Here is a 115343-nt window from a genome sequence, read left to right on the forward strand (position 1 = left end):
TGCGCCAGCAGGCGGGTATCGATCTGGGCAATACGATCGCTGTCGACGGTTCCGGTTTATCGCGCCATAACCTGATCTCACCGGCCACCATGATGCAGGTGTTGCAGTACATCGCTCAGCATGACGCTGAGCTAAACTTTATTACAATGCTGCCGCTCGCCGGACACGATGGGTCACTTCAGTACCGTGCGGGCCTTCACGCTGCAGGCGTGGATGGCAAAGTGTCAGCCAAAACGGGTTCCCTGCAGGGCGTTTACAACCTTGCCGGTTTTATCACGACAGCCAGCGGGCAACGCATGGCCTTTGTGCAGTATCTGTCCGGCTATGCCGTCGAACCGGCTGACCAGCGCAATCGTCGTATTCCACTGGTGCGTTTCGAAAGCAGGCTCTATAAGGACATCTACCAGAATAACTAGCGATGAAACTACTGATAGTTGAAGACGATCTGTTATTACAGGAAGGGTTAGCGCTGGCGCTGGGGAATGAGGGCTACGCCCTGGATTGTGCCGCCACGGCGGCTGAAGTAGATGCCTTGATCCAGAGCGGAGAATACAGCCTTGTGATCCTGGATTTGGGACTGCCGGATAAAGACGGCGCGACGCTGCTCTGCCAGTGGCGTCGTCGCGGAGTGGAGAATCCCGTATTGATTCTCACCGCCCGCGATGCCATTGAAGACAGAATTAACGGGCTGGATTCTGGCGCTGACGATTATCTGGTAAAACCCTTCGCCCTTGCCGAGCTACAGGCTCGCGTACGGGCGTTAATCCGCCGCTATCAGGGCCACAGCGACAACATGCTGACGGACGGGGATATCACCCTCAATCTGCAAACTCAGCAGGTGCTGCGCCAGTCTCAGCCTGTGGAAGTGACCCCAAAAGAGTTCGCTCTGCTGACGCGTCTGATCATGCGCAGCGGGCAGACCGTGCACCGTGAAACGCTGCAACAGGACATCTACTCCTGGCAGGACGATCCAGGATCAAACACGCTTGAAGTTCACATTCATAATCTGCGCCGCAAGCTCGGTAAAGATCGCATCAAAACCGTACGTGGCGTGGGTTACCGTCTGGAGAGCCAGAAATGAACAGTATGCGCCGGCGATTAATGGTGTTGCTGGCGGTTATACTGCTATTTTTTCAACTGGTTAGCGTAGTCTGGCTGTGGCATGAGAGCCGCGAGCAAATCGGTTTTCTGGTGAATGAAACGTTGTCTGCGAAAGCGCGCAACAACCATGTCGAAAAAGAGATCCGCGAAGCCATTGCCTCCCTGCTGGTCCCTTCTCTGGTGATGGTCGGTTTTACCCTGTTCTTCTCATTCTGGGCCGTCACCTGGATCACCCGACCACTCAACAAACTTCGCGTCAGCCTTGCGAACCGTTCGGCGGATAATCTGACTCCCCTGCCGATGTATTCTGATATGGAAGAGATAGGCGCTGTGACCACATCGCTCAATCAACTCCTCGCCCGGCTGGATCACACTATTCAACAGGAACGCCTGTTTACCGCCGATGCGGCACACGAGTTACGTACGCCGCTTGCGGGGATCAGGCTCCATCTGGAACTGATGGCTCAGTCCGGTTCCCCGCAGGCCACACCACTGATAAACCGGATCGATCAGTTGATGCACACGGTGGAACAGCTGCTGATGCTGGCGCGTGCCGGACAGGCGATGGCCAGCGGCCATTACGATACCGTGAACTGGACTGAGACGATCATTGCTCCGCTTAGCCTGGAGCATGAAGCCAAAGAGCATACGGTGATATGGCCGGCCCACAGCGCGCTGACGGTTCAGGGGGACGCCGTCCTGTTACGTCTGATGCTAAGGAACCTTCTGGAGAATGCCGCCCGCTACAGCCCGGCAGGCACAACCATTGAAGTGGCATTAACAGCGACGGAGAGCGGTACCCGGGTGAGCGTTACCGATCAGGGGCCGGGTATTGATGAGGCACACCGCCAGTCGATCACCGAACCTTTCCGACGTCTCGACCAGCGATACGGCGGCAGCGGCCTTGGGCTGAGCATCGTACAGCGTATCGTACAGCTCCATCATGGCTATTTAACGCTGGAGAACGGCGCTGCGGGCGGCCTCATCGCCAGCTGTTGGTTACCGGCGAAAATAGGATAAAAAAAAAGCCCCGTTAAGGGGCTTTATACTGAGGTTAGTGCTTGTAGATGAACTCGACGCCTTCTTCGTCGTCTTCATCCCAGTCATCGTCCCAGTCTTCATCATCTTCTTCCGCTTCCAGCTCTTCGAGCTGCTGGCGGTGGTAGTCATCCCACATGAATTCGACTTTTTCAGGCTGTTTCGCCTCTTCTGCCTGAACAACCGGATTCTCGATGATAAAGGTCATCACATCCCAGCAGAGATCTTTCACGCCAACCTGGCTGGCGGCAGAGATCAGGTAGTACTTATCTTCCCAACCCATCGCTTCGGCAATCGCTTTAGATTTCGCTTCAGCTTCCGCTTTATCCATCAGGTCGATCTTGTTAAATACCAGCCAGCGCGGTTTTTGCGCCAGTTTTTCACTGTATTTCTCCAGCTCACCGATAATGATACGGGCGTTTTCAACCGGATCGGAACCGTCGATTGGATCGATGTCGATGAGGTGCAACAGTACGCGACAACGCTCAAGGTGCTTCAGGAAGCGAATCCCCAGACCGGCGCCTTCTGCTGCCCCTTCAATCAGACCCGGGATGTCAGCGACCACGAAGCTCTTCTCGTTATCCATACGGACAACGCCCAGGCTCGGTACCAGCGTCGTAAACGGATAATCCGCCACTTTTGGTTTCGCCGCAGAGACCGCACGGATAAACGTCGATTTACCGGCGTTTGGCATACCCAGCATCCCCACATCCGCCAGCAGCATCAGTTCCAGTTGCAGGTCGCGCTTATCACCCGGGGTACCCATGGTTTTCTGACGCGGGGTACGGTTAACGGAAGATTTGAAACGGCTGTTACCCAGACCGTGCCAGCCGCCTTTCGCCACCATCAGGCGCTGACCGTGTTTGGTCATATCACCCATGGTTTCGCCCGTGCCCTGATCGATGACACGCGTACCTACCGGCACTTTGATCGTCACGTCTTTACCGCGTTTACCGGTACAGTCGCGGCTCTGGCCATTCTGCCCACGTTCGGCGCGGAAAGATTTTTCGAAACGGTAGTCGATCAGCGTGTTGAGGTTTTCATCCGCCTCCAGCCACACGTCGCCACCGTCCCCACCGTCACCGCCGTCAGGACCGCCACGAGGAATATATTTTTCACGGCGGAAGCTTACACAACCGTTACCGCCATCACCTGCCACGACCAGAATCGTCGCTTCATCAACAAACTTCATTTTACTCTCCGTAACTCATTCGCCTGAGCGGGGGACTATTACAACCGCTTCATTTTTGCGCCAACGCCCCCAGAGACGATGACCAATGGCGGAATACATCGCGCCCGCAACCACGACAAACGCACCGAGATAACCCAACAGGTTGAGCATCGGCTTGACGAAGACATCGGGCCAGGCCATTGATAACAAATCTGAAAATAACAGCGTAAACAGCGGGGTAAGCGTGATTAAGGCGCTCACCTGTGCTGCCTGCCAGCGCGCCATGGCTTCAGCCAGCGCGCCATAACCGACCAGCGTGTTCAGCCCACAAAAAATGAGGCACGCCAGTTGCCAGTCGCTGAGCTGGGTAATCACCCCCGGCTTAGCTAACGGCAATAATGCCAGTGTACACAAAGTGTACAGCAAAAAGAGGATCTGCTGTGAGGCAAGTCGACGCAATAACACCTTTTGCGCGACGCCATAACTCACCCAGACCGTTGCTGCACCCACCCCAAAAATGACACCCCAGGTGTAATCCGTCAGGCGGGTAAAAATCTCGATCAGACTGGTGTTAAAGAACATCACCAGACCGCAAAGCAACATGCTTGCCCCGATGATCTGCGTACCGCGCATCTTCTCCTTGAGGATGAATACGCTGGCGACCATCATGCCGACCGGTGATAGCTGACCAATCACCTGCGACGCTGTAGGGCTAAGATATTGCAGGGAAGAGCTGAACAGAATGAAGTTACCGAACAGACCGCCCGTCGCGATAGCCAGTAACACCAGCCAGCGCGGTTTTCGGAAGATGCGCAGCGGTGGCAGCTTACCTTTGACGGCCAGAATGGCGCCCAGGCCTATACTTGCCATCAGGAAGCGATAAAACACCACCGTGGGCGGTTCCATCACTTCCAGTACCTGCTTCATTGCAATTGGCAGTGCACCCCAGCACATCGCGGTAGTGAGCGCCAAAAGAATACCAATGCCGGCCTGCTGCTTCATGCCCGTTTTCCCTACAGAAAATTTTCCGGGTTTCCAATGTAAAAAGCCCCGCAACACGTTGCGGGGCTTTAATCCGTTACCGGACCGAGAAAACCTTACTCAGCAACGATGCTGATGTATTTACGGTTGTTCGGGCCTTTAACTTCAAATTTCACTTTACCGTCTGCTTTAGCAAACAGAGTGTGGTCACGACCGCAACCTACGTTGGTACCCGCGTGGAACTTGGTGCCACGCTGACGAACGATGATGCTACCCGCCAGAACGGATTCGCCACCGAAACGCTTAACGCCCAGGCGTTTAGCTTCTGAATCGCGACCGTTACGTGTGGAGCCGCCAGCCTTTTTATGTGCCATTTAAATCTCTCCTCAGGTCTTAGGCGCTGATGCCAGTAATTTTCACATCAGTGAACCACTGACGGTGGCCCTGCTGCTTACGATAGTGTTTACGACGACGAAACTTAACGATTTTAACTTTCTCGCCACGACCGTGAGCAACAACTTCAGCTTTGATAACGCCGCCATCAACGAAAGGAACGCCGATTTTGACTTCTTCACCGTTTGCGATCATCAGAACTTCAGCGAACTCAACAGATTCGCCAGTTGCGATGTCCAGCTTTTCCAGGCGAACGGTCTGACCTTCGCTTACTCGGTGTTGTTTACCACCACTTTGGAAAACCGCGTACATATAAACTCCGCTTCCGCGCACATCCTCGTATGATTCAGAGTGCGCTATAAATATTCACAATAGGGCGCGAATATTACGCAAAACGCGAGCCTTTGACAAGTGCTACCATCAATACATGAAGAAAAAAAACACAACACGTACGGTAACGTTTATCTGAGCCATTTTTTCAGTACAATCAGCAATACTATTTATAAACCGAAACCCTTTGTGTACCCATCTCGTGTGGGATAAACAGGATAAAAAGCCCGGCTTTTGCGATGAATTTAGAAAAAATCAATGAGTTAACCGCGCAAGATATGGCGGGTGTGAATGCAGCAATCCTGGAGCAACTCAACTCTGACGTTCAGCTGATCAATCAGTTGGGCTATTACATCGTCAGCGGCGGCGGTAAACGTATTCGTCCGATGATTGCCATTCTGGCCGCACGCGCGGTTGGCTATCAGGGAAATGCCCACGTCACGATCGCGGCGCTGATCGAATTTATCCACACCGCCACCCTGCTTCATGACGATGTTGTGGATGAATCAGACATGCGTCGTGGCAAAGCCACCGCCAATGCCGCGTTTGGTAATGCGGCAAGCGTTCTGGTAGGGGATTTTATCTATACCCGAGCCTTCCAGATGATGACCAGCCTTGGCTCGCTGAAGGTGCTGGAAGTGATGTCAGAAGCCGTAAATGTTATCGCTGAAGGCGAAGTCCTACAGTTGATGAATGTCAACGACCCGGATATCACCGAAGAAAACTATATGCGGGTGATTTACAGCAAGACCGCACGTCTGTTTGAAGCCGCCGCGCAGTGCTCCGGCATTCTGGCAGGCTGTAGCGAAGCTCAGGAAAAAGGGCTTCAGGACTACGGCCGTTACCTCGGCACCGCGTTCCAGCTGATTGATGATTTGCTGGACTACAGCGCGGATGGCGAAACGCTCGGTAAAAACGTTGGCGATGACCTGAACGAAGGCAAGCCAACGCTGCCGCTGCTCCACGCGATGCGCAATGGCACACCAGAGCAGGCGAAAATGATCCGGGAGGCTATCGAGCAGGGAAATGGTCGCCATCTTCTGGAACCGGTACTGGAAACAATGGCCATCTGTGGTTCCCTTGAATGGACGCGTCAGCGTGCTGAAGAAGAAGCAGACAAAGCCATCGCCGCAATTCAGGTCATTCCCGACAGCCCATGGCGTGATGCGCTAATCGGCCTCGCGCACATCGCCGTCCAGCGCGACCGTTAATCTCTTCCTCATCTCCCTGCGATCTCGTAGGGAGGTTCCAGTACGCACCAATAAATTACATTTACGCGTAAGCTCATCAGGTTACAGGCCGTATGTATAAAGCCGTGCCTTATTCTGAATATTGCTTCTCGTAACATGAACTTTTTAGAACAGATGTTCGAAGTGAGTATAGTAATGCTGTCTTTTCACACGAAACGACGTGGACGATAACGAACACAAGGACAGCATTATGGATACAAAATTCATCGACTGGCATTCTGCTGACATTATTGCGGCACTGCGTAAAAAAGGGACATCGCTGGCTGCCGAATCACGTCGTCATGGGCTGAGCTCGTCGACGCTGGCAAACGCCCTGACCCGCCCATGGCCGAAGGGGGAACTGATTATTGCGACGGCGCTGGATACGCATCCGTGGGTGATATGGCCGTCACGCTATCACGATCCCATTACTCATGAATTTATCGACAGAACGCGCATGATGCGCCAGAGCAAAGCGAAGAAAGCACATCAGGACTGATGCACCCGGATTTACAGGAACAGCAATCCCCCGGCCTGTTCTGGCAGGGGGGTGCCGGAACGATTACTCGCCCTTCACACGCTCGATATTCGCACCCAGCGCGCGCAGTTTGTCTTCAATACGCTCGTAACCACGATCGATGTGGTAGATACGATCGACAACGGTAGTCCCTTCTGCAATACAACCTGCCAGTACGAGGCTCGCAGACGCGCGCAGATCGGTCGCCATCACCTGCGCACCGGACAGTTTTTCAACGCCGTGGCAAATGACCGTGTTGCTTTCAATCTCAGCATGCGCACCCATACGGATCAGTTCCGGTACGTGCATGAAACGGTTTTCGAAGATAGTTTCCGTGATGAAGCCTGTCCCTTCGGCCACCAGGTTCAACAGGGTGAACTGTGCCTGCATATCCGTCGGGAATGCCGGATGTGGCGCAGTGCGCACGTTAACGGCTTTAGGACGCTGCCCGTGCATATCGAGGCTGATCCAGTCTTCACCAATTTCAATGTCCGCACCCGCATCGCGCAGTTTCGCCAGCACCGCATCCAGGGTATCCGGTTGTGCGTTACGACAAACAATCTTACCGCCAGAAATGGCAGCCGCTACCAGGAAAGTACCGGTTTCGATACGGTCTGGCAGTACGCGGTACACACCACCACCCAGACGTTCAACGCCTTCGATGGTGATACGGTCTGTGCCCTGCCCGCTGATCTTCGCCCCCAGCGCGACCAGGAAGTTCGCGGTATCCACGATTTCCGGCTCTCGGGCGGCGTTTTCGATGATGGTAGTGCCTTCTGCCAGCGTAGCAGCCGACATGATGGTTACCGTTGCGCCCACGCTCACTTTGTCCATGACAATGTGCGCGCCTTTCAGGCGACCATTGACGGACGCTTTAACGTACCCCTCTTCCAGCTTGATCTCCGCGCCCAGCTTTTCCAGACCGAAGATATGCAGGTCGACTGGACGGGCGCCGATAGCGCATCCGCCCGGCAGTGAAACCTGTCCCTGACCGAAACGCGCAACCAGCGGGCCAAGCGCCCAGATGGAAGCACGCATGGTTTTCACCAGCTCATACGGCGCTGAGAAGTTGTTCACGTTGCTGGCATCGATCCAGACGGAACCGTTACGCTCCACTTTGGTGCCCAACTGGCCGAGCAACTTCATGGTCGTGTCGATATCTTTCAGCTTCGGTACGTTCTGGATCTCTACCGGCTCTTCTGCGAGCAGCGCAGCGAAAAGAATGGGCAGCGCGGCGTTTTTAGCGCCAGAAATTGTGACTTCGCCCTGGAGACGCGTGGGTCCCTGTACACGAAATTTATCCATCGTTTGCTCTCTTATAAATTCAACCGTGCTGCGGGCGCTTCGCCCTCAGCTCAAAAACCGTTTAGTTTGCGATCGCGTGCCCACTCCTGTGGGGTGAACGCTTTAATCGACAGGGCGTGGATGCGGTTATCCGCAATGTATTCCATCAGCGGCGCGTACACAGCCTGCTGTTTCTTCACGCGACTCATTCCGTCGAACATCTCACCCACAGCAATAACCTGGAAGTGACTGCCATCGCCAGAGACGTGGGCTTCCTGAAGGGAGAGTGCATTCATCAGCACTGTCTGGATTTCATTATTTTCCATGGGGTCTACATCATCTGATAGTGAAAACAAGCTCAACATCTTAGAGCAAAGTGGCGCGGTCTTAAACAAGCAAAAAGCCCCGACGCGTAAACTGTCGGGGCTTTCGGAAGTAACGTACTGAAAAAGTTAGCGAGGTAATACGTCTTCAGGCAAATTGTAAAGCTGTGCAAGGGTTACGACATTATCGCTTACCCCCGTCAGGGTGACGCTACTCCCCTGCTTTTTGCCCGTGGCCACCAGGTGCGCCAGCAGGGCGATACCGGCGGTATCTACCCGCGTGACGCCATGGAGATCAATCAACGTCACGCCCTGCATCGCGTTATGGCGAGCGTCCCACAGCGGGTTAAGCAGATCCTGATCCAGCTCTCCCGTCAGCGTCAACGTCTCGCCGTCACGTGCCCAGCTAAGCTGCTGTGACATTACTTCTTCTCGTCCAGGGTAATTTTCTGACGAGAGATGGACTGAAGCTGAGCCGTCAGGCCATCGATGCCTTTGGTGCGCAGCAGATCGCTCCACTCGTTCTGTTTAGTGGTGATCATGCTGACGCCTTCAGCGATCATGTCGTACGCCTGCCAGTTTCCGGTCTGGCTGTTTTTACGCCACTGGAAGTCCAGGCGTACCGGTGGACGACCGTTTGGATCGATAATCGTCACGCGGATAGGAATGATGGTGGCATCGCCCAGCGGCTGTTCAGGGGCAATCTGATAGGTCTGCCCGTGGTACATCGCCAGCGCCTGGCCGTAAGCCTGTTTCAGGTATTCACGGAACGCCGCAAAGTAAGCCTCGCGCTGCGCCGGGGTCGCGTCTTTGTAGTAACGGCCCAGCACCAGTGCGCCCGCGTACTTGATCTGCACATACGGCAGCAGTTCCTGATCCACCACATCACGCAGATAATCAGGGTTAGCGCGGATTTTTGGCTGTTCGTTTTTAAGACGGTCGAAGGTTTTCTTCGCGGCCTCATCCATCAGTTTGTACGGGTTACTCTGATCCGCAGCGTGCGCCGCGGTTAGAGGGGCAATGACCAGCATGGCAACCATTAACAGTCGTTTAAACATGAATGACTTCTCCTGAAATTAATTCGTCGCGCCTGGCGTCGGTTCGACGTTGGTGTGGTCTTCACTCTGCGCAGGGGCATCGTCAGACTTTTTATCATCCCCTTTACTGTTGTAAAGGAACTGACCAATCATATCTTCCAGCACCATCGCTGACTTGGTATCCTGGATTACGCTACCGTCTTTAAGGATAGACGTTCCCAGCTCAGGATCTTCAAAACCAACGTTAAGGGCCAGATATTGCTCCCCCAGCAGGCCAGAGGTGCGGATAGAGAGCGAGCTGGTGTCAGGAATGTGGTTATAGCGTTCTTCGATATCCATTGCGACGCGCGGCAGATAGGTTTTCTCATCAAGCGTAATGTCAGCGACACGTCCAATAACGACGCCACCAATACGGACCGGTGAGCGCGCCTTCAGGCCGCCGATATTATCGAAAGTCGCGTAGACGCGATACGTCGGCTCGGTGCGAACAGAGGTGATGTCCGCCGCGCGCAGGCAGATAAACAGCGCGGCCAGCAGCGCCAGAAGCAAAAACACGCCAACCCAAATTTCATTTTTTCTCGTTTGCATGAACTCAATTCCCAAACATCAGTGCGGTGAGCACAAAATCCAGACCTAAAACGGCCAGCGACGAATGTACGACAGTACGCGTCGTTGCACGGCTAATGCCCGCCGACGTCGGAATGGCATCGTAACCATTAAACAACGCAATCCAGGTAACCGTCACAGCGAAAACCACGCTCTTGATCAGACAGTTCACCAGATCCATCCGCAGATCGATGGCGTCCTGCATGGCAGACCAGAAGAACCCGGCATCAATGCCTTTCCAGTTGACGCCAACCAGCGCGCCTCCCCAGATACCTACCGCCACAAAGAGGATAGTCAGTAACGGCAAGGAGATAACCCCGGCCCAGAAGCGCGGCGAGATCACCCGGCGCAGCGGATCGACCGCCATCATCTCCATACTGGAGAGCTGCTCTGTGGCGCGCATCAGGCCAATTTCAGCCGTCAGCGCTGATCCGGCACGCCCGGCGAACAGCAGCGCTGCTACAACCGGCCCGAGTTCACGCAGCAGCGAGAGCGCCACCAGCATGCCAAGGCTGGTTTCCGCGCTGTAGGTTGTCAGCACCAGATACCCCTGCAACCCTAGCACCATGCCAATAAACAGACCCGACACGATGATGATAAGCATCGACAGCACGCCGACGTTATAAAGCTGCCGCACCAGTAACGGCGCATGCTTGCGGAACTCCGGTTTGCCAACCAGCGCGTTGAACAACATTAATCCGGCACGCCCGAACGTACTGATGGTTTTTAGGCCACGGTGTCCAAGACCCGCCAACGCATTTAACAGCATGAGTGGATTAACTCCCTATTCCCAGTAAATCGTCATGATAGTCGCCCGCCGGATAGCGGAAAGGCACCGGCCCATCTGCGATACCGTCCAGGAACTGCCGCACGCGCGGATCGCCATTCTCCTGCAACGCCTGAGCGCTGCCGTGGGCGACGATCTTTTTGTCAGCCACAATATAGGCATAATCAGCAATGCTCAGCACTTCCGGCACGTCGTGGGAAACCACCACGCAGGTGACGCCAAGGGCGCTGTTCAGCTCCGAGATTAACTTCACCAGCACGCCCATGGTGATAGGGTCCTGCCCAACGAACGGTTCATCGAACATGATTAAATCGGGTTCCAGGGCAATAGCCCGCGCCAGCGCGGCGCGGCGCGCCATCCCACCCGAGAGTTCGGACGGCATAAGTTTCGCAGCCCCCCGCAACCCCACAGCTTCGAGCTTCATCATCACCGTGCTGTGCAACAGCGCAGGAGGAAGATGGGTATGCTCACGCAGCGGATAGGCCACGTTGTCAAATACGTTCATATCGGTGAACAGCGCACCCGACTGAAAGAGCATGCTCATCCGTTTGCGAACCGTGTAGAGGCGCGAGCGAGACATCTCCGGGACGTTTTCACCGTCGAAGAGAATTTCGCCGCTATCAGGGGGGATTTGCCCGCCGATAAGACGCAGCAACGTCGTTTTACCGATCCCTGACGGCCCCATGATGGCGGTGATTTTACCGCGCGGCACGGTCAGCGAAATATCATCAAATATCACCCGGTTGCCGCGAGAAAAACTGACGCCCCGGACATCGACTATATTCGCCATCGTTTGGCTCATTTATGGTTCCTTACTTACCTTGCTTCACTGCTGGCATGAAGCGTAAATCAGCCCTAAACCCCGCATTTTTACAGAATATTCACTATTGGGGTTAGCGAAAGCTGGCATTTGTTTTACTTTTCCGGCGCATAAAGTCAAAATTAGGAATTCGTCACGTCTCAGACTTCATCTGGCGCTAAAATTCGTGCGCAGTGGACCAGCGAGTATACCTGAAGAAAGGACTTTTGATGCTTTTAGCAACAGCACTGTTAATAATTGGTTTACTGTTGGTGGTCTACAGTGCTGACCGTTTGGTCTTTGCCGCATCCATTCTCTGTCGACTCATTGGCATGCCGCCCATCATTATTGGGATGACGGTGGTCAGTGTAGGCACATCGCTTCCTGAAATCATCGTTTCTGTTTCAGCCTCGTTGCATGGCCAGGTCGACCTCGCTATTGGCACCGCGATTGGCTCTAACATCGTCAATATCTTGCTGATTTTAGGCTTAGCCGCATTACTGCATCCATTTCGCGTACATTCCGATGTTTTGCGTCGTGAATTGCCGCTAATGTTAGTCGTCAGTCTGCTGGCAGGCTATGTGCTTTATGACGGGGTGCTGAGCGTCGGTGACGGTATATTCCTGCTCGCCCTGGCCGTGATCTGGTTGCTTTACAGCGTGAAGATCGCACGTCTGGCGGAAAAACAGGGTAATGATAGCCTCACGCGTGAGCATCTCGCCGAGCTGCCACGGGAAGGGACCTTACCCGTCGCCCTGCTGTGGCTGGGCGTCGCGCTGATCATAATGCCAATGGCCACGCGGATGGTGGTCGATAACGCGACGGTGCTGGCGAACGCGTTTGCGATGAGCGAACTGACAATCGGTCTGACGGTCATCGCCATCGGCACCAGCCTGCCAGAGCTGGCTACCGCCATCGCCGGGGCGCGTAAAGGGGAAGATGATATCGCCATCGGCAATATCATTGGCTCGAATATTTTCAATATCGCGATCGTGACGGGGCTGCCGGCATTAATCTCACCGGGGCCGTTTAACCCTATGGTCTTCACGCGCGATTACGGTGTGATGCTACTGGTCAGCGTAATTTTCGCCCTGCTCTGCTGGCGGCGAAAAGAGCAGATCGGCAAAGGCGCGGGCGCGCTGCTGACGGGTGGATTTATCGTATGGCTGGCGATGCTGTACTGGCTCTCGCCACTTCTCTCTGGGTAAACGGAAACGCATTATGTCGCAAATAGAATTGCAGCCGGGTTTTGACTTTCAGAAAGCAGGCAAAGACGTTCTGGAGATTGAACGTGAAGGTCTGGCGCAGTTAGATCAGTACATTAATCAGGATTTTAGTCTGGCCTGTGAGAAGATGTTCTACTGCGCCGGTAAAGTCGTGGTGATGGGGATGGGCAAATCCGGCCATATCGGGCGCAAAATGGCGGCGACCTTTGCCAGTACCGGCACGTCGTCATTCTTCGTTCATCCCGGTGAAGCCGCGCACGGTGACCTCGGCATGGTTACGCCGCAGGACGTGGTTATTGCGCTGTCCAACTCCGGGGAATCGAATGAAATCCTGGCGTTGATCCCGGTGCTGAAGCGTCTGCACGTACCGCTGATTTGCATGACCAGCCGCCCGGAAAGCAGCATGGCGCGTGCGGCAGATATTCACCTGTGCGTGAAGGTGCCGAAAGAAGCCTGTCCGCTGGGGCTGGCGCCGACCTCCAGCACAACCGCCGCGCTGGTGATGGGCGATGCCCTTGCCGTTGCGCTGCTGGAAGCCCGCGGTTTTACGCCAGAAGATTTCGCCCTGTCTCACCCCGGCGGCGCGCTCGGGCGCAAACTGCTGCTGCGGGTCAACGATATTATGCACACCGGGGATGAGATCCCGCACGTCAGCAAAGAGGCCTCTTTGCGCGACGCGTTACTGGAGATCACCCGTAAAAACCTGGGCATGACGGTTATCTGCGACGATCTGATGAAAATTCAGGGCATTTTCACCGACGGCGACCTGCGCCGGGTATTCGATATGGGTGTGGATGTCCGAACGCTGGGCATCGCTGATGTAATGACACCAGGCGGGATCCGCGTCCGTCCGGGCACGCTGGCGGTAGATGTACTGAACCTGATGCAGTCCCGTCATATTACCTCAGTGATGGTTGCCGATGGCGACCAACTGCTGGGTGTGGTACATATGCATGATCTGCTGCGCGCTGGCGTAGTGTAATGAAGGATAAGACAATGAGTAATGCGGGTGCATCCCTTGCAACCTGTTATGGCCCGGTGAGCGCCCACATGATGGCAAAGGCGGAAAATATCCGCCTGCTGATCCTCGATGTGGATGGTGTGCTCTCCGACGGTCTGATTTATATGGGCAATAACGGCGAAGAGCTGAAAGCCTTTAACGTTCGCGACGGTTACGGTATCCGCTGTGCGCTCACGTCCGGTATTGAAGTTGCAATCATCACCGGGCGGAAAGCTAAACTGGTAGAAGATCGGTGTGAAACGCTGGGCATTACCCATCTCTATCAGGGGCAGTCTGATAAGATGGTAGCCTTCCGGGATCTGTTGGGAAAACTGGCCATTGCACCAGAGAATGTGGCATACGTCGGGGATGATTTGATCGACTGGCCAGTCATGGCGGAGGTGGGTCTGAGCATCGCCGTGGCTGACGCGCACCCGCTGCTGATCCCGCGTGCTGATTATGTTACCCATATTCACGGTGGCCGCGGCGCCGTCCGTGAAGTCTGCGATCTGCTTCTGCTGGCGCAGGGCAAGCTTGATGAGGCGAAAGGGCAATCGATATGAGTAAAACCAGACGTTGGGTTATCATTCTGCTTGCGCTTGTCGCCCTGGTACTGATTGGCGTAAACCTCGCTGACCGCGAAGATACGCAAGCGGAAGTGGTTAACACGAGCGACCCGACCTATAAAAGCGATCACAGCGACACCGTGGTCTATAGCCCGGAAGGCGCGCTGAACTATCGCCTCGTTGCTCAGCATGTAGAATATTTTTCAGATGACGGTACTTCGTGGTTTACCCAACCGGTCATGACCACCTTTGATACGGACAAAGTGCCGACGTGGTCTATCAAGTCTGACCGGGCAAAACTGACAAATGACCGTATGCTTTACCTGTATGGTCACGTTGAAGTCAACGCCCTGACCGCTGACGCGCAACTGCGAAAAATTACGACGGATAACGCCCAGATCAACCTGGTCACCCAGGATGTCACGTCGCAGGATTTAGTCACCCTGTATGGCACAACATTTAATTCCAGCGGTTTAAGAATGCGCGGGAACTTACGCAGCAAAAACGCCGAGCTGATTGAAAAGGTTAGAACCTCCTATGAAATTCAAAACAAACAAACTCAGCCTTAAAGTTGTTATCGCCAGCGCGCTGCTGGCGGCCAGTCTTCCCGCGCTTGCTGTGACTGGCGATACCGAACAGCCGATTCATATTGAATCCGATACCCAGTCTCTGGATATGCAGGGTAACGTCGTCACCTTTACCGGCAACGTGGTCATGACCCAGGGCACCATCAAAATCAACGCCGACAAAGTGGTCGTTACCCGACCGGGCGGCGAGCAGGGCAAAGAGATTATCGATGGTTATGGCAACCCGGCCACCTTCTACCAGATGCAGGACAACGGCAAGCCGGTGAAAGGCCATGCCTCGCATATGCACTATGAACTGGCGAAGGATCTGGTCATCCTGACCGGTAATGCTTACCTGGAACAGCTGGACAGCAATATCAAAGGCGACAAAATCACTTATCTGGTGAAAGAGCAGAAAATGCAGGCCTCCAGTGAAAAAGGCAAACGCGTCACGACCGTTCTTGTGCCTTCGCAATTGCAGGACAAGAACAACGGCCAGGCTCCGGCACAGAAAAAGAGTAACTAATTCGTTATGGCAACTTTAACTGCAAAAAACCTCGCGAAAGCGTATAAGGGCCGCCGCGTCGTCGAAGATGTCAGTCTGACCGTCAACTCCGGCGAAATCGTGGGTTTGCTTGGCCCTAACGGGGCGGGTAAAACCACGACTTTCTACATGGTGGTGGGCATCGTCCCGCGTGACGCCGGCAACATCATCATCGATGATGAAGATATCAGTCTGCTGCCACTGCATGCCCGCGCGCGTCGTGGCATCGGCTATCTGCCGCAGGAAGCCTCCATCTTCCGCCGCTTAAGCGTGTTCGACAACCTGATGGCCGTGCTCCAGATCCGTGACGATCTGACCAGCGAGCAGCGCACTGACCGTGCGAACGAGCTGATGGAAGAGTTTCATATCGAACATCTGCGTGACAGCCTCGGTCAGGCGCTGTCCGGTGGTGAACGCCGCCGCGTTGAGATTGCGCGCGCGCTGGCAGCAAACCCGAAATTTATCCTCCTGGATGAACCGTTTGCGGGCGTTGACCCCATCTCCGTTATCGATATCAAACGTATTATTGAGCACCTGCGCGACAGCGGGCTTGGCGTGCTGATCACGGACCACAACGTTCGTGAAACGCTGGCCGTGTGTGAGCGCGCCTACATAGTGAGCCAGGGCCATCTGATTGCCCACGGTACGCCGCAGCAAATCCTCGAAGATGAGCATGTTAAGCGCGTGTACCTTGGGGAAGACTTCAGACTCTGATAGGGTAGAGGTTAAGTCACGCCGAACCGGAGAAAAACGCTCTGAACATGAAGCAAGGTTTGCAATTACGGCTCAGCCAGCAACTGGCCATGACGCCGCAGCTCCAGCAGGCAATCCGTCTGTTGCAGCTGTCCACGTTAGAACTCCAGCAGGAGCTCCAGCAGGCGCTGGACAGCAATCCGCTGCTGGAGCAAACCGATCTTCATGACGAGGTAGACGCTCAGCAGACGCAGGACACAGAAACGCTCGACTCCGTAGATGCGCTCGAACAGAAAGAGATGCCGGAGGAACTGCCGCTGGATGCCAGCTGGGATGAAATCTACACCGCGGGTACCCCTTCCGGGACGCGTGCAGATTACCAGGACGATGAACTCCCGGTCTACCAGGGCGAAACTACCCAGTCGCTTCAGGACTACCTGATGTGGCAGGTGGAGCTGACGCCTTTCTCCGATACCGATCGCGCCATTGCCACCTCGATTGTCGATGCCGTTGACGACACGGGCTATTTGACCGTGACGCTGGACGAGATTCTGGAAAGCATCGGCGATGACGAGATTGAACTGGAAGAGATCGAAGCCGTCCTGAAACGCGTTCAGCGTTTCGACCCGATTGGCGTCGCCGCGAAAGATCTGCGCGACTGCCTTCTGATCCAGCTTTCGCAGTTTGCCAAAGAGACACCGTGGATTGACGAAGCCCGGCTCATCATCAGCGAGCATCTGGATTTGCTGGCAAATCACGACTTCCGCACCCTGATGCGCGTCACGCGCCTCAAAGAAGAGGTGCTGAAGGAAGCGGTGAATCTGATCCAGTCACTCGATCCGCGTCCGGGGCAATCGATCCAGACCAGCGAACCGGAATACGTTATTCCTGATGTACTGGTGAGAAAACACAATGGCCGCTGGGTCGTTGAACTGAACGCCGACAGCATTCCTCGCCTGCAAATCAACCAGCAATACGCCTCCATGTGCACCAGCGCCCGTAACGACGCTGATAATCAATACATTCGCAGCAACCTTCAGGAAGCACGCTGGTTGATTAAGAGTCTGGAAAGCCGTAATGACACGCTGCTGCGCGTCAGCCGCTGTATTGTCGAACAGCAGCAGGCATTCTTTGAGCAGGGCGAAGAATTTATGAAACCGATGGTGCTGGCGGACATCGCCCAGGCCGTCGAGATGCATGAATCAACCATTTCCCGCGTGACCACGCAGAAGTATCTGCACAGCCCACGCGGTATTTTTGAGCTTAAGTATTTCTTCTCCAGCCACGTGAACACCGAAGGCGGCGGCGAAGCCTCGTCAACAGCTATTCGCGCACTGGTGAAGAAGTTGATCGCCGCGGAGAACCCCGCGAAGCCACTCAGTGACAGTAAGTTAACCACCATGCTGTCCGATCAGGGTATTATGGTGGCACGCCGTACTGTCGCGAAGTATCGAGAGTCTTTATCCATTCCGCCGTCTAACCAGCGTAAACAACTGGTTTGACACAACCGATAAGGAAGACACTATGCAGCTCAATATCACCGGACATAACGTCGAAATTACTGAGGCTTTACGCGATTTTGTAAACACTAAGTTCGCGAAACTCGAGCAGTATTTCGAGAGGATCAACCAGGTCTATGTTGTGTTGAAAGTGGAGAAAGTGACGCATATCTCGGATGCGACCCTGCACGTCAACGGAGGGGAACTTCATGCCAGTGCGGAAGGGCAAGACATGTACGCGGCTATCGACGGCTTGATTGATAAGCTTGCGAGACAGCTCAATAAACATAAAGATAAACTGAAACAACACTAATTGTCCGGGCAGTTAACGGGTGCAGGACGGCCTGTTGTGAAACACAACAGGCCATTTGTACAGTTAGCGCTTAGGTGAAATTATGATAAACAACGATTCCGCTCTTCAACTGAGCAATGTCCTTAACCAGGATTGTACCCGCAGTGGCGTTCACTGCCAGAGCAAAAAACGTGCGCTGGAAATCATCAGTGAGCTGGCCGCAAAACAGCTGGGTCTGCCGCCGCAGATCGTGTTTGAAGCCATTCTGACCCGTGAAAAAATGGGCAGTACCGGCATCGGCAATGGCATTGCGATCCCGCATGGCAAGCTGGAAGAAGATACGCTGCGTGCCGTGGGGGTGTTTGTGCAACTGGAAACGCCTATCGCTTTTGACGCCATCGATAACCAGCCTGTGGATCTGCTCTTCGCGCTGCTGGTTCCTGCCGATCAGACCAAAACCCACCTGCACACGCTGTCGCTGGTTGCCAAACGTCTGGCGGATAAAACCATTTGTCGTCGACTGCGCTCAGCTCAAAGTGATGAAGAGCTTTATCAAATTATCACTGAAGCAGAAGGCAATCAGGATGAGGCATAATCGGGAAAGGGCCTTCAGAACGGCTTCCCTGAGGAGAAACGGAACATGGTGCTGATGATCGTCAGCGGTCGTTCGGGGTCCGGGAAGTCCGTGGCCCTGCGCGCGCTGGAAGACATGGGATTTTACTGCGTAGATAACCTGCCGGTAGTGCTGTTACCCGATCTGGCGCGGACGCTGGCGGACAGGCAAATCTCTGCCGCCGTCAGTATTGACGTGCGTAACATGCCGGAATCGCCGGAAATCTTCGAGCAGGCAATGAACAGCCTGCCGGAATGCTTCTCGCCTCAGCTCTTGTTCCTGGATGCTGACCGCAACACGCTGATCCGCCGTTACAGCGATACACGTCGTTTGCACCCGCTCTCGAGTAAAAATCTTTCGCTGGAAAGCGCCATCGATAAAGAGAGCGATCTGCTTGAGCCGCTGCGTTCCCGGGCCGACCTGATTGTCGACACCTCAGAAATGTCCGTCCACGAGCTGGCGGAAATGCTGCGTACTCGCTTACTCGGCAAGCGCGAGCGCGAACTGACGATGGTGTTTGAATCCTTCGGCTTTAAGCACGGTATCCCTATCGATGCGGATTACGTTTTTGATGTGCGTTTCCTGCCGAACCCACACTGGGATCCGAAACTGCGTCCGATGACCGGTCTGGATAAGCCGGTGGCGGCGTTCCTCGACCGACACACAGAAGTACACAATTTTATCTACCAGACGCGAAGCTACCTTGAGCTATGGTTACCTATGCTGGAGACAAACAATCGTAGCTACCTGACGGTGGCGATTGGCTGTACCGGCGGTAAACATCGTTCGGTCTACATTGCCGAACAGCTGGCCGATTACTTCCGCTCACGCGGGAAGAACGTTCAGTCCCGTCATCGCACGCTGGAAAAACGCAAAACATGACCGTAAAACAGACCGTCGAAATCACCAATAAGCTGGGCATGCATGCGCGCCCGGCGATGAAGCTGTTTGAACTGATGCAGGGTTTTGATGCTGAGGTGCTGCTGCGCAACGATGAGGGAACCGAGGCAGAAGCCAACAGCGTGATTGCGCTGCTGATGCTGGATTCTGCCAAAGGCCGCCAGATTGAAGTTGAAGCCACCGGCCCGCAGGAAGAAGAAGCGCTGGCGGCAGTGATTGCCCTGTTTAACGCCGGGTTTGACGAAGATTAACGTTCGCCACGTCGGCGGGTAGCGCTGCGCTTACCCGCTTTACATAAGATTATTTCGCTCCATAAACCCTTCCCCACCCAGCTGACGCATCTGGCGCATAATCCACGCCTGACGGCTTCGCACGTAGCCTGACGGCGCGCTGGCCTTAAAACGCAGCGGGTTCGGCAGCACGGCGGCAAGCAGTGCCGCTTCGGACATAGTCAGCCTGCTGGCGGGCTTGCCAAAATAGCGCTGCGATGCCGATTCGACGCCAAAAACGCCGTCACCAAACTCCGCGATATTCAGGTAGACGGTCAAAATGCGTTTTTTGCTCCACACCGTCTCGACGCCCAGCGTCAGCCCGGCCTCCAGCCCTTTTCTCACCCAGCTGCGACCGTCCCATAAGAACAGATTTTTTACCGTCTGCTGAGAAAGCGTCGACGCACCGCGGACGCGGTTTTCATGACGTTCATTATGATCCAGCGCCTTCTCGATAGCCGCCACGTCAAAACCCCAGTGCTCCGGGAATTTCTGATCTTCTGCCGCAATGACCGCCAGCCCCATCCACGGGGAGATTTCATCCATGCCGACCCAGTCTGAGTGGGCAACATAGCCAAAATCACCCGAGAGCCAGGCGCTAATCTGCCGCTCTGCCATCACGGCCGAGAACGGGACGGGCAGGATGCTGAACAGCGCAATGCCTCCGCCCCAAAAAACGGCCAGGACCAGCACAATACGCAGCAGGATCCGTTTTAACCACCCGCCAGGGGATAATTTACGGCTCATTCGGTAAGAACCAGCACTCTGTCCACCAGCTTTTCAATGCCTGCAGCAGCCTCGGCAATGTTCTGCGCCAGCATATACGCCGGCGTGGTGACGATTTTATTGTCCTCATCCACTACAATGTCGTCTACCGGACATGGCACGTGTTCGCCGCCCATATCTTCGACAATTTCAGCAGTATCAATGTCGGTTCCGATCGTGAGCCGCAGCGGGAAATCAAAAATTTTCGGCAGCATGGCTGGCGCAATGCAGATAAAGCCCTGCGGCTTACCTGCCGCATGCATCGCCAGCGATAGCGCTTTCAAATCGGGATCGACATGGCACGCCGCGCCTTGCGTTGCAAACGTGCTCAGGTTTTTCGCCGCGCCAAAGCCGCCCGGCACGATGAGCGCATCTAGCTCAGCCGCATCGGCCTGTGCCAGCGGATGAATATCCCCGCGCACAATACGTGCCGCTTCAATCAGCACGTTACGGCTTTCCGCCATTGGCTCGCCGGTAAGATGATTAACCACGTCTGCCTGCGTTTTATCCGGAGCGAAGCAGATAACGTCGGCCCCCTGGCGCGATAATGCCAGCAGCGTTAATACGGTTTCATGTATCTCTGAACCATCGTAAACGCCACATCCGCTCAGCACGACACCCACTTTCTTCATTCTGACGATCCTTCTATGCAACTCGCTGAAGCACATTAAAAATTCTGATTAAAACGCTATGCTTCACACATTTCACTGATTCATGTAACAAACTGTTTAAGATTTGCTATCTTATCTGCGTGCGGCCTTAATTTTCAGGCGGCGTCCATGCGAAAACAACCCATAAAAATCAGGCGCAGCCACGATTTCCCTGGTGTTGGCGCAGTATTCGCGCACCCCGGTATAGCCGGGGTCATTTTTTTCGGGATTCTACCCAGGCTTTCAGCACTGCCACATCGTTTTGCCACTCTTGTTTCATCTCTTCAACCCAATCACCTACGTTATCTTCCCAGGCAGGTAAATCAGGCGACTGAATCTGTTGGCCCAGTTGCTGGAGATGGCGTAACCCGACTGAACCAGCTGCGCCTTTGATTTTATGTCCCTCTTCGACGATGCCCTTCTGGTCACGCGCCGTCAGGTTGGATTCGAGCACGTTCAGATAGCCCGGCATCATTTTTTCGAACACGGCCAGGCCATCGGTGATCAGTTTGGGTCCCACCAGATCGATATACTGCTCCAGCATGGCGGTATCCAGTATCGTTTGGATTTTAGCGCTATCAACAGACGTCATGGTGCTCTCCTCTTCATCACAGGTATCCCAGAACTTCTTGATCATCGCCGTCAGGGCAGGTACTGCCAGCGGCTTGCTGAGCACGTCGTCCATACCGGCCTCGAGGTACTCTTTTTTATCTTTCAACACGTTTGCGGTCAACGCAACCAGAGGCGGCAGCTCGTTAGGAGCATATTTGCGCGTCAGCTCGCGGGAGATATCCAGCCCGGTCATGTCCGGTAGCTGAATATCGAGCAGCACCAGGTCGTACTCGCCCGGCGTGAACATCTCCAGCGCGGCTTTGCCGGTCATCGCGACATCCACGCTGTTACCGAGTTTTTCCAGTACCGACCGGGCGACAATGACGTTCAGCTCAATATCTTCAACCAGCAGGACGTGCAGGGCTGGAAGCGGCATATCGTCGTTCTCAAACGTATCTTCCACTTCTTCAGCAACAGCAGGGGCGTGGACGGTAAGCGTAAAGGTGGAGCCTTTACCCGGCTGGCTGGCAACGGTGATATCCCCACCCATACTTTTCGCCAGACGTTTCGACACCGCCAGGCCAATGCCCGTGCCGGTCGCCGGTTTACCGCCGTGGCTGTCTTTAACCTGATAATACATGGCGAAGATCTTATCCTGCTCATCCTGAGGAATGCCGATACCCGAGTCCTCAACTTCAAAGTGCAGCATGTCCCCCTCATCATAGCGAATGCGCACCGCAACCTGTCCCTTCTGGGTAAACTTCACGGCGTTGCTGATGAGATTCCACAGGATCTGACGCAGACGCGTGCCGTCCGTCACCACTTTATGCGGCAGCGGCAGCGTCGGTTCCATCACGAAGCTCAATCCTTTCTGCTGGGCCTGCAAACCTGACAGGTTCTCCAGGTCCGCGAGGAAGCCGGTAAAATCAACCGGCTGGTTGTCGAGCTGAACCTTACGGCGCTCCATCTTATCCATGTCGATAATATCATTGAAGATATTGCCCAGCGTGACCGCCGAAACGTGGATCGTTTTGAGGTATTTTTCCTGCTCACTGGTCAAGTCGGTATCCAGCAGAATACGGCTCAGCCCCACGATACCGTTTAGCGGCGTACGAAGCTCATGGCTGATGGTGGAGATGAAGGTTGTTTTATCCCGGCTGGCGCGCTCCAGCGCATCCTGATAGCGCTTACGCTCGGTGATATCACGGCCAAAGCCCATCAGACCATGACGTTTACCCACCCGGTCGTAATAAGGCACTTTGCGGATTTCAAAGCAGGCTTTGCGCCCGTCGGGGTAGTCCAGCCACTGCTCATAGGTCAACGAGACGTTATGGCGGAAGACCTTTTCATCCGTCTCCATCACTTTTGCCGCCGCCTCTTCGGAATAGACATCCTGAGGTTTCAGGTGTATCAGCTGCTTTTCGCTTTTCCCGGTCAACAGTTCCATGGCCCGGTTACAGCCGGAGAACTCTTTATCTTCATTACGGTAGAACACCAGATCCGGCGACGCATCGAGGAACGAGCGCAGGAAAGAGGATTGCTGTTCAAGCTGGATCTGCGTGACCTCACGCTCTTTCATCTCAATTTTCAGCTGCTCCAGCGTGGTCTGACGCTCGGCTTCCGCCTTCTCACGGTCTGAAATTTCCTGATTCAGCTGGGCAATGTTGTCCTTGAGCTGAACGTTGAGTTTAAGATCGCGCTCGCGCATCTCTTCCAGCTTATCCACCAGTTTCGATAAACGCTGTCGGGACTCTTCCAGCTGCTCAACCACCACGGAGAGGAAATAGACCGCCCATGGGGTGATCAGCAGGCCAAAGAAAATAGAGCGGATCACGTCGATGCTCTCGACCTGACCATGCAGAACCATGGTCACGGCCATTTGCACGACGATGGCCAGAACGACCAGCGCCAGCGCCAGCAGCATGGAAAAACGCACCAGCCCGAGCTTCATCATCAGGTCGACGTAGTACTGGGCCAGCATTCGAATTTGCTTCATAGAGGATCCCTTCACGACTTTATCGCTCAATAATACTCAAATTCACGGCGAGGCGTTGAAGGTTGTGAGAAAAAGTGCGGGGTGAAACAGGAGATTAGCCTCGCCCCCGGGCAAGCGGGAGCGAGGAAGAAGGTTTATCAGGAGCGTTTTAGCAGCATCCAGAGGCTGATCAGGAAGAAACTGGCGCTCGGCAACAGCGCGCCGATAATTGGCGGAATGCCATACACCAGCGTCAGCGGACCAAAAATCTGATCGAGGACATAGAACACGAAACCAAAGCTGATACCGGTTACCACGCGAACCCCCATCGGCACGCTACGTAGCGGTCCAAAGATGAACGACAGCGCCATCAGCATCATCACCGCCACGGACAGCGGCTGGAAGATTTTGCTCCACATGTTGAGCTGGTAACGCCCCGCATCCTGCCCGCTCGATTTCAGATACTTCACGTAGTTATGCAGACCGCTGATGGAGAGCGCATCGGGATCAAGCGCCACGACGCCAAGCTTGTCCGGCGTCAGGTCGGTTTTCCAGGTACCGCTAACGGTCTGCGAACCGGTGATCTGTTTCGGGTTAGTCAGGTCAGATTCATCAACCTGGGATAACCGCCACAGCTTGTTGTTTGCATCAAATTTAGCAGAGGCGGCATAACGCACTGACTGCAAACGACGATCGTTATTGAAAGCATAGATACTCACGCCACCCAGTTCGTCATCCCCTTTCACGCGTTCGATATAGACGAAGTTCTGGCCATCTTTCGCCCATAATCCCTGCTGCGTGGAGAGCAGAGAACCGCCGTACATCGCCTGAGCACGGTAGTTACGCGCCATCTGTTCGCCCTGCGGCGCGACCCATTCGCCGATCGCCATGGTCAGCAGCACCAGCGGGATCGCGGTTTTCATCACCGACAGCGCAACCTGCATACGGGTAAAGCCCGATGCCTGCATCACCACCAGTTCGCTACGCTGAGCCAGCATCCCCAGGCCCAGCAGCGCACCCAGCAGGGCCGCCATCGGGAAGAAGATCTGCACATCTTTTGGTACGCTGAGCAGGGTGTACATCCCGGCGCCCAACGCGTCGTAACTCCCCTGCCCGGCTTTTTTCAGCTGGTCGACAAATTTGATAATGCCCGAGAGCGACACCAGCATGAAAAGGGTCATCATGATGGTGGTAAAAATTGTTTTACCGATATAGCGGTCAAGTACGCCAAACGCCTGCATTAGATGGCTCCTTTACGCGTAAACCGGGCACGAAGACGACGCACAGGCACCGTGTCCCACAAGTTGAGTCCGACTGCCAGCAGCAGATACAAACCATTCACGACCCAGGTCCAGATCATCGGGTCAATTTTTCCTTTCCCGCCGTTAGACTTGATTGAGGTTTGCAGCAGGAAGAACACCAGATACAGCAGCATCGCTGGCAGCATCGACAGCACGCGGCCCTGGCGCGGGTTTACCACGCTCAGCGGCACTACCATCAGCGCCATCATAAATACGGTGAATACCAGCGTGATACGCCAGTGCAGTTCAGCACGCGCACGATCGGTATCAGTATTCATTAAGGTGCGCATATCCATCTGCTCAGTATCCGTTGGATCGAGCGCGACGGCCTGATGACCAATGATGGCCTGGTAGTTCTGGAAATCGGTGATACGGAAGTCACGCAGCATAGCCGTGCCTTCGAAACGCGTTCCTTTGTTCAGCGTGACAACCTGAGAGCCGTCTTTACGCTGCGCCAGCTGACCGGAATCCGCCACTACCACAGAAGGGCGAGCGTTACCTTTCGGGCGCAGTTGAGCAAGAAACACGTCATTGAAGCGGCTGCCATCGACGCTTTCGATAAACAGCACGGAGTTACCGTCGGTCGCCTGCTGGAACTGCCCCTGCGCCAGCGCCGCCAGCCCCGGGTTAGCTTTTGCTTCCGCCAGCACCTCATCCTGATGACGGGACGAGGTCGGCCCCGCCCACATGACGTTAACCGCGGCAACAATGCCCGTAAACAGCGCCAGCACCATGGCTGCCTTTACCAGTACGGCCTTACTGAGGCCGCAGGCATGCATCACGGTGATTTCACTTTCGGTATAGAGCTTACCCAGGGTCATCAGCAGACCAAGGAACAGGCTTAACGGCAGGATAAGCTGCGCCATTTCCGGCACGCCAAGCCCGAGCAGGGAAAGCACCAGATTCGTTGGGATTTCGCCATCAACTGCCGCGCCGAGGATCCTGACCAGCTTCTGACAGAAAAAGATCAGAAGGAGGATAAAGAGGATCGCCAGTTGGCTCTTCAGCGTCTCCCGAACCAGATATCTTATGATTATCACTTTAAATACGCCCGTTAAAACTCGTCTTATGCAGGAATTTAGCTTGTTTCATGGCTTAAACGTCATTTATTCTCTTGAGTCGTCGAAATCATCGCTAAGATTAAAAAACCCGGCGGATTCGCGCTTCATGACATTTATTGACGTGTCGAAACCGTAGTAACGTAAGATTAACACGAAGTCACCACAACGGCGGACATGAGTTACGAAAGGTTTCAATTCTATCCGTAGCCGCCGCCGTTGTCTTTAAGATTCAGGAGCGTAGTGCATGGAGTTCAGTGTAAAAAGCGGTAGCCCGGAGAAACAGCGGAGTGCCTGCATCGTTGTGGGCGTCTTTGAACCACGCCGACTCTCCCCGATCGCCGAGCAACTCGATAAAATCAGCGACGGCTATATCAGCGCCCTGCTGCGCCGTGGCGAACTGGAAGGCAAACCAGGGCAGACCCTGTTGCTGCACCACGTTCCAAACGTCCTGTCCGAGCGTATTCTGCTGATTGGCTGCGGTAAAGAACGTGAGCTTGATGAGCGCCAGTACAAGCAGGTTATTCAGAAAACCATTAATACACTGAATGATACTGGTTCGATGGAAGCCGTCTGCTTCCTCACGGAGCTGCACGTTAAGGGCCGCAACACGTACTGGAAAGTACGCCAGGCCGTCGAAACCGCAAAAGAGAGCCTCTACAGCTTTGATCAGTTGAAGACCACCAAAAGCGAGCCGCGTCGCCCGCTGCGTAAAATGGTCTTTAACGTGCCGACCCGTCGCGAGCTGACCAGCGGCGAGCGCGCCATTCAGCACGGTCTGGCGATTGCTGCCGGTATTAAAGCGGCAAAAGATCTTGGCAATATGCCACCAAACATCTGTAACGCCGCTTACCTGGCGTCACAGGCGCGCCAGCTGGCTGACGCCTACAGCAAGAACGTCATCACCCGCGTTATCGGCGAACAGCAGATGAAAGAGCTGGGGATGCACTCTTATCTGGCGGTCGGTAACGGCTCCCAGAACGAATCCCTGATGTCGGTCATCGAATACAAAGGCAATCCGTCTGAAGACGCGCGTCCGATCGTGCTCGTTGGCAAAGGGCTGACCTTCGACTCCGGCGGTATCTCCATCAAGCCTTCAGAAGGCATGGATGAGATGAAGTACGACATGTGTGGCGCGGCGGCGGTTTACGGCGTCATGCGCATGGTCGCGGAACTTCAGTTGCCCATCAACGTGATCGGCGTGCTGGCGGGCTGCGAAAACATGCCTGGCGGCCGCGCTTATCGCCCGGGTGATGTGCTGACTACCATGTCCGGCCAGACCGTTGAAGTGCTGAACACCGACGCCGAAGGCCGTCTGGTGCTGTGCGACGTGCTGACCTACGTTGAGCGTTTCGAACCTGAAGCGGTTATCGACGTAGCTACCCTGACCGGCGCCTGCGTGATTGCGCTGGGGCATCACATCACCGGCCTGATGTCGAACCACAATCCGCTGGCGCATGAGCTGATCGGCGCGTCCGAACAGGCTGGCGACCGCGCATGGCGTCTGCCGCTGGGGGACGAGTTCCAGGAACAGCTGGAGTCTAACTTCGCGGACATGGCGAACATTGGTGGTCGTCCTGGCGGCGCAATTACCGCAGGCTGCTTCCTGGCGCGCTTCACCCGCAAGTACAACTGGGCGCACCTGGACATTGCGGGGACCGCATGGCGCTCCGGTAAAGCCAAAGGCGCGACCGGACGTCCGGTGGCGCTGCTGTCGCAGTTCCTGCTCAATCGCGCGGGTTTTAACGGCGACGAGTGATGAAAAACGCCGGGTGGCGGCTTCGCCTTACCCGGCCTACAACGTCACTCAACCGTAGGCCGGGTAAGCGTAGCGCCACCCGGCTTTGCATTTAAATCCACGACAAGAAACCCCATATATGAAGAATGCAACGTTCTACCTTCTGGACAATGACACCCATCAGGATGGCCTCAGCGCCGTTGAACAACTGGTGTGTGAAATTGCCGCAGAACGTTGGCGCGCAGGTAAACGCGTCCTGATTGCCTGTGAAGATGAGCAGCAGGCGATTCGTCTGGATGAAGCGCTATGGGCGCGCCCGCCGGAGAGTTTTGTTCCGCATAACCTGTCGGGCGAAGGTCCACGCGGCGGGGCACCGGTGGAGATTGCCTGGCCGCAAAAACGCAACAGCAGCGCGCGCGACATTCTCATTAGCCTGCGGACAGACTTTGCAGATTTTGCCACCGCTTTCACAGAAGTGGTAGACTTTGTCCCTTACGAAGAATCTTTGAAACAGCTGGCGCGCGAACGCTACAAAGCGTACCGCCTGGCCGGTTTTAACCTGAATACGGCAACCTGGAAATAATGGAAAAGACATATAACCCACGCGATATCGAACAGCCGCTTTACGAGCACTGGGAACAGCAGGGCTATTTCAAGCCTAACGGCGACGAAAGCAAAGAGTCCTTCTGCATCATGATCCCGCCGCCGAACGTCACCGGCAGTTTGCATATGGGGCATGCTTTCCAGCAGACCATCATGGATACCATGATCCGCTACCAGCGTATGCAGGGTAAAAACACCCTGTGGCAGGCGGGGACTGACCACGCGGGTATCGCGACCCAGATGGTGGTTGAGCGTAAAATTGCCGCTGAAGAGGGTAAAACCCGCCACGACTACGGTCGCGACGCGTTTATCGACAAAATCTGGCAGTGGAAAGCGGAATCCGGCGGCACTATTACCCGTCAGATGCGCCGTCTCGGCAACTCCGTGGACTGGGAGCGTGAGCGCTTCACCATGGATGAAGGCCTGTCCAACGCCGTGAAAGAAGTCTTCGTGCGCCTGTACAAAGAAGACCTGATTTACCGTGGCAAACGCCTGGTCAACTGGGACCCGAAACTGCGTACCGCCATCTCTGACCTGGAAGTGGAAAACCGCGAGTCTAAAGGCTCCATGTGGCACATCCGCTATCCGCTGGCCGACGGCGCGAAAACCGCCGACGGTAAAGATTACCTGGTGGTGGCGACCACCCGTCCGGAAACCCTGCTGGGCGATACCGGCGTGGCCGTTAACCCGGAAGATCCGCGCTATAAAGATCTGATCGGCAAATTTGTGGTGCTGCCGCTGGTGAACCGCCGTATTCCGATTGTGGGCGACGAACACGCCGACATGGAAAAAGGCACCGGCTGCGTGAAAATTACCCCGGCGCACGACTTTAACGACTATGAAGTCGGTCGTCGTCATCAACTTCCGATGATCAACATTCTGACCTTCGACGGCGATATCCGCGAAAGCGCAGAAGTGTACGACACCAAAGGCAACGAATCCGACGTTTATTCCAGCGACATCCCGGCTGAGTTCCAGAAGCTGGAGCGCTTTGCCGCGCGTAAAGCCGTCGTAGCCGCCGTGGACGCGCTCGGCCTGCTGGAAGAGATTAAACCTCACGATCTGACCGTGCCGTACGGCGACCGTGGCGGCGTAGTTATCGAGCCAATGCTGACCGACCAGTGGTACGTGCGTGCCGACGTGCTGGCGAAACCGGCTGTGGAAGCGGTTGAGAACGGCAGCATTCAGTTCGTGCCGAAGCAGTACGAAAACATGTACTTCTCCTGGATGCGCGATATTCAGGACTGGTGTATCTCCCGTCAGCTGTGGTGGGGTCACCGTATCCCGGCGTGGTACGACAATGAAGGCAACGTCTACGTTGGCCGCACCGAAGAGGAAGTGCGTCAGGAAAACAACCTGGGCGCTGACGTTGCGCTGCGCCAGGACGAAGACGTGCTGGATACCTGGTTCTCTTCCGCGCTGTGGACCTTCTCGACCCTCGGCTGGCCGGAAAACACCGACGCGCTGCGTCAGTTCCACCCAACCAGCGTGATGGTCTCCGGCTTCGACATCATCTTCTTCTGGATCGCCCGCATGATCATGATGACCATGCACTTCATCAAAGACGAAGATGGCAAGCCGCAGGTTCCGTTCCATACCGTCTACATGACCGGCCTGATCCGCGACGACGAAGGCCAGAAGATGTCCAAATCCAAGGGTAACGTTATCGACCCGCTGGACATGGTTGATGGTATCTCTCTGGAAGAGCTGCTGGAAAAACGTACCGGCAACATGATGCAGCCGCAGCTGGCGGAGAAAATCCGCAAGCGTACCGAGAAGCAGTTCCCGAACGGGATCGAATCTCACGGTACCGACGCCCTGCGCTTCACCCTGGCGGCGCTGGCCTCCACCGGTCGTGACATCAACTGGGATATGAAGCGTCTCGAAGGTTACCGTAACTTCTGTAACAAGCTGTGGAACGCCAGCCGCTTCGTGCTGATGAACACCGAAGATCAGGATTGCGGATTTAACGGCGGCGAAATGACCCTGTCTCTGGCAGACCGCTGGATCCTGGCGGAATTTAACCAGACGGTGAAAGCGTTCCGCGACGCGCTGGACAGCTACCGCTTCGACATCGCGGCAGGCATCCTGTACGAATTCACCTGGAACCAGTTCTGTGACTGGTATCTGGAGCTGGCGAAGCCGGTCATGAACGGCGGCACTGAGGCGGAGCTGCGCGGTACGCGTAATACGCTGATTACCGTCCTGGAAGGTCTGCTGCGCCTTGCGCACCCGATCATTCCGTTCATCACCGAAACCATCTGGCAGCGCGTGAAGGTAATTGCCGGTATAAACGCCGATACCATCATGCTCCAGCCGTTCCCGGCATTCGATGCCGCGAAAGTGGATGAAGCCGCGTCTGCGGATACCGAGTGGCTGAAACAGGCGATCGTTGCGGTACGTAACATCCGCGCGGAAATGAACATCGCTCCGGGTAAACCACTGGAGCTGCTGCTGCGCGGTTGCAGCGAAGCTGCCGTTCGTCGCGTCACCGAGAACAACACCTTCCTGAAAACCATGGCGCGTCTGGAAAGCATCACCGTGCTGCCTGCCGATGACAAAGGTCCGGTTTCCGTGACCAAAATTATCGACGGCGCGGAGCTGTTGATCCCGATGGCGGGCCTGATCGACAAAGACGCTGAGCTGGCTCGTCTGGCGAAAGAAGTGGCGAAAGTCGACGTGGAAATCGGCAAAATCGAAAGCAAACTGGCGAACGAAGGCTTTGTGGCCCGCGCGCCGGAAGCGGTCATCGCCAAAGAGCGTGAGCGTCTGGTTGCCTTCGCCGATGCGAAGACCAAACTGATCGAGCAGCAGGCGGTTATCGCAGCCCTGTAATGCTTTTACCCCTTACGCTTCAGGGCGTAAGGGGTATCCTTCCTGAAAACTCCTCGCTTGCACTCCCCTTTCTGCGGTGCTATTAACAGCAGTTGTGTGTCAATTTTTGTCATGAGTAATGCTATGAGCGTGATTACCCCCGTCGCGACGACAATGCGTCGGATCACTGAGCAGGACAACCCGGCTATCGCCGCCGTTATCCGCACGGTATCGGCCGAATATGGCCTGACCGCCGACAAAGGCTACACCGTGGCCGACCCAAATCTGGACGAACTTTTTCAGCTGTACAGCCAGCCGGGCCATGCCTATTGGGTCATCGAGCAGGACGGCCAGGTCGTGGGCGGCGGCGGCATTGCCCCCCTGCTCTGCAGCGAGCCGGATATCTGTGAACTCCAGAAAATGTATTTCCTGCCAACGATACGCGGACAAGGCCTGGCGAAAAAGCTGGCGCTGGTCGCCCTGGAACATGCACGCTCACAGGGCTTTAAACGTTGCTACCTTGAAACCACCGCTTTCCTTAAAGAGGCCATTGGCCTGTATGAGCATCTGGGCTTTGAGCATATCGATGCCCCACTGGGCTGCACGGGCCACGTGGACTGCGAAGTCAGGATGCTGAAAAGTCTGTAAGTTTTGTTCCTGCCGTCTTCTGTTAAGCGTCTGTAAACTGAATGCTCTACACTCACAGTTCACACCAAAACAGGGGAAACGCGATGTCGAAGATAAAAAGCTACGCCGCACCGCAGGCGGGTGCAGAACTTGAGCTGTACGAGTACGATGCGGGCGAACTAAAAGCGGAAGACGTCGAAGTACAGGTGGATTACTGCGGGATCTGCCATTCAGACCTCTCGATGATCGACAATGAATGGGGCTTTTCCAGCTATCCGCTGGTTGCCGGGCACGAAGTCATTGGCCGCGTCGTGGCGCTCGGCAGCGCCGCGCAGGACAAAGGGCTGAAAGTGGGCCAGCGCGTGGGTATCGGCTGGACGGCACGCAGCTGCGGCCACTGCGACGCCTGTATTAGCGGTAACCAGATCAACTGCCTTGAGGGCGCTACGCCGACCATCCTGAACAAGGGTGGTTTCGCCGATAAACTACGCGCCGACTGGCAATGGGTTATCCCGCTGCCGGACAGCATTGATATTGAATCAGCAGGTCCGCTGCTGTGTGGCGGTATCACCGTATTTAAACCGCTGCTGATGCATCACGTAACTGCCACCAGCCGCGTGGGCGTGATCGGTATTGGCGGGCTGGGGCATATTGCCATCAAACTGCTGCACGCGATGGGCTGTGAAGTGACGGCGTTCAGCTCTAACCCGGCGAAAGAGCAGGAAGTGCTGGCGATGGGTGCGGATAAAGTGGTGAACAGTCGCGATCCCGAGGCGCTCACCGCCCTGGCAGGCCAGTTTGACCTGATCATCAACACCGTCAACGTCGATCTCGACTGGCAGCCGTACTTTGAAGCCCTGGCCTACGGCGGTAACTTCCACACCGTGGGTGCGGTGATGAAGCCGCTGCCGGTTCCGGCGTTTACCCTGATCGGCGGCGATCGCAGCGTATCCGGATCTGCTACCGGCACGCCATATGAGTTACGCAAGCTGATGAAGTTTGCCGGACGCACAAAAGTGGCGCCGACCACCGAACTGTATCCGATGTCAAAAATCAACGAAGCAATCCAGCACGTGCGCGACGGTAAAGCCCGCTACCGCGTAGTGTTGAAAGCGGATTTCTGATGTGAGTTTGCCGGGTGGCGGCTTCGCCTGACCCGGCCTACTTTCACTGCTGCGCCAATACGTTAAATACTTCCGCTACCGCGACCGCTCCCGGATCCATCACCCCATCCAGGTTCTCTTTATTGACATACGACGAGCGTCCCGCGCCGGCTTTCGCCATTTTTGCCGTTGCTTCGGCGCCCTGCTGCGCAGCCTGCGCCGCCGTCCGCAGATCGCCATCCCTTAACGCCTCCAGCGCCGGTTGCAGGGCGTCGATCAGCGTGCGATCCCCAAGATCGGCCCCGCCATACTGCTTCATCTGCGCCAGTCCGCTCAACAATGCTTCTGGTAGCGGCTGTCCATCGTGAAGCTTTTGTCCTGCCGCCGTGAAGAAGATCGACATCAGCACCCCGCTCGACCCGCCCATTACCGTAGCCAGCCGCTCCCCCACCAGCAGGAGTAATGTCGGCACGTCGTTAAGGGGCAGGTTGTTCTCCTCAAGTCGCTGCGCAATATCCCGCGCCCCTTGCGCAAAGGTGGAGCCCGTATCGCCATCGCCTACTTTGGCATCCAGCGCGTTGAGGCGGTTTTCCAGCTGGATCAATGTCTTCGTTACCGAAGCGACGGCCTCGCTCACCTGCGGATTGTCCGATGGGGTATATTCCACGCGGTCACGAAGGGCGCTATGGGGGACGGTACGCAGGGGCGCGAACGCGACGGGCTTCTGCCAGCCCAGCGTCTCGACCTCGGCGTGAATCGCCTTCTCGAAGAAATCGTTGAGCTTTAACAGCGTTAGCGAAAACCCTTTCATATCCAGCGCACTCACCAGCGGCGCCGGGCCAATCAGATACGCAATGTTCTCTTTCAGCGCCGAATGCGCCAGCTCTTTGGTGAGCAGAGCCATCTCAAGCGCTGACACGCCGCCGAGGTTGTTGATCAGCACCGCAAAGCGCCCGTCACCCGCCTGCGCGCGTAACGGCGTCACCAGCGTGTCGATAATGGCTTTGCTGTTTTGCGTATCCACGACGGAAGCTCCCGGCTCGCCGTGAATGCCCAAACCCAGCTCGACATGGCCTTGTTTTATGCGCCCCTCTTCATCATCGCTGCCCGGCAGGTTGCACGTTTGCATCGCCACGCCCAGGCTCCAGAGGTTATCGCAGGCCTGTTGCGCTATATCCCGCACGTCGTTTAGCGATTTCCCCTGCTCTGCCGCATATCCCGCAATCTTATGCACCAGCGCCGTTCCCGCGATACCACGCGGCTGCTTGTTATCCGGCAGGGCAATATCATCCGCGACGATAACCATCTCCACCTTCAGGCCGTAGCGTTTGGCTTTTTCCGCCGCCAGGCCAAAGTTAAGCCGGTCGCCGGTGTAGTTTTTCACAATCAGCAGGCAGCCACGATCGCCCGTCACCGCCACAATGGCATTGAGGACCGCATCCACGCTTGGGGAGGCGAACAAATCGCCACACACCGCTGCGGTAAGCATGCCTTTACCGACGAACCCGGCATGTGCCGGTTCATGGCCGGAGCCGCCACCGGAGATCACCGCCACGCGGCTTTTATCCCAGTCGCCGCGTGCCACCACGCGGATGGCCGGATCGATATCCAGTTTGACGAGATTACCGTGCGGCGCGGAGAGAAGTATGCCTTCAATGGCATCGTTGACAAGCTGTTTGCGGTCGTTAAAAAAGAATCTGGACATAGTTTCCCAAAATTTTGTTTACCGTATGCAAAAGCATAGTCCGCACTGGATAATGCGCCGCAAAGTGAGGAATTTACGCAGACGTTTTGCCGTCAGGTTGCCTATACTCCACCCAGGACTACGAGAGGACGTGCATCATGAGTACACCATTGTTAATCGCCAGGACGCTGGAAAAAGAGCTGTTTTTACTGCCCGCGATGGCGAACCGTCATGGCCTGATCACCGGCGCGACCGGGACGGGAAAAACCGTCACCCTGCAAAAGCTGGCTGAGTCGTTGTCCGAGGCTGGCGTGCCGGTTTTTATGGCTGACGTGAAGGGCGATTTAACCGGGGTGGCTCAGGAAGGCACGGCGTCAGAAAAACTGCTCGAGCGCCTGAAAAATATCGGCATCACGGACTGGACGCCGCACGGTAATCCAGTGGTGGTCTGGGATATCTTCGGCGAAAAAGGGCATCCGGTGCGCGCCACCGTCTCCGACCTCGGCCCTTTGCTGCTGGCCCGTCTGCTTAATCTTAACGACGTGCAGTCCGGGGTGCTGAACATTATTTTCCGTATCGCCGACGATCAGGGCTTACTGCTGCTCGACTTCAAAGATCTGCGCGCCATCACCCAGTACATTGGCGATAACGCCAAATCCTTCCAGAACCAGTACGGCAATATCAGCAGCGCCTCGGTGGGCGCCATTCAGCGCGGGCTCCTGACGCTGGAGCAACAGGGCGCCGAGCATTTCTTCGGCGAGCCAATGCTGGATATCAAAGACTGGATGCGCACCGACAGCAGCGGCAAAGGCATCATCAACATTCTGAGCGCAGAGAAGCTCTACCAGATGCCTAAGCTCTACGCCGCCAGCCTGCTGTGGATGCTCTCTGAACTCTACGAACAACTGCCGGAAGCAGGCGATCTGGAAAAACCCAAACTGGTGTTCTTCTTTGACGAAGCGCACCTGTTGTTTAACGACGCGCCGCAGGTGCTGCTGGATAAAATTGAACAGGTTATCCGCCTGATCCGCTCCAAAGGCGTCGGGGTCTGGTTTGTGTCGCAAAACCCGTCGGATATTCCGGACAACGTACTGGGGCAACTGGGTAACCGCGTGCAGCACGCCCTGCGCGCCTTTACGCCAAAAGATCAGAAAGCGGTGAAAGCCGCGGCGCAAACCATGCGTGCCAATCCGGCCTTTGATACCGAAACCGCCATTCAGGCGCTGGGCACCGGTGAAGCGCTGATTTCGTTCCTCGATGCAAAAGGCAGCCCGACAGTTGTCGAGCGCGCGATGGTGATTGCGCCCTGCTCGCGCATGGGGCCAGTAACGGACGATGAACGCAACGGCCTGATCAACCACTCCCCGGTGTACGGGAAGTATGAAGACGAGGTGGATCGCGAATCCGCGTTCGAGATGCTGCAAAAAGGGGTGCAGGCGACTGCCGAATCGCAGAATGCGCCTGCCGCCAAAGGGCAATCTGTAGCCGTGGACGACGGCATTCTCGGCGGGCTGAAAGACATTCTGTTCGGCAGCACCGGGCCGCGCGGCGGCAAACGCGATGGCGTGGTGCAGACCATGGCAAAAAGCGCGACGCGTCAGATTACCAACCAGATAGTGCGCGGCATGCTGGGAAGTCTGTTAGGCGGCCGTCGCCGGTAGCGGTGGAACCCACGGGCGGCCAAGCGCCGACCCCTGTACGCCGTTCTCCTGTAGATAGCGGTCGATTTCCAGCATCCCCGTCCAGCGGTTCTCACACCAGAGCGGTGCCAGAAGCGTTGGGCGGCGGGCGCTTGCCGAGATGCGGTGGTAAACAATCTCCGGCGGCGTGTGGCGAATCATCTCCCCCGCCGTCACCGTATAGTCGTCGAGTTCGATACCACTTAACCGCCCCGCTTCCCAGGCTTTCGCCATAATGCTTCCCGTAACAATATGCAGCGGGTGCAGCTTAATGCCGTCCACGCCGGTCTCGACGACTTTTTCCAGCGTTTCAAGACCATGCTGCTGCCCTTCTCCCGGCAAGCCGACAATCAGATGCGAGCAGACTTTTAATCCACGCTCGCGGGCGAGACGCGTGGTGCGCTGGTAGCAGGCAAAATCATGCCCGCGATTGATACGGTGCAGGGTTTTGTCGTGCGCGGTCTGCAAGCCCAGCTCCAGCCAGATCTCGTAGCCCTTTTCTTTATACTCGCTAAGTAAATCCAGCACGGCGTCCGGCACGCAGTCCGGACGCGTCCCCACGCACAGCCCGACAATGTTCGCTTGAGCAACCGCCTGTTGATACATAGCGCGCAGCACCTGCACCTCCGCCCACGTGCTGGTGTAGGCCTGGAAATAAGCCAGATATTGCTTCGCGCGGTTCACCAGACTCGCCTGATGGGCGAGCTGTTCAGCGATAGATTTATGCTGTTGGGCTTCATCAGCAAACGAGGCCACGTTACAGAAGGTGCAGCCACCACGCCCGATGGTGCCATCGCGGTTCGGACAGCTAAAGCCGCCGTGCAGCGTCAGTTTGTGAACCTTTTGTCCGTAGCGCTGCAAAAGATCCCCACCAAACATATTGACTAATTTCTGTAACTGCATAATCTGATAGACCGTCCCGAAGAAAGGGGACAAGCCTGCCATTTTTAGCCTCTGTCGGCGATGACCTGGATCAATCGCCCTGGACGGCCTTTATCTATTTGAATAAATAATCACGATTACCGAGATTTCATTCACCCTGAACGTAATTACTTTTCCTTATGTTCTGATGGTTTTTTTCATTTATAGCGCCAGGTCTGAAAAACAGTGATTTTATGCGGGTTTGAATGCCACCCCAGATTATTATTCTGCTATAAATCTGCATTTCAGCACGCTGCATTGATAATACCGCTTTCATATAGTGAGTCAGATCACACTCCCCTGCACCTTCCCGGCGCTTTAAGTGGTTGTAAAAATAGTGAAATCATCAATAAAAACAACAATATGACCACTCTTTAGCACATTTTTGTATAAATAAGATTGCCATTTGACCTGTGTACCAATTCCCGATAAGTTGGAAATCCGCTGGAAGCTTTCTGGATGAGCGGCCTGCTCATCATATTTATGCAGTAATTGAGATTCCCTCTGAAGCAAGTCCTCAAACTTGTTTACCTGCGCGAAAGGATGAAAAAGAGGGCGAATGCGAGGTCCGCGTATGAAACGCTAACCCCGTCGCCATGCTCTTTCTGCGCCTGTGCGCCACGGTAAAGTTCAGTGGGAAGCCCGACGAGCCTGGGGAGGTTCACTGATATGTTGTACGATAAATCCCTTGAGAAGGATAACTGTGGTTTCGGCCTGATCGCCCACATAGAAGGCGAACCTAGCCACAAGGTAGTGCGTACTGCTATTCACGCACTGGCCCGTATGCAGCACCGTGGCGCCATCCTTGCCGATGGTAAAACCGGCGACGGTTGCGGTCTGCTGCTGCAAAAACCGGATCGTTTCTTCCGCATCGTGGCGGAAGAGCGCGGCTGGCGTTTAGCTAAAAACTACGCTGTCGGTATGCTGTTCCTGAATCAGGATCCTGAAAAAGCTGCCGCGTCACGCCGCATCGTTGAAGAAGAACTTCAGCGTGAAACCCTGTCGATTGTCGGCTGGCGCGATGTGCCAACCAACGAAGGGGTGCTCGGTGAAATCGCCCTCTCCTCGCTGCCTCGTATTGAACAGATTTTCGTCAACGCGCCTGCGGGCTGGCGTCCGCGTGATATGGAACGTCGTCTGTTTATTGCCCGCCGCCGCATTGAAAAACGTCTTCAGGACGATAAAGAGTTCTACGTCTGTAGCCTCTCTAACCTGGTGAACATCTATAAAGGTCTGTGCATGCCGGCTGACCTGCCGCGCTTCTACCTGGACCTGGCGGATCTGCGTCTGGAATCGGCCATTTGCCTGTTCCACCAGCGCTTCTCCACCAATACCGTTCCACGCTGGCCGCTGGCTCAGCCGTTCCGCTACCTGGCGCACAACGGTGAGATCAACACCATCACCGGTAACCGCCAGTGGGCCCGCGCCCGTACCTATAAGTTCCAGACCCCGCTGATCCCGGACCTGCACGATGCCGCGCCGTTCGTGAACGAAACCGGCTCGGACTCCAGCTCAATGGATAACATGCTGGAACTGCTGCTGGCGGGCGGGATGGATATCGTGCGCGCCATGCGTCTGCTTGTACCGCCGGCCTGGCAGAACAACCCGGATATGGACCCTGAGCTGCGCGCGTTCTTTGACTTTAACTCCATGCACATGGAGCCGTGGGATGGCCCGGCAGGCATCGTTATGTCCGACGGACGTTTTGCCGCCTGTAACCTGGACCGTAACGGTCTGCGTCCGGCGCGCTATGTCATTACCAAAGACAAGCTCATCACCTGTGCCTCTGAAGTGGGTATCTGGGATTACCAGCCAGACGAAGTGGTCGAGAAAGGCCGCGTCGGACCGGGCGAGCTGATGGTGATTGACACCCGCGGTGGGCGTATTCTGCACTCTGCTGAAACCGACAACGATCTGAAGAGCCGCCATCCGTACAAAGAGTGGATGGAGAAAAATGTGCGTCGTCTGGTGCCGTTTGAAGATCTGTCGGACGAAGAAGTGGGTAGCCGCGAGCTGGACGATGACACCCTCGCGAGCTTCCAGAAGCAGTTTAACTACAGCGCGGAAGAGCTGGACTCGGTTATTCGCGTGCTCGGCGAAAACGGCCAGGAAGCGGTCGGCTCAATGGGTGACGATACCCCGTTTGCTGTGCTCTCCAGCCAGCCACGCATTATTTACGACTATTTCCGTCAGCAGTTTGCGCAGGTCACCAACCCGCCAATCGATCCGCTGCGCGAAGCCCACGTCATGTCGCTGGCCACCAGCATCGGCCGTGAGATGAACGTATTCTGTGAAGCCGAAGGCCAGGCGCACCGTCTGACCTTTAAATCACCGATCCTGCTGTACTCCGATTTCAAACAGCTCACCACCATGACCGAGGAGCACTATCGCGCCGACACGCTCGATATCACCTTCGACGTGACCGAAACGAGCCTCGAAGAGACGGTGAACGCGCTGTGCGACAAAGCCGAGCAGATGGTGCGTAACGGCACCGTTCTGCTGGTGCTGTCTGACCGCAACATCGCGAAAAACCGTCTGCCGGTGCCTGCACCCATGGCGGTGGGGGCTATCCAGACGCGTCTGGTGGACAAGAGCCTGCGCTGCGATGCCAACATCATCGTTGAAACTGCGAGCACGCGCGACCCGCACCACTTTGCGGTGCTGTTAGGCTTTGGCGCCACGGCGATCTACCCGTATCTGGCCTACGAAACACTGGCCCGCCTGGTGGATACCCGCGCGATCGATAAAGACTACCGTGCAGTGATGCTGAACTACCGTAACGGCATCAACAAAGGTCTGTACAAGATCATGTCCAAAATGGGCATCTCGACCATCGCCTCATACCGCTGCTCGAAGCTGTTTGAAGCGGTCGGTCTGCATGACGACGTTGCCAACCTCTGCTTCCAGGGCGTGATCAGCCGTATTGGTGGCGCAGGCTTTGCTGACTTCCAGCAGGATCTGGTGAACCTGTCGAAACGCGCCTGGCTGGCACGTAAGCCGCTGGAACAGGGCGGTCTGCTGAAATACGTTCACGGGGGTGAGTATCATGCTTATAACCCGGACGTGGTGCGCACACTGCAACAGGCGGTGCAAAGCGGCGAGTACAGCGATTATCAGCAGTATGCTGAGCTGGTGAACAACCGTCCGGCGGCGACGCTGCGCGATCTCATTGCCCTCAATCCGGGTGAGGAAGCGGTCAGCATTGACGAGGTTGAACCCGCATCTGAGCTGTTCAAACGTTTCGATACCGCGGCGATGTCCATCGGCGCGCTGAGCCCGGAAGCCCACGAAGCGCTGGCGGAAGCCATGAACAGCATCGGCGGCAACTCCAACTCCGGCGAAGGCGGTGAAGATCCTGCCCGTTACGGCACCAATAAAGTGTCCCGTATCAAGCAGGTAGCGTCCGGCCGTTTCGGCGTAACGCCTGCGTACCTGGTTAACGCCGACGTGATCCAGATTAAGGTCGCGCAGGGGGCAAAACCGGGTGAAGGCGGTCAGCTGCCGGGTGATAAAGTCACCCCGTACATCGCTAAGCTTCGCTACTCGGTGCCGGGCGTGACGCTGATCTCCCCGCCGCCGCACCACGATATTTACTCTATCGAGGATCTGGCGCAGCTGATTTTCGACCTGAAACAGGTCAACCCGAAAGCGATGATCTCCGTGAAGCTGGTTTCCGAGCCGGGCGTTGGCACCATCGCCACCGGCGTGGCGAAAGCCTATGCGGATCTGATCACCATCGCCGGCTACGACGGCGGCACCGGCGCAAGCCCGCTCTCCTCCGTAAAATACGCGGGTTGTCCGTGGGAGCTTGGCCTGGTGGAAACCCAGCAGGCGCTGGTCGCCAACGGCCTGCGTCACAAAATCCGTTTGCAGGTAGACGGCGGGCTGAAAACCGGCCTCGACATCATCAAAGCGGCGATTCTGGGTGCGGAAAGCTTCGGCTTCGGTACCGGCCCGATGGTTGCGCTCGGCTGTAAATACCTGCGTATTTGCCACCTGAATAACTGCGCAACGGGCGTTGCTACCCAGGACGAAAAGCTGCGTAAGAATCACTATCACGGCCTCCCGTTCAAAGTGACTAACTACTTTGACTTCATCGCCCGTGAAACCCGCGAGCTGATGGCGCAGCTGGGCGTGAAGCGTCTGGTGGATCTGATTGGCCGTACCGACCTGCTGAAAGAGCTTGAGGGCTTCACGGCCAAGCAGCAGAAGCTGGAGCTGTCTAAGCTGCTGGAAACCGCTCAGCCGCATCCTGGCAAAGCGGTTTACTGCACCGAGAACAACCCGCCGTTCGACAACGGCGTGCTGAACGCGCAGCTGCTGCAACAGGCGAAGCCGTACGTGGATGAGAAGCAGAGCAAAACGTTCTGGTTTGATATCCGCAACACCGATCGTTCCGTGGGTGCATCCCTCTCCGGTTACATCGCGCAAACGCACGGTGACCAAGGCCTGGCGTCGGATCCGATTACCGCGCACTTCAGCGGTACCGCGGGTCAGAGCTTCGGTGTGTGGAACGCGGGCGGCGTTGAGTTATACCTGACCGGTGATGCCAACGACTACGTCGGAAAAGGCATGGCGGGCGGTCTGCTGGCGGTGCGTCCTCCGGTTGGTTCAGCCTTCCGCAGCCATGAAGCAAGCATCATCGGCAATACCTGTCTGTACGGTGCAACCGGCGGTCGTCTGTTTGCCGCGGGCCGTGCGGGCGAGCGTTTTGCGGTGCGTAACTCCGGTGCCATCACCGTGGTGGAAGGCATCGGCGATAACGGCTGTGAATACATGACGGGCGGAATTGTGTGCGTCCTGGGTAAAACCGGCGTGAACTTTGGCGCGGGCATGACGGGCGGTTTTGCCTACGTCCTGGATGAAGACGGTGAGTTCCGCAAACGCGTGAACCCGGAACTGGTGGAAGTGCTGGACGTTGATACGCTGGCCATCCACGAAGAACACCTGCGCGGCTTAATTACCGAACACGTGCAGCATACCGGTTCTTCGCGCGGCGAAGAGATCCTGGCCAACTGGCCGGCGTTCTCTGCGAAATTTGCGCTGGTTAAGCCGAAGTCCAGCGATGTTAAAGCCCTGTTGGGTCACCGTAGTCGTAGCGCAGCAGAGCTGCGCGTGCAGGCGCAGTAAGGAATTCAGATGAGCCAGAACGTTTACCAGTTTATCGACCTTCAGCGTGTTGATCCGCCAAAGAAACCGCTGAAGATCCGTAAAATTGAATTTGTTGAAATCTACGAGCCGTTTTCAGAAGGCCAGGCCAAAGCACAGGCAGACCGCTGCCTGTCCTGCGGTAACCCTTACTGCGAATGGAAGTGTCCGGTCCATAACTACATCCCGAACTGGCTGAAGCTGGCCAACGAAGGGCGTATTTTTGAAGCCGCCGAGCTGTCTCATCAGACCAACACCCTGCCGGAAGTGTGCGGCCGCGTGTGCCCTCAGGATCGTCTGTGTGAAGGCTCCTGTACGCTGAACGACGAGTTTGGCGCGGTGACCATCGGCAACATCGAACGCTATATCAACGATAAAGCGTTCGAAATGGGCTGGCGTCCGGATATGACCGGCGTGCGTCAAACCGACAAGCGCGTGGCGATTATCGGCGCGGGCCCGGCAGGCCTGGCCTGTGCGGACGTGCTGACCCGTAACGGCGTGAAGGCGGTGGTCTTTGATCGCCACCCTGAGATTGGCGGCCTGCTGACCTTCGGTATCCCGGCCTTCAAGCTGGAGAAAGAGGTGATGACCCGCCGCCGCGAAATCTTCACCGGCATGGGCATTGAGTTCAAACTGAACGTGGAAGTGGGCCGTGACGTGCAGCTCGACGACCTGCTGAAGGATTACGACGCCGTGTTCCTGGGCGTGGGTACTTATCAGTCCATGCGCGGTGGCCTGGAGAACGAAGATGCGCCGGGCGTGTACGACGCGCTGCCGTTCCTGATTGCCAACACCAGGCAGATCATGGGCTACGGTGAGACCGCCGATGAGCCGTTCGTCAGCATGGAAGGCAAACGCGTGGTGGTGCTGGGCGGCGGTGATACCGCGATGGACTGCGTGCGTACCTCCATTCGTCAGAACGCGGCGCACGTCATCTGCGCCTACCGTCGTGACGAAGAGAACATGCCGGGCTCTAAGCGCGAAGTGAAAAACGCGCGTGAAGAGGGCGTGGAGTTCCAGTTCAACATCCAGCCTCTGGGTATTGAGGTGAATGCCAACGGTAAAGTGAGCGGCGTGAAGATGGCGCGCACGGAGATGGGTGCGCCGGATGCGAAAGGCCGTCGTCGCGCGGAGATCGTGGCCGGTTCTGAACACGTGATCCCGGCTGACGCCGTGGTGATGGCGTTTGGTTTCCGTCCTCACAGCATGGAGTGGCTGGCGAAGCACAGCGTAGAGCTGGACTCTCAGGGCCGCATAATTGCGCCGGAAGGCAGCGACAACGCGTTCCAGACCAGCAACCCGAAAATCTTCGCCGGTGGCGACATCGTTCGCGGCTCTGACCTGGTGGTGACGGCGATTGCCGAAGGCCGTAAAGCGGCTGACGGGATCATGAACTTCCTGGAAGTGTAAGCCCCTCTGACTCCCCGGCAGAAGCATAAAGCGGAACGCTGGGGAGCCTGTTTTCAGTAGCCTGCCCTTAAGTTAATGATACCTTTTTAAGCAAAAAAGCAGCGTAAATCCTGACGTAAACGTTTGCTTTCATGAAAAAAATGTATATTATGCGGCGGATTTTTTGGCCAAAACTCAAGGAGGCGTTGTGTCGCAAGATAACAATTATAGCCAGGGCCCCGTCCCTCTGGCGGCGCGGAAAGGCGTGATTCCACTCACTTTTGTGATGTTAGGGTTAACCTTTTTTTCCGCCAGTATGTGGACCGGAGGTACGCTCGGTACCGGTCTTTCCTATAATGATTTCTTCCTCGCAGTTCTCTTCGGCAATCTCCTCCTCGGTATTTACACTGCTTTTCTTGGCTACATTGGCGCAAAAACCGGCCTCTCAACCCATCTTCTTGCGCGTTACTCGTTCGGTATAAAAGGTTCCTGGCTTCCCTCCATGCTTTTAGGCGGTACGCAGGTAGGATGGTTTGGCGTCGGCGTAGCGATGTTTGCCATCCCGGTGAGTAAAGCCACGGGCATCGACGTCAATATCCTGATCGCGGTATCCGGTCTGTTGATGACCATGACCATCTTCTTTGGTATCTCAGCGCTGACGATTCTGTCGATCATCGCCGTTCCCGCGATAGTTATCCTCGGCAGCTACTCCGTCTGGCTGGCGGTGGACGGCGTGGGCGGGCTGGATCATTTAAAAGCGATGGTGCCGCAGACCCCGCTCAGTTTTTCAGGCGCGCTGGCGCTGGTCGTCGGCTCCTTCATCAGCGCCGGAACGCTGACCGCCGACTTCGTCCGCTTTGGGCGTAACGCGAAAGGCGCCGTGGTGGTGGCAATGGTGGCGTTTTTCCTTGGCAACTCGCTGATGTTTATCTTCGGTGCGGCAGGCGCCGCGGCAGTTGGACAGGCGGATATCTCGGACGTGATGATCGCTCAGGGGCTACTGCTGCCCGCCATTATCGTTCTCGGCCTGAACATCTGGACAACCAACGACAACGCGCTCTATGCGTCGGGTCTGGGCTTTGCCAACGTGACCGGCCTTTCCAGCCGCACGCTGTCGGTGGTTAACGGTATTATCGGCACGCTCTGCGCGCTGTGGCTGTACAATAACTTTGTCGGCTGGCTCACCTTTCTGTCGGCGGCGATCCCTCCCGTCGGTGGGGTGATTATCGCCGACTATCTGATCAACCGCCGCCGCTACGCCAGCTTCCATAGCGCTACCTTTGTGCCGGTCAACTGGGTAGCCATTCTTTCGGTCGCGCTCGGCGTGGCTGCCGGGAATATTATTCCCGGTATAGTGCCGGTGAATGCGGTCCTCGGTGGCGTATTCAGCTACCTTCTGTTAACCCCCTTAGTCAGACGTACCTTTGCTACCGCCCCGGAGGCTCCCCATGCAGAATAATACCCTCACCATTCGTCAGGCCCGTTTACAGGGGCAAGAGGGGTTATGGCAGATCGCAATTGAAAACGGGCGCTTTAGCCGTATTGAACCGCAGGACGCGGCATCGTCACCGGTGGGCCAGGTGCTTGATGCTGAAGGCGGGCTGATCATTCCCCCTTTCGTTGAGCCGCATATCCATCTGGATACCACTCAAACGGCTGGTGAACCGAGCTGGAACCAGTCTGGTACCTTATTCGAGGGGATTGAGCGCTGGGCTGAACGTAAGGCGCTGCTCACCCACGAAGATGTTAAGACCCGCGCAATGCAGACGCTGAAATGGCAGATGGCCAACGGCATTCAGCATGTGCGTACTCACGTTGACGTCTCCGATCCCACGCTGACGGCGCTGAAAGCGATGCTGGAAGTGAAGCAGGAGGTCGCCCCGTGGGTCGATCTGCAAATCGTGGCGTTCCCCCAGGAGGGCATTCTTTCTTATCCCAACGGTGAAGCGTTGCTGGAAGAGGCGGTGCGTATGGGGGCGGACGTTATTGGCGCAATTCCGCACTTTGAATTTACCCGCGAGTATGGTGTGGAGTCGTTGCACAAAACCTTCGCACTGGCGCAGAAGTACGACAGGCTGATCGACGTACACTGCGACGAAATCGATGATGAACAGTCGCGCTTCGTGGAAACCGTCGCCGCGCTGGCGCACCGTGATGGGATGGGCGCGCGCGTTACCGCCAGCCATACCACAGCGATGCACTCCTATAATGGCGCCTACGCGTCCCGCCTGTTTCGTTTGCTGAAAATGTCGGGCATCAACTTCGTCGCCAATCCGCTGGTGAACATCCACCTTCAGGGCCGTTTCGACACCTATCCTAAGCGCCGCGGCGTAACGCGCGTGAAAGAGATGCTGGAGGCGGGGATCAACGTCTGCTTTGGGCATGATGACGTTTTCGATCCGTGGTATCCCCTGGGCACCGCCAATATGTTGCAGGTGCTGCATATGGGTTTACACGTCTGCCAGCTGATGGGGTACGGGCAGATTAACGACGGGCTGAATCTGATCACCACCCACAGCGCGAAAACGCTCAACCTGCAGGACTACGGCGTGAAGGTGGGTAATTCTGCGAACCTGGTTGTTTTACCGGCCGAAAATGGCTTTGATGCGGTTCGTCGCCAGACGCCTGCGCGTTATTCTGTTCGTCACGGGCGGGTTATCGCCGAGACGGTACCCAGCCAGACAACGCTGCATCTGACGCAGCCGGAAGCGGTGACCTTTAAACGGTAATTATCGTTTCAGGAAATCTCATCCGGAGACGTATCAGCCTGTTTACGCTTTATCAGGTCTACAAACCGCAGCCTCTTTGCAGACCTGGTAAGCGCGGCGCCAGCGGTGAACTGGCGCGTCTATTTTCGATATTCTTTTGCAGAAAGAGATTATAAATAGACCAGCGTAATCACCGCCTCGCCGTCCAGCTTGATCTCTTGCCCGCTGCCAAGCCCGTTGGCGACAGCGGCGCTCACCTGTAGCGGAACAACCGCCGATGAGATCGGCTGCGGAATATCCGTGCCTTTTTGCACAAACGTATAGAAAAAGTCCTGCTGGGTCGGCAAGGGCAATAGCGTCGTGCGCGTCCATGGACCATTTTTGGTCGCGGCCCCGGCGATCTCCACCTGAACAGCGGCACTTTCGTCGGCTGCCGTCACGCCTGCCGCGTTAATTTGCACCCCATAACTGCCAATCGGCTTCTGCTCGCTGGTCAATCCTAAACCAAACAGGCGGGTCGTATCACGCACATAGGCACCGTTATTTATCTGGAATTTTACCCCTTCTTGCCCGGATTTATCTTTGCCAACGACCACGGAACTGGCGCGGGTATCACGCGCGGTAATCGCAACTCCCGTAGAAGATTCACACGTCACCGATAGTGTAAGATCGCGAGTACCAAGCTGTGTGAATGCGCTGGAGGAGAGCGACCCCGCATAGCGCGTGCCGAAATCTGCCACACCGCCATTGCTCAACGCCGGTGTACAGGCGGCAGCGTCAACGGTGACATCCACATCAATATTGACCGTATCAGTTGCCCATACCGCTGAAGCGGCAGACATTCCGCAGAGTAATAGCGCTATACGCTTTTTCATTGTACATCCATCCTTACGCGTAAATTTCCGCGCCACACTTCTCTGTCCGTAATATGGTTACTTTTGAAGCGCGGTTTGATGGTAAGCGTGACAGACGCCGTTTTTCCCCGCAGCTCCTGACCGTTGATAAACGCAATCCCTTCGTTAAGCGCTGGCGCGATCTCTCTCACGCCGCCATTGGTAACCCACGGGTCGCCGGCATGGATAGCCGCCAGATTGACTGTACGATCGTCCACCGTTGCCTGCGCGGCAGTAACGCGCATGACGCCGTTATCACCAAAACCAAATTCATGCCCTTTCGGTACGTTACTGCCCAGAAAGAGACGAATACGCGACGGTTCATCGCATATCACGTTCAGGACAATCTGTTTCTCCGGCATCTCAATCAACCTGTTCCCTTCCGCCTGGCGCTCTGCGGCACTCATACGGCCATAGCTGAGTTTTTGCTGGCTTGATACTAACTGGCAGTCAGCCATAGCATGCAGAGAAAACGCCATTGCGCACACGGCTAAAATAAGCGCCTTCATTTACACACCTCATTGACAGTTTCATAGAATGTATCGGTATTTGCCTCTTTCGGAAGCTTCAGACCAAATGCACAGGTGCCGTTATCCAGTTTTGCCACCACCTGTTGAGCAGGTTCAACATCGTTAAAAAAGACCACGCCGTCATCCACTGAGGTCGTAAGATAATTTCCGTGCGAATCCTCAAGGGCGATCCCTTTCGGCAGCTTTTTACCGTTTGCCAGGGTAACGTTCACCAGTGCACGTCGCTGGGTTAACGCAGTAAAATCAAGATGCCCTACCGCTCCTTTGCCAAGCGTGACGACACGGGTTCCATTCCCGATATCCATATTTTTCGGCAATGTTTCCGTATCCACTTCTACCCGCGCTGGGCGCCAGGCTCCCACTGACGGTACCACTGCCTGACCACGGAAGTCGGTCCATACCGGCCCCTGGGGCGTGTCAATCCTCACACCGGAGACGGGTTTATCCAGAGCAGCGATCGCGAACGTGTCGCGGATCGCCCATGGAGAGAACGTAACGCCTTGTCCATGAACCGCGATGCCCCCCTGTAGCGATCCTGAACAGCTGCGGCTATTCTCGTTATCCGAACTGGCGCTCAGGCCAAGCTGCGTATAGTGAAGGTTGCTGCTTATCCCACCGTTTACATTATCGCGATTCGTGGCCTGATCGTGTTCAGCTCCCAGCGACCAGGATGTGGTATCACTTACAACGCCAAGCGCAGAGGCGCCATACCGCGTTTTATGGTCATCATGACGGCTGTACAGGCTTACGCTATTGCTGGCACCAAAAGGAATACTGAGGTTGACGTAGAACAGATCGCCATCATCCTCATTCTCCTCATCTGCACTCAACTGATGTTGCCAGTTCATGGAAATCGTGGCGTACTTGAATGACTTGTTCCAACCCGCAGAGATGAAGCGGGAATCATCTGACTTATCATAACCCTGCGTTTGGTAGTAGCTGGTGCTAAGCGTGCCTAAGTAGGGCACACTCCAGGTCAGCCCGGCGGAATACTCATTTTTATTACCGCTGTCGAAATCATCATCCAGTGCTTCAAAAAGTTCGCGATAGTCTTGCGATTTATGCGTAACAGAGGCGTTAGCCCCCATGCCAAATGCGGGGTCAGAACTCCATGTTGCCGATAGCGTGTACCTCTGCCCTTTCAGTGAATCTTTCGAATCGTTGGACTGGTTCGCCTGGAGTGAAACAAGCCAGGCTGGTAGCGGCACTGTATCAAGGCTGGTGGCGACAGCCTGGTAATCTTCGCCTACGATTGAGCCTGCGTTGACATTCACCCGTTCGCTTAGTTTCCAGCCTCCAGAAAGGCTGGCTACCCATGGCGTTTCACTATAGCTATCGCTCACTCGTCCCAGCGCGAAGTGATATCCTGAAGGCGCCCCTGCGCTCTGGTTATACAGCGCTGCGGGCACCACATAGCTGTGCTGGCTGCCATCGGTTTCCACTACCGTCACGTTCAGATCGCTAACGCCGTTACGTACCGGCACATCGGTGAGATTAAACGGCCCGACCGGCACCAGTGTGCTGTACACCAGAACATTTTGCTGACGCACTTCAATACGGGCCTGAGGCGTATTGGCGATACCGGACACGCTCACTCCGCTACCGCCCTGTTGTAAGGCGCTCTCCGGTGAAAGCTCGATACCATAGATTCCGTTCCCTGAAGAAGGGAGTTATTGATATTGACCTCGCCCGCCCTCAGGGTACTTTTCAGGGGGACAAAAGTATGCTGCAAATAGGTCGACGAGTTATTACTCTCGAATTCTCCGTCGCTCCGGCTCAGCAGTTGCTGAGTACGTAAGATCCAGTCGTCGAAATTGACCCCACCGTCCAGCATGGCCTGTGAATAGTCAGAGTGCCCGTCACCAAACTCATTGCGCGAGGAGAGAAGAGAATAATTCAACAGCGCAGCAGTGCCACCGGAAGTATAAGCTCCGATATCCGATTCGCTGTTTGCTATCCGATCCGCCGGTACAACCAGACTTAGAGATTCTTGCGCAGGCGAAGCCTCCACAATAGCGCTCGGGATATGACCGGTATAATCGTAGCAGCCGGACTCATAGTCAGAGGGAACTTTTAATCCTGCCTGCTCCATAAAAGGTTTGTCGAAACAGAGATCGCCGTTGTTGTCGAAACGAGCAATAACGTTGCCTTTATTATCACCATTCACCTTCAGGGCGACGGAAACGCTACCCGGTAAATACTTCGTCTTGCGAGAGAAATAATTTGATACGTCCGGGTTTATCCCCAGTGAACGAAGCGTTTCCTGATCAAAATTAATGGCAGCAGTCTCCATCTGCTGAGCCATCGCCTGGCCAGAACAGACCAGGCCAATGAGACAGGCGAGTAACGTTTTTTGCTGCATATCCTTTGCTGTCCTTATAGAGGCTTACTTCAAATCTGTAGTAAAGCGATCCCCTTTATAGCCGTAACGACTCGCCGGATAGAATTCAACTTTATTATCAGAGAAATTTGGTAATGTTGTTTTTATCGAGGTGTGAGGAAGGATGTAGGTCTTATCCAGCACACCCGCTTTTCCTGAGGGTAATGTTTTAAAGGATGCCGTTATACGAACAACGTAATCGCTGGGATTGTTGATAACCAGGCCATCACCCTTTTTGTTCCATGTCAAAAATTTCCATGGCTGCGTCTCCTCAGGTAGACCCGCAGGATGAATTACAACAGGAAGATCCTGGCGGATAGTCAACGCAACTTTATCTTCTCCTTTCTCCTTTGGAGGAATGCCTTCGAACGTGACGCGTTTAAGTTCTTCATACTTCATGGGTTTGCTGGTTTGCAGCAGAAAACGCATTCGCTGTGTTTCCCCGGCGTCGACACGGACTACAGGTTGAGAAACGATTAAACGAATAGATTTATCGCTATCAGGTAAATCTACAATGTTTGTATAAAGCAATGCAGGTTGCGAATCCGTATTTTTAACATTCATACTGGCTTCGCCTTTTTGTGCATCGACTAATAAAACCGATGTTTCTGGAACCATACCGGTGGCACAACACTTTGTCGCTACAGCCAACAACGCAAGATATAGAATTTTCTTCATGACTTTCCACTCACATAAATAAATAAAAATCATACCGGCATTATTTTTATTATTCTTGCGGCAGAGAAAGCTATTTTAATGCAAAAAAAGCGTGACAATGGCTTTTAAATACTCTAACCATTGCCACGTTAATTAAGCGTTAAATTATTAGAGATATACCAGACTAATGGTTGCGTTACCGTCCAGCGTAATTACGTCAGTCGTACCTAATACCGAGTTATCCTGCACTGCAGAGGTAACCAGCAACGGCACGCTAAGCTGTTTGAAGGCTTTTGGCTGCGTGGCACCGGCTGTTGCTACGGTATTCGCTTTTTGGTAGCCCGTGCAGCCATTAAGCGAGCAGAGGTAACCCAGGCCTGGCGCAACTTTCTCCCAGGAACGCTGGCCTTCAGTGATGCTCCCTGTTACCAGGGTGTCAACATTCGCGCCATCCGCTGTGACCGCTTCAGTATTGATGGCAACGGTGTAAGCACCAATGCTCACGCCAGCGGTGGTTTTACCCAGACCAAAGGCACCAGCGGTGTTGCTGAAGTCTGATTTATCCGTACCGCTACCTGCGATAAACGCGGTTGAAGACAGGTTAACGCGACTGTCCAGGCGGTTATCGGTGGAGGTAAAAGCAACGCTCATGTTGCTTTCGCAACTGATATTTAGCGTGATGCTTTTCTGCCCCAATTGTACCAGCTTGTTTGTCGCACCGGTCGGTGCAATATTTTGGTTCAGTACCGTTCCATAATCTACAACGCCGCCATCAGGCAGGGTCGGCGTACATGCAGCCGGGTTAATCGTACCGACAACTTTCAGCGTAACATCGTTAGCGGCCTGGGCAGCAAAAGCGGATAAACCGAAGGCTACGGCGACGGTTGCTGCCGAGAGTACTTTTTTAAATTCCATTATTTTCATTTCCCGATTTATTTTCTACAGCATTTAGCAATAACGAATATCAAAGATAAACAAGGCTCAGCGTGGCATTACCGTCAAGCGTGATAGTATCGCCTGTACCCAATACAGTGTTGTCCTGAAGCGCAGTCGTAATGCGTAACGGCATATTCATAACTTTAAAAGCTTTTGGTGTGGTGGTTCCCGATGCAGCAGCCGTAAAGACACGTGTCTGGCCTGTGCCACTGTTAACTGGTGCAAAAGCACCCGTACTGGATTTTACCCAGGTATAATTTGATGTATCGGTACCTGTGGCTGCAATGAGATCAGCGACAACACCATCTGTTGTTGTATTAACGGGATCTGCTGCAATGACATAGGAGCCAATATTCACACCCGCACTCGTTTTACCCAAGCCATAGGCGTTTCCTGAAGCGTTAGCATTTACATTATCGAAAAACCCATTTTCAATATAAGCGGCGCTCCCCAGGCCCACACGAGTATCATGGCGGTTATCCGTAGAAGTCACCCCAACGCTGGTATCGCTGTCACAGGTAATAGTGAGAGTAATACTTTTAGCCCCCAACTGAACCAGTGTATTCGCCGTGCCAGTTGGATTGATGGTAGAAGCTGGCATTGTGCCATAATCTACCACTCCACCGTTTGGCAGTGAGGGTACGCAGGAACCAGGAACGATATTACCAATAACTTTCAACGTCACATCATTAGCAGCGTGTGCATTTGACATGGCGAGGGCTGCACAAATAGCAGCAGATGAAAATAATTTTTTAAAAGTGATATTCATAATTTGTCCTTAAAAGAAAATCCGTTTTTGTTAACGCATGTATATATTTTCACAGGGTGATATCGGATACAATCAAATTAAAATAAAACATTATTGAAGATAAATTTAACTGTCCTACCGAAAATATCCCAACAAGATTAATCCCATGCCAATTAATAGACCGATATCTTTTGCAAAGACACAAGTTTTTTAGAGAGTAATTTTATGCAGAAAATAAAAAAACCTGCACAGTTGTGCAGGTTCGGGAAAAACATTGTGCTTTATGAAGTTTATTTGACGACACGGAGTGCCGGACGACCACCGCGCGGAGGCGGATCGTCATCAGGGTCATTGTCGTCGTGATGGTCGGGTTTATCGCCATCAATCACAGACATTACCGTGTCGCTTTCACGTTCATCGGATGTCCCATCATCGTTCAGGCTGGCGACCTCTTCATCATAAGCCGCTTCCGGTTCGAACATGGTACCTGCACCGTTTTCACGGGCGTAGATAGCCAGAACCGCAGCCAGCGGAACGGAAACCTGACGCGGCACGCCGCCGAAACGCGCATTAAAGCGCACTTCGTCGTTCGCCAGTTCCAGGTTACCCACTGCACGTGGCGCAATATTCAGTACAATCTGTCCGTCGCGTGCGTATTCCATTGGAACCTGCACGCCCGGCAACGTCACATCCACAACCAGGTGCGGCGTGAGCTGGTTATCCAGCAGCCATTCATAGAAGGCGCGCAGCAGATACGGACGGCGTGGTGAAAGTTGTGACATTTCCACAGTCATTAGCCTCGGCCGAGACGCATTTCGCGCTCCGGTTCAGTTAAGGATGCCAGGAAAGAGTCGCGTTCGAATACGCGAGTCATGTAGCCTTTCAGCTCTTTCGCGCCAGGACCGCTGAATTCTACGCCCAGGGTTGGCAGGCGCCACAGCAGCGGTGCCAGGTAGCAATCTACCAGGCTGAACTCATCGCTCAGGAAGAAAGGTTTTTGACCAAATACCGGCGCAATCGCCAGCAGCTCTTCACGCAGCTGTTTACGCGCAGCATCCGCTTCTGAAGAGGAACCGTTAACGATAACGTTCATCAGCGAGTACCAGTCTTTCTCGATACGCTGCATGTACAGGCGGCTTTCACCACGCGCAACAGGGTAAACAGGCATCAGCGGCGGATGCGGGAAACGCTCATCCAGGTATTCCATAATGATACGGGATTCCCACAGGGTCAGCTCGCGATCCACCAGCGTCGGTACGCTTTGGCTCGGGTTGAGATCGATCAGATCCTGAGGCGGGTTATCCTTTTCCACATGCTCGATCTCAAAACTGACACCCTTCTCGGCCAGCACGATACGAACCTGATGGCTATAAATGTCAGTAGGACCAGAAAACAGCGTCATTACCGAACGTTTGTTGGCAGCGACAGCCATGAAAACCTCCAGGTATATTCAGAATTTTTACTGCTACCAGCCCAACGGGGCCAGCCAGATGATGTATCGCCCATCCCAGAGAAAACACATTGTTCAAGAATCGAACAAAAATCGAGTATTCACCGATATTTGGGCATAAAATTGGATGATAGTTTACCAGATTTTGATGGCTTTGTGGTGAGGGGATGCCGGAAATGTGGAAAAAGAGAAGATATATGAAATGTTACTGTGGATAACCTGCGCATTATCCATAAAAAAACCCGCCGAAGCGGGTTTTTCGCCAATCGTTCTGCGTAAGCAGAATAGATTAACGTTTGGAGAACTGTGGACGACGACGTGCTTTACGCAGACCCACTTTCTTACGTTCAACCTGACGAGCGTCACGAGTAACGAAGCCAGCTTTACGCAGTTCAGAACGCAGGGATTCGTCGTACTCCATCAGCGCGCGGGTGATACCGTGACGGATCGCACCTGCCTGACCGGAGATACCACCACCTTTAACGGTGATGTACAGATCCAGTTTTTCTACCATATCAACCAGTTCCAGCGGCTGGCGAACTACCATGCGGGCAGTTTCGCGACCGAAGTATTGTTCCAGAGAACGCTGGTTAATTACGATTTTACCACTGCCCGGTTTAATGAAAACGCGAGCTGCGGAACTTTTGCGGCGACCAGTGCCGTAGTATTGATTTTCAGCCATTGCCTATAATCCCGATTAGATGTCAAGAACTTGCGGTTGCTGTGCCGCGTGGTTGTGCTCGTTGCCTGCGTAAACTTTCAGTTTACGGAACATAGCACGACCCAGCGGGCCTTTTGGCAGCATGCCTTTAACCGCGATTTCAATCACACGCTCAGGACGGCGGGCAATCATCTCTTCAAAGGTCGCTTCTTTGATACCACCGATGTGGCCGGTGTGGTGGTAGTACATTTTGTCAGTACGCTTGTTGCCGGTAACAGCAACTTTGTCAGCGTTCAGAACGATGATGTAATCACCGGTATCAACGTGCGGAGTATATTCCGCTTTATGCTTACCGCGCAGGCGACGAGCCAGTTCAGTAGCCAGACGGCCCAGAGTTTTACCGGTCGCGTCAACAACATACCAGTCGCGCTGTACGGTTTCTGGTTTAGCTGTAAAAGTTTTCATTAAAAGCTTACCCAAATAATAAGTTACACGTTGGTGAACACCCAAACGTTTAGTCAGTTGAGGTTCACACGACAAAGTCCGGCAAACCTACCCCTTCGAATAGCACATGCCGACACATAGAAAGTTTCGGGAAAAAAACCTTCTCGTAACGTGGGGTCGCAAGATTATAGAGAAGTTGAGGTCAAAGATCGACCCTTAAATGTGATTTGGGATGGGTTTTTCGGGGTTGCGTATTGTGCGGTCTGGTGCCCTCACCCCCAGCCCCTCTCCCACGGGGAGAGGGTAGCGTTTGTTAAGGCCTGGTGCCCTCACCCCCAGCCCCTCTCCCACGGGGCTGAGGGTTCCCCACAAATTAATGCGAGCACTGAGCAATCCCTTCGCCCCTCCGGGGAGAGGGTTAGGGTGAGGGGAACATACGGCGGTGGTGGTCATTCCGTTCACTTTATGTTCCTTGCTACTCTGTAACGACATGACCGGTGAACGTGCCAGGGTGGCTCAGTCGCCACCACCCTGGCGACCCGGGCTCCCGGCGGTAAATCGCCGCTTCGCGGTGCCCTCGGCTTATTCCTTCCGGCTTATCGGGTACGGGCGGAGGCAACGTCCCTGTAAAGCCGCCCTCTCGGCGCATCCCTGCGCCTCGCCCCGGCCGGAAGGCAAACGCCTCAGCGATTTACAGCCGGACCAGGGCATCGCTGACAGCCCTCAGTCATTTAGAAAGCAACTTTATTGCTTCTGCATAAAAAAATTACTGGGGATCCCTCAGCCCACGGGGAGAGGGTAGCATTTATGGCATATGCTCACGCTTGAGGTACTCTTCGCTCTGCATCTCTTGCAGGCGCGACAGGCAGCGCTGGAACTCAAACTTCAGGCGCTCGCCCTGATAGATCTCATATAAAGGCACCTCGGCACTGACTACCAGCTTGACGTGGCGCTCATAAAACTCGTCCACCAGCGCGATGAAGCGGCGCGCTTCGCTCTCCATGAGAGGGGTCATGACGGGCACATCCCATAACATAACGGTATGGAACAGTCGCGAAAGCGCAATGTAGTCATGCTGGCTGCGGGCGTCCACGCAGAGCGTTGCAAACGAGACGGCCAGCGTCTGGTTCTCTACGCCAAGCGTCGGCAACGGACGATGATTAATCTCCAGCGCTGGCGCGTTATCCCGCGGCGCCCCTGCCAGCGCCAGCCAGAGTTTATCCATCTCGCGGGATGTGTCGGCATTCAGCGGTGAAAGCCACAGGTGCGCCTGCGTCAGCGTGCGCAAACGATAGTCGACGCCAGCGTCGACATTCATGATGTCGCAGTACTGCTTAATGGCATCTATGGCTGGCAGGAAACGCGCCCGCTGGAGACCGTTGCGATAAAGCTCATCCGGCGGGATATTTGAGGTCGCCACCAGGGTGATCCCACGCGCAAACAGCGCTTTCATCAGCCCCCCCAGCAGCATCGCGTCCGTAATATCGGAAACAAAGAATTCGTCGAAGCAGAGTACGTCCGTTTCCGCTTTGAAGCGGTCCGCCACGATTTCCAGCGGGTCGGTTTCGCCCTGGAGCGCCGTCAGCTCTTCATGGACCCGGAGCATAAAACGGTGAAAGTGCAGACGCTGCTTACGCGTGCCGGGCAGGCTCTGGTAGAACATGTCCATCAGCCAGGTCTTACCCCGCCCAACGCCGCCCCACATATATAAGCCACGAACCGGTGCGTTTACCGTGGGCTCTTTTTTGCCCAGTAAACGGCCGAATGCCGCCTTCAGCCCACTGCTCTGCACCGCATCGGCGGGTTTCGCCAGAAGCTCCTGGTAAATCGTGTCCAGGCGGTTTACCGCTTCACGCTGGACATCATCCGGCTGGTGTGTGCCCTCACTCAGGGCGAGTTGGTAACGCGATGATGGGGACAGGTTTTGCATGATGTTATTGTTATTCCTTTAGTTAAACCTCATCAGCGCGCGTGGCTGATGAAAAAAAGGCCGTTCTACACTACGCGATGATACGTCAGGATTCCACTTCTGCGGAAATAGCGGTTATAGTGGCATAATCAGGCACAGGCAGGAGCCGAGCCAACACCCTACGGAACAACAAGACAACGGGAGAAGTTCATGACCTGGGAATATGCGCTAATCGGTTTAGTCGTCGGCATCATCATTGGTGCTGTGGCCATGCGTTTCGGTAACCGCAAATTGCGTCAGCAGCAGTCACTGCAATACGAACTGGAAAAGAACAAAGCCGAACTGGAAGAATACCGCGAAGAGCTGGTCAGCCACTTTGCCCGTAGCGCTGAGCTGCTGGACAACATGGCGACAGATTATCGCCAGCTCTACCAGCACATGGCGAAAAGCTCCAGCAGCCTGCTGCCGGAAATGACCGCGGAGAGCAACCCCTTCCGCAATCGTCTGGCGGACTCTGAAGCCGGTAACGATCAGGCACCGGTTCAGATGCCACGCGACTATTCAGACGGCGCGTCCGGCCTGCTGCGCGGTGGCGTAAAACGCGATTAATCGCACAACCTGAATAAATTTTACGGGCGCACCTTATGCGCCCGTCCTTTCTTCCCGTCCCCAGCTATTATTTAGTCAAACACCTCATTGTTCAGCGGTTGAAAATTCAATAACATCAAGATGTTTTTGGGGCCGTTCTTTTTCATTCCAGGATACGAGAGTCAGCATCGATGAAGAAAAAAAACCAGCTGTTGAGCGCCTTAGCGTTAAGTGTCGGGTTATCTCTCTCGGCGTCCTTCCCCGCCAGTGCGGCACTACCTTCGCAGGTGCCAGGACAAGAAGCCATTCCCAGCCTTGCGCCGATGCTTGAAAAAGTCCTGCCTGCGGTAGTCAGCGTTCAGGTGGAAGGAACGGCACGCCAAAGCCAGCGTATTCCCGAAGAGCTGAAGAAATATTTTGGCGAAGAGGCGCCGGATCAGCAGGCTCAGCCGTTTGAAGGCCTTGGTTCGGGCGTGATTATCGACGCGGCCAAAGGCTATATCCTGACCAATAACCACGTGATCAGCCAGGCTGATAAAATCAGCGTTCAGCTGAACGATGGCCGGGAGTTTGACGCCAAACTGATCGGCGGTGACGATCAGAGTGATATCGCCCTGCTACAGGTGCAAAACCCCAGCAACCTGACCCAGATCGCCATCGCCGATTCCGATAAGCTGCGCGTGGGTGATTTTGCCGTCGCGGTCGGTAATCCGTTCGGTTTAGGGCAGACCGCCACCTCCGGGATTGTCTCTGCCCTGGGGCGCAGCGGCCTGAATCTCGAAGGGCTGGAAAATTTCATCCAGACCGATGCCTCCATCAACCGGGGCAACTCCGGCGGTGCGCTGCTTAACCTGAACGGCGAACTGATCGGCATTAATACCGCTATCCTCGCACCAGGCGGCGGCAGCATCGGGATTGGTTTTGCCATTCCGAGTAACATGGCGAAAACCCTGTCTCAACAGCTGATACAGTTTGGCGAGGTTAAGCGCGGGCTGCTGGGCATTAAAGGCATGGAGATGAGCGCCGATATCGCCAAAGCCTTTAAGCTCAACGTCCAGCGCGGGGCGTTTGTCAGCGAAGTGCTGCCCAACTCAGGCTCTGCGAAAGCGGGCGTGAAATCCGGTGACGTTATTGTCAGCCTGAACGATAAACCGCTGAGCAGCTTCGCTGAATTACGTTCGCGTATTGCCACCACGGAGCCTGGCGCTAAAGTGAAGCTGGGCCTGATCCGCGAGGGCAAACCGCTGACCGTGGAAGTGACACTGGACAAGAGCACTTCCTCTTCCGCCAGTGCAGAACAGATCTCCCCGGCGCTACAGGGCGCAACGCTGAGCGACGGTCAGCTTAAAGACGGCACGAAAGGCATTTCTGTCACTGCCGTTGAGAAAAGCAGTCCAGCCGCGCAGGCAGGTTTACATCAGGACGACGTGATCGTGGGCGTGAACCGCACTCGCGTGCAGTCTATTGCCGAAATGCGTAAGGTGCTGGAGAGTAAACCGGCGGTCATTGCCCTGCAAATTATCCGTGGCAACGACACCCTCTACATTTTACTGCGTTAACCATTTGCGACTCCGGGCATCGCCGCTGCGTGTGATGTCCGGATAACTCATGTTATGCTGCAAACCGTTCCTTTTTTAACGACACACGCATCATGCTTTTAAAGCTCTTTCGTTCAATTGTCATTGGTTTGATCGTTGCCGGTCTGCTGCTGGTGGCTATGCCATCTTTACGCCAGTTCAACAAACTGTCGGCTCCTCAGTTCGACAGCACGGATGAAACGCCTGCAACGTACAATCAGGCGGTACGCCGTGCCGCCCCCGCCGTGGTTAACGTCTATAACCGCGGGCTTAACAGTTCCGCTCATAACCAGCTGGAGATCCGCACGCTCGGTTCCGGTGTGATCATGGATGACCGGGGTTACATCATCACCAATAAACACGTGATCAACGATGCCGACCAGATTATCGTCGCCTTGCAGGATGGCCGCGTGTTTGAAGCCCTGCTGGTGGGGTCGGACAGCCTGACCGATCTGGCGGTGCTGAAGATCAACGCCACGGGCGGTCTGCCGACTATCCCGATTAATCGCAAACGAACGCCGCATATCGGCGATGTGGTGCTGGCGATCGGTAACCCGTACAACCTGGGCCAGACCATCACTCAGGGGATCATCAGCGCGACAGGTCGAATTGGACTGAACCCGTCAGGGCGGCAGAACTTCCTGCAAACCGATGCCTCGATCAACCACGGTAACTCCGGCGGTGCGCTGGTGAACTCTCTGGGCGAACTGATGGGCATTAACACCCTCTCCTTCGACAAAAGCAACGATGGCGAAACACCGGAAGGGATTGGCTTTGCCATTCCGTTCCAGCTGGCGACCAAGATCATGGACAAGCTGATCCGCGATGGCCGCGTGATCCGTGGCTACATCGGTATTGGCGGGCGTGAAATCGCGCCGATGCATACGCAGGGCGGTGGTATCGATCAGATCCAGGGGATTGTGGTCAACGAAGTGGCACCTGGCGGCCCGGCGGCCAATGCAGGTATCCAGGTGAACGACGTTATTCTTTCCGTCAACGGCACGCCGGCGGTCTCTGCGCTTGAAACGATGGACCAGGTGGCGGAAATTCGACCGGGCTCTATCATCCCCGTAGAAGTCATGCGTAATGACAAGAAGCTCACGATTCAGGTCACCATCCAGGAATACCCGGCCACTAACTGACGGGCATAAAAAAACGGAGCTTAGCGCTCCGTTTTTTTTACCGGGACAAGATCACTTGTTAACGAACTCTTCGCCCAGCGTGATGTCTTTCTTCAGCGTATCCAGCATGCCTTCCATCGCGTTTTGCTCAAACGCGCTCAGCGTGCCGATAGACTTACGCTCTTCAACGCCGTTTTTACCCAGCAGCAGCGGCTGAGAGAAGAAGCGCGCGTGTTCACCGTCGCCTTCTACGTAAGCGCATTCAACCACGTTTTTCTCGCCCTGCAGCGCGCGAACCAGAGACAGGCCGAAACGCGCCGCCGCCTGGCCCATAGACAGGGTTGCAGAACCGCCACCCGCCTTCGCTTCCACCACTTCGGTGCCTGCATTCTGAATACGTTTGGTCAGGTCAGCCACTTCCTGCTCGGTGAAGCTCACGCCCGGGATCTGCGACAGCAGAGGCAGGATGGTCACGCCAGAGTGTCCGCCGATAACCGGCACTTCCACTTCCGTTGGCTGCTTGCCTTTCAGCTCAGCCACGAAGGTATTGGAACGGATGATATCCAGCGTAGTTACGCCGAACAGTTTGTTCTTGTCGTAAACGCCCGCTTTCTTCAGCACTTCTGCTGCGATGGCAACGGTGGTGTTCACCGGGTTGGTGATGATACCGATGCACGCTTTCGGGCAGGTTTCAGCAATCTGCTGAACCAGGTTTTTCACGATGCCCGCGTTGACGTTGAACAGGTCTGAACGATCCATACCCGGTTTACGTGCAACACCCGCGGAGATCAGCACCACATCGGCACCCTGCAACGCAGGACGCGCATCTTCACCGGAGAAGCCTTTGATTTTCACAGCTGTCGGGATGTGGCTCAGGTCAACCGCCACACCTGGGGTTACCGGAGCAATATCGTACAGGGAGAGTTCTGAGCCTGAAGGCAGTTGGGTTTTCAGTAGTAGGGCAAGCGCCTGGCCGATACCACCAGCAGCGCCGAGGACTGCGACTTTCATCCTAAACTCCTTATTATGGTTAACTTAAGTATCTGTAACTCCGTTGCGGCGACCATAATTCAGCACGTCATTAATTACAATTTTCATCGCTAAAGAATTTGAGGTCGCACGTCTTTGACCTTCACCCGAATGCTATCAGGCTGTGGGCAACAACGAATTAAGAGGGGGTTACAATACACCCTGCCACGCCACCAAAACAACATCATTTTGATAACATTTAATTTACTTTTAAGCTTATTTGCGCGGCGTGACCCAGGCATGTTTTCTGATAACGAAATCTGATAAAATCTCTCCCTTTCATAACATTATTTCAGCCTGGTGCCAGGTAGATAATTTGCATAAAAATTCATCCACATGCATAATAATGTTGTTTCTATCGTCATATTCCGGGTGACTTATGCGAAGCTCGTCTAAGCAAGAAGAATTAGTGAAAGCGTTTAAAGCGCTACTCAAAGAAGAGAAATTCAGTTCTCAGGGAGAAATTGTTCAGGCGTTGCAGGAGCAAGGCTTCGACAACATCAACCAGTCGAAGGTCTCCCGCATGTTAACCAAGTTTGGTGCAGTGCGTACGCGCAACGCCAAAATGGAGATGGTTTATTGCCTGCCTGCTGAACTTGGCGTGCCAACGACCTCCAGCCCGCTGAAAAACCTGGTTCTGGACATTGACTATAACGATGCCGTGGTCGTGATCCACACCAGCCCGGGTGCAGCCCAGCTGATTGCCCGCCTGCTGGACTCGCTGGGTAAAGCAGAGGGGATCCTCGGGACCATCGCCGGCGATGACACCATTTTTACGACCCCGGCAAATGGTTTCTCGGTGAAAGACCTCTACGAAGCGATTCTGGTCCTGTTCGAACAGGAACTGTAATCTTCTGCCCCGTAGCGCCTGGCTGCGGGGATCATTCTGCTGCCGCCTCGTTTTACCCTGCTTTTCTCTGCCTGCTGCTTTTGCAAATAGTGCTTTTTACCGCCTGTTAACATTCATTCAGTGAATGATCTGCCGTAAAATCGCACTAAAAATCAAAGCCACCTATCCAATTGATTTACATAATAAAAAATAATAACACCTGCAGAGTAACGCCCTTTTTTATTCATTCCCGTTATAAAAAATGATGTTTTTAACACGTAATAACAGGCGAAACCATTAGTCTGGTATTAATTTTTTGCGTGATTAGTGTATACTTGATTTTGTGATGAGGGTCACAGAACAAAGACCCCAGTAAAATAATTGACGAGGTAAATAATCATGAAAATTAAAACCACTGTAGCTGCCCTGAGCGTACTGTCAGTCCTGTCATTCGGTGCGTTTGCAGCCGACACTATTAACGCCGAACAGGCACAATCCCGTCAGGCTATCGGGACCGTTTCTGTTGGTGCCATCGGTACTTCTCCGATGGACATGCACGAAATGCTGAACAAAAAAGCGGAAGAACAGGGTGCGTCATCTTATCGCATCATCGAAGCGCGCAGTGGCGACCACTGGCACGCTACCGCAGAACTGTACAAATAAACCCTCGTCGTATCTCATCATACGACTTGCCCCTGACCTCCCGGTCAGGGGCTTTTTTATCACTGGCGCACGTTGAAACGCAGTTGCCCTTCCAGCTCCTCCTCCGCTTCATCAAACAATAAAATCAATGCGCCAAAGCGTCTGCGCAGTTTTTCAGGCAGATGGGTAAATTCGATCTCCAGCGGTAACGGCAGCCTGTCGCCGGTAACCACATCCCACAGCATATCAAGATTGTTTACGCTGCCCCGCTCCAGGTCGAACGCCCGGATAAACTCGCGGTAGAAGTCTTCCTGACTATCAATTTCGTCAAAATCAAAGGTATAAATTTTCATTGCCAGCCACCCGGTACAGGCGGGCGGCAGATGCCGCCCTGTCTATTATAAGCCCCCGATATGCAGGGTTTTAACTTCCAGAAACTCCTCCAGCCCCAGCACGGACCCCTCGCGTCCCAGCCCGGACTCTTTTACGCCCCCAAACGGACCCAGCTCGGTCGAGACCGCACATTCATTAATTCCGATCATGCCGCTCTCAATGGCCTGTGAGACGCGGAACACGCGCGAGAGATTCTGGGTATAAAAGTAGGCCGCCAGCCCGTAAGGCGTATTGTTAGCGCGCATAACCACTTCGTCTTCCGACGTGAAGCGGAAGCAGGCGGCAACGGGACCAAAGGTCTCTTCTTCTGCCAGCTTCATGCCTTCATGGCAGTCACCGAGTACGGTTGGCATCCAGAAGTTGCCGCCAAGTTCGTGCGGTTTACCCCCAGCCAGCACCGTGGCCCCCTTCGCTACCGCATCTTCGACGTGCTCACGGACTTTCTCGACAGCCGAAGGCTCAATCAGCGGGCCGACAACGACGCCCTCGTCCAGACCGTTACCCACCTTCAGCGCCTTCACCGCATCGGCAAGCTGATTGACAAACTTGTCATAGACCGTCTCCTGAATATAGAAACGGTTTACGCTGACGCAGACCTGCCCGGCGTTACGGAATTTATTGGCGATGGCGCCTTTGACGGCGGCCTCAATATCCGCGTCCTCGAAAACGATATACGGCGCATTGCCGCCCAGCTCCATCGATACCTTTTTCATGGTCTCAGCGGAATTGCGAACCAGCGTTTTCCCGACGGCGGTTGACCCCGTAAACGAGATTTTGCGCACGTCATGGCTGGCCATAATGGCGTCGCTAATTTCTGAGGTGCTCCCCGCGACCGCATTCAGCACACCATCCGGCACACCGGCCTGCTTCGCCAGCGTCAGCAGCGCAAAGGCGCTCAGCGGCGTGTTGTTTGCAGGCTTGATGACGCCGGTACATCCTGCTGCCAGCGCCGGGCCGAGCTTACGGGTGAGCATAGCCATCGGGAAATTCCATGGCGTGATAGCAGCAACCACCCCAACAGGTTCACGAGTGGCCAGAATACGGGAGCCGGGTTTAACCGGAGGAATGATTTCACCGTTAGCGCGCTTGGCCTGCTCCGCAAACCACTGAATAAAGCTGGCAGCGTAGTCCACCTCGCCCTCAGCCTCTTTCAGCGGCTTGCCCTGCTCGGTGGTCATCAGCCGCCCGAGCCAGCTTTTGTTCTCGATAATCAGTTCATACCAGCGATAGAGGATCGTGGAACGCTCTTTTGCCGTTTTTGCGCGCCATGCGGGAAAGGCTTTCGTCGCGGCCGCAATGGCCTCTTCGGTTTCGGCTTTCCCTGCTTTCGCCACTTTCGCAACCACCTCGCCCGTGGCCGGGTTTAGCACATCAAACGTGGTGTCGAGTGTTTTCCAGATACCGTTAACCAGATACCCGGTCTGAAAAAGAATACTGTCCTGAAGAGTCTGGGTTGTCATGTGTCCTCCCTTCCTGAATGTTTGAACCTGCAAGAATAAGTATAGCCACAAAAAAACCGACGCTTTTGGCGTCGGTTTTCTCTTCGTTAGCTGTCTGTCAGCGCATTCTGGTAGCGGTGCAGCATAAACACCAGCCGCTCTACCGGCTCGGTAACCTGCGGCGGGGCTTCCCAGACTCGCAGTTTCTCCTGGTAGATATCCAGCTCCTCCAGCAGTTGCTTAAAGTAGCGGCGACGTTTGTCATCACTGGATGCCGATATCACATGGTCCGCCGTTCGCCGTAGCTGGCGGTGGAAAGCGGACAAATCGTCGTTGATCGGCACTGGCGCGTTCCGCAGACGCTGGTGCGCGATAATCATGGTTAACGCCAGACGGAAGCGAGCGACATCGCCCGGGAATTTATTCAACAGCAGGAACAGTTGCTGGTAAAGGGCCGGAAGGTGGTTCTGCTTGCGCCGCGCGGTGTTGGTGGTCAAGGACGATACGGCGGCCGACACAAACTGATTGAGCAGCACGCGCCCTGTCCGCGCCTGAGAGTTATCCCGCACCAGCAGGATCACCATCATCGCCAGGAAACAGCCCACCAGCTGGCCTAATGCGCTATCCAGGAACTGGCTGAAATGGAAGGTCATCGGGTTATCCAGCACGAGGATGTTAATCGTACTCGCCAGCGCACCTAACGATCCCAGACGGCGTTTTTGTACCTCAATCCCGATAAAGAACGCCATCACCGCCAGGCTGATACAGAGCAAAAGCATGCTTTGCTGCGTCGAGGGGATGATTACCAGGAAGTAGAGCGCGCCAATGGGTAACGCCGCAATGGTGCCGTACAGAAAATCAATAGCGACCATGCGCGGGTTGGGCAGACGCATCGCCAGCGCGGTAACGACGGCAATCATCACCATCGCGCCGCTGCCGGACGTCCAGCCGGTCCACAGCCAGAACAGCGTGCCGAGTATACAGGCCAGGGTGGTACGCCAGAAGTTAACCATCGCATGATGACGCTCGGCGGATTCCGGTTTGATCACCACTTCGCCCTGTAACACCTCTTCTTCCGCCGCACTGATTTTGGTGTTGCTAATCACGCCGCGTTTCAGTAGCAGGTAGCGCGTTGCGGCGCCAACCCAGGTATAAATGGTGACTGGCGTATCCCGTTCCCCCGTCCAGGCAATCACACGACGCATGCGTTTAAGCTGTCGATGCACGTCCTGCACTGTCTCCACAGGCTCATCAAACAGTTCGCGGAAGGTATCCGTTACCACTTCGGGGCGAGTGTTCTGAATCAGGTAGGTTTCACACGCCTGGGTGATCAGCGTTAACGAGACGGTATTGATCGCTTTCAGACGACGATTGGCACGCTCCCAGCGGGAAGACTCCATATTGAGATTACTGCGCATCCCTTCCAGCGCCTGCGTGCGGCGCACCAGCGCGCTCCAGGCCTTGTCGACCTCTTCGCTGTCGCCGTGCTTAATGCACAGTTGCATGAGCTGGTACTGGGCAACAATCAGCGCGTCCAGCTCACGATCGACTTCCTGCTTGATGGATCGCGGAGAGAAGAGCAGATCGGCGACAATCGCGCAGACGATACCAATGACAATCTCGCTGCAACGTTCCACGGCGAACTGCGGAGCAAGCAGCGGTTCACTCTGAATGGTGATGATAATAATCAGCGCGGTATATCCCGCCAGGCCCCAGGCGTACGAGTTCTCCACCTTCACCAGCGAAGAGACCCAGGTGCAAAAACCCGCCCAGATACAGCATACAATCAGCATCAGCAGCGGCGTGCGGATCATCAGGATGATAATGGTCAGGGCGGCGATACAGCCGATAAAGGTACCGATAATACGCAGCATCCCGCGATAGCGAATTGCCCCGGAGTAAGGCTCGCCACCCGCCGCGAAGGCAGGACCGGCGGCGACGATCGCGGCGGTCAGAACAGCCCAGCGCGGCGTTTCAAGCTGGAAATGGAAGCCAACAAACAGCGCCAGCACAATGGCGCATGCCAGCTTCACGGCGAAGCGGATGTGCTGGCTGGCGATGGAAAAAATGCCCATAGCGATCAACCAAACTCGCGCAGGCGATGGGCGATTTGACGGAAGATAGAGTCCTGGCTGGCATCACGGTCTTTTTCACCGGTGATCACTACCGTCGCCGTGGTGCCTGCGGGCCAGAGGTTGCTCTGCTGCTCATCCAGACGAATGCGTACCGGTACGCGCTGCGCCAGACGAACCCACTCGAGGTTAGAATCGACGGTCGCCATCCCTTTTGAATCATTGGTACTGCTGGCGTTGGTCACCCCCGCGGCCACGCTGTCCACGGTTCCTTTCAGGACCCGGTTGCTGCCGAGCGGCGTGATTTCGGCGCGATAGCCCGGACGCACGCCTTCCAGCTTGGTCTCTTCCATATAGGCGAGGACGTAGAAAGAGTTCTGTTTCACCAGCGCCACGGCCGTAGAGCCGCGCGTGATAAACTCACCCGCATAGACGTTGAGGTTGGTTACCCAGCCATCGGACGGGGCGCGGATAACGGTACGTTCCAGATCGAGCTTCGCCAGATCGCGCGTCGCCTGCGCTTTTGCCAGCTGATGCAGCACGGTTTGCAGCACGTTATTGGACTGATCAATCTCTTCCCGGGACATGGCCTGGATGCCCAGCTTGTTACGACGTCCTGCTTCACGGCGTTTTTCAGCGGCCAGCGCGTTGTAATACGCTACGTCGGCTTCCGCTTCTTCCAGCGCTTTTTGATAGCGCGGCTGGTCGATAGTGAACAGTACCTGATCTTTTTTCACCAGCTGGTTATCGTGGACATTGACCGCCGTAATGAGACCGGCGACATCGGGCGCTATCGCGACCACCTCCGCGCTGAAACGCGCATCGCGCGTCCACGGGGATTCGGTGTAATAAACCCAGGCGCGAAAAATAGCGATGAACGCCAGGATGACCAGCGCCATAGTGATGGCAGTGCGGGAGATTTTTCTTGTTAGCGTTTTCACATCAACCTCAGACAAACATGCGCGATATTAAATAGAACAGGCAGCAATACAGCGCGGTATTAAACAATGCAGGATGCCAGACGAAATCATAAATCCCGGTAGGGACCAGCACCTTGCGCACCAGCCAGAAGATCGCCAGTGATAAAAGAAGCTCGAAAAATATCGGTGGGAACGACAGACCGAACACCACGATAACGGGAAACAGACTCATGTTGACCTTGATTAAAGAGATGCAGGTTACTGGATTATTAAGCTCACGCCGCCGCAGGAGAGCATGAATTGCCGGGCGAGAGTGGCGCAGCCGTTATGTAATTAATAATATATTAACGTAACTGTTATGCTGTTATCTATCATATGTGATCTAAATCACTTTTAAGCCAGAGTGAATAATGGAACGTCTAAAACGCATGTCCGTCTTTGCGAAAGTGGTTGAGCAAGGCTCTTTTACCGCCGCAGCACGTCAGCTACAAATGAGCGTCTCATCCATTAGCCAGACAGTGTCAAAACTGGAAGATGAGCTCCAGGTGAAGCTGCTCAACCGCAGCACCCGCAGCATTGGGCTGACGGAAGCGGGTAAAATTTACTATCAGGGCTGCCGTCGAATGCTGCATGAAGTGCAGGATGTTCACGAGCAGCTCTACGCCTTTAACAACACGCCTATCGGCACGCTGCGTATCGGGTGTTCTTCAACTATGGCACAAAATGTTCTCGCTGCCATGACGGCGGAAATGCTGAAAGAGTATCCCGGTTTAACCGTTAATCTGGTAACGGGTATTCCGGCACCGGATCTGATTGCCGATGGGTTAGACGTGGTGATCCGCGTTGGCGCATTGCAGGACTCGAGCCTGTTCTCGCGTCGACTGGGCAGCATGCCGATGGTGGTCTGCGCTTCGAAAAGCTATCTGGCACAGTATGGCGTACCGGAAAAACCTGCCGATCTTAGCAACCACTCGTGGCTGGAATACAGCGTTCGCCCAGATAACGAATTTGAACTGATCGCGCCAGAAGGGCTTTCCACCAAACTGCTGCCTGAAGGCCGCTTCGTGACCAACGATCCGATGACCATCTCACGCTGGCTGGTGGCCGGGGCCGGGATCGCCTACGTGCCGCTGATGTGGGTGATCAACGAGATCAACAGCGGCGAACTGGAGATCCTCTTCCCGCGCTACCAGTCGGATCCGCGCCCGGTGTACGCGCTCTATACCGAAAAGGACAAGCTGCCGCTGAAGGTGCAGGTCTGTATTAACTATCTGACGGACTATTTTGTGGAAGTGGCAGAGCTGTTTCAGGGGATGCGGGGAAGAAGGAAAGAGTAGGCCTCCCCCCTCACCCCGGCCCTCTCCCCAAAGGGGCGAGGGAGAAAAGACGGCACGGAGCAGTCCCCTCTCCCCGTTGGGGAGAGGGTTAGGGTGAGGGGAAAATGAAAAAATTACGCCGTGCCGCCCACCGTCAGGTTATCGACCTTCAGGGTTGGCTGGCCCACGCCTACCGGCAGGCTCTGACCCTCTTTGCCGCAAACGCCCACGCCGTTATCCAGCTTCAGATCGTTACCGACCATGGAGATCTGCTGCATTGCTTCAATCCCGGATCCGATCAGCGTCGCCCCTTTTACCGCTTTGGTCACTTTGCCCTTCTCAATCAGATACGCCTCTGAGGTAGAGAAGACAAATTTACCGGAGGTGATATCCACCTGGCCGCCGCCAAAGTTCGGCGCGAAGATCCCGTAATCAACGGATTCGATAATCTCCTGCGGCGTGGATTTACCCGGCAGCATGTAGGTATTGGTCATGCGCGGCATCGGCAGGTGCGCGTAGGATTCGCGACGACCGTTACCCGTTGGCGCAACGCCCATCAGACGCGCGTTAAGCTTGTCCTGCATGTAACCTTTCAGTACGCCATTTTCGATCAGCACGTTGTACTGGCCCGGCGTGCCTTCATCGTCGATAGAAATCGAGCCGCGACGGTCGAGCATGGTGCCATCATCCACCACGGTACACAGCTCGGAGGAGACAAGCTGCCCCATCTGACCGCTGAATACGGACGTCCCGCGACGGTTGAAATCCCCCTCCAGGCCGTGACCGACCGCTTCGTGCAGCAGCACGCCAGGCCAGCCTGCGCCCAGAACCACCGGCAGCGTACCGGCAGGTGCCGCCACGGCAGACAGGTTGACCAGCGCCATGCGCACGGCTTCTTTTGCCCACGCATCCGCGCGCGCTTCGCCGTCAACGTCGCCGAGGAACCAGTCGTAGCCAAAACGACCGCCGCCACCGCTTGAGCCGCGCTCGCGCTTGCCGTCGTCTTCCACCTGCACGCTGATAGAGAGGCGCACAAGCGGACGCACGTCGGCGGCCAGCGTACCGTCCGTCGCCGCCACCAGGATCAGTTCATAAACACCGCTCAGGCTGGCAGAAACTTCCTGCACGCGTTTATCCGCCGCGCGAGCCACTTTGTCCACGCGACGCAGGATGTCCAGCTTCTCTTCGCGGCTCATGCTTTGCAGTGGGTCGATGCTGGTATAAAGCGCAGCGTGCTGCACTTCACCCAGGGTTTTCACGCGACCGTCGCCGGTATCACGCACAATGGTTCGCGCCGCCTGCGCGCTCTGCTCCAGCGCGGCCAGGCTTATCTGGTCTGCATAAGCAAAACCGGTTTTTTCGCCGCTGACGGCGCGCACGCCGACGCCCTGGTCAATGTTATAAGAACCATCTTTAATGATGCTGTCTTCTAAAACCCAGGATTCGTGATAGCTCGACTGGAAATAGAGATCGCCGTAGTCGAGGCGGCGTTCGGTCAGTTGACCAAGAATGGAGAACAGGTCCTGATGGCTCAGGCCGTTCGCTGCGAGCAAATGTTCACTTACCAGGTTCAGACTCATCGTATTGCTACTCGTTCGTTGCCGCCGGTGGCGGTATAAAATCAATATTATTGAGAGTGAGGCAATTACCTGCCCACGTCAAATCATTGCTGTGCTTCTTTGCGCGGCTGGCGCAGCACTTCATTAATCTGCGGTTTATCGATTGGGCCCGTAATGCGGTAGCGCAGAATCGAGACTTTGCTCCAGAGCGGCCCCAGCACTTTGCTGGCGGCAAATACCGCCGCGCCGATTATCGGATTGACCACAAAAGCGGTAGCAACACCCACTGTAGCGGAGATTTCCGGGGCAACAACCGCTTCCATATCCAGCTCCCGGCGCACGAGGTTTACTGATCCTTTCATGGCGATGTCCGCTTCCAGGCCGTCCAGCAGCGTATCATCGGTATGCATCACGCCGTCCTTGATCCAGGCCGTTCCGCGAATGGAGTCATAATAGAAACCGTCGTTGAAGGTATCGCTGAAATCGAAGCGCAGCTTGCGCAGCAGCGCGTCAAAGCTCAGCAGGCGCAGTATTTGCCCTGCATGACCGGTGCTAACATCGGCAATTTGTCCCTTACCAAAACGGGTTCTGAGGATACCGTTCAGCGAGGCAACGTCCGGCTGCCACGGTGCCGCGCGCCAGTGCAGATCGTAATTCACATCGAAGGACGATCCGCGAAGCGGCGTGCTGATCCCAAAGAAGTTAGCCGCTGCGTCCAGCTTGTTGCCTTTAATATCGCCCTTCAGCGAGGTGCGCTGTTCACCCGGTTTGTTCACCCACTCGCCAGCGGCGGTCATGCGGCCAAAGCCGGTATCCACCAGCCCACCAGAGAGGCTCAGCGTATTGCCCTGAATAGCAAAATCACCGTCGATACGGCCATATTTCTGTCCCCACAGCCAGCACTCCGCACAGCGCAGCTGGAGATCGGGCCAGTTGCTGAAATCCACGCGCGACGTTCCACTGCTGCTGAAAGGAGACGTACTTGTCGACTGTGTTTTAGACGCCGTAAAGGTCGGGTTGTAATAGAGATAACGGATAGCCGCCTGCCATGGCGCGTTATCGCGCATCGTCAACGAACCGTTAATTTCACGCCCCTGCGCCTCGACCTTTGAGCCGTTCACCGTCGGCTGGGAGACAATACTCAGGTTGTTCCACTGCTGCCCACCCAGCGTCAGCGCAGGCGTGCGCAAGGTAATGGACTGCGGGAACTGCGCCGTTTGATCGACGTTTTGCCCGACACCTTTCTGAAACAGTGCCAGCCACTCTGCGCCATCCATCGGCGGGAGATTCAGTTCAATGCCCGCCTGCTCCGGCAGCGGCGGCGTGGTACGGCTGTCAGTCGTCCAGATCGCCCTGTCCAGCGTCAGCTTGCGGTTAAGCAGCCAGCGGCTGTTGAAGTGGTTTGTTCCGCCAGCGTTTCCGGTTAAATCAAAGCTGTTGAGGTTGCCCGCAACCTTAACGTTGACGGGCAGTGCTTCACCGCTTTTCTTGTTCAGCGGTGCGGGAAGCTGGCTACTGAGGTTTTTTAGATCGCCCGTAATGTCGACGTTATAGCGCGCACCGGCATGATAAGGCAGGTCGATGGCGACCTTGCCATTCCATGACACCGCGCCGTCCACCGCATTCTCAATCGGCTTCGGCAGAACATCCATGCGTGACGGCTGCCAGTTCGCGTCCATATTGACCGCCACCTGGTAGGCTTTATCGCCCTCGGTGGTGGAGAAATCGATATTGACGGGTTGATTGAACCAGGTCGCTTTCAGCGGCTTACTTTTCAGATTGCCGTTAACAAAGCTGAACTGACCGCTAAGGTTTTTCAGCGTGCTGTCCAGCGGCTTGATATAGAGGCTGTTATTGTTCAGACGAACGTCGCCTTTGGCGGTGGTCATTTCACCGTCGAGCGGGATATCCAGATGTAAGCGAGCATTCACATCACCATCTAACTGCAACTGCTGGAGAGTGGCCGCCAGGGAGTCATCCAGCGGCGTATCTTCAAAATATGGGCCAACCGCTTTACCCGGCCCATTAATATCCGCATCAATCAGCAGTTTCTCTTTGGAGTAATCCGGGATGTTTGCCGTCAGGTTGCTTGCCGTTACGCCGCCCAGCGCAACGCTGTCCGTCTTCATCCACAAGCCGTCATTCAGGAAGTTGAGTTCGATATTCAGATTCTTCAGCGCGGGCCAGTCCGGCTGGAAGGCATAGGTGGCGTTGCGTAGCGGCACCAGAACCTGGAACTGGCCTTCGTTATGCTTATACGGGAACAGGTGCGGATTGCCGCCGTAGACCAGCGTGGCGTTATCCGCCTGACCGCCCTGAATGGCGCCGCTGAGATAGTCTACCAGCGCTTTCCCCATCAGGTTTTCCGGGAAGTAGCGCCACGCCTGCGAACCGTCATCCGTGCTGATGCCCGCCAGAATGCCCAGCCACGGCTCATCGCCTTCAGGCTGTAGATAACGGAAATTACCGCGGGCATGTACCGCTTTGGCTTTTACATCAATATCGCGACCATCGAGCTGAAAACCTTTGTCATTCTTCAGCCAGTTGAGGGTGGCGTTTCCCTTTTCGATCTCCAGTGGCGCACGGAAGACCGTTTCGTACGGCATTTTTGCTTCCTGCATTTCTGCCGTCAGCCTGCCGTTTTCCACGCTTCCTTCCAGTTTACCGCTGAAGTGCTCGGCACCCGGCAGCAGTTTCCACTGTTTCCATGCGAGATTTTTCCATGCCGCCTGAAAACGCGTCTTTTCCGTGGCCTGGAGCGGAATATCCAGCGCCAGCCGGTTTATCTGCCCGCTCGGCTGCGTCGCCAGCCAGATTTCGCCCAGCTCCGGGGAGAGTTTTGCGGCCATTGAACGCAGCCCTTCGATCGCCGTCAGATCCAGGTTACTGGCGCGGATACGCAGCTCATCGCTGCGTTTACCGTTTATCCCGCCGACGTCCTGCTCCGGCATCCACGCCAGCGTCAGTGCGCCGCGCGGCCAGGGTTTGTTATCCATGGAGATGCGCGTATCCGGAATAGCGAACTGCCAGCCGCCTTTATCCTGCGTCACGTGTGCGGTGAGGTTATCGACGGAAAGCTGATGCTGATGGTTTTCCCCCTTCCAGCTCGCGCCCCCCTGCTTAAGCCAGATGTCGCCGCTGGCGAATGCCCCGTTCGTCAGGGTCATCCAGCCTTCCAGGCTGAAGCGCGCGGTTTCCAGCTGCATGTTCTGCTGTAGCCACTCACCCAGCCACGGCTTCACGTCCACATCGTCCGCCTGTAGCCACACCCTGCCGTTGTTCAGCAGGCCATTGTCGTCGCGCAGATCCATCCGCACCTGCATAACGCCGTGCTGCCCGTTCAGGCTGGAGAGATTCACCTGCCCCTCGGCGCGGTGGCGATCTTTCCCGTTTAGCCAGGTCAGCTGTGGGATCGCCAGCTCAGCGCGCTGTCCGGAAAGGGTTATAAAGCTCACTTCGCTGTCGCGGAGATCGAAATGATCGAACTGACGCAGGAAGAGATCGCTGATACGGCTGGTTTCCAGCCCACGATCGCTGTCGCCGCTTTGCAGCGGCGTGTTGGTCATCAGCTGAAGTTGCCAGAAGGTGAGATCGCGAAACTGCCAGCGCAGATGCAGCAGGCTTTGCCAGACATCCAGCGCCAGGGTGACGCGTTTGATTTTAAGATGGCCGCCATCTTTCAGGCTGGCGCTGATATCCCGCGCATCAAGCGTCGGGCCAAAGTTCTGCCAGCTTGCCTCGATATGGCTCACGTCCACCGGCAGACCGGTGGCAGATTCGATTTTTGCCAGGATCTGCGGCCGCCAGCTGTCCAGATGCGGCAAGGCGAGACGCAGCCCGCTCACGAGCAACGCGACAATCACGACCAGCGTTGCCCCTGTAAGCAGTAAAATCCCCGGCAATCGCCTCACGCGTCTCTCCTTGTCAGCCTTAAATCTCGCAGCGAACTGCGTTTACATCATGACGACGTCAAACTGCTCCTGGTTATAGAGCGGCTCAATTTGCACTTTTACCTGTTTGCCGACAAAGATTTCCACTTCCGCCAGCGCGTGCGACTCTTCCCCTTTCAAGGCCTCTGCCACCGCAGGGGAAGCATAGACCAGAAAACGGTCTGAGTCGTAGGCATGATGGACACGGACAATCTCACGCATGATCTCGTAGCAGACCGTCTCCACCGTCTTTACCGTTCCGCGTCCATGGCAGGTTGGACACTCATTACACAGGACATGTTCCACGCTTTCGCGGGTCCGTTTCCGGGTCATTTCCACCAGACCGAGCTGCGAGAAGCCATTGATGCTGGTTTTCACGCGATCTTTACTCAGCGCCTGCTCCAGGGAGTGCAGCACGCGACGGCGGTGGTCTTCATTATTCATATCGATAAAGTCGATGATGATAATACCGCCCAGATTACGCAGGCGAAGCTGGCGTGCGATGGCCTGCGTCGCTTCTATATTGGTATTAAAGATGGTGTCATCGAGGTTGCGATGGCCGACAAACGCGCCGGTGTTGATGTCGACGGTGGTCATCGCTTCGGTTTGATCGATGATCAGATAGCCACCCGATTTCAGCTCAACCTTACGCTCCAGCGCACGCTGGATTTCGTTTTCAACGTCATAGAGATCAAATATCGGCTGGCGTCCGGTGTAATGCTCCAGCAGCCCCGGCATTTCCGGGATGTACTCGGCGGTGAACTCCAGTAAGGCTTCGTACGTCAGACGCGAGTCCACGCGGATTCGGTCGAGCTGCGCATCGGCGAAATCACGCAATACGCGCTGAGCGAGCGCCAGCTCACCGTACAGCCGGTAGCGGGTCTGGTTGCGTTTTTTACGCTCCATCACTTTGGTCCAGACGCGCTTCAGATAGGCCGCATCCGAGGCCAGGTCTTCTTCGCTGATCCCTTCCGCTGCGGTACGGATAATAAACCCGCCCTGCTCGTCGCAGTAGGCGCTGACCACCTTTTTCAGGCGTTCACGCTCGCTTTCGCTCTCAATACGCTGTGACACGCCGACGTGCGACGCCCCCGGCATAAAGACCAGATAACGTGAAGGAAGGGTGATGTCGGTGGTCAGACGCGCGCCTTTGGTGCCCAGCGGATCTTTTACCACCTGCACCATCAGATCCTGGCCCTGACGCACCAGCTCAGAGATGTCGCGCACGGCAAACTGTTTTTGCTCTTCGCCTGCCACGCATTCGGTATGCGGCATGATGTCGGAGGCGTGTAAAAACGCCGCTTTATCGAGCCCAATATCTACAAAAGCCGCCTGCATACCCGGCAGTACACGACTGACACGACCTTTGTAGATATTGCCTAAGATTCCGCGCCGCGCTTCACGCTCAATATGAATTTCCTGAAGAATGCCACCATCAATGTAGGCCACACGGGTTTCCGATGGCGTTACGTTTACCAACAATTCAGCCGTCATAATTATCCCTTCCCTCACGCAGTGAGTTAAAATTGCTCAGCAACTCATACGTTTCCACCAGCGGTAAGCCGACTACGGCGTGATAGCTGCCATTTATCTTCCTGACAAAACAGCCACCCAACCCTTGAATACCGTATGCACCTGCTTTATCCATAGGTTCACCGCTGGCGATATAGCCGGCGATCTCCTCGTCGGTGAGGACTCTGAACGTCACTTCCGTTACCACAAGGCAATCCAGAACGTACTGGCTGTCTGCCAGCGCTACCGCCGTCATCACCTGATGGGTTTGTCCGGACATGTTACGCAGCATCCGCGCAGCATGGTCTGCGTCGCGGGGTTTCTCAAGCACCTCACCATTGAGGATGACGATGGTATCGGCCCCCAGCACCGGTAAGTCACGCGGCACGCATGCAACGCCCGCCTGCGCTTTTTCACGCGCCAGACGGGAGACATACTGCTGAGCGCTTTCGCCCTCAGCACGTTTTTCTTCGATACCGGTAACGATGCGTTCGAAGGATACACCCAACTGCGCGAGCAGTTCCTGGCGACGCGGAGAACCGGAGGCAAGATACAAAGACGTCATAGAAACCTTTTATTGCACGGCAAACTGCTGGCGAATTTTACGCATCAGCAGGAACAGCCACGGCCAGAGCACACCGTTTACTACACTACTCCAGAACACTTCCGGTCGGAAAGAGACGTTGATCACTAAAAACTCTGCCCAGAAAACAACGATATCCGCAGCGAGCGACAACAACATCACCACCAGCGCCTGTTGCCAGAGCGCAAGGTTACGAAAGAGCTGGAATTTGAGTGCAACGAGATACGCAATAATGCTCATGGATAAGGCGCGGACGCCAAGCGTAGAGCCACTGATAAGATCCAGTATGGCACCCATCACAAAACCTGTGCCGACATTTACGCGGTGCGGCAGGGCAAGGATCCAGTAGAGCAAAATGAGTAATACCCAGTTTGGCCGGAAAACAAGAATGTCGTCCGGCCAGGGCATAATTTGCAGCAACAATGCAACGAGGAATGAGAGCCAGATTACCCAGCGCCCCTGGCTACGATAACTGGCCACTACTGCCCTCCACCCGAGACTTGCGGCGGTGGCGGCGCATCCGGTAGCGGCTGCGTTAACCCCGTCGCCGGAGCCGGTACGGGCGCAGGTGGCCCCATTGCATCCGGCGCAGGCAGCACCTGCGGCATCATCTGCATCAGGCGCTCATTGGCCACGCGATGCACATCTTCCGGCGTCATCGGGTTAGCGCCGTTGCGATCGGCGCCCCATAGCAGCAGCAGGTAGCGTAAACGCTGCAAGCCAGCCGTTGGACGCGCCTGGATCACGGTGTAGGCACGTTGAGTGTCGAGCTTCACGGAAGAGACAACCGCAACCGGGTAGCCTTCAGGGAAACGACCGCCCAGACCAGACGTCACCAGCACGTCACCCACGCGGATATCCGTGTTGGCGGGCAGGTGTTCCAGTTGCAGATCGTCCGTACAACCATTACCGGCGGCAATTACGCGAATATCGTTACGCAGCACCTGAATCGGCAGTGCATGGGTGGCATCGCAAATCAGCAGCACACGGCTGGTCAGTTTGGCAACCGCCACGACCTGGCCCACAACGCCTTTATCGCTGATGACAGGCTGACCTTCGTATACGCCGTTCACGCTGCCTTTATCAATCACCACCTGATCGCTGTATGGATCGTTTACGGTGGAGATCACCTGGGTGACCATTTTCTGTTCATCCTGGCGCAGCGGCGAGCCAAGCAGTTCCCGCAGACGCGCGTTTTCCTGCTTATATTGCCCCAGCATCAGTAGCTCGCTGTTTTTCAGCAGCAGTTCCTGGCGTAATGCACGGTTTTCGAGTTCGAGCTGGTCACGCGATGAAAGCGTTTGCGACACGGAGTCGAGCAGTTCACGGGGACCATTTGAAATAAAGTAGAAAGGACTGACGGCGGTATCCATGTACGTTCGGATCTGGCTGAACGTACCGAGGCGGCTATCGGCAATAATGACCCCGAGCGCCACCAGAACCGCCAGGATCAGGCGAAACTGTAGCGACGGGCCACGGCTAAAAATTGGCTTCATAGGCTATGCGTATTCTCGCGTCAGAGAGAAAGGGTAGCCATTTGCTACCCTCTCACACCCGACTACTCTTCGCTAAACAAGTCGCCGCCGTGCATGTCGATCATTTCCAGCGCCTTGCCACCACCACGGGCGACGCAAGTCAGTGGATCTTCTGCAACTACGACAGGAATACCTGTCTCTTCCATTAACAGGCGGTCGAGGTTACGCAGCAGCGCACCACCACCGGTCAGAACCATACCGCGCTCGGAGATATCGGAGGCCAGCTCTGGCGGGCACTGTTCCAGCGCAACCATCACCGCGCTCACGATGCCGGTCAGCGGCTCCTGCAACGCTTCCAGGATTTCGTTGGAGTTCAGGGTGAATCCGCGTGGCACGCCTTCTGCCAGGTTACGACCGCGAACTTCGATCTCGCGAACTTCATCACCCGGATAGGCAGAACCGATTTCATGCTTGATGCGCTCTGCGGTCGCTTCACCGATCAGAGAGCCGTAGTTACGGCGAACGTAATTGATGATGGCTTCGTCGAAACGGTCGCCGCCGATACGCACGGAAGAGGAGTACACCACGCCGTTCAGGGAGATAACGGCCACTTCAGTGGTACCGCCACCGATATCCACCACCATAGAACCGGTTGCTTCAGAAACCGGCAGACCCGCACCAATTGCCGCAGCCATCGGTTCTTCAATCAGGAACACTTCACGCGCACCGGCACCCTGAGCGGATTCACGGATTGCACGGCGTTCAACCTGGGTTGCGCCAACCGGCACACACACCAGTACGCGCGGGCTTGGGCGCATGAAGCTGTTGCTGTGAACCTGCTTGATGAAGTGCTGAAGCATTTTTTCGGTCACGAAGAAGTCAGCAATAACGCCATCTTTCATTGGGCGGATCGCGGCAATGTTGCCCGGCGTACGGCCCAGCATCTGCTTCGCATCATGGCCTACTGCGGCCACGCTTTTTGGCGAACCAGCACGATCCTGACGAATGGCCACAACGGAAGGCTCATTCAATACGATGCCTTGTCCTTTTACATAGATAAGGGTATTCGCGGTACCCAGGTCAATGGACAGGTCATTGGAAAACATGCCACGAAATTTTTTCAACATACTAAGGGATAATCCTGAAAGCTGGGGCGGAAAACAAAATCCGCTTACTTTACCAACCACACGCAGCAGCGACAAGGCGCAAAAATCGTCTGCTACGGTGAAAATTAGTGCAGCACGTTTCCTTTGTTACAAATTCATCCCCTGAATCCCTCAGGGCTGAGTAAACAGCAGCGTCCCTCACTTTCACTTGTAACCTATAAAAGGTCGTTCACTGGCTTTTATGCTCGTCTTACTCAAAGCTACAGGCGCGATATTCTACGTGAAAACAAAGTAAACGGCAGGTCAAACAGAGTATCTTTGCAAATATTTTTTCACATTGGTGTCAAGCGGCTGAGAGGCGGCAAAAAAATCCCCCTGACCGCCCGTCACGCCGCGCTCTGTCAACATCTGCCATTCACTGCGTGAACGTACGCCTGCGGCAAATACTTGCGTTTGCGTTCCTTTGCACGCCTCCACCAGGCTTTGTACCAGCAGCTGGTTTTCCGTGCGCTTTTCGATATTCCTTACCAGACCCGGATGCAGCTTCAATAATTCGACATCCAGCTCTTTGATCCAGCTGGTGCTGACCAGGGTAAGACCCGCCTGTGTTACCGCCACGCGAGCCCCAAGCGCATTGATTAAACGCACAACCGAGCGCAACCGGCTGATGTGTTGACCTACATCTGCCTCTGCAAGTTCAAAAATAATGCGTTTGCGTTGCGATTTTTCGCATTGCATTAACGTGTCACGTAACCAACGCTGAAAACGCGGACGGATCAGCGATTCGACGGTCACCTGTAAAGCCAGATTTTCTTCAGGCCAGTACGATAAAAACGGAATGAGGCGGGTGATTTGCTGGCGGTCATACTCTTCGGACAATCCGAATTGCAGCACCATCGGCAAATACTCTGCGGAGATAACCTCCTCGGTCCCATCAAAAATACGGCACATCAGTTCACGATGATGGACATGACCATTTTTTATGACCGCCGGTTTTTGATAGATGCGCGGTCCACCCCGGCTCAGCATCTGTTCAATCAGGGTTCGCCAGCGTACGTTGCCGCGCCCTTTTTCCGGTAGCGTATCATCATAGACCGCCCAGCCGTTCGCCCCCTGCAATACGGCGTTGCGCGTGGCCGCTTCTGCATGTTCCATCACCTGCTCCGTCGACTGACCGCCGCGCCAGGCACAGATGCCCATATGCACCATGTCGTCGCGGTCGAGCATTTTGCTCTGGGGTAGCGCATCGACGGCTTTCAACAGCTGGCTGGCGATACTCTCGGACTCCTTTAAGGTGCGATGCGGCAGCAAGACGGCAAAGTCGCTGCGGTGGTAGCGTGCCAGTAACGCGCCGGGGTAGCGCATAATAAAGGTGGACAGCAGGTTAATCAGCGTGAAGAGGTTCTCTTCCGCCACGCGCTGGCCCCAGGTATCACGGAGCAGATCGAAGTCGGGCAGGCGAATCATCATTACCACGCCATGCGTCCCCACCTTTTCGGGGTCATCAAGAAGCGTAGCCAGCTGATTATCAAAGAAGAGACGGTTGTTAAGGCCCGTTTTGTTATCCTGCGCGGCGTAGGAGCGAATCAACGTGTCCATACGGCTACGCTGATCGCTGGCAAACTGGATTTCGGAGAGCAGCACGTCCAGGGCGCTACTGGTACGTGATGGCCATTCATAAACCGATCCCCGTACCTGCGGACCCCGCTCGCCATTCAGTATTCGCACCGAGCGTGTTTCCAGCAGTTCCTGGCCGGAAAGTTGACGACGCTGCCAGCGAACGGCGAGGAAAATCAGCAGGACGATCAAGGCAACGGCGATGGTTAAGGGCGCGGTGGTCATGAGCGAGCGTAAATAGTTGCTCATCGGATCCTGGTACATCAGATGGATTGTCATACCCGGATGTTTAAGTGAGCGTACCGTTATGTCCCGATACTGATCTACCGTGCCGGCAGGACGGTAGCTGCCCTGACGGGTATGGCTGAAAACGGTCTGCTTCCCCTGTTTAATGTCGATCTGCACGATATCCACAGGCACCATTAACTCATCCAGTTCACGCGAAAGTGCCGGGAAGGAGGTTGTAATCAGGCGAGTGTCGATAACCGATGCAACCGATTCTACCCGGTTAACCAGCTTATCCTGGATGGCATTATAAAAGCTCAGCGAGCAGCCGATTAGCGTGACAAATATGGTCAGTCCCGTCAGCAAGGTGATAAAAGCTGAGAACTTCGTCGTTAATCGCATCCTTGAGATTACTCCGTGGGTTGAAGGGGTCGCAAGTGAGCGCTAACTTGCATTTCAAATGCGGCATACTACCAAACCTGGTGTATCTGGCAATTTATTGCGTTAAATCGGCACTGCGTTTCATTGAGCGAGTATAGTCTTCAGTACATATTTTCCCATCATCAATCCTAGTGAGGACCCTGTATGCAGGCTTTGATCTTAGAACAGCAGGACGGCAAAACCGTTGCCTCGGTGCAAGCCATTGACGAGAGCCGCCTGCCGGAGGGCGACGTGACCGTAGATATCGACTGGTCAAGCCTGAACTATAAAGATGCACTGGCCATTACGGGAAAAGGTAAAATCATCCGAAATTTCCCAATGGTGCCAGGCATCGACTTGGCTGGTCGCGTGCATACCAGTGAAGATCCGCGTTTTCACGCCGGACAGCAGGTGCTGCTCACCGGCTGGGGCGTAGGTGAAAACCACTGGGGAGGACTGGCAGCGCAGGCGCGCGTAAAAGGTGACTGGCTGGTCCCGATGCCGAAAGGCCTGGACGGCCGTAAGGCGATGATCGTCGGCACGGCAGGTTTCACCGCCATGCTCTGCGTGATGGCGCTGGAAGAGGCCGGGATCCGTCCTGACTCTGGCGAAATTGTCGTGACCGGCGCCAGCGGTGGCGTGGGCAGCACGGCCGTCACGCTGCTGCACAAGCTGGGGTACCAGGTCGCCGCCGTCTCTGGCCGCGAAAGTACGCATGATTATCTACGTCAGTTGGGCGCAAGCCGTATTCTGAGCCGCGACGAATTCGCCGAGACCCGTCCGCTGGAAAAACAGGTCTGGGCTGGTGCTGTAGATACCGTCGGCGACAAAGTGCTGGCGAAGGTGCTGGCGCAAATGAATTACGGTGGCTGCGTGGCGGCCTGTGGTCTGGCGGGTGGTTTTGCCCTGCCGACGACGGTGATGCCATTTATTCTGCGTAACGTGCGTCTTCAGGGTGTCGATTCGGTCATGACCCCAGCCGAGCGGCGGGCTGAGGCCTGGGAACGTCTGGCGCGGGATCTGCCAGCCTCATTCTATGAGCAGAGCGCCACTGAGATTACCCTGAGCCAGGCGCCAGAGTACGCCAATAAAATCATGGACAACCAGTTCCACGGTCGTGCGCTGGTTAAAATCGCCTAATCTTCAAATTTTCGTGACATATTCGCGCTAACCCTCCTCCTCCGTCATGCTTAGAAAAACGCCTGACGGAGGATGCCATGAAAACCCGAAAACTGACGGAAGCCGACGTAACGTCCGAGTCTGTCTTTATGCTACAGCGTCGCCAGATCCTGAAAATGCTTGGCATCAGCGCCACTGCCCTGACGCTCACCCCTGCGGCCCACGCCGATCTGCTCGACTGGTTTAAGGGCAACGACCGCCCGAAAGCCCCCTCTGGCGCACCGCTTAACTTCACGAAACCGGCGCAGTGGCAGAATAAACTGACGTTGACGCCGGAAGATAAAGTCACCGGCTATAACAACTTCTATGAGTTTGGCCTCGATAAGGCCGATCCTGCCGCCAACGCCGGGAGCATGAAAACCGATCCCTGGACGCTGAAGATTGATGGCGAAGTGGCAAAGCCGCTGACGCTGGATCATCATGACCTCACCACCCGCTTCCCACTTGAAGAACGCATTTACCGTATGCGCTGTGTGGAAGCCTGGTCGATGGTGGTGCCGTGGGTAGGTTTCCCTTTGCATAAACTGCTGGCGCTGGTTGAGCCCACCAGCAACGCGAAGTATGTTTCCTTCCAGACGCGCTATGCCCCGGACGAGATGCCAGGCCAGAAGGATCGGTTTATCGGCGGCGGGCTGGAGTATCCCTACGTTGAAGGTTTACGTCTCGACGAAGCCATGCATCCGCTTACGCTGCTCACCGTCGGGGTTTACGGCAAAGCGCTGCCGCCGCAAAACGGGGCGCCCATTCGCCTGACCGTACCGTGGAAATACGGTTTCAAGGGCATCAAATCGATCGTCAGCATTAAGCTCACCCGTGAACGCCCACCCACCACCTGGAATCTCGCAGCGCCAGATGAGTATGGTTTTTTTGCCAACGTTAACCCGCACGTTGATCATCCACGCTGGTCGCAGGCGACGGAACGTTTTATCGGTTCCGGCGGCGCGCTGGATGTTAAACGCCAGCCAACGCTGCTGTTTAACGGCTATGCAGATGAGGTGGCATCCCTCTATCGTGGGCTGAATTTACGGGAGAACTTCTAAGTGCGTTTAACGGCAAAGCAGATAACCTGGCTGAAGGTACTCCTGCATTTAGCCGGATTGCTCCCCTTTATCTGGCTCTTTTGGGCAGCCAGCCAGGGACAGTTCAGTGCCGATCCGGCTAAAGATATTCAGCATTTTACGGGTCGGATGGCTCTGAAATTTTTGCTGGCGACCTTGCTCGTCTCACCGCTGGCGCGCTACGCTAAACAGCCATTGTTAATACGTACCCGTCGGCTTTTGGGGCTATGGTGTTTTGCCTGGGCGACGCTGCATCTCACCAGTTACGCCCTGCTGGAACTGGGCATTAACAACCTGGCACTCCTTGGCAGCGAAATGGTTACGCGTCCTTATCTGACGCTGGGTATCGTAAGCTGGCTGGTTTTACTGGCACTGACGCTGACATCCACGCAGTACGCGCAGCGAAAAATGGGACGGCGCTGGCAACTGCTGCACAACTTCGTCTATCTTGTCGCGATCCTCGCGCCCATCCATTACCTGTGGTCGGTGAAGATATTATCTCCTCAGCCGGTCATCTACGCCCTGCTGGCATTGGCCCTTTTAGCATGGCGTTACAAGAAGTTCCGCCAGTGGGTACGATAGTCCACGAAACTGTGCGTTTTCCCGCAGATTATTTATCAGCCGCGAATCTTTTTCGGATAGCGGTTGATAATCTTCCCTGATAAGACCAGTATTTAGCTGCCAAATGCTACGAAATCGTTATAATGTGCGACTTCGGTTTTCCGGACGGGGGTTTTTGGCCTCTGAAAGGGTGACAATTGCGTGTTGAGGGTATATGTTGTTTTTTACCCGAAAATCGCAGGAGATAGCGGCACAATGGCTGACAAATTCCAAATTTTAGTATTGAACGGACCGAACCTGAACATGCTCGGCACCCGTGAGCCAGAGAAGTACGGCACGCTGACATTGAGCGAAATTGTTAACCGTCTGGGTACGGAAGCAGCCTCGCTGAATGTGGATTTGGACCATTTTCAGTCAAACGCGGAGTACGCAATCATCGACCGTATTCATCAGGCTAAAGACACTGTGGACTATATCCTGATCAATCCGGCCGCGTTTACGCACACCAGTGTTGCTATACGCGACGCACTGCTCGCGGTGAGTATCCCGTTTATCGAGATCCATCTGAGTAACGTGCACGCCCGAGAGCCGTTCCGCCACCATTCCTACTTGTCAGATATCGCCGCTGGCGTGATATGTGGGCTGGGTGCAGACGGCTATTCATACGCTTTACAGACAGCGGTAAAACGCTTGTCACAATCACACTAAACAAGAGTACGGAACCCACTCATGGATATTCGTAAGATTAAAAAACTGATCGAGCTGGTTGAAGAATCAGGCATCTCCGAACTGGAAATTTCTGAAGGCGAAGAGTCTGTACGCATCAGCCGTGCAGCCCCAGCCGCTAGCTTCCCGGTAATGCAGCAAGCTTATGCTGCGCCAGTGCAGCAGCCTGCGCTCTCCGCAGCCGTTGCACCAGCAGCAGAAGCCGCACCTGCAGCAGCTGCAGAAATCAGTGGTCACATCGTACGTTCCCCAATGGTTGGTACTTTCTACCGCACCCCGAGCCCGGACGCGAAAGCGTTCATCGAAGTGGGTCAGAAAGTCAACGTAGGCGATACCCTGTGCATCGTTGAAGCCATGAAAATGATGAACCAGATCGAAGCAGACAAATCAGGTACTGTGAAAGCGATTCTGGTCGAAAGTGGTCAGCCGGTAGAATTTGACGAGCCGCTGGTCGTCATCGAGTAACGAGGCGAACATGCTGGATAAAATTGTTATCGCCAACCGTGGCGAGATTGCACTGCGTATTCTTCGTGCCTGTAAAGAACTGGGCATCAAGACCGTGGCCGTGCACTCAAGCGCGGATCGCGATTTAAAACACGTATTGCTGGCGGATGAGACGGTCTGTATCGGTCCGGCTCCGTCCGTAAAAAGCTATCTGAACATCCCGGCGATCATCAGCGCCGCCGAAATCACTGGCGCGGTCGCGATTCACCCGGGTTATGGTTTCCTCTCTGAGAACGCCAACTTTGCTGAGCAGGTTGAACGCTCTGGCTTTATCTTCATTGGCCCGAAAGCCGACACCATTCGCCTGATGGGTGACAAAGTGTCTGCCATCACCGCGATGAAAAAAGCCGGCGTGCCAACCGTACCGGGCTCTGACGGCCCGCTGACCGACGATATGGATGCTAACCGCGCCCATGCTAAACGCATTGGCTACCCGGTTATCATCAAGGCGTCTGGCGGCGGCGGCGGTCGCGGTATGCGCGTTGTACGCAGCGATGCTGAACTGGCGCAGTCCATCTCCATGACCAAAGCGGAAGCGAAAGCGGCTTTCAGCAATGACATGGTGTACATGGAAAAATACCTGGAAAACCCACGCCACATCGAAATTCAGGTGCTGGCTGACGGTCAGGGCAACGCGATCTATCTGGCTGAACGTGACTGCTCCATGCAGCGTCGTCACCAGAAAGTCGTCGAAGAAGCGCCAGCGCCGGGCATTACGCCGGAACTGCGTCGCTACATCGGTGAGCGTTGCGCCAAAGCGTGTGTCGATATCGGCTATCGCGGGGCGGGTACCTTTGAGTTCCTGTTCGAAAACGGCGAGTTCTACTTCATTGAGATGAACACCCGTATTCAGGTTGAACACCCGGTGACCGAAATGATCACCGGCGTTGACCTGATCAAAGAACAGCTGCGTATCGCAGCCGGTCAGCCGCTGTCCATCAAACAGGAAGAAGTTGTGGTTAAAGGCCATGCGGTAGAGTGCCGTATCAACGCCGAAGACCCGAACACCTTCCTGCCAAGCCCGGGTAAAATCACACGTTTCCACGCGCCGGGTGGCTTTGGTGTGCGCTGGGAGTCCCATATTTACGCCGGTTACACCGTACCGCCGTATTATGACTCAATGATCGGTAAGCTGATCTGCTACGGCGAAAACCGTGACGTGGCCATTGCCCGCATGAAGAACGCCCTTCAGGAGCTGATCATCGACGGGATCAAAACCAACGTAGATCTCCAGATGCGCATCATGAGCGACGAGCACTTCCAGAATGGTGGTACTAACATCCACTACCTGGAGAAAAAACTCGGTCTGAACGAGAAGTAAGAGACCAGTGTTGCTAAAAGGCCGGATTATCCGGCCTTTTTTATTTCTGGGGATCGCAAAGCCCCATCATGTACAATCCCCGCTTTCTTCATCCACAAGGGACAAAAAATGGACAAACGTTTTGTTCAGGCCCATAAAGAAGCGCGCTGGGCGCTGTGGCTGACCCTTCTCTATCTCGCTGCATGGTTAGTAACTGCTTACTTACCTGATTCAGCGATTGGCATTACCGGCCTCCCGCACTGGTTTGAAATGGCCTGCCTGCTGCTGCCGCTGGTGTTTATTGTGCTGTGCTGGGCGATGGTGAAATTCATCTATCGCGATATCTCCCTGGAGGACGATGATGCAGCTTGAAGTCATTCTGCCGCTTGTCGCTTACCTGTTCCTGGTGTTTGGCCTGTCGGTTTATGCGATGCGTAAACGTTCAACCGGTACCTTTCTGAACGAGTATTTCCTCGGGAGCCGCTCAATGGGGGGCGTCGTGCTGGCCATGACGCTGACCGCTACTTACATCAGCGCCAGCTCGTTTATCGGTGGCCCGGGCGCCGCTTATAAGTACGGACTGGGCTGGGTACTGCTGGCCATGATCCAGCTGCCTGCCATCTGGCTCTCTCTGGGCATACTGGGTAAAAAGTTTGCCATTCTGGCCCGTCGCTACAATGCCGTGACGCTGAACGATATGCTGTTTGCCCGCTATCAGAGTCGCTTGCTGGTATGGCTGGCAAGCCTGAGTCTGCTGGTGGCGTTTATTGGTGCGATGACGGTGCAGTTTATCGGCGGCGCACGTCTGCTGGAAACGGCAGCCGGGATCCCCTACGAGACGGGTCTGGTCATTTTCGGTGTGAGTATCGCGCTGTACACCGCGTTTGGCGGGTTCCGTGCCAGCGTTCTGAACGACACGATGCAGGGAATGGTGATGCTCATTGGCACTCTCGTTCTGCTGGTGGGTATCGTGCATGCCGCAGGGGGCCTGAGCCATGCGGTTGAAACCCTGGAAGCGATCGATCCGAAACTGGTCTCGCCGCAGGGGGCGGATGACATCCTCTCTCCAACCTTTATGACCTCGTTCTGGGTGCTGGTGTGCTTTGGCGTGATTGGCCTGCCGCATACCGCCGTGCGCTGCATCTCATATAAAGACAGCAAAGCGGTACACCGCGGGATTATTATCGGGACAATTGTGGTGGCAATCCTGATGTTTGGTATGCACCTGGCGGGCGCGCTGGGACGCGCGGTGATCCCTGACCTTACCGTACCGGATCTGGTCATTCCAACCCTGATGGTGAAAGTACTTCCGCCGTTTGCCGCCGGAATTTTCCTCGCCGCACCCATGGCGGCCATTATGTCGACCATCAACGCTCAGTTGCTGCAAAGTTCCGCTACGATCATTAAAGATCTCTATCTGAATTTGCGCCCTGAACAGGTCGAAAATGAGCGACGCCTCAAGCGCATGTCGGCGGTGATTACCCTGGTGCTGGGGGCGTTGCTGCTGCTGGCCGCGTGGCGTCCACCAGAGATGATCATCTGGTTGAACCTGCTCGCCTTTGGCGGGCTGGAAGCCGTTTTCCTGTGGCCGCTGGTGCTGGGGCTGTACTGGGAACGCGCGAATGCCGCGGGTGCATTAAGCGGCATGATTGTCGGGGGCGTCCTGTATGCCGTTCTCGCCACGTTGAAAATTCAGTATCTTGGCTTTCACCCGATCGTGCCTTCGTTACTGTTAAGTTTACTGGCGTTTGTGGTGGGTAACCGTTTTGGCCGTCCCGTTCCACCCGCCACCCTGATTTCTACTGATAAATAAAGAGTTTTGCCATGCCGTGGATCCAATTGAAACTGAACACAACCGGCGCGAACGCCGAAGAACTGAGTGATGCGCTGATGGAGGCCGGTTCGGTCTCTATCACGTTCCAGGACACGCATGACACGCCGGTCTTTGAGCCGCTACCAGGCGAAACGCGCCTGTGGGGTGATACGGACGTTATCGGCCTGTTCGATGCAGAAACCGACATGAAAGAGGTCGTGGCGATTCTGGAAAACCATCCGCTGCTGGGCGCGGGTTTCGCGCATAAAATCGAACAGCTGGAAGACAAAGACTGGGAACGCGAGTGGATGGACAACTTCCATCCAATGCAGTTTGGTCAGCGTCTGTGGATCTGCCCAAGCTGGCGCGACGTTCCCGATGAAAATGCGGTCAACGTAATGCTGGATCCGGGTCTGGCGTTCGGCACCGGTACCCACCCGACAACCTCCCTGTGCCTGCAATGGCTGGATGGCCTGGATCTGGAAGGCAAAACCGTGATCGACTTCGGTTGCGGATCCGGGATCCTCGCTATCGCGGCGCTGAAACTGGGCGCGGCAAAAGCCATCGGGATCGACATCGATCCGCAGGCGATTCAGGCCAGCCGTGATAACGCCGAGCGTAATGGCGTTTCCGATCGCCTTGAACTGTATCTGCCCGATGCACAGCCAGAGGCCATGAAAGCCGATGTGGTGGTCGCGAATATCCTGGCTGGCCCGTTACGCGAGCTGGCGCCGTTAATCAGCGTGCTGCCGGTTGAAGGCGGTCTGCTGGGCCTGTCCGGTATCCTTGCCAGCCAGGCAGCCAGCGTCTGTGAAGCCTACGCCGATCTCTTTGCGCTCGACCCGGTTGTCGAGAAAGAAGAGTGGTGTCGCATCACCGGTCGTAAAAAATAAGCCTTTGGCGTGGTCGTCTGACCACGCCTTTTCCCTTCGGTTTTTTCTCCCCCCTTCATCCTTTCTTCGATAAAATAACCGCACAAATCATAATGTTAATCATTGATTTGGATAATAAAATTCACAGGAAGAATACGATGAAACACATTTCAGGCAAGGCAGCGCTGCTGGCGCTGAGCGTGATTTCGGCTTCAACTTACGCCTCATACTGGAGCTATCAAGGAGAAGGCGCACCGGAACACTGGGGCGAACTGGACGAGGCGTACAAGACGTGTAAAAGCGGGATGTATCAGTCGCCGGTTAACATTGATAATACGGTCAAAGCTCACATCTCTCCGCTGGAAACGCACTATATCGACGGCCCGGTCACCCTGACAAACAACGGCCATACTATCCAGGCGAGTGAAAATGCCGATACACGCGACAGCATCACGCTTGATAAACAGACCTGGACATTACAGCAGTTCCATTTCCATGCGCCTTCCGAAAACACGGTGCACGGTAAAAAATACGCAATGGAAATGCATCTGGTCCATAAAAACGCTGACGGCGAACTGACGGTCGTTGCCGTTATGTTCGATCAGGGCGCGGCAAACGCTGCACTGGATAAACTCTGGGGCGTGATGCCAGGACAGGTTGACCAGAACGTTACAATTAAGCCAACCCTCGATATGAATAAATTACTGCCTGCGGATAAAACCTACTGGCGTTTTAGCGGCTCCCTGACCACACCACCGTGCTCAGAAGGGGTGACATGGTTGGTGCTCAAGCATCCGCTGACCGTCTCTGCTGAACAGCTGCAAAAATTCACTCACACTACGCACCACGAAAACAGCCGCCCGGTTCAGCCGCTTCATGGCCGTCTGGTTGTTGAATAAGCCGATTTTTTGCGCTGATATCCTGTGCTGAAATGCGACGCAGATCGCAAAGAAGCGCCATAATCTGCTGCATATCGCAGCAGATTATCCCGGCCAATTGATTCATTTATTCAGAAATGATGAGAAGTTACGGGAAATTGTAAGCGCCCACAAAATGTTCATTTCTTCATAACACAATGATTTAAATAGCGAATAATCTTATCCGAAAAGAATGACTGGCGATTCCTTGATCTACAACAGAGGATTGTTCAAAGTTTGGCCTTTCATCTCGTGCAAAAAATGCGTAATATACGCCGCCTTGCAGTCACAGTATGGTCATTTCTTAACTCATGCGCATCGGACACCACCAGCTTAGAAATCGCCTGATCGCAGCCCCAATGGCAGGTATTACCGACCGGCCGTTCAGGACGCTGTGCTACGAGATGGGAGCAGGATTAACCGTTTCCGAGATGATGTCGTCTAACCCGCAGGTTTGGGAAAGCGACAAGTCCCGCCTTCGGATGGTGCACGTGGATGAGCCAGGTATCCGCACCGTGCAAATTGCCGGAAGCGTGCCTGAAGAGATGGCAGATGCCGCGCGTATTAACGTGGAAAGTGGCGCCCAGATTATTGATATCAATATGGGTTGCCCGGCCAAAAAGGTGAATCGCAAGCTTGCAGGTTCAGCCCTTCTGCAATACCCCGACCAGGTGAAGTCAATCCTGACGGCGGTTGTCAGCGCAGTGGACGTTCCTGTTACGTTGAAGATTCGCACGGGTTGGTCGCCGGAACACCGTAACTGTGTAGAGATTGCCCAACTGGCCGAAGACTGTGGCATTCAGGCCCTGACCATTCATGGACGCACTCGCGCCTGTTTGTTCAACGGTGAAGCTGAATACGACAGCATTCGGGCAGTTAAGCAGAAAGTTTCCATTCCGATTATCGCGAATGGCGACATAACTGACCCGCTTAAAGCCAGAGCTGTGCTCGACTATACGGGAGCTGATGCTCTGATGATAGGACGTGCCGCTCAGGGAAGACCCTGGATCTTTCGGGAAATCCAGCATTATCTGGACACTGGGGAGCTGCTTGCCCCGCTGCCTCTGGCAGAGGTTAAGCGCTTGCTTTGTTCGCATGTTCGGGAACTGCATGACCACTACGGCCAGGCAAAAGGGTACCGAATTGCGCGTAAACACGTATCCTGGTATCTCCAGGAGCACGCTCCAAATGACCAGTTTCGGCGCACATTCAACGCCATTGAGGATGCCAGCGAACAGCTGGAGGCGTTGGAGGCATACTTCGAAAATCTTGCGTAATGAAATAAAGAGCTGACAGAACTATGTTCGAACAACGCGTAAATTCTGACGTACTGACCGTTTCTACCGTTAACTCTCAGGATCAGGTGACTCAAAAGCCCCTGCGTGACTCGGTTAAACAGGCACTGAAGAACTATTTTGCTCAACTGAACGGTCAGGATGTTAATGACCTGTATGAGCTGGTACTGGCTGAAGTTGAACAGCCACTGTTGGACATGGTGATGCAATACACCCGTGGTAATCAAACCCGCGCTGCCCTGATGATGGGCATCAACCGTGGTACCCTGCGTAAGAAATTGAAAAAATACGGCATGAACTAATTTCGATTAGCTAACTGCTTGTTTAAAAAGGCGCTCTTCGGCATGGGGAAGCGCCTTTTTTATTGCCCGGATGAGCGACCGTCAACGCTTTGTAAACCTTCTCCTTCCCCACTTTTCAACGCCCGCTTTTCGTGTATATTTCCACCACCTTACAGGCTCTCTTTTCGCGGAATGACACATGATTCGTAAATACTGGTGGCTGGTCGTTTTTGCTGTCTCTGTTTTCATTTTCGATGCGCTGCTGATGCAGTGGATTGAACTGATGAGCACCGAAACCGATAAATGTCGCAATATGAATTCCGTGAACCCGCTAAAACTGGTCAACTGCTCAGAGCTGGACTAGCCTCTTCCATCCTGTACCCCTCTGTTATCACCCAATAAAAACAGGGGCTTAAATCACTTTTCGTCATTTCCTGACGATGATAATGTCTGTGCCCTTTCCAACCGCTCTTGCTTAACGTCTCACAACGAGTGAACAGACCATGCTGGTTAGCCAATACAACCAAATCCTCGTCGTCATCTCCTTTATTGTCGCCATTCTTGCCGCCTATACCGCGCTGAATATGGCTGCGCGCGTTGCCGGAAGCCAGGGCGTCGCTGCACGCGTCTGGCTGGCAGGTGGCGGAGTTTCGATGGGGATTGGCGTGTGGGCGATGCATTTCATCGGTATGCTGGCGATGGATCTTTCCATGAGCATGAGTTACAACGCGACCCTGACCGTGCTTTCGATGATTATCGCCATCAGCTCGTCAATGTTCGCCCTGTGGCTCGTTAGCGGCGAGCAGCTACATTTGCGCCGACTGCTGCCTGGCGCCGTCGTGATGGGTACAGGCATAGTTGCCATGCACTACACCGGTATGGCTGCCCTGGAGGTCACACCGGGTATTGTCTGGGATAAAACGTGGATGGCTATCTCTGTGGGCATAGCCCTTGCCGCTTCACTGGCCGCTCTTTGGCTGACGTTCCGTTTACGTCAGGAAGCTGCACGAATGGCGTTGATGCGTCTGGGGGCGGCGATCACCATGGGCATCGCTATCGCTGGCATGCATTACGCCGGCATGGAAGCAGCACAATTTCCGATGTCGACGATGGTCCATCATCATGGTATTAACGGGAGCTGGCTGGCGATACTGGTTAGCGTGGTCGCGCTCGCTATTCTGGGGATTACGCTGCTGGTATCGATGTTCGATGCCCGCCTTCAGGCTCGTACCTCGCTGCTGGCCTCATCACTGGCAGAAGCTAACCGTGAACTCGCTCAGCTGGCGTTGCATGATACGCTGACGCGCTTACCCAATCGTATTCTGCTTGAGGATCGCCTCGATCAGGCCATCAGCAAGGCCGATCGCGAAGGAAGCCCTTTCGCGCTGATGTTTATGGATCTTGATGGCTTTAAAACCGTCAACGATGCCTATGGTCATGATGTCGGTGACAAGCTTCTGGTTGCGGTGACTCAGCGTTTGCTGTTGCAGTTGAAAGGTCAGTACACGCTGGCGCGTATCGGTGGGGATGAATTCGTCCTGCTGGCCGAAACCACTACCCCGGATGATGCTGCCTCACTGGCAAATTCACTGGTACGCGTCATTGATAGCCCGTTCCATCTCGATCCTTACGAACTGATGGTCACCCTGAGCATTGGCATTGCGCTCTATCCACACGATGGCAAAACCGATCGTGAACTGATGTTTAACGCTGATGCTGCGATGTACCACACGAAACATATGGGTCGCAACGGTTATCACTTCTTTCAGCCGTCAATGAATACGCTGGCGCAGACGCATCTACAGCTGATGAATGATCTGTGGCAGGCCATCGACCGTGATGAGTTACGCCTGCTTTATCAACCTAAATTCCATGCCCCTGCCGGGCCGGTCATCGGATTCGAAGCGCTGTTACGCTGGCAGCATCCCAAACAGGGATTACTGCCCCCCGACCTGTTTCTACCGCTTGCAGAGAAAACCGGGCTGATTATTCCAATTGGAAACTGGGTAATCGACGAGGCCTGCCGCCAGCTTCGAGAATGGCACCTTCAGGGCCACACGGACTGGTCAATGGCGGTGAATCTTTCTACGTTGCAGTTCGAACAGCCGTCGCTGGTTAAAACGGTTCTCGATTGTCTGACGCGCCATAGCGTACCGCCCGGCATGTTGATCCTGGAGGTGACCGAAACCACGGCGATGAGCAATCCGGACGAAAGCGTTCGTGTCCTGACAGCGCTGACGGATGCGGGCGTAAAAGCCTCGATAGACGATTTTGGTACAGGTTATTCAAGCCTTCTTTATCTTAAGCGACTCCCTGCCTGCGAGTTGAAAATCGATCGTGCTTTTGTAAAAGAGTTAAGTGGAGAGAGTGAAGATGCGACGATCGTCTCGGCGATTATTGCCCTGGCAAAAACGCTGAATCTGAAGGTCGTGGCAGAAGGGGTCGAAACCGCAGCGCAGCAGACCTTTCTGACAGAACTGGGATGCAATACGCTACAGGGTTATCTGCTGGGCAAACCGATTACCGCGCAGGCTATTATGGAACAGTGCCAGCACGGGGAGATGTCACCATCCCGTATGCAATCATGAGGCTGTATCGTAGAACACTGGCGCCACTCGAGTGATATTTAGTGTCGCAAGAATATTATCCACCAGCGCCGGCGCCTGTTTGTACAGATTAAAACTGTTGCTATCCATTAACCAGTTTTTAATGACTCCGCTAAAAAATGCGTGGAAAACAATCAGCGCCAGTTCAATATTAGTTTGGGAAGAAATAATGCTACGCGCAACGCATTGTCTCAACGTCCTGCGAAGATAAGTATCGTTTAAACCGATCCGCTTGCGTATTTCACATTCTGAAATCACATCGTCATGAAATTCACACTTATGATACAGAATTTGTAAAAGAGCATACTGACGTGGCTCGCTCGCAATATATTGCAGCGCGACAATAAACTGTTCACGAAGCATTAACAAAGGGTCATCTTTTTCAGAAAGTATTAACCTGTCACGAATCATTTCACGCAGCGGCAATTGCTGTTTCCAGATGGCGTTAAATATTTCCGCTTTACTCGAAAAATGCCAGTAAACCGCCCCGCGAGTAAGTTGAGCAGCATCGGCGATGTCGGTAAGCGTGGTATTAGCCACGCCACGTGTCGCGAATAGCCCGATAGCGGCTTCAATCAGCTGCTGCCGGGTCTTTTGAGCCTCTTCTTTCTTTTTACGCGCCATAGCCTGCTACTCATTACTTATACGGTTGATACGACATCAAACGTTATTAAAGGGTCGTGTAAGTCAAAGTATTCACCATAACCCGTTTTAGTTTTGCACAAAAAAAGTCAATTCATTTAATTTATAATTCATACGAATAAATTGAGCGAATCAAATTCATTAAATAAATAGTTTGTATTTACTCATAAGTATTCCGTTGATTATCCTGACAGAAGCCGGATTTCGAATACACTGGTTCAGAATCTGATTTTGCTTTTTATTGCCTCCATCAGCACTTATAAATTAAAAAACCTTGAATACCCTCATTATTATACGCAGCTACATTTCTTTTTTTGCCTCACACCCTTTCACCGACTTATGGCATATATCGGTTCAAGGGTAGTTTAAGGAACAGTAATGACGAATCACTTCAGACGCTTACCCTTATCCGGTTTCATTGTCTGTGCTGCACTGCTCGCCGGGTGCGATGGGCAAGAAAACCCACAGCAGCATGGGCAAGCTCCTCAGGTCAGTGTTCATATTGTCAAAAGCGCGCCACTGGCCGTAACGACGGAATTGCCAGGCAGAACTGACGCTTATCGTGTGGCGGAGGTTCGTCCCCAGGTAAGTGGTATCATTCTGCACCGTAATTTTACCGAAGGCAGCGACGTCAAAGCGGGTGAATCACTTTATCAGATCGATCCGGCCACCTATCAGGCAGCCTACGACAATGCGAAAGGTGAACTGGTAAAAGCGCAGGCTGCGGCAAACATAGCCCATCTGACGGTAAAACGTTACCTTCCGCTGGTCGGTACGCAATATGTGAGCAAGCAGGAGTATGATCAGGCGGTGGCAACCGCCCAGCAGGCGGATGCAAGCGTCGTTGCCGCGAAAGCTGGCGTTGAGAGCGCGCGGATCAATCTTGCTTATACGAAAGTCACATCGCCAATCAACGGGCGCATTGGCAAATCCAGCGTCACTGAAGGGGCGTTAGTCACTAATGGTCAGTCAACCGCACTGGCGACAGTTCAGCAGCTCGATCCCATTTATGTCGATGTAACGCAATCCAGCAGCGATTTTATGCGTCTGAAGCAGCAGACGAGCCTGCAAAAGGGAGACACCAGCAGCGTTGAGTTGCTGATGGAAAATGGCCAGCCTTATCCGCTGAAAGGAACGCTTCAGTTCTCTGATGTCACGGTAGATGAAAGTACCGGCTCAATCACCCTTCGCGCTCTCTTCCCTAACCCTCAGCATATGCTGTTACCGGGTATGTTTGTCCGTGCACGCATTGACGAAGGCACACAGCCTGATGCCATCCTTGTTCCCCAGCAGGGGGTAACCCGTACACCTCGCGGTGATGCAACCGTGCTTGTGGTAAACGATAAAAACCAGGTGGAATCTCGCACTGTCGTTGCACCGCAGGCGATTGGCGATCGGTGGTTGATCACGGAAGGTCTGAAAAATGGCGACCGCGTCATTATCAGCGGCCTGCAAAAAGTTCGCCCTGGCGTCACCGTCGTGGCTATTCCTGATACCGCCGCGACTCCAGCCAGTTAAGGGATAACGAGATGGCTAATTTCTTTATTCAACGGCCTGTTTTCGCCTGGGTGCTCTCCATCATTCTGATGATTGCGGGCGGGCTGGCCATTTTAAAACTGCCGGTGGCGCAATATCCAACCATTGCGCCGCCAGCAGTTGCGGTGACAGCGACCTACCCTGGCGCTGATGCCCAGACGGTCCAGGATACCGTGACGCAGGTTATCGAACAGAACATGAACGGAATCGACAATCTGATGTACATGTCGTCCACCAGTGATTCTGCCGGTAACGTCACCATCACCCTGACGTTCGAGTCGGGTACGGATCCTGACATCGCGCAGGTGCAGGTTCAGAACAAACTCCAGCTCGCTATGCCGCTGCTACCGCAAGAAGTACAGCAACAGGGGATCGGCGTGGAAAAATCCAGCAGCAGCTTCCTGCTGGTCGCGGGATTTGTGTCGGATAATAAAAACCTCACTCAGGATGATATCTCCGACTATGTCGCTTCTAACGTAAAAGATGCGATCAGCCGTACTTCCGGCGTCGGTGATGTGCAGCTGTTCGGTGCGCAGTATGCAATGCGCATCTGGCTGGACAGCAACGCGATGAATAAATATCAGCTCACGCCGTTGGATGTCATTAACCAACTGAAAACGCAGAACGACCAGATTGCTGCGGGCCAGTTGGGAGGAACGCCGTCCGTAACAGGGCAGCAACTGAACGCCTCAATTATTGCTCAAACGCGCCTGAAATCGCCGGAGGAGTTTGGCCGTGTGACGCTGAAGGTGAACCAGGACGGTTCAATGGTCCACCTGAAAGATGTGGCCCGCATTGAGCTGGGTGGCGAAAACTACAACATGGTCACCAAAATCAATGGCCAGGCAGCAACGGGGCTCGGGATCAAGCTGGCGACTGGCGCAAATGCGCTGGATACCGCTGCCGCCATTAAGAGTAAACTGGCGCAGTTGCAGCCCTTCTTCCCTCAGGGCCTGAAAGTCGTTTATCCGTACGACACCACACCTTTCGTGAAGATCTCAATCCATGAAGTGGTGAAGACGCTGTTTGAAGCGATCGTTCTCGTTTTCCTGGTGATGTACTTGTTCCTGCAAAACCTGCGGGCAACCCTTATTCCGACTATTGCCGTGCCCGTGGTGCTACTGGGTACCTTTGCGGTACTGGCTGCGTTTGGTTTCTCCATTAACACCCTGACGATGTTCGGGATGGTATTGGCGATAGGTTTGCTCGTCGATGATGCCATCGTGGTGGTTGAGAACGTAGAACGCGTCATGGTTGAGGACAAGCTGCCGCCAAAAGAGGCGACCCAGAAGTCGATGGAGCAAATCCAGGGCGCTCTGGTGGGCATTGCCATGGTGCTTTCAGCGGTGTTTATTCCGATGGCATTTTTTGGAGGTTCAACCGGGGCTATCTATCGCCAGTTCTCGCTGACCATTGTCTCCGCGATGGCCTTATCGGTGCTGGTGGCGTTGATATTAACGCCTGCTTTATGTGCAACGCTGCTCAAACCGGTTTCCAGCGACCATCATGAAAAGAAAGGTGGATTCTTCGGCTGGTTTAACGCGCTTTTTGATAAGAGCGTGGAGCACTACAGCAACAGCGTGAGCGGCATTTTACGTAAGACCGGACGCTATCTGCTGGTTTACGTCATCATCGTCGGCGGCATGGCAGTACTGTTCCTGCGCCTGCCTTCCTCCTTCCTGCCGGAAGAGGATCAGGGGGTGTTTATGACGATGGTTCAGCTGCCGGCAGGGGCGACGCAGATGCGTACCCAGCAGGTACTCGATCAGGTTCAGGACTATTATCTGACGAAAGAGAAAGCGAACGTTGAATCGGTCTTTACCGTAAACGGATTTAGCTTTAGCGGGCAGGGGCAGAACTCCGGTATCGCTTTCGTCAGCCTGAAGCCATGGGAAGAACGCCCGGGCAAGGAAAACGGCGTTGAGGCGATTGTCAGCCGCGCAACGAAAGCGTTTAGCCAGATCAAAGATGGTCTTGTATTTCCGTTTAACCTCCCTGCCATTATTGAACTGGGTACCGCAACAGGCTTTGACTTTGAACTGATTGACCAGGCAAACCTGGGACATACACAGCTCACGCAGGCACGTAACCAACTGCTTGGCATGGTAAGGGAACATCCTGACTTACTGGTCCGCGTGCGTCCTAACGGACTGGAAGATACGCCACAGTACAAACTGGATGTCGACCAGGAGAAGGCCCAGGCGCTGGGTGTGAGCATATCTGATGTCAATCAGACCATCTCAACAGCATTGGGTGGTACTTATGTGAACGACTTTATCGATCATGGACGCGTGAAAAAAGTTTATGTCCAGGCTGATGCTCGCTTCCGTATGTTACCAGGAGATATTAACGACCTGTATGTGCGTAGTGCTAACGGCGAAATGGTGCCTTTCTCTGCCTTTAGCAGCTCTCACTGGGTGTACGGCTCACCTCGTCTGGAACGTTACAATGGGATGCCATCAATGGAGATCCTCGGTGAGTCTGCGCCAGGCAAAAGTACCGGTGAGGCAATGGAGATGATGGAAAGCCTTGCGTCGAAACTGCCTTCCGGAATTGGCTACGACTGGACGGGGATGTCTTATCAGGAACGTCTTTCCGGAAATCAGGCTCCAGCACTGTATGCCATTTCACTGATTGTGGTGTTCCTGTGTCTGGCGGCTCTCTATGAAAGCTGGTCAATTCCATTCTCGGTCATGCTGGTTGTGCCCCTGGGGGTGATCGGCGCGCTTCTGGCTGCATCAATACGTGGGCTGAACAATGACGTTTACTTCCAGGTTGGTCTGCTTACGACAATTGGTTTATCAGCCAAAAACGCCATACTGATCGTTGAGTTCGCCAAGGATCTTATGGATAAAGAAGGCAAAGGGATTATTGAAGCCACGCTGGAAGCCTCACGTATGCGTCTGCGCCCTATCCTGATGACCTCTCTGGCATTTATCCTTGGTGTTATGCCTCTGGTCATCAGTAGTGGCGCAGGTAGTGGGGCACAAAACGCTGTCGGGACGGGCGTGATGGGCGGGATGCTGTCAGCCACTCTGCTGGCCATTTTCTTTGTTCCTGTTTTCTTCGTTGTTGTCCGGAGACGGTTTACAAAGCATAAGGATTAATGAAAATCATAAAGGCACCTCTGGTGCCTTTTTTATTTCCTGTCAGCATTCTAATAAAAAGACATCTCTTCACATTTCCTCCATAAATAATCAACGCCCCTCTTTTTTCTCCATGATTTTTACAATCCACACAATTTGAGATTATTCCCCGTGCTGTATGGTATTAGTGCGGTGGTAAAATAATCATCAATTCGTAAATTGCCGCATCGGCTCTTAAGCGAATAAGCGATCATATTGAGGTAACATCATGAAAAGATTCCTTTCCGTTGCACTTCTCGCTGCGCTGCTTGCTGGTTGCGCGCACGACTCTCCCTGTGTACCGGTATACGACGATCAGGGGCGACTGGTTCACACCAATACCTGTATGAAGGGGACTACCCAGGATAACTGGGAAACAGCAGGTGCGATTGCCGGTGGCGCCGCAGCAATAGCTGGCCTGACTCTCGGTATTGTCGCCCTGACTAAATAATACTTTTAAAAGCGCGGCTATCGCCGCGCTTTTATTTTATCTAATCAAAGGGATGTATATTTCCCCTCTCAGATATCTTCAGATAATTTTTAGATTCAGTATCCTATTTTTTTATAGCCCTATTTCCTTATCTATACAACCTCAGTCTGAATCACTGAATTGATTTAACGCTGCTGCGAGTAAGCATTATGCATTCCGTGAATTCATTTATAGCTGGGTTAAGACGCTTTAATACGTCAGTAAGGTATTAACGGCACTCGTTGGAATATCTGATAAGGAAATTGGTTTAGCTGAGGGCATAACGCAAAAAGGCCATCCTTTCGGATGGCCTTTCTACTTGTTTGATGTCTGGCAGTTCCCTACTCTCACATGGGGAGACCCCACACTACCATCGGCGCTACGGCGTTTCACTTCTGAGTTCGGCATGGGGTCAGGTGGGACCACCGCGCTAAAGCCGCCAGACAAATTCTTTTACTTCTTGCCGAACTTTAACCTAAGTATAAAGTGGTGCTGATACCCAGAGTCGAACTGGGGACCTCACCCTTACCAAGGGTGCGCTCTACCAACTGAGCCATATCAGCACGCTAAATTTGATGCCTGGCAGTTCCCTACTCTCACATGGGGAGACCCCACACTACCATCGGCGCTACGGCGTTTCACTTCTGAGTTCGGCATGGGGTCAGGTGGGACCACCGCGCTAAAGCCGCCAGGCAAATTCTGTTAATCTGTATCAGGCTGAAAATCGTGTCTGTCTCTCTTCGCCAAAACAGCTTCGGCGTTGTAAGGTTAAGCCTCACGGTTCATTAGTATCGGTTAGCTCAACGCATCGCTGCGCTTACACACCCGACCTATCAACGTCGTCGTCTTCAACGTTCCTTCAGGAGACTTAAAGTCTCAGGGAGAACTCATCTCGGGGCAAGTTTCGTGCTTAGATGCTTTCAGCACTTATCTTTTCCGCATTTAGCTACCGGGCAGTGCCATTGGCATGACAACCCGAACACCAGTGATGCGTCCACTCCGGTCCTCTCGTACTAGGAGCAGCCCCCCTCAATTCTCCAGCGCCCACGGCAGATAGGGACCGAACTGTCTCACGACGTTCTAAACCCAGCTCGCGTACCACTTTAAATGGCGAACAGCCATACCCTTGGGACCTACTTCAGCCCCAGGATGTGATGAGCCGACATCGAGGTGCCAAACACCGCCGTCGATATGAACTCTTGGGCGGTATCAGCCTGTTATCCCCGGAGTACCTTTTATCCGTTGAGCGATGGCCCTTCCATTCAGAACCACCGGATCACTATGACCTGCTTTCGCACCTGCTCGCGCCGTCACGCTCGCAGTCAAGCTGGCTTATGCCATTGCACTAACCTCCTGATGTCCGACCAGGATTAGCCAACCTTCGTGCTCCTCCGTTACTCTTTGGGAGGAGACCGCCCCAGTCAAACTACCCACCAGACACTGTCCGCAACCCGGATTACGGGTCTACGTTAGAACACCAGCCATTAAAGGGTGGTATTTCAAGGTTGGCTCCACGCAGACTGGCGTCCACGCTTCAAAGCCTCCCACCTATCCTACACATCAAGGACCAGTGTTCAGTGTCAAGCTATAGTAAAGGTTCACGGGGTCTTTCCGTCTTGCCGCGGGTACACTGCATCTTCACAGCGAGTTCAATTTCACTGAGTCTCGGGTGGAGACAGCCTGGCCATCATTACGCCATTCGTGCAGGTCGGAACTTACCCGACAAGGAATTTCGCTACCTTAGGACCGTTATAGTTACGGCCGCCGTTTACCGGGGCTTCGATCAAGAGCTTCGCGTTGCCGCTAACCCCATCAATTAACCTTCCGGCACCGGGCAGGCGTCACACCGTATACGTCCACTTTCGTGTTTGCACAGTGCTGTGTTTTTAATAAACAGTTGCAGCCAGCTGGTATCTTCGACTGATTTCAGCTCCGCCCGCAGGGGCTTCACCTACCTATCAGCGTGCCTTCTCCCGAAGTTACGGCACCATTTTGCCTAGTTCCTTCACCCGAGTTCTCTCAAGCGCCTTGGTATTCTCTACCTGACCACCTGTGTCGGTTTGGGGTACGATTTCGTGTTACCTGATGCTTAGAGGCTTTTCCTGGAAGCAGGGCATTTATCACTTCAGCACCGTAGTGCCTCGTCATCACACCTCAGCGTTAATAAGGTACCGGATTTACCTGGAACCTCCGCCTACATGCTTAAACCGGGACAACCGTCGCCCGGCTGACATAGCCTTCTCCGTCCCCCCTTCGCAGTAACACCAAGTACAGGAATATTAACCTGTTTCCCATCGACTACGCCTTTCGGCCTCGCCTTAGGGGTCGACTCACCCTGCCCCGATTAACGTTGGACAGGAACCCTTGGTCTTCCGGCGAGCGGGCTTTTCACCCGCTTTATCGTTACTTATGTCAGCATTCGCACTTCTGATACCTCCAGCACCCCTCACAGGACACCTTCAACGGCTTACAGAACGCTCCCCTACCCAACAACGCATAAGCGTCGCTGCCGCAGCTTCGGTGCATGGTTTAGCCCCGTTACATCTTCCGCGCAGGCCGACTCGACCAGTGAGCTATTACGCTTTCTTTAAATGATGGCTGCTTCTAAGCCAACATCCTGGCTGTCTGTGCCTTCCCACATCGTTTCCCACTTAACCATGACTTTGGGACCTTAGCTGGCGGTCTGGGTTGTTTCCCTCTTCACGACGGACGTTAGCACCCGCCGTGTGTCTCCCGTGATAACATTCTTCGGTATTCGTAGTTTGCATCGGGTTGGTAAGCCGGGATGGCCCCCTAGCCGAAACAGTGCTCTACCCCCGAAGATGAGTTCACGAGGCGCTACCTAAATAGCTTTCGGGGAGAACCAGCTATCTCCCGGTTTGATTGGCCTTTCACCCCCAGCCACAGGTCATCCGCTAATTTTTCAACATTAGTCGGTTCGGTCCTCCAGTTAGTGTTACCCAACCTTCAACCTGCCCATGGCTAGATCACCGGGTTTCGGGTCTATACCCTGCAACTTAACGCCCAGTTAAGACTCGGTTTCCCTTCGGCTCCCCTATACGGTTAACCTTGCTACAGAATATAAGTCGCTGACCCATTATACAAAAGGTACGCAGTCACCCCATAAAGAGGCTCCCACTGCTTGTACGTACACGGTTTCAGGTTCTTTTTCACTCCCCTCGCCGGGGTTCTTTTCGCCTTTCCCTCACGGTACTGGTTCACTATCGGTCAGTCAGGAGTATTTAGCCTTGGAGGATGGTCCCCCCATATTCAGACAGGATACCACGTGTCCCGCCCTACTCTTCGAGTTCACAGCAAGTGTGCTTTCGTGTACGGGACTATCACCCTGTACCGTCGGACTTTCCAGACCGTTCCACTAACACACAAGCTGATTCAGACTCCGGGCTGCTCCCCGTTCGCTCGCCGCTACTGGGGGAATCTCGGTTGATTTCTTTTCCTCGGGGTACTTAGATGTTTCAGTTCCCCCGGTTCGCCTCGTTAACCTATGTATTCAGTTAACGATAGTGCAACGGATTGCACTGGGTTTCCCCATTCGGACATCGCCGGGTCAAAGGTTCATATCACCTCGCCGGCGCTTTTCGCAGATTAGCACGTCCTTCATCGCCTCTGACTGCCAGGGCATCCACCGTGTACGCTTAGTCGCTTAACCTCACAACCCGAAGATGTTTCACTTCTGATTGCGAAAATTTGAGAGACTCGAACACACATGAGCTGTGTGTCGTTTCAATTTTCAGCTTGATCCAGATTTTTAAAGAGCAAATATCTCAAACATGACTCGCAAGTCAGTTTTGAGATATGACGGCAGGTGACTTTCACTCACGAACCAGCAAGTGGCGTCCCCTAGGGGATTCGAACCCCTGTTACCGCCGTGAAAGGGCGGTGTCCTGGGCCTCTAGACGAAGGGGACGTACAGTCTCAATCGCAAGACGCCTTGCTATTTACTTTTCATCAGACAATCTGTGTGAGCACTACAAAGGCAGGTTCTTTAAGGTAAGGAGGTGATCCAACCGCAGGTTCCCCTACGGTTACCTTGTTACGACTTCACCCCAGTCATGAATCACAAAGTGGTAAGCGCCCTCCCGAAGGTTAAGCTACCTACTTCTTTTGCAACCCACTCCCATGGTGTGACGGGCGGTGTGTACAAGGCCCGGGAACGTATTCACCGTGGCATTCTGATCCACGATTACTAGCGATTCCGACTTCATGGAGTCGAGTTGCAGACTCCAATCCGGACTACGACGCACTTTATGAGGTCCGCTTGCTCTCGCGAGGTCGCTTCTCTTTGTATGCGCCATTGTAGCACGTGTGTAGCCCTACTCGTAAGGGCCATGATGACTTGACGTCATCCCCACCTTCCTCCAGTTTATCACTGGCAGTCTCCTTTGAGTTCCCGGCCTAACCGCTGGCAACAAAGGATAAGGGTTGCGCTCGTTGCGGGACTTAACCCAACATTTCACAACACGAGCTGACGACAGCCATGCAGCACCTGTCTCAGAGTTCCCGAAGGCACCAATCCATCTCTGGAAAGTTCTCTGGATGTCAAGAGTAGGTAAGGTTCTTCGCGTTGCATCGAATTAAACCACATGCTCCACCGCTTGTGCGGGCCCCCGTCAATTCATTTGAGTTTTAACCTTGCGGCCGTACTCCCCAGGCGGTCGACTTAACGCGTTAGCTCCGGAAGCCACGCCTCAAGGGCACAACCTCCAAGTCGACATCGTTTACGGCGTGGACTACCAGGGTATCTAATCCTGTTTGCTCCCCACGCTTTCGCACCTGAGCGTCAGTCTTTGTCCAGGGGGCCGCCTTCGCCACCGGTATTCCTCCAGATCTCTACGCATTTCACCGCTACACCTGGAATTCTACCCCCCTCTACAAGACTCTAGCCTGCCAGTTTCGAATGCAGTTCCCAGGTTGAGCCCGGGGATTTCACATCCGACTTGACAGACCGCCTGCGTGCGCTTTACGCCCAGTAATTCCGATTAACGCTTGCACCCTCCGTATTACCGCGGCTGCTGGCACGGAGTTAGCCGGTGCTTCTTCTGCGGGTAACGTCAATCGACAGGGTTATTAACCCTGTCGCCTTCCTCCCCGCTGAAAGTACTTTACAACCCGAAGGCCTTCTTCATACACGCGGCATGGCTGCATCAGGCTTGCGCCCATTGTGCAATATTCCCCACTGCTGCCTCCCGTAGGAGTCTGGACCGTGTCTCAGTTCCAGTGTGGCTGGTCATCCTCTCAGACCAGCTAGGGATCGTCGCCTAGGTGAGCCGTTACCCCACCTACTAGCTAATCCCATCTGGGCACATCCGATGGCAAGAGGCCCGAAGGTCCCCCTCTTTGGTCTTGCGACGTTATGCGGTATTAGCTACCGTTTCCAGTAGTTATCCCCCTCCATCAGGCAGTTTCCCAGACATTACTCACCCGTCCGCCACTCGTCAGCGAAGCAGCAAGCTGCTTCCTGTTACCGTTCGACTTGCATGTGTTAGGCCTGCCGCCAGCGTTCAATCTGAGCCATGATCAAACTCTTCAATTTAAGTTTGATGCTCGTGAATTAAACTTCGTAATGAATTACGTGTTCACTCAGAGACTTGGTATTCATTTTTCGTCCGAGGACGTTAAGAATCCATGTCACTTTGAGTGCCCACACAGATTGTCTGATAAATTGTTAAAGAGCAGTTGCGACGCGCTTCAGCGCTCTGTCGCGAGGTGGCGTATATTACGCTTTCCTCTTTCAGAGTCAACCCGTTATTTCAGGATTTTTCTCTTCAACCGACCGGGTAGTCTGTGAAGTGATTCACATCTGCCGTGTCGATGGAGGCGCATTATAGGGATCCCAGTTTTTAGCACAAGTATTTTTTAGATCTTTTTTTCCAACTGATGATTTTCCGTGCTTTTCGCTGAAAACCCACCCGATCCGCTTAAAAATTGACGCATTTTGCCTTGCCTCGCTCCAGGAATACGATCAAAGTCTTCTTTAATAACGCTCATCTGTATCGAGGTAGATATGTTTGCAGTATTACGTCCTTATAAAGATCTGTTCCCCCAAAAAGGCGATCGCGTGATGATCGATGCCAGCAGCGTGGTCATTGGTGATGTTCGCATGGCCGATGATGTCAGCATCTGGCCACTTGTCGCGATCCGGGGCGATGTTAACTACGTTGCAATCGGTGCACGCACCAATATTCAGGACGGCAGCGTGTTGCATGTGACTCATAAGTCATCTTATAACCCTGAGGGCAACCCGCTCATTATTGGGAAAGATGTTACCGTCGGCCATAAAGTGATGCTCCACGGCTGCACGATCGGTAACAGGGTTCTCGTTGGGATGGGATCGATTTTGCTGGATGGCGTCATTGTAGAAGATGACGTAATGATTGGCGCAGGGAGTCTTATTCCGCAAAACAAGCGTCTTGAAAGTGGGTATCTCTATTTAGGCAGCCCGGTTAAACAGATCCGCCCCCTAAAAGAGACGGAGATCGAAGGATTGAAATACTCAGCGAACAATTACGTTAAATGGAAAAATGACTATCTGGATCAGGATAACCAGACCCAACCCTGATCGTCTTCCTGCTGATCGCGGATCAAATCGCTGGCATCCTCTTCCAGGTCCCAGCGATTTTCGCAAAAGACCGCTAACGGATCTGCCCCCCCAAAGCGCTGAAGCAACGTTTCCCCTTTAATCGCACAGGTGAGCTGCATTCCATGCACCAGCACCGGGAAACAAACCGCTTGCTTGTTTTCATCCCAGATTTCTCTGTCGGGAAAATGAATCGCCTGATTCACGCCGTCAGTTCCTGTTTCAGCTTTTCAATCACCGGTTCTACAGCGGGTAACAGGCCATGCCAGAGTAGCACCGCATGAGCCGCCTGCCCCACCAGCATTCCCAGACCATCAGCCACGTGTTTTGCCCCCTGTTGTTCGCACCAGGTCAGAAAGGGCGTTTTCCCTTTTTGATAAAACATGTCATAGGCGTAGATGTGGGAATGAATCAGGGATGCAGGAATCGCCGGGATCTCTCCATTAATACCGCTTGAGGTGGCATTAATCACAAGATCAAATTCGTGACGCGCGAGATCGTCAGGTGCTACCGCAGCTACGCTGCCTGTGTGTGCGAACAACGCCGCCAGCTCTTCTGCTCTGGAGAAAGTACGGTTGGTGATTGTCACCGCACAATCCAGCGAAAGAAGAGGAAGCAATACGCCGCGCGAGGCGCCACCCGCGCCGATCAGCAGGATCCGAAAGCCTGGTTTAATAAACGACAATCGCTCCAGATCGCTGAGTAAACCAATCCCATCGGTGTTATCGCCCAGAAGGCGACCATCTTCAAGCCGCTTAAGAGTATTGACGGCGCCAGCGAGCGACGCACGTTCGGTCAGTTCATCCGCGCGCCCGAAAGCCTCTTCTTTAAAAGGCACCGTGACGTTCGCACCTTTACCACCCGCATCAAAAAAGCTATTCAGCGTCGGTATAAATGCATCAACAGGCGCAAGAACCCGACCATATGGGTGATCTATATGCAATTGCTCCGCAAACAGCCGATGGATCAGAGGCGACTTGCTGTGCGCGATCGGGTTACCAAAAACAGCATAGGTTTCCATCACATTATCCCTGGCGAAAACGTTCGCCGGTCAAGGCATCGCGAATTTCTGACGGGTTAAGACGACCACCGGTTTCACCCACGGCTACCGGGAAATCATTCCCGAACTGCGCCAGAACTTCTTCGGTTGTCCGACAAGGGGGAAGCCCGGTCAGGTTGGCGCTGGTTGAAACCAGAGGTTTACCAAATGCCTGGCATAACTCCACCACCAGCGGATGGTCGGTGACGCGTACCGCGAGTGAATCGAAACGCCCGGTTAACCAGCGCGGCGTTGTCGGCTGTGCAGGAAAAACAAACGTCACGGGACCAGGCCACGCAGAGAAAATGGTTTCCCGCTGTGCAGGTGTCAGCATGGAATCATCAATATAAGGCTTAAGCTGCTCGTAGTTCGCAGCGATCAAAATCAATCCTTTTTCGACAGGCCGCTGTTTTAGCGCCAGCAGACGGTTAACGGCGACTTCGCTGTCAGGATCACACCCGACCCCGAAAACGGCTTCTGTTGGATAGGCGATGACTTCTTCTTTTTTCAGGATTTCCACCGCCTGCGCGATGGAGCCTGATGGCAGGTTATTATTCACTGATTTGATCCGCCGAAACCGGCTTTCCACATTGTTTACTGGCGCAAAAGCGTTTCAAGCCTTGCGCGGTTTTCTTCTCTATAAGTAACGGATAATCGCAATGAGAGCAGACGCCCGCTACTGGTTTGAAATTGATGACGAACTGGCATTCAGGATAGCGATCGCACGAATGGAAGGTCTTGCCATAACGAGAGCGCCGCTGCACCAATTGGCCACGCTGGCACTGAGGGCAGGCAATTGCCGTTTCATCTGGCTTATCAATTTGTTCCGTATGTTCACACTCCGGGTAGCGGCTGCATCCGATAAACATCCCGAACCGCCCCTGCCGCAGCGCCAGTTCACCGCCACAGAGAGGACAAAGCTGTCCCTCCAGAATTTTGACGATATGTCCATCCGCCTGGCTTTTCAGGGGACGGACATAATCACATTCCGGATAGTGTGAACAACCGAGAAACGGACCGTGTTTCCCGGACCGAATAACAAGTTTTGCCCCGCACTGTGGGCAGGGCTCGTTTTTATGCACCGTGAAGAGTGCTGATTTGGCCATAACAACTCTTGTTGCTGCACATAGAATTAATGCAGCATACCTTCATTCACTTCAAAGAGTAATTCTTCCATTTGCTGATAGGCATTTTCACAGCCTGGAATGTTGAACAGAACCATCAGGATCACCCATTTCAGATCTTCCAGTTCAAACTCAGCAGTATCCAGCGCCATGACGCGCTCTATCACCATCTCTCTCGTTTCGAGGTTTAGCACCTGAATCTGCTCGAGGAATAAAATGAATCCCCGGCAGCTGGCATCCAGCCTTTCACACTCTTCAGCTGTATAGATGCGCACAGACAATGGGTCAGAAGCAAGCTGCATCGGTTCGGCGAGGCCGTCCTGATAATCAGCCAACTTATCCAGCCACATCAACGCATTATATATATCTTCCCGCTCAAAACCTGCGTCGGTCAGATCCCGTGTTAATTTGTCCTGATCCACCTGCATTTCTGCTTCGTTGTGGATGTAAGTCTCAAACAAATACATCAGTACGTCGAACATGGCATGCCCTCCTTAATCGGACATAGCCGCCGGGTACAGCTGCGATCCACCCTGCTAACTCCAGTTCGAGTAGCTGTGCTACCGTTACTGGCACAGGTTGGCCGGCACGTTCAGCGACAACGTCAACAGGTGTTACCTCATCTCCTACGTTAGCCAGGAGCTTGGGAAATGGCAATGCTACTGCCTCCTGATCCGATGAAATATGTCGCTTTTGGAGATCATCCTGCAACCAATGCAGTCCATACTGCAAATTTTCAAGGATATCTTCTTTGCAGGTCACCAGCGTCGCCCCCTGTTTTATCAGCCAGTGAGGACCTTCGCAGCCGGGGTTCCCCAACGGGCCGGGCAGCGCAAAAACTTCACGCCCCTGCTCCAGTGCGCACCTTGCGGTAACCAGCGACCCACTCCGAATCGCAGCTTCGACCACCAGCACGCCCTGGCTTAACCCACTAATGATCCGGTTACGCCGTGGAAAGTTACCCGGTCTGGGCGGTGTTGAGAGTGAAAACTCAGACACTATTGCCCCCTCTGAAGCAATAAGTTGCTCAGCCAGAATATGATGACGACGCGGATAGAGACTAAAAAGACCATTGCCAAGCACGGCGACACTTCGCCCTTTTGCGGACAACGCCGCATGATGTGCTACACCGTCGATGCCGCAAGCCAGGCCACTGGTGATCGTAAAGCCACATTGGGACAGCTGTTCGCTCAGCATTTTCCCCCAACGCTCGCCATACCACGAGGGCGCACGGCTGCCCACAACCGCAAGCTGCATGCTATTAAGCACGTCAACGCGGCCTCGCACAAATAGCGCCCCGGGAAAATCAGGGATAGAACGCAACAATGGCGGGAAGCGAGGATCATCCGCCGTGAGAAGGTGGTTGTCGGCGTGTTCCAGCCATTCCAGACTACGTTCAAGCTCACTCTCACTGAACGAAAAAAACTTTACGGCATGTTTGGGCGAAAGCCCTGACGCGTTGACAGCTTCAGCATCGACGATTGCCTGGCGAAGCAGCCTCTGCGCAATCTCCAGCATCGCGTCGCCGTATAACGACCCGATGTTTATAAGCCGTAACCATATCTCTGTGGACGTCATCCTTTTCCCTGCCATAAGCAGCCTCAGCAATCTTTGCGATTGGTCACTGATGCTGTCAATCGACCGGGGATTTGTCTAGAATAGAAGTAATATTCTTATCAACTCCTGAACACGACTCTGGAAATTTATGGCAGTTTTGCAAGTGTTACATATTCCTGACGAGCGCCTTCGCATCGTCGCGGAACCGGTTAAAGAAGTGAATGCAGAAATTCAGCGTATCGTCGATGATATGTTCGATACCATGTACGCTGAAGAAGGCATTGGCCTTGCCGCGACCCAGGTAGACATTCACAAACGTATTATTGTGATCGACGTTTCTGAAAATCGTGATGAGCGCCTGGTGCTGATCAACCCTGAGCTGCTGGAAAAAAGCGGCGAAACAGGTATTGAGGAAGGCTGTCTGTCTATCCCTGAACAGCGCGCTTTGGTGCCACGTGCCGAAAAAGTTAAAATCCGCGCACTGGATCGTGACGGCAATCCGTTTGAGCTGGAAGCCGACGATCTGCTGGCAATTTGCATTCAGCATGAGATGGATCACCTGGTCGGTAAACTGTTTATCGATTACCTCTCACCTCTGAAGCAACAGCGTATTCGTCAGAAAGTTGAGAAACTGGATCGTTTGCGTTCTCGCGCTTAACGCCCCCGGATACAAGGAATAACGTGTCTACATCACTACGTATAATCTTCGCGGGTACCCCTGATTTTGCAGCGCGTCATCTCGACGCGCTGTTAACGTCTGGCCATCAGATTGTTGGCGTATTTACTCAGCCGGACCGTCCGGCTGGCCGCGGTAAAAAACTGATGCCTGGCCCGGTTAAGGTACTGGCAGAAACACATGGTTTACCGGTTTTCCAGCCTGCGTCATTACGACCTGAGGAAAACCAGAAGTTAGTGGCAGACCTGAACGCGGACGTGATGGTAGTTGTGGCTTACGGCCTCATTCTGCCGAAAGCGGTACTCGATATGCCCCGCCTGGGCTGTGTGAACGTTCATGGTTCTTTGCTCCCACGCTGGCGTGGTGCAGCTCCTATTCAGCGTGCTCTGTGGGCAGGCGATGCTGAAACTGGCGTGACAATCATGAAGATGGACGTAGGTTTAGACACGGGCGACATGCTGTATAAACTGGCGTGTCCCATCACCGCAGAAGATACCAGCGCCACGCTGTATGACAAGCTGGCGGATCTCGGCCCGCAGGGGCTGATTGAGACGCTGCAACAGCTTGCTGACAATACAGCGACACCTGAAGTGCAGGATGAGGCACAGGTGACCTATGCTGAGAAACTGAGTAAAGAAGAAGCCCGGATCGACTGGTCCCTGTCAGCAGCTCAACTCGAACGCTGCATCCGCGCCTTTAATCCATGGCCGATGAGCTGGTTGATGATTGATGAGCAGCCAGTGAAAGTCTGGAAAGCTTCAGTTATTAACGGCAATGCATCGGCAGAGCCCGGTACGATTATCGACGCCAGCAAAAACGGTATCCAGGTTGCGACCGGAGAAGGGATACTGAATCTTGAATCGCTGCAACCGGCCGGTAAAAAGGCAATGAGCGCGCAGGATCTATTAAATTCTCGTCGTGAATGGTTCATCCCTGGCAATCGCCTTGCCTGAACAAATTTATTCTTAAGGCCCGGTGTTTCCGGGCATTTTTATTTTTACGGTTATGAATAGACAAAATCTACGCACTATGGCGGCTCAGGCCGTTGAGCAGGTTATCGAGCAGGGCCAGTCACTGAGTAATGTCCTGCCTCCACTGCAACAAAAGGTTTCCGATAAAGACAAAGCCCTGCTTCAGGAGCTGTGCTTTGGCGTGCTGCGCACCCTCTCTCAGCTTGAGTGGTTGATTAACAAGCTGATGTCACGCCCGATGAGCGGCAAGCAGCGTACCGTGCATTATTTGATCATGGTCGGTTTCTACCAGCTTCTTCATACCCGCATTCCACCTCATGCTGCGCTGGCCGAGACAGTGGAGGGTGCCGTTGCGATTAAACGTCCTCAGCTAAAAGGATTGATCAACGGCGTGCTGCGTCAGTTCCAGCGTCAGCAGGACGAACTGTTGGCAGAATTTGCGCAAAGCGAAGCGCGCTTCCTTCACCCTGAATGGCTGCTGAATCGCCTTAAAAAAGCCTACCCACAGCAATGGCAAGACATTGTGGATGCCAATAATCAACGTCCGCCGATGTGGTTACGCGTCAATCGTAACCATCATACACGCGACGCATGGCTGGCCCTGCTGGAAGAGGCCGGAATGAGCGGCTTCACACACGCTGCTTATCCTGATGCGGTTCGTTTAGCCTCCCCTGCACCGGTACATGCATTACCCGGTTTTGAAGAGGGCTGGGTAACGGTACAGGACGCATCTGCTCAGGGCTGCATGACCTGGCTTGAGCCGAAAGACGGGGAGCAGATCCTCGATCTCTGTGCGGCGCCAGGGGGGAAAACAACGCACATCCTGGAAGTGGCGCCGCAGGCCGGCGTGATGGCCGTGGATGTTGATGAGCAGCGCCTTTCACGCGTCTATGACAACCTTAAGCGTCTGGGTATGAAAGCACAGGTTAAGCAAGGCGATGGACGCAAACCCGCTGACTGGTGTGGTGATACCCGGTTCGATCGCATTTTGCTGGACGCCCCCTGCTCAGCAACCGGCGTGATTCGTCGTCATCCCGATATCAAATGGCTGCGTCGCAATCGTGATATCAAGGAGCTTGCCCAGTTGCAATCCGAAATTCTGGATGCCATCTGGCCGCATCTCAAACCCGGCGGAACCCTGGTGTATGCAACCTGCTCTGTTCTCCCGGAAGAGAACAGTCAGCAAATTGCGGCTTTCCTGAAACGCACCCCGGACGCTACGCTGCACGATACGGGAACGCCTGAGCACCCGGGTCTGCAAAACCTGCCGGGCGCAGAAGAGGGTGATGGCTTCTTTTACGCTAAGCTAATCAAAGAGTGATGTTGAGAACAGGTCACGAAAGATGAAAATTATCATTCTGGGCGCAGGGCAAGTTGGCGGAACGCTGGCGGAAAATCTCGTGGGTGAAAACAACGATATCACCATTGTGGATACCAATGGCGATCGCCTGCGCGTTTTGCAGGACAAGTTCGACCTCCGCGTTGTTCAGGGGCACGGCTCTCATCCACGTGTGCTTCGGGAAGCGGGCGCGGACGATGCCGACATGCTGGTTGCAGTAACCAGTTCTGATGAAACCAACATGGTTGCATGTCAGGTGGCCTACTCGCTTTTCAACACCCCAAACCGCATCGCCCGCATTCGCTCCCCGGACTATGTCCGGGATGCGGAAAAGCTGTTTAATTCAGAAGCAGTACCTATCGACCATCTTATTGCGCCTGAACAGCTGGTTATCGACAGTATTTATCGTCTGATTGAGTACCCGGGCGCGTTGCAGGTTGTGAACTTTGCTGAAGGGAAAGTAAGCCTGGCGGTCGTGAAGGCTTATTACGGGGGCCCGCTGATTGGTAATGCCCTGTCGACAATGCGCGAGCATATGCCACATATCGATACGCGTGTTGCGGCGATTTTCCGTCACGACAGACCTATTCGTCCGCAAGGTTCCACCATTGTAGAAGCCGGGGATGAAGTCTTCTTTATTGCGGCTTCTCAGCATATCCGTGCGGTGATGAGTGAACTACAGCGTCTCGAAAAACCGTATAAACGTATTATGCTGGTTGGCGGCGGTAATATTGGCGCAGGTCTGGCGAGACGGCTGGAAAAAGACTACAGCGTGAAGCTGATCGAACGGGATCAACAACGCGCGTCAGAGCTGGCTGAAAAACTTCAGAATACCATCGTGTTTTATGGCGATGCTTCGGATCAGGAATTGCTGGCCGAAGAGCATATCGATCAGGTTGATCTTTTTATTGCCGTCACCAACGACGACGAAGCGAATATTATGTCCGCCATGCTCGCTAAACGTATGGGGGCGAAAAAAGTTATGGTGCTTATCCAGCGTAAGGCTTATGTCGATCTGGTACAGGGTAGCGTAATTGATATTGCTATTTCACCCCAGCAAGCCACCATCTCTGCCCTGCTAAGCCATGTGCGTAAAGCGGATATTGTCGGCGTGTCATCTCTTCGTCGTGGTGTTGCTGAAGCCATTGAAGCCGTCGCTCACGGGGATGAAACGACGTCACGCGTTGTTGGTCGCGCAATCGATGAAATTAAACTTCCACCAGGCACCATTATCGGCGCCGTAGTGCGAGGTAATGATGTGATGATCGCCAATGATAATTTACGTATTGAGCAGGGTGACCACGTTATTATGTTCCTGACCGATAAAAAATTTATTACCGACGTCGAGCGTTTATTCCAGCCAAGCCCGTTCTTCCTGTAATGATTTGGGTGCTCAGACGAGGGCACCCAAATATTAACCTTCTAATTTTCATGCCTTTTATTTTTCATAACGATTATTTATCCCCAATGGCAATTAGCTAATCATTTGTTAAACTTATAGGCGTCAGCTGGCACAAGGAGAACATAATGAGTTTTATTAAAGAATTTCGCGAATTTGCGATGCGCGGGAATGTGGTGGATTTGGCTGTGGGTGTCATTATTGGTGCGGCGTTCGGTAAGATCGTTTCATCATTAGTCGCCGACATTATTATGCCGCCGTTAGGACTGTTGATTGGAGGCATTGATTTCAAACAATTCGCCTTCACCCTTCGGGAA

The 115343-nt window shown here is 54.4% G+C and carries 104 protein-coding genes, 2 tRNA genes, 4 rRNA genes and 1 pseudogene (2 of these 111 running past the window's edge); 55 read left to right on the top strand and 56 right to left on the bottom strand.

What is annotated here, in order from left to right; translation table 11 throughout:
• The 3 genes in view from dacB to pmrB are tightly spaced (at most 2 nt apart) and all read left to right on the top strand, a layout consistent with a single transcriptional unit that may run on beyond the window.
• A protein-coding gene (dacB, locus tag ACQG2Q_RS22745) for a serine-type D-Ala-D-Ala carboxypeptidase (protein ID WP_003861817.1) crosses the window boundary here: on the top strand, positions 1–416 show its final stretch. 1018 nt of this gene lie to the left of the window's left edge; the window shows 416 of its 1434 coding nt (coding positions 1019–1434); its start codon lies beyond the left edge, outside the window; the stop codon is at positions 414–416.
• Between the two features lie 2 nt (positions 417–418).
• A complete protein-coding gene (gene pmrA, locus ACQG2Q_RS22750; RefSeq protein ID WP_426759267.1) occupies positions 419–1081 on the top strand; it encodes a two-component system response regulator PmrA in 663 nt (220 codons plus the stop codon).
• Positions 1078–2121: a two-component system sensor histidine kinase PmrB gene (pmrB, locus tag ACQG2Q_RS22755; protein ID WP_063152483.1), complete on the top strand. Its 1044-nt coding sequence runs from the start codon at positions 1078–1080 to the stop codon at positions 2119–2121. The genes pmrA and pmrB overlap by 4 nt, the downstream gene beginning before the upstream one ends.
• A 34-nt stretch (positions 2122–2155) precedes the next feature.
• Here the strand turns inward: pmrB and cgtA are convergent, their stop codons facing one another.
• From cgtA to rplU, 4 genes are all read right to left on the bottom strand, one after another.
• Positions 2156–3331 carry an Obg family GTPase CgtA gene (cgtA, locus tag ACQG2Q_RS22760; protein ID WP_063849787.1) on the bottom strand — a complete coding sequence of 392 codons (1176 nt, stop codon included), beginning with the start codon at positions 3329–3331 and terminating at the stop codon, positions 2156–2158.
• Between the two features lie 15 nt (positions 3332–3346).
• Positions 3347–4312 carry a DMT family transporter gene (locus tag ACQG2Q_RS22765; RefSeq protein WP_003861826.1) on the bottom strand — a complete coding sequence of 322 codons (966 nt, stop codon included), beginning with the start codon at positions 4310–4312 and terminating at the stop codon, positions 3347–3349.
• Between the two features lie 95 nt (positions 4313–4407).
• On the bottom strand, positions 4408–4665 hold the full coding sequence (gene rpmA, locus ACQG2Q_RS22770; RefSeq protein WP_003861831.1) for a 50S ribosomal protein L27: 258 nt from the start codon (positions 4663–4665) through the stop codon (positions 4408–4410).
• 19 nt (positions 4666–4684) lie between these two features.
• Positions 4685–4996, bottom strand: a complete 312-nt coding sequence (rplU, locus tag ACQG2Q_RS22775) for a 50S ribosomal protein L21 (protein ID WP_003025032.1) — start codon at positions 4994–4996, stop codon at positions 4685–4687.
• Between the two features lie 257 nt (positions 4997–5253).
• Here rplU and ispB point away from each other — a divergent pair, with 257 nt between their 5' ends.
• On the top strand, positions 5254–6225 hold the full coding sequence (ispB, locus tag ACQG2Q_RS22780; RefSeq protein ID WP_006812126.1) for an octaprenyl diphosphate synthase: 972 nt from the start codon (positions 5254–5256) through the stop codon (positions 6223–6225).
• Between the two features lie 229 nt (positions 6226–6454).
• A complete protein-coding gene (sfsB, locus tag ACQG2Q_RS22785) occupies positions 6455–6742 on the top strand; it encodes a DNA-binding transcriptional regulator SfsB (protein ID WP_022649524.1) in 288 nt (95 codons plus the stop codon).
• Between the two features lie 63 nt (positions 6743–6805).
• Here sfsB and murA read toward each other — a convergent pair whose 3' ends face one another.
• The 7 genes from murA to mlaF all read right to left on the bottom strand — a co-directional run bounded on the left by murA (position 6806) and on the right by mlaF (position 11599).
• Positions 6806–8065: a UDP-N-acetylglucosamine 1-carboxyvinyltransferase gene (murA, locus tag ACQG2Q_RS22790; RefSeq protein WP_006812128.1), complete on the bottom strand. Its 1260-nt coding sequence runs from the start codon at positions 8063–8065 to the stop codon at positions 6806–6808.
• Positions 8066–8115: 50 nt separating this feature from the next.
• Positions 8116–8370 carry a BolA family iron metabolism protein IbaG gene (ibaG, locus tag ACQG2Q_RS22795; protein ID WP_003861840.1) on the bottom strand — a complete coding sequence of 85 codons (255 nt, stop codon included), beginning with the start codon at positions 8368–8370 and terminating at the stop codon, positions 8116–8118.
• Between the two features lie 126 nt (positions 8371–8496).
• Complete coding sequence (mlaB, locus tag ACQG2Q_RS22800) at positions 8497–8790, bottom strand: lipid asymmetry maintenance protein MlaB (protein WP_022649525.1); 294 nt, start codon at positions 8788–8790, stop codon at positions 8497–8499.
• Positions 8790–9425: a phospholipid-binding protein MlaC gene (gene mlaC / locus ACQG2Q_RS22805; RefSeq protein WP_023307064.1), complete on the bottom strand. Its 636-nt coding sequence runs from the start codon at positions 9423–9425 to the stop codon at positions 8790–8792. The genes mlaB and mlaC overlap by 1 nt, the downstream gene beginning before the upstream one ends.
• Before the next feature lie 18 nt (positions 9426–9443).
• The gene (mlaD, locus tag ACQG2Q_RS22810; protein ID WP_022649526.1) at positions 9444–9992 is read right to left on the bottom strand and encodes an outer membrane lipid asymmetry maintenance protein MlaD; all 549 of its coding nucleotides are present in this window, start codon (positions 9990–9992) and stop codon (positions 9444–9446) included.
• Positions 9993–9996: 4 nt separating this feature from the next.
• Complete coding sequence (mlaE, locus tag ACQG2Q_RS22815; protein WP_003861848.1) at positions 9997–10779, bottom strand: lipid asymmetry maintenance ABC transporter permease subunit MlaE; 783 nt, start codon at positions 10777–10779, stop codon at positions 9997–9999.
• A gap of 7 nt (positions 10780–10786) precedes the next feature.
• Complete coding sequence (mlaF, locus tag ACQG2Q_RS22820) at positions 10787–11599, bottom strand: phospholipid ABC transporter ATP-binding protein MlaF (RefSeq protein ID WP_022649527.1); 813 nt, start codon at positions 11597–11599, stop codon at positions 10787–10789.
• Positions 11600–11826: 227 nt separating this feature from the next.
• Here mlaF and ACQG2Q_RS22825 point away from each other — a divergent pair, with 227 nt between their 5' ends.
• The 11 genes from ACQG2Q_RS22825 to npr all read left to right on the top strand — a co-directional run bounded on the left by ACQG2Q_RS22825 (position 11827) and on the right by npr (position 19746).
• Positions 11827–12804: a calcium/sodium antiporter gene (locus ACQG2Q_RS22825; protein ID WP_003861852.1), complete on the top strand. Its 978-nt coding sequence runs from the start codon at positions 11827–11829 to the stop codon at positions 12802–12804.
• Positions 12805–12817: 13 nt separating this feature from the next.
• Complete coding sequence (gene kdsD, locus ACQG2Q_RS22830; RefSeq protein WP_003861853.1) at positions 12818–13804, top strand: arabinose-5-phosphate isomerase KdsD; 987 nt, start codon at positions 12818–12820, stop codon at positions 13802–13804.
• Positions 13805–13818: 14 nt separating this feature from the next.
• Complete coding sequence (kdsC, locus tag ACQG2Q_RS22835) at positions 13819–14385, top strand: 3-deoxy-manno-octulosonate-8-phosphatase KdsC (RefSeq protein WP_017382729.1); 567 nt, start codon at positions 13819–13821, stop codon at positions 14383–14385.
• Complete coding sequence (lptC, locus tag ACQG2Q_RS22840; protein ID WP_022649529.1) at positions 14382–14957, top strand: LPS export ABC transporter periplasmic protein LptC; 576 nt, start codon at positions 14382–14384, stop codon at positions 14955–14957. Before kdsC ends, lptC begins: the two co-directional genes overlap by 4 nt.
• Positions 14926–15480 carry a lipopolysaccharide ABC transporter substrate-binding protein LptA gene (lptA, locus tag ACQG2Q_RS22845; protein ID WP_006812136.1) on the top strand — a complete coding sequence of 185 codons (555 nt, stop codon included), beginning with the start codon at positions 14926–14928 and terminating at the stop codon, positions 15478–15480. Before lptC ends, lptA begins: the two co-directional genes overlap by 32 nt.
• 6 nt (positions 15481–15486) lie before the next feature.
• Positions 15487–16212: an LPS export ABC transporter ATP-binding protein gene (lptB, locus tag ACQG2Q_RS22850; RefSeq protein WP_003861862.1), complete on the top strand. Its 726-nt coding sequence runs from the start codon at positions 15487–15489 to the stop codon at positions 16210–16212.
• A gap of 47 nt (positions 16213–16259) precedes the next feature.
• The gene (gene rpoN, locus ACQG2Q_RS22855) at positions 16260–17693 is read left to right on the top strand and encodes an RNA polymerase factor sigma-54 (protein WP_022649530.1); all 1434 of its coding nucleotides are present in this window, start codon (positions 16260–16262) and stop codon (positions 17691–17693) included.
• A 22-nt stretch (positions 17694–17715) separates the two neighbouring features.
• Entirely contained in the window at positions 17716–18003 is a 288-nt protein-coding gene (gene hpf, locus ACQG2Q_RS22860) for a ribosome hibernation promoting factor (RefSeq protein ID WP_003861866.1), read from the top strand.
• An 82-nt stretch (positions 18004–18085) separates the two neighbouring features.
• The gene (gene ptsN / locus ACQG2Q_RS22865) at positions 18086–18577 is read left to right on the top strand and encodes a PTS IIA-like nitrogen regulatory protein PtsN (protein ID WP_003861869.1); all 492 of its coding nucleotides are present in this window, start codon (positions 18086–18088) and stop codon (positions 18575–18577) included.
• A gap of 45 nt (positions 18578–18622) precedes the next feature.
• A complete protein-coding gene (gene rapZ / locus ACQG2Q_RS22870) occupies positions 18623–19477 on the top strand; it encodes an RNase adapter RapZ (RefSeq protein WP_003861870.1) in 855 nt (284 codons plus the stop codon).
• Entirely contained in the window at positions 19474–19746 is a 273-nt protein-coding gene (npr, locus tag ACQG2Q_RS22875; protein WP_003861872.1) for a PTS phosphocarrier protein NPr, read from the top strand. The genes rapZ and npr overlap by 4 nt, the downstream gene beginning before the upstream one ends.
• A gap of 39 nt (positions 19747–19785) precedes the next feature.
• Here npr and mtgA read toward each other — a convergent pair whose 3' ends face one another.
• The 5 genes from mtgA to lptF form a co-directional block, all read right to left on the bottom strand.
• The gene (mtgA, locus tag ACQG2Q_RS22880) at positions 19786–20511 is read right to left on the bottom strand and encodes a monofunctional biosynthetic peptidoglycan transglycosylase (protein WP_022649531.1); all 726 of its coding nucleotides are present in this window, start codon (positions 20509–20511) and stop codon (positions 19786–19788) included.
• Complete coding sequence (gene elbB, locus ACQG2Q_RS22885; RefSeq protein WP_063149060.1) at positions 20508–21161, bottom strand: isoprenoid biosynthesis glyoxalase ElbB; 654 nt, start codon at positions 21159–21161, stop codon at positions 20508–20510. The genes mtgA and elbB overlap by 4 nt, the downstream gene beginning before the upstream one ends.
• Before the next feature lie 232 nt (positions 21162–21393).
• Positions 21394–23727, bottom strand: a complete 2334-nt coding sequence (gene arcB, locus ACQG2Q_RS22890; RefSeq protein ID WP_063849784.1) for an aerobic respiration two-component sensor histidine kinase ArcB — start codon at positions 23725–23727, stop codon at positions 21394–21396.
• A gap of 137 nt (positions 23728–23864) precedes the next feature.
• Positions 23865–24947, bottom strand: coding sequence for an LPS export ABC transporter permease LptG (lptG, locus tag ACQG2Q_RS22895; protein ID WP_022649534.1), 1083 nt, complete (start codon positions 24945–24947; stop codon positions 23865–23867).
• Complete coding sequence (lptF, locus tag ACQG2Q_RS22900) at positions 24947–26047, bottom strand: LPS export ABC transporter permease LptF (RefSeq protein WP_023307066.1); 1101 nt, start codon at positions 26045–26047, stop codon at positions 24947–24949. The genes lptG and lptF overlap by 1 nt, the downstream gene beginning before the upstream one ends.
• Before the next feature lie 265 nt (positions 26048–26312).
• Here lptF and pepA point away from each other — a divergent pair, with 265 nt between their 5' ends.
• From pepA to ahr, 5 genes are all read left to right on the top strand, one after another.
• Entirely contained in the window at positions 26313–27824 is a 1512-nt protein-coding gene (gene pepA / locus ACQG2Q_RS22905; protein ID WP_003861882.1) for a leucyl aminopeptidase, read from the top strand.
• A 118-nt stretch (positions 27825–27942) separates the two neighbouring features.
• Positions 27943–28386 carry a DNA polymerase III subunit chi gene (gene holC, locus ACQG2Q_RS22910; RefSeq protein ID WP_003861884.1) on the top strand — a complete coding sequence of 148 codons (444 nt, stop codon included), beginning with the start codon at positions 27943–27945 and terminating at the stop codon, positions 28384–28386.
• A complete protein-coding gene (locus ACQG2Q_RS22915) occupies positions 28386–31241 on the top strand; it encodes a valine--tRNA ligase (RefSeq protein ID WP_063150255.1) in 2856 nt (951 codons plus the stop codon). Before holC ends, ACQG2Q_RS22915 begins: the two co-directional genes overlap by 1 nt.
• Positions 31242–31364: 123 nt before the next feature.
• Entirely contained in the window at positions 31365–31868 is a 504-nt protein-coding gene (locus tag ACQG2Q_RS22920) for a GNAT family N-acetyltransferase (RefSeq protein WP_003861887.1), read from the top strand.
• Between the two features lie 83 nt (positions 31869–31951).
• Entirely contained in the window at positions 31952–32971 is a 1020-nt protein-coding gene (ahr, locus tag ACQG2Q_RS22925; protein WP_022649538.1) for an NADPH-dependent aldehyde reductase Ahr, read from the top strand.
• A gap of 43 nt (positions 32972–33014) precedes the next feature.
• On the opposite strand, the gene ACQG2Q_RS22930 is transcribed toward ahr, so the two are convergent.
• Positions 33015–34655: a dihydroxyacetone kinase subunit DhaK gene (locus ACQG2Q_RS22930; RefSeq protein ID WP_058646873.1), complete on the bottom strand. Its 1641-nt coding sequence runs from the start codon at positions 34653–34655 to the stop codon at positions 33015–33017.
• Between the two features lie 137 nt (positions 34656–34792).
• Here ACQG2Q_RS22930 and ACQG2Q_RS22935 point away from each other — a divergent pair, with 137 nt between their 5' ends.
• Positions 34793–36295 carry a helicase HerA-like C-terminal domain-containing protein gene (locus ACQG2Q_RS22935; RefSeq protein ID WP_022649540.1) on the top strand — a complete coding sequence of 501 codons (1503 nt, stop codon included), beginning with the start codon at positions 34793–34795 and terminating at the stop codon, positions 36293–36295.
• On the opposite strand, the gene ACQG2Q_RS22940 is transcribed toward ACQG2Q_RS22935, so the two are convergent.
• Entirely contained in the window at positions 36275–37216 is a 942-nt protein-coding gene (locus ACQG2Q_RS22940; RefSeq protein WP_096147825.1) for a TIGR01212 family radical SAM protein, read from the bottom strand. The two genes, ACQG2Q_RS22935 and ACQG2Q_RS22940, sit on opposite strands and share 21 nt — an antisense overlap.
• A 687-nt stretch (positions 37217–37903) precedes the next feature.
• Between ACQG2Q_RS22940 and gltB the strand changes: the two genes are divergently transcribed.
• The 4 genes from gltB to ACQG2Q_RS22960 all read left to right on the top strand — a co-directional run bounded on the left by gltB (position 37904) and on the right by ACQG2Q_RS22960 (position 46500).
• Positions 37904–42364, top strand: a complete 4461-nt coding sequence (gene gltB / locus ACQG2Q_RS22945) for a glutamate synthase large subunit (protein WP_063849783.1) — start codon at positions 37904–37906, stop codon at positions 42362–42364.
• A gap of 9 nt (positions 42365–42373) precedes the next feature.
• A complete protein-coding gene (gltD, locus tag ACQG2Q_RS22950; RefSeq protein ID WP_063849782.1) occupies positions 42374–43792 on the top strand; it encodes a glutamate synthase subunit GltD in 1419 nt (472 codons plus the stop codon).
• A gap of 187 nt (positions 43793–43979) precedes the next feature.
• Positions 43980–45230: a cytosine permease gene (gene codB, locus ACQG2Q_RS22955; protein WP_063849781.1), complete on the top strand. Its 1251-nt coding sequence runs from the start codon at positions 43980–43982 to the stop codon at positions 45228–45230.
• Positions 45220–46500, top strand: coding sequence for a cytosine deaminase (locus ACQG2Q_RS22960; protein ID WP_058677026.1), 1281 nt, complete (start codon positions 45220–45222; stop codon positions 46498–46500). The genes codB and ACQG2Q_RS22960 overlap by 11 nt, the downstream gene beginning before the upstream one ends.
• A gap of 149 nt (positions 46501–46649) precedes the next feature.
• On the opposite strand, the gene ACQG2Q_RS22965 is transcribed toward ACQG2Q_RS22960, so the two are convergent.
• From ACQG2Q_RS22965 to zapE, 11 genes and pseudogenes are all read right to left on the bottom strand, one after another.
• Positions 46650–47354, bottom strand: a complete 705-nt coding sequence (locus tag ACQG2Q_RS22965; protein WP_022649546.1) for a DUF1120 domain-containing protein — start codon at positions 47352–47354, stop codon at positions 46650–46652.
• Complete coding sequence (locus ACQG2Q_RS22970; RefSeq protein ID WP_032626444.1) at positions 47351–47881, bottom strand: hypothetical protein; 531 nt, start codon at positions 47879–47881, stop codon at positions 47351–47353. The genes ACQG2Q_RS22965 and ACQG2Q_RS22970 overlap by 4 nt, the downstream gene beginning before the upstream one ends.
• Positions 47878–50264, bottom strand: a pseudogene (locus ACQG2Q_RS22975) (fimbrial biogenesis usher protein). The gene ACQG2Q_RS22970 and the pseudogene ACQG2Q_RS22975 overlap by 4 nt, the downstream one beginning before the upstream one ends.
• 24 nt (positions 50265–50288) lie before the next feature.
• The gene (locus tag ACQG2Q_RS22980; protein WP_022649549.1) at positions 50289–50960 is read right to left on the bottom strand and encodes a fimbria/pilus chaperone family protein; all 672 of its coding nucleotides are present in this window, start codon (positions 50958–50960) and stop codon (positions 50289–50291) included.
• Between the two features lie 147 nt (positions 50961–51107).
• Entirely contained in the window at positions 51108–51854 is a 747-nt protein-coding gene (locus ACQG2Q_RS22985) for a DUF1120 domain-containing protein (RefSeq protein WP_063849780.1), read from the bottom strand.
• Positions 51855–51903: 49 nt separating this feature from the next.
• Positions 51904–52644 (bottom strand): DUF1120 domain-containing protein, encoded by a 741-nt coding sequence (locus tag ACQG2Q_RS22990; RefSeq protein WP_022649551.1) that lies wholly within the window; start codon positions 52642–52644, stop codon positions 51904–51906.
• Positions 52645–52913: 269 nt separating this feature from the next.
• Positions 52914–53411 (bottom strand): ClpXP protease specificity-enhancing factor, encoded by a 498-nt coding sequence (gene sspB, locus ACQG2Q_RS22995; protein WP_032622090.1) that lies wholly within the window; start codon positions 53409–53411, stop codon positions 52914–52916.
• A 5-nt stretch (positions 53412–53416) separates the two neighbouring features.
• The gene (gene sspA, locus ACQG2Q_RS23000; protein ID WP_003860438.1) at positions 53417–54055 is read right to left on the bottom strand and encodes a stringent starvation protein SspA; all 639 of its coding nucleotides are present in this window, start codon (positions 54053–54055) and stop codon (positions 53417–53419) included.
• Between the two features lie 307 nt (positions 54056–54362).
• A complete protein-coding gene (rpsI, locus tag ACQG2Q_RS23005; protein WP_003860436.1) occupies positions 54363–54755 on the bottom strand; it encodes a 30S ribosomal protein S9 in 393 nt (130 codons plus the stop codon).
• A gap of 15 nt (positions 54756–54770) precedes the next feature.
• On the bottom strand, positions 54771–55199 hold the full coding sequence (gene rplM / locus ACQG2Q_RS23010; protein WP_003860434.1) for a 50S ribosomal protein L13: 429 nt from the start codon (positions 55197–55199) through the stop codon (positions 54771–54773).
• Between the two features lie 784 nt (positions 55200–55983).
• A complete protein-coding gene (zapE, locus tag ACQG2Q_RS23015; protein ID WP_046620908.1) occupies positions 55984–57108 on the bottom strand; it encodes a cell division protein ZapE in 1125 nt (374 codons plus the stop codon).
• Positions 57109–57297: 189 nt separating this feature from the next.
• Here zapE and zapG point away from each other — a divergent pair, with 189 nt between their 5' ends.
• The 3 genes from zapG (at position 57298) to degS (ending at position 60394) form a co-directional block, all read left to right on the top strand.
• Positions 57298–57696 carry a Z-ring associated protein ZapG gene (zapG, locus tag ACQG2Q_RS23020; RefSeq protein ID WP_022649554.1) on the top strand — a complete coding sequence of 133 codons (399 nt, stop codon included), beginning with the start codon at positions 57298–57300 and terminating at the stop codon, positions 57694–57696.
• A 170-nt stretch (positions 57697–57866) separates the two neighbouring features.
• Positions 57867–59234, top strand: a complete 1368-nt coding sequence (degQ, locus tag ACQG2Q_RS23025; RefSeq protein WP_022649555.1) for a serine endoprotease DegQ — start codon at positions 57867–57869, stop codon at positions 59232–59234.
• A 92-nt stretch (positions 59235–59326) separates the two neighbouring features.
• Positions 59327–60394 (top strand): outer membrane-stress sensor serine endopeptidase DegS, encoded by a 1068-nt coding sequence (gene degS, locus ACQG2Q_RS23030; RefSeq protein ID WP_003860430.1) that lies wholly within the window; start codon positions 59327–59329, stop codon positions 60392–60394.
• A 51-nt stretch (positions 60395–60445) separates the two neighbouring features.
• On the opposite strand, the gene mdh is transcribed toward degS, so the two are convergent.
• The gene (gene mdh, locus ACQG2Q_RS23035) at positions 60446–61384 is read right to left on the bottom strand and encodes a malate dehydrogenase (RefSeq protein ID WP_023298737.1); all 939 of its coding nucleotides are present in this window, start codon (positions 61382–61384) and stop codon (positions 60446–60448) included.
• Between the two features lie 397 nt (positions 61385–61781).
• Here mdh and argR point away from each other — a divergent pair, with 397 nt between their 5' ends.
• The gene (gene argR / locus ACQG2Q_RS23040) at positions 61782–62252 is read left to right on the top strand and encodes a transcriptional regulator ArgR (RefSeq protein WP_003860428.1); all 471 of its coding nucleotides are present in this window, start codon (positions 61782–61784) and stop codon (positions 62250–62252) included.
• Positions 62253–62630: 378 nt separating this feature from the next.
• Entirely contained in the window at positions 62631–62894 is a 264-nt protein-coding gene (gene yhcN / locus ACQG2Q_RS23045) for a peroxide/acid stress response protein YhcN (RefSeq protein WP_006812160.1), read from the top strand.
• Positions 62895–62953: 59 nt separating this feature from the next.
• Here yhcN and ACQG2Q_RS23050 read toward each other — a convergent pair whose 3' ends face one another.
• From ACQG2Q_RS23050 to aaeX, 5 genes are all read right to left on the bottom strand, one after another.
• Positions 62954–63226 carry a barstar family protein gene (locus ACQG2Q_RS23050; RefSeq protein ID WP_022649557.1) on the bottom strand — a complete coding sequence of 91 codons (273 nt, stop codon included), beginning with the start codon at positions 63224–63226 and terminating at the stop codon, positions 62954–62956.
• Between the two features lie 45 nt (positions 63227–63271).
• A complete protein-coding gene (locus ACQG2Q_RS23055) occupies positions 63272–64726 on the bottom strand; it encodes an NAD-dependent succinate-semialdehyde dehydrogenase (RefSeq protein ID WP_063850421.1) in 1455 nt (484 codons plus the stop codon).
• An 86-nt stretch (positions 64727–64812) separates the two neighbouring features.
• Positions 64813–66780 carry a p-hydroxybenzoic acid efflux pump subunit AaeB gene (gene aaeB, locus ACQG2Q_RS23060; protein WP_023298739.1) on the bottom strand — a complete coding sequence of 656 codons (1968 nt, stop codon included), beginning with the start codon at positions 66778–66780 and terminating at the stop codon, positions 64813–64815.
• 5 nt (positions 66781–66785) lie between these two features.
• Positions 66786–67718: a p-hydroxybenzoic acid efflux pump subunit AaeA gene (gene aaeA / locus ACQG2Q_RS23065; protein ID WP_023298740.1), complete on the bottom strand. Its 933-nt coding sequence runs from the start codon at positions 67716–67718 to the stop codon at positions 66786–66788.
• A gap of 7 nt (positions 67719–67725) precedes the next feature.
• Entirely contained in the window at positions 67726–67929 is a 204-nt protein-coding gene (gene aaeX / locus ACQG2Q_RS23070; protein WP_003860416.1) for a p-hydroxybenzoic acid efflux pump operon protein AaeX, read from the bottom strand.
• A 178-nt stretch (positions 67930–68107) separates the two neighbouring features.
• Between aaeX and aaeR the strand changes: the two genes are divergently transcribed.
• Positions 68108–69034 carry an HTH-type transcriptional activator AaeR gene (gene aaeR, locus ACQG2Q_RS23075; RefSeq protein WP_022649561.1) on the top strand — a complete coding sequence of 309 codons (927 nt, stop codon included), beginning with the start codon at positions 68108–68110 and terminating at the stop codon, positions 69032–69034.
• A 113-nt stretch (positions 69035–69147) separates the two neighbouring features.
• Here aaeR and tldD read toward each other — a convergent pair whose 3' ends face one another.
• The 8 genes from tldD to csrD form a co-directional block, all read right to left on the bottom strand.
• Positions 69148–70593 carry a metalloprotease TldD gene (gene tldD / locus ACQG2Q_RS23080; protein ID WP_022649562.1) on the bottom strand — a complete coding sequence of 482 codons (1446 nt, stop codon included), beginning with the start codon at positions 70591–70593 and terminating at the stop codon, positions 69148–69150.
• An 83-nt stretch (positions 70594–70676) separates the two neighbouring features.
• Positions 70677–74483, bottom strand: coding sequence for an AsmA2 domain-containing protein YhdP (gene yhdP, locus ACQG2Q_RS23085; RefSeq protein WP_063850419.1), 3807 nt, complete (start codon positions 74481–74483; stop codon positions 70677–70679).
• 42 nt (positions 74484–74525) lie between these two features.
• Complete coding sequence (gene rng / locus ACQG2Q_RS23090) at positions 74526–75995, bottom strand: ribonuclease G (RefSeq protein WP_426759268.1); 1470 nt, start codon at positions 75993–75995, stop codon at positions 74526–74528.
• Positions 75985–76578, bottom strand: a complete 594-nt coding sequence (locus tag ACQG2Q_RS23095; RefSeq protein WP_003860403.1) for a Maf family protein — start codon at positions 76576–76578, stop codon at positions 75985–75987. The genes rng and ACQG2Q_RS23095 overlap by 11 nt, the downstream gene beginning before the upstream one ends.
• A gap of 9 nt (positions 76579–76587) precedes the next feature.
• Positions 76588–77076: a rod shape-determining protein MreD gene (mreD, locus tag ACQG2Q_RS23100; protein WP_003860402.1), complete on the bottom strand. Its 489-nt coding sequence runs from the start codon at positions 77074–77076 to the stop codon at positions 76588–76590.
• On the bottom strand, positions 77076–78092 hold the full coding sequence (gene mreC, locus ACQG2Q_RS23105) for a rod shape-determining protein MreC (protein ID WP_003860400.1): 1017 nt from the start codon (positions 78090–78092) through the stop codon (positions 77076–77078). Before mreC ends, mreD begins: the two co-directional genes overlap by 1 nt.
• Positions 78093–78154: 62 nt before the next feature.
• The gene (mreB, locus tag ACQG2Q_RS23110) at positions 78155–79198 is read right to left on the bottom strand and encodes a rod shape-determining protein MreB (RefSeq protein WP_000913396.1); all 1044 of its coding nucleotides are present in this window, start codon (positions 79196–79198) and stop codon (positions 78155–78157) included.
• Between the two features lie 282 nt (positions 79199–79480).
• Positions 79481–81421 carry an RNase E specificity factor CsrD gene (gene csrD, locus ACQG2Q_RS23115; RefSeq protein ID WP_022649564.1) on the bottom strand — a complete coding sequence of 647 codons (1941 nt, stop codon included), beginning with the start codon at positions 81419–81421 and terminating at the stop codon, positions 79481–79483.
• A 183-nt stretch (positions 81422–81604) separates the two neighbouring features.
• Here csrD and ACQG2Q_RS23120 point away from each other — a divergent pair, with 183 nt between their 5' ends.
• The 14 genes from ACQG2Q_RS23120 to ACQG2Q_RS23185 all read left to right on the top strand — a co-directional run bounded on the left by ACQG2Q_RS23120 (position 81605) and on the right by ACQG2Q_RS23185 (position 94533).
• Positions 81605–82579: an MDR family oxidoreductase gene (locus ACQG2Q_RS23120; RefSeq protein WP_023298743.1), complete on the top strand. Its 975-nt coding sequence runs from the start codon at positions 81605–81607 to the stop codon at positions 82577–82579.
• Between the two features lie 77 nt (positions 82580–82656).
• Positions 82657–83658 (top strand): protein-methionine-sulfoxide reductase catalytic subunit MsrP, encoded by a 1002-nt coding sequence (gene msrP / locus ACQG2Q_RS23125; protein WP_032626457.1) that lies wholly within the window; start codon positions 82657–82659, stop codon positions 83656–83658.
• Positions 83659–84258, top strand: coding sequence for a protein-methionine-sulfoxide reductase heme-binding subunit MsrQ (gene msrQ / locus ACQG2Q_RS23130; RefSeq protein ID WP_023298745.1), 600 nt, complete (start codon positions 83659–83661; stop codon positions 84256–84258).
• Between the two features lie 234 nt (positions 84259–84492).
• Positions 84493–84945, top strand: coding sequence for a type II 3-dehydroquinate dehydratase (aroQ, locus tag ACQG2Q_RS23135; RefSeq protein WP_022649568.1), 453 nt, complete (start codon positions 84493–84495; stop codon positions 84943–84945).
• Positions 84946–84966: 21 nt separating this feature from the next.
• Positions 84967–85428 carry an acetyl-CoA carboxylase biotin carboxyl carrier protein gene (gene accB, locus ACQG2Q_RS23140; protein WP_010436174.1) on the top strand — a complete coding sequence of 154 codons (462 nt, stop codon included), beginning with the start codon at positions 84967–84969 and terminating at the stop codon, positions 85426–85428.
• A gap of 10 nt (positions 85429–85438) precedes the next feature.
• A complete protein-coding gene (gene accC, locus ACQG2Q_RS23145; RefSeq protein ID WP_003860388.1) occupies positions 85439–86788 on the top strand; it encodes an acetyl-CoA carboxylase biotin carboxylase subunit in 1350 nt (449 codons plus the stop codon).
• Positions 86789–86896: 108 nt separating this feature from the next.
• Positions 86897–87139 (top strand): YhdT family protein, encoded by a 243-nt coding sequence (locus ACQG2Q_RS23150; protein ID WP_022649569.1) that lies wholly within the window; start codon positions 86897–86899, stop codon positions 87137–87139.
• Positions 87129–88580, top strand: a complete 1452-nt coding sequence (gene panF / locus ACQG2Q_RS23155) for a sodium/pantothenate symporter (protein WP_022649570.1) — start codon at positions 87129–87131, stop codon at positions 88578–88580. Before ACQG2Q_RS23150 ends, panF begins: the two co-directional genes overlap by 11 nt.
• An 11-nt stretch (positions 88581–88591) precedes the next feature.
• A complete protein-coding gene (gene prmA, locus ACQG2Q_RS23160) occupies positions 88592–89473 on the top strand; it encodes a 50S ribosomal protein L11 methyltransferase (RefSeq protein ID WP_038416812.1) in 882 nt (293 codons plus the stop codon).
• A gap of 137 nt (positions 89474–89610) precedes the next feature.
• A complete protein-coding gene (locus tag ACQG2Q_RS23165) occupies positions 89611–90351 on the top strand; it encodes a carbonic anhydrase (RefSeq protein ID WP_063850415.1) in 741 nt (246 codons plus the stop codon).
• 329 nt (positions 90352–90680) lie between these two features.
• Positions 90681–91646 (top strand): tRNA dihydrouridine synthase DusB, encoded by a 966-nt coding sequence (dusB, locus tag ACQG2Q_RS23170; RefSeq protein WP_006812176.1) that lies wholly within the window; start codon positions 90681–90683, stop codon positions 91644–91646.
• 23 nt (positions 91647–91669) lie between these two features.
• Complete coding sequence (gene fis / locus ACQG2Q_RS23175) at positions 91670–91966, top strand: DNA-binding transcriptional regulator Fis (RefSeq protein WP_000462905.1); 297 nt, start codon at positions 91670–91672, stop codon at positions 91964–91966.
• Positions 91967–92144: 178 nt separating this feature from the next.
• Positions 92145–92309 carry a DUF2556 family protein gene (locus ACQG2Q_RS23180; RefSeq protein WP_003860373.1) on the top strand — a complete coding sequence of 55 codons (165 nt, stop codon included), beginning with the start codon at positions 92145–92147 and terminating at the stop codon, positions 92307–92309.
• Between the two features lie 139 nt (positions 92310–92448).
• Entirely contained in the window at positions 92449–94533 is a 2085-nt protein-coding gene (locus ACQG2Q_RS23185; RefSeq protein ID WP_063850413.1) for a putative bifunctional diguanylate cyclase/phosphodiesterase, read from the top strand.
• On the opposite strand, the gene envR is transcribed toward ACQG2Q_RS23185, so the two are convergent.
• Complete coding sequence (gene envR, locus ACQG2Q_RS23190; protein ID WP_063850411.1) at positions 94528–95175, bottom strand: acrEF/envCD operon transcriptional regulator; 648 nt, start codon at positions 95173–95175, stop codon at positions 94528–94530. The genes ACQG2Q_RS23185 and envR overlap by 6 nt on opposite strands.
• A 396-nt stretch (positions 95176–95571) precedes the next feature.
• Between envR and ACQG2Q_RS23195 the strand changes: the two genes are divergently transcribed.
• The 3 genes from ACQG2Q_RS23195 (at position 95572) to ACQG2Q_RS23205 (ending at position 100305) form a co-directional block, all read left to right on the top strand.
• Complete coding sequence (locus ACQG2Q_RS23195; RefSeq protein WP_023298751.1) at positions 95572–96711, top strand: efflux RND transporter periplasmic adaptor subunit; 1140 nt, start codon at positions 95572–95574, stop codon at positions 96709–96711.
• Between the two features lie 11 nt (positions 96712–96722).
• On the top strand, positions 96723–99836 hold the full coding sequence (locus ACQG2Q_RS23200) for an efflux RND transporter permease subunit (RefSeq protein ID WP_199004910.1): 3114 nt from the start codon (positions 96723–96725) through the stop codon (positions 99834–99836).
• A 247-nt stretch (positions 99837–100083) separates the two neighbouring features.
• Positions 100084–100305 carry a lipoprotein gene (locus ACQG2Q_RS23205; protein ID WP_003860364.1) on the top strand — a complete coding sequence of 74 codons (222 nt, stop codon included), beginning with the start codon at positions 100084–100086 and terminating at the stop codon, positions 100303–100305.
• A gap of 346 nt (positions 100306–100651) precedes the next feature.
• Here the strand turns inward: ACQG2Q_RS23205 and rrf (ACQG2Q_RS23210) are convergent.
• The 6 genes from rrf (ACQG2Q_RS23210) to ACQG2Q_RS23235 form a co-directional block, all read right to left on the bottom strand.
• Positions 100652–100767: ribosomal RNA gene (gene rrf, locus ACQG2Q_RS23210) — 5S ribosomal RNA — on the bottom strand.
• A gap of 43 nt (positions 100768–100810) precedes the next feature.
• Positions 100811–100886 (bottom strand) — tRNA-Thr (locus ACQG2Q_RS23215).
• Positions 100887–100900: 14 nt separating this feature from the next.
• Positions 100901–101016, bottom strand: a 5S ribosomal RNA gene (gene rrf / locus ACQG2Q_RS23220).
• 71 nt (positions 101017–101087) lie between these two features.
• Positions 101088–103993, bottom strand: a 23S ribosomal RNA gene (locus tag ACQG2Q_RS23225).
• 182 nt (positions 103994–104175) lie between these two features.
• Positions 104176–104251 (bottom strand) — tRNA-Glu (locus tag ACQG2Q_RS23230).
• A gap of 84 nt (positions 104252–104335) precedes the next feature.
• Positions 104336–105877, bottom strand: a 16S ribosomal RNA gene (locus tag ACQG2Q_RS23235).
• The 16S, 23S and 5S rRNA genes sit together here with 2 tRNA genes alongside, the layout of an rRNA operon.
• 471 nt (positions 105878–106348) lie before the next feature.
• Between ACQG2Q_RS23235 and ACQG2Q_RS23240 the strand changes: the two genes are divergently transcribed.
• A complete protein-coding gene (locus ACQG2Q_RS23240; protein ID WP_426759269.1) occupies positions 106349–106903 on the top strand; it encodes a gamma carbonic anhydrase family protein in 555 nt (184 codons plus the stop codon).
• On the opposite strand, the gene ACQG2Q_RS23245 is transcribed toward ACQG2Q_RS23240, so the two are convergent.
• The 6 genes from ACQG2Q_RS23245 to dprA are packed head-to-tail and all read right to left on the bottom strand — an operon-like array spanning position 106879 to position 110662.
• The gene (locus ACQG2Q_RS23245; RefSeq protein ID WP_032626752.1) at positions 106879–107127 is read right to left on the bottom strand and encodes a DUF1488 domain-containing protein; all 249 of its coding nucleotides are present in this window, start codon (positions 107125–107127) and stop codon (positions 106879–106881) included. The two genes, ACQG2Q_RS23240 and ACQG2Q_RS23245, sit on opposite strands and share 25 nt — an antisense overlap.
• The gene (aroE, locus tag ACQG2Q_RS23250) at positions 107124–107942 is read right to left on the bottom strand and encodes a shikimate dehydrogenase (protein WP_023307090.1); all 819 of its coding nucleotides are present in this window, start codon (positions 107940–107942) and stop codon (positions 107124–107126) included. Before aroE ends, ACQG2Q_RS23245 begins: the two co-directional genes overlap by 4 nt.
• Positions 107943–107946: 4 nt before the next feature.
• Positions 107947–108519 carry an L-threonylcarbamoyladenylate synthase type 1 TsaC gene (gene tsaC / locus ACQG2Q_RS23255; protein WP_022649580.1) on the bottom strand — a complete coding sequence of 191 codons (573 nt, stop codon included), beginning with the start codon at positions 108517–108519 and terminating at the stop codon, positions 107947–107949.
• Positions 108512–109066: a DNA topoisomerase family protein gene (locus ACQG2Q_RS23260; RefSeq protein ID WP_063152866.1), complete on the bottom strand. Its 555-nt coding sequence runs from the start codon at positions 109064–109066 to the stop codon at positions 108512–108514. Before ACQG2Q_RS23260 ends, tsaC begins: the two co-directional genes overlap by 8 nt.
• Before the next feature lie 26 nt (positions 109067–109092).
• Entirely contained in the window at positions 109093–109566 is a 474-nt protein-coding gene (gene smg, locus ACQG2Q_RS23265; protein ID WP_000460665.1) for a DUF494 family protein Smg, read from the bottom strand.
• Positions 109538–110662, bottom strand: a complete 1125-nt coding sequence (gene dprA / locus ACQG2Q_RS23270; RefSeq protein WP_058677624.1) for a DNA-protecting protein DprA — start codon at positions 110660–110662, stop codon at positions 109538–109540. Before dprA ends, smg begins: the two co-directional genes overlap by 29 nt.
• Positions 110663–110789: 127 nt before the next feature.
• Between dprA and def the strand changes: the two genes are divergently transcribed.
• The 5 genes from def to mscL form a co-directional block, all read left to right on the top strand.
• Positions 110790–111299 carry a peptide deformylase gene (gene def, locus ACQG2Q_RS23275; RefSeq protein ID WP_006812188.1) on the top strand — a complete coding sequence of 170 codons (510 nt, stop codon included), beginning with the start codon at positions 110790–110792 and terminating at the stop codon, positions 111297–111299.
• Positions 111300–111322: 23 nt separating this feature from the next.
• Positions 111323–112270, top strand: a complete 948-nt coding sequence (fmt, locus tag ACQG2Q_RS23280) for a methionyl-tRNA formyltransferase (RefSeq protein ID WP_023298756.1) — start codon at positions 111323–111325, stop codon at positions 112268–112270.
• 52 nt (positions 112271–112322) lie between these two features.
• Positions 112323–113609, top strand: coding sequence for a 16S rRNA (cytosine(967)-C(5))-methyltransferase RsmB (gene rsmB / locus ACQG2Q_RS23285; RefSeq protein WP_096217033.1), 1287 nt, complete (start codon positions 112323–112325; stop codon positions 113607–113609).
• Between the two features lie 22 nt (positions 113610–113631).
• Positions 113632–115008 carry a Trk system potassium transporter TrkA gene (gene trkA, locus ACQG2Q_RS23290; RefSeq protein ID WP_003863337.1) on the top strand — a complete coding sequence of 459 codons (1377 nt, stop codon included), beginning with the start codon at positions 113632–113634 and terminating at the stop codon, positions 115006–115008.
• 146 nt (positions 115009–115154) lie between these two features.
• Positions 115155–115343, top strand: the 5' end (the start) of a protein-coding gene (gene mscL, locus ACQG2Q_RS23295; protein ID WP_003863335.1) for a large-conductance mechanosensitive channel protein MscL. 225 nt of this gene lie beyond the right edge of the window; 189 of the gene's 414 nt are visible here — the first part of the coding sequence; its start codon is at positions 115155–115157; its stop codon lies beyond the right edge, outside the window.

This window comes from Enterobacter cloacae complex sp. 370H10 (assembly GCF_050031535.1).
Classification (GTDB): Bacteria; Pseudomonadota; Gammaproteobacteria; order Enterobacterales; family Enterobacteriaceae; genus Enterobacter; species Enterobacter intestinihominis.

Coding starts and splice junctions, on each gene's coding strand:
- murA (WP_006812128.1), bottom strand. CDS start 8,065: ATGGATAAATTTCGTGTACAGGGACCCACGCGTCTCCAGGGCGAAGTC.
- cgtA (WP_063849787.1), bottom strand. CDS start 3,331: ATGAAGTTTGTTGATGAAGCGACGATTCTGGTCGTGGCAGGTGATGGC.
- aroE (WP_023307090.1), bottom strand. CDS start 107,942: ATGGAAACCTATGCTGTTTTTGGTAACCCGATCGCGCACAGCAAGTCG.
- aroQ (WP_022649568.1), top strand. CDS start 84,493: ATGGCTGACAAATTCCAAATTTTAGTATTGAACGGACCGAACCTGAAC.
- rng (WP_426759268.1), bottom strand. CDS start 75,995: ATGACGGCTGAATTGTTGGTAAACGTAACGCCATCGGAAACCCGTGTG.
- ACQG2Q_RS23050 (WP_022649557.1), bottom strand. CDS start 63,226: ATGAAAATTTATACCTTTGATTTTGACGAAATTGATAGTCAGGAAGAC.
- ACQG2Q_RS23200 (WP_199004910.1), top strand. CDS start 96,723: ATGGCTAATTTCTTTATTCAACGGCCTGTTTTCGCCTGGGTGCTCTCC.
- ACQG2Q_RS22960 (WP_058677026.1), top strand. CDS start 45,220: ATGCAGAATAATACCCTCACCATTCGTCAGGCCCGTTTACAGGGGCAA.
- ACQG2Q_RS22825 (WP_003861852.1), top strand. CDS start 11,827: ATGCTTTTAGCAACAGCACTGTTAATAATTGGTTTACTGTTGGTGGTC.
- rpoN (WP_022649530.1), top strand. CDS start 16,260: ATGAAGCAAGGTTTGCAATTACGGCTCAGCCAGCAACTGGCCATGACG.
- ACQG2Q_RS23095 (WP_003860403.1), bottom strand. CDS start 76,578: ATGACGTCTTTGTATCTTGCCTCCGGTTCTCCGCGTCGCCAGGAACTG.
- ahr (WP_022649538.1), top strand. CDS start 31,952: ATGTCGAAGATAAAAAGCTACGCCGCACCGCAGGCGGGTGCAGAACTT.
- def (WP_006812188.1), top strand. CDS start 110,790: ATGGCAGTTTTGCAAGTGTTACATATTCCTGACGAGCGCCTTCGCATC.
- degS (WP_003860430.1), top strand. CDS start 59,327: ATGCTTTTAAAGCTCTTTCGTTCAATTGTCATTGGTTTGATCGTTGCC.
- aaeB (WP_023298739.1), bottom strand. CDS start 66,780: ATGGGCATTTTTTCCATCGCCAGCCAGCACATCCGCTTCGCCGTGAAG.
- rpsI (WP_003860436.1), bottom strand. CDS start 54,755: ATGGCTGAAAATCAATACTACGGCACTGGTCGCCGCAAAAGTTCCGCA.
- ACQG2Q_RS22920 (WP_003861887.1), top strand. CDS start 31,365: ATGAGCGTGATTACCCCCGTCGCGACGACAATGCGTCGGATCACTGAG.
- pmrB (WP_063152483.1), top strand. CDS start 1,078: ATGAACAGTATGCGCCGGCGATTAATGGTGTTGCTGGCGGTTATACTG.
- ACQG2Q_RS23180 (WP_003860373.1), top strand. CDS start 92,145: ATGATTCGTAAATACTGGTGGCTGGTCGTTTTTGCTGTCTCTGTTTTC.
- argR (WP_003860428.1), top strand. CDS start 61,782: ATGCGAAGCTCGTCTAAGCAAGAAGAATTAGTGAAAGCGTTTAAAGCG.
- degQ (WP_022649555.1), top strand. CDS start 57,867: ATGAAGAAAAAAAACCAGCTGTTGAGCGCCTTAGCGTTAAGTGTCGGG.
- rapZ (WP_003861870.1), top strand. CDS start 18,623: ATGGTGCTGATGATCGTCAGCGGTCGTTCGGGGTCCGGGAAGTCCGTG.
- ACQG2Q_RS23120 (WP_023298743.1), top strand. CDS start 81,605: ATGCAGGCTTTGATCTTAGAACAGCAGGACGGCAAAACCGTTGCCTCG.
- prmA (WP_038416812.1), top strand. CDS start 88,592: ATGCCGTGGATCCAATTGAAACTGAACACAACCGGCGCGAACGCCGAA.
- pmrA (WP_426759267.1), top strand. CDS start 419: ATGAAACTACTGATAGTTGAAGACGATCTGTTATTACAGGAAGGGTTA.
- accB (WP_010436174.1), top strand. CDS start 84,967: ATGGATATTCGTAAGATTAAAAAACTGATCGAGCTGGTTGAAGAATCA.
- ACQG2Q_RS22940 (WP_096147825.1), bottom strand. CDS start 37,216: ATGCAGTTACAGAAATTAGTCAATATGTTTGGTGGGGATCTTTTGCAG.
- ACQG2Q_RS22980 (WP_022649549.1), bottom strand. CDS start 50,960: ATGAAGAAAATTCTATATCTTGCGTTGTTGGCTGTAGCGACAAAGTGT.
- arcB (WP_063849784.1), bottom strand. CDS start 23,727: ATGAAGCAAATTCGAATGCTGGCCCAGTACTACGTCGACCTGATGATG.
- ACQG2Q_RS22930 (WP_058646873.1), bottom strand. CDS start 34,655: ATGTCCAGATTCTTTTTTAACGACCGCAAACAGCTTGTCAACGATGCC.
- accC (WP_003860388.1), top strand. CDS start 85,439: ATGCTGGATAAAATTGTTATCGCCAACCGTGGCGAGATTGCACTGCGT.
- dusB (WP_006812176.1), top strand. CDS start 90,681: ATGCGCATCGGACACCACCAGCTTAGAAATCGCCTGATCGCAGCCCCA.
- fis (WP_000462905.1), top strand. CDS start 91,670: ATGTTCGAACAACGCGTAAATTCTGACGTACTGACCGTTTCTACCGTT.
- ACQG2Q_RS23055 (WP_063850421.1), bottom strand. CDS start 64,726: ATGACAACCCAGACTCTTCAGGACAGTATTCTTTTTCAGACCGGGTAT.
- gltD (WP_063849782.1), top strand. CDS start 42,374: ATGAGCCAGAACGTTTACCAGTTTATCGACCTTCAGCGTGTTGATCCG.
- hpf (WP_003861866.1), top strand. CDS start 17,716: ATGCAGCTCAATATCACCGGACATAACGTCGAAATTACTGAGGCTTTA.
- ACQG2Q_RS23150 (WP_022649569.1), top strand. CDS start 86,897: ATGGACAAACGTTTTGTTCAGGCCCATAAAGAAGCGCGCTGGGCGCTG.
- lptB (WP_003861862.1), top strand. CDS start 15,487: ATGGCAACTTTAACTGCAAAAAACCTCGCGAAAGCGTATAAGGGCCGC.
- ACQG2Q_RS23260 (WP_063152866.1), bottom strand. CDS start 109,066: ATGGCCAAATCAGCACTCTTCACGGTGCATAAAAACGAGCCCTGCCCA.
- rpmA (WP_003861831.1), bottom strand. CDS start 4,665: ATGGCACATAAAAAGGCTGGCGGCTCCACACGTAACGGTCGCGATTCA.
- zapG (WP_022649554.1), top strand. CDS start 57,298: ATGACCTGGGAATATGCGCTAATCGGTTTAGTCGTCGGCATCATCATT.
- aaeX (WP_003860416.1), bottom strand. CDS start 67,929: ATGAGTCTGTTTCCCGTTATCGTGGTGTTCGGTCTGTCGTTCCCACCG.
- ACQG2Q_RS22965 (WP_022649546.1), bottom strand. CDS start 47,354: ATGAAAAAGCGTATAGCGCTATTACTCTGCGGAATGTCTGCCGCTTCA.
- rplM (WP_003860434.1), bottom strand. CDS start 55,199: ATGAAAACTTTTACAGCTAAACCAGAAACCGTACAGCGCGACTGGTAT.
- ACQG2Q_RS22970 (WP_032626444.1), bottom strand. CDS start 47,881: ATGAAGGCGCTTATTTTAGCCGTGTGCGCAATGGCGTTTTCTCTGCAT.
- aaeR (WP_022649561.1), top strand. CDS start 68,108: ATGGAACGTCTAAAACGCATGTCCGTCTTTGCGAAAGTGGTTGAGCAA.
- ACQG2Q_RS22990 (WP_022649551.1), bottom strand. CDS start 52,644: ATGAATATCACTTTTAAAAAATTATTTTCATCTGCTGCTATTTGTGCA.
- ACQG2Q_RS23165 (WP_063850415.1), top strand. CDS start 89,611: ATGAAACACATTTCAGGCAAGGCAGCGCTGCTGGCGCTGAGCGTGATT.
- msrP (WP_032626457.1), top strand. CDS start 82,657: ATGAAAACCCGAAAACTGACGGAAGCCGACGTAACGTCCGAGTCTGTC.
- ACQG2Q_RS22915 (WP_063150255.1), top strand. CDS start 28,386: ATGGAAAAGACATATAACCCACGCGATATCGAACAGCCGCTTTACGAG.
- mlaD (WP_022649526.1), bottom strand. CDS start 9,992: ATGCAAACGAGAAAAAATGAAATTTGGGTTGGCGTGTTTTTGCTTCTG.
- holC (WP_003861884.1), top strand. CDS start 27,943: ATGAAGAATGCAACGTTCTACCTTCTGGACAATGACACCCATCAGGAT.
- dprA (WP_058677624.1), bottom strand. CDS start 110,662: ATGACGTCCACAGAGATATGGTTACGGCTTATAAACATCGGGTCGTTA.
- elbB (WP_063149060.1), bottom strand. CDS start 21,161: ATGAAGAAAGTGGGTGTCGTGCTGAGCGGATGTGGCGTTTACGATGGT.
- kdsC (WP_017382729.1), top strand. CDS start 13,819: ATGAGTAATGCGGGTGCATCCCTTGCAACCTGTTATGGCCCGGTGAGC.
- pepA (WP_003861882.1), top strand. CDS start 26,313: ATGGAGTTCAGTGTAAAAAGCGGTAGCCCGGAGAAACAGCGGAGTGCC.
- npr (WP_003861872.1), top strand. CDS start 19,474: ATGACCGTAAAACAGACCGTCGAAATCACCAATAAGCTGGGCATGCAT.
- mdh (WP_023298737.1), bottom strand. CDS start 61,384: ATGAAAGTCGCAGTCCTCGGCGCTGCTGGTGGTATCGGCCAGGCGCTT.
- trkA (WP_003863337.1), top strand. CDS start 113,632: ATGAAAATTATCATTCTGGGCGCAGGGCAAGTTGGCGGAACGCTGGCG.
- ptsN (WP_003861869.1), top strand. CDS start 18,086: ATGATAAACAACGATTCCGCTCTTCAACTGAGCAATGTCCTTAACCAG.
- lptA (WP_006812136.1), top strand. CDS start 14,926: ATGAAATTCAAAACAAACAAACTCAGCCTTAAAGTTGTTATCGCCAGC.
- ACQG2Q_RS23195 (WP_023298751.1), top strand. CDS start 95,572: ATGACGAATCACTTCAGACGCTTACCCTTATCCGGTTTCATTGTCTGT.
- yhcN (WP_006812160.1), top strand. CDS start 62,631: ATGAAAATTAAAACCACTGTAGCTGCCCTGAGCGTACTGTCAGTCCTG.
- ACQG2Q_RS22985 (WP_063849780.1), bottom strand. CDS start 51,854: ATGGAATTTAAAAAAGTACTCTCGGCAGCAACCGTCGCCGTAGCCTTC.
- lptG (WP_022649534.1), bottom strand. CDS start 24,947: ATGCAGGCGTTTGGCGTACTTGACCGCTATATCGGTAAAACAATTTTT.
- ispB (WP_006812126.1), top strand. CDS start 5,254: ATGAATTTAGAAAAAATCAATGAGTTAACCGCGCAAGATATGGCGGGT.
- zapE (WP_046620908.1), bottom strand. CDS start 57,108: ATGCAAAACCTGTCCCCATCATCGCGTTACCAACTCGCCCTGAGTGAG.
- csrD (WP_022649564.1), bottom strand. CDS start 81,421: ATGCGATTAACGACGAAGTTCTCAGCTTTTATCACCTTGCTGACGGGA.
- mtgA (WP_022649531.1), bottom strand. CDS start 20,511: ATGAGCCGTAAATTATCCCCTGGCGGGTGGTTAAAACGGATCCTGCTG.
- rsmB (WP_096217033.1), top strand. CDS start 112,323: ATGAATAGACAAAATCTACGCACTATGGCGGCTCAGGCCGTTGAGCAG.
- smg (WP_000460665.1), bottom strand. CDS start 109,566: ATGTTCGACGTACTGATGTATTTGTTTGAGACTTACATCCACAACGAA.
- envR (WP_063850411.1), bottom strand. CDS start 95,175: ATGGCGCGTAAAAAGAAAGAAGAGGCTCAAAAGACCCGGCAGCAGCTG.
- ACQG2Q_RS23240 (WP_426759269.1), top strand. CDS start 106,349: ATGTTTGCAGTATTACGTCCTTATAAAGATCTGTTCCCCCAAAAAGGC.
- mreC (WP_003860400.1), bottom strand. CDS start 78,092: ATGAAGCCAATTTTTAGCCGTGGCCCGTCGCTACAGTTTCGCCTGATC.
- ACQG2Q_RS22935 (WP_022649540.1), top strand. CDS start 34,793: ATGAGTACACCATTGTTAATCGCCAGGACGCTGGAAAAAGAGCTGTTT.
- mlaE (WP_003861848.1), bottom strand. CDS start 10,779: ATGCTGTTAAATGCGTTGGCGGGTCTTGGACACCGTGGCCTAAAAACC.
- ACQG2Q_RS22765 (WP_003861826.1), bottom strand. CDS start 4,312: ATGAAGCAGCAGGCCGGCATTGGTATTCTTTTGGCGCTCACTACCGCG.
- mlaF (WP_022649527.1), bottom strand. CDS start 11,599: ATGAGCCAAACGATGGCGAATATAGTCGATGTCCGGGGCGTCAGTTTT.
- mlaB (WP_022649525.1), bottom strand. CDS start 8,790: ATGTCACAGCAGCTTAGCTGGGCACGTGACGGCGAGACGTTGACGCTG.
- tldD (WP_022649562.1), bottom strand. CDS start 70,593: ATGAGTCTGAACCTGGTAAGTGAACATTTGCTCGCAGCGAACGGCCTG.
- mreB (WP_000913396.1), bottom strand. CDS start 79,198: ATGTTGAAAAAATTTCGTGGCATGTTTTCCAATGACCTGTCCATTGAC.
- sfsB (WP_022649524.1), top strand. CDS start 6,455: ATGGATACAAAATTCATCGACTGGCATTCTGCTGACATTATTGCGGCA.
- sspA (WP_003860438.1), bottom strand. CDS start 54,055: ATGGCTGTCGCTGCCAACAAACGTTCGGTAATGACGCTGTTTTCTGGT.
- rplU (WP_003025032.1), bottom strand. CDS start 4,996: ATGTACGCGGTTTTCCAAAGTGGTGGTAAACAACACCGAGTAAGCGAA.
- panF (WP_022649570.1), top strand. CDS start 87,129: ATGCAGCTTGAAGTCATTCTGCCGCTTGTCGCTTACCTGTTCCTGGTG.
- ibaG (WP_003861840.1), bottom strand. CDS start 8,370: ATGGAAAATAATGAAATCCAGACAGTGCTGATGAATGCACTCTCCCTT.
- mlaC (WP_023307064.1), bottom strand. CDS start 9,425: ATGTTTAAACGACTGTTAATGGTTGCCATGCTGGTCATTGCCCCTCTA.
- ACQG2Q_RS23205 (WP_003860364.1), top strand. CDS start 100,084: ATGAAAAGATTCCTTTCCGTTGCACTTCTCGCTGCGCTGCTTGCTGGT.
- gltB (WP_063849783.1), top strand. CDS start 37,904: ATGTTGTACGATAAATCCCTTGAGAAGGATAACTGTGGTTTCGGCCTG.
- ACQG2Q_RS23185 (WP_063850413.1), top strand. CDS start 92,449: ATGCTGGTTAGCCAATACAACCAAATCCTCGTCGTCATCTCCTTTATT.
- kdsD (WP_003861853.1), top strand. CDS start 12,818: ATGTCGCAAATAGAATTGCAGCCGGGTTTTGACTTTCAGAAAGCAGGC.
- lptC (WP_022649529.1), top strand. CDS start 14,382: ATGAGTAAAACCAGACGTTGGGTTATCATTCTGCTTGCGCTTGTCGCC.